Annotated in this window: 65 protein-coding genes (2 of these 65 cut by a window edge); 40 read left to right on the plus strand and 25 right to left on the minus strand. The window is 35.5% G+C overall.

The window, feature by feature from the left end; translation table 11 throughout:
* The 7 genes from LXH21_RS11515 to LXH21_RS11545 form a co-directional block, all read left to right on the plus strand.
* Positions 1-106 carry the 3' end of a sulfatase family protein gene (locus LXH21_RS11515; RefSeq protein ID WP_239865973.1) on the plus strand. It extends 1,430 nt beyond the left edge of the window, so only the last 106 of its 1,536 coding nucleotides appear in the window; its start codon lies beyond the left edge, outside the window; the stop codon is at positions 104-106.
* A 179-nt stretch (positions 107-285) separates the two neighbouring features.
* Positions 286-2,958: a hypothetical protein gene (locus LXH21_RS11520; RefSeq protein WP_239865975.1), complete on the plus strand. Its 2,673-nt coding sequence runs from the start codon at positions 286-288 to the stop codon at positions 2,956-2,958.
* Between the two features lie 10 nt (positions 2,959-2,968).
* Positions 2,969-5,758 carry a heparinase II/III domain-containing protein gene (locus tag LXH21_RS11525; RefSeq protein ID WP_239865976.1) on the plus strand — a complete coding sequence of 930 codons (2,790 nt, stop codon included), beginning with the start codon at positions 2,969-2,971 and terminating at the stop codon, positions 5,756-5,758.
* A gap of 35 nt (positions 5,759-5,793) precedes the next feature.
* Positions 5,794-8,160 carry a PDZ domain-containing protein gene (locus LXH21_RS11530; protein ID WP_239865977.1) on the plus strand — a complete coding sequence of 789 codons (2,367 nt, stop codon included), beginning with the start codon at positions 5,794-5,796 and terminating at the stop codon, positions 8,158-8,160.
* Between the two features lie 19 nt (positions 8,161-8,179).
* The gene (locus tag LXH21_RS11535) at positions 8,180-9,703 is read left to right on the plus strand and encodes a sulfatase family protein (protein ID WP_239865978.1); all 1,524 of its coding nucleotides are present in this window, start codon (positions 8,180-8,182) and stop codon (positions 9,701-9,703) included.
* Between the two features lie 129 nt (positions 9,704-9,832).
* Positions 9,833-11,203 carry an alpha-L-fucosidase gene (locus LXH21_RS11540; protein WP_239865979.1) on the plus strand — a complete coding sequence of 457 codons (1,371 nt, stop codon included), beginning with the start codon at positions 9,833-9,835 and terminating at the stop codon, positions 11,201-11,203.
* Positions 11,204-11,344: 141 nt separating this feature from the next.
* Positions 11,345-12,391 (plus strand): SGNH/GDSL hydrolase family protein, encoded by a 1,047-nt coding sequence (locus tag LXH21_RS11545; RefSeq protein WP_239865980.1) that lies wholly within the window; start codon positions 11,345-11,347, stop codon positions 12,389-12,391.
* A 265-nt stretch (positions 12,392-12,656) separates the two neighbouring features.
* On the opposite strand, the gene nagB (LXH21_RS11550) is transcribed toward LXH21_RS11545, so the two are convergent.
* The 5 genes from nagB (LXH21_RS11550) to LXH21_RS11570 all read right to left on the minus strand — a co-directional run bounded on the left by nagB (LXH21_RS11550) (position 12,657) and on the right by LXH21_RS11570 (position 19,801).
* Positions 12,657-14,585 (minus strand): glucosamine-6-phosphate deaminase, encoded by a 1,929-nt coding sequence (nagB, locus tag LXH21_RS11550; RefSeq protein WP_239865982.1) that lies wholly within the window; start codon positions 14,583-14,585, stop codon positions 12,657-12,659.
* 42 nt (positions 14,586-14,627) lie between these two features.
* Entirely contained in the window at positions 14,628-15,956 is a 1,329-nt protein-coding gene (locus LXH21_RS11555; protein WP_239865984.1) for a sugar MFS transporter, read from the minus strand.
* 39 nt (positions 15,957-15,995) lie between these two features.
* On the minus strand, positions 15,996-17,129 hold the full coding sequence (locus tag LXH21_RS11560) for an N-acetylglucosamine-6-phosphate deacetylase (RefSeq protein ID WP_239865986.1): 1,134 nt from the start codon (positions 17,127-17,129) through the stop codon (positions 15,996-15,998).
* A 26-nt stretch (positions 17,130-17,155) separates the two neighbouring features.
* Positions 17,156-18,637, minus strand: coding sequence for a sodium:solute symporter family protein (locus LXH21_RS11565; RefSeq protein WP_239865988.1), 1,482 nt, complete (start codon positions 18,635-18,637; stop codon positions 17,156-17,158).
* A gap of 111 nt (positions 18,638-18,748) precedes the next feature.
* Positions 18,749-19,801: a substrate-binding domain-containing protein gene (locus tag LXH21_RS11570; RefSeq protein WP_239865990.1), complete on the minus strand. Its 1,053-nt coding sequence runs from the start codon at positions 19,799-19,801 to the stop codon at positions 18,749-18,751.
* Positions 19,802-20,131: 330 nt separating this feature from the next.
* On the opposite strand from LXH21_RS11570, the gene LXH21_RS11575 reads away from it, so the two are divergent.
* Positions 20,132-20,776, plus strand: coding sequence for a carbohydrate-binding family 9-like protein (locus tag LXH21_RS11575; protein ID WP_239865992.1), 645 nt, complete (start codon positions 20,132-20,134; stop codon positions 20,774-20,776).
* A gap of 116 nt (positions 20,777-20,892) precedes the next feature.
* Here the strand turns inward: LXH21_RS11575 and LXH21_RS11580 are convergent, their stop codons facing one another.
* Positions 20,893-22,500 carry a beta-N-acetylhexosaminidase gene (locus LXH21_RS11580; protein ID WP_239865994.1) on the minus strand — a complete coding sequence of 536 codons (1,608 nt, stop codon included), beginning with the start codon at positions 22,498-22,500 and terminating at the stop codon, positions 20,893-20,895.
* A gap of 293 nt (positions 22,501-22,793) precedes the next feature.
* Between LXH21_RS11580 and LXH21_RS11585 the strand changes: the two genes are divergently transcribed.
* Entirely contained in the window at positions 22,794-23,819 is a 1,026-nt protein-coding gene (locus LXH21_RS11585; RefSeq protein WP_239865997.1) for a LacI family DNA-binding transcriptional regulator, read from the plus strand.
* Between the two features lie 14 nt (positions 23,820-23,833).
* Here LXH21_RS11585 and LXH21_RS11590 read toward each other — a convergent pair whose 3' ends face one another.
* The 19 genes from LXH21_RS11590 to LXH21_RS11680 form a co-directional block, all read right to left on the minus strand.
* Entirely contained in the window at positions 23,834-25,393 is a 1,560-nt protein-coding gene (locus tag LXH21_RS11590) for a family 20 glycosylhydrolase (RefSeq protein WP_239865999.1), read from the minus strand.
* An 80-nt stretch (positions 25,394-25,473) separates the two neighbouring features.
* The gene (locus LXH21_RS11595) at positions 25,474-26,235 is read right to left on the minus strand and encodes a 6-phosphogluconolactonase (RefSeq protein ID WP_239866000.1); all 762 of its coding nucleotides are present in this window, start codon (positions 26,233-26,235) and stop codon (positions 25,474-25,476) included.
* 123 nt (positions 26,236-26,358) lie between these two features.
* Entirely contained in the window at positions 26,359-27,147 is a 789-nt protein-coding gene (locus LXH21_RS11600) for a glycoside hydrolase family 16 protein (protein ID WP_239866002.1), read from the minus strand.
* Between the two features lie 4 nt (positions 27,148-27,151).
* On the minus strand, positions 27,152-28,600 hold the full coding sequence (locus LXH21_RS11605) for a CBM96 family carbohydrate-binding protein (RefSeq protein WP_239866004.1): 1,449 nt from the start codon (positions 28,598-28,600) through the stop codon (positions 27,152-27,154).
* Between the two features lie 45 nt (positions 28,601-28,645).
* Entirely contained in the window at positions 28,646-30,019 is a 1,374-nt protein-coding gene (locus tag LXH21_RS11610) for a RagB/SusD family nutrient uptake outer membrane protein (protein ID WP_239866006.1), read from the minus strand.
* 14 nt (positions 30,020-30,033) lie between these two features.
* Positions 30,034-33,066 (minus strand): SusC/RagA family TonB-linked outer membrane protein, encoded by a 3,033-nt coding sequence (locus LXH21_RS11615; protein ID WP_239866008.1) that lies wholly within the window; start codon positions 33,064-33,066, stop codon positions 30,034-30,036.
* 549 nt (positions 33,067-33,615) lie between these two features.
* A complete protein-coding gene (nagB, locus tag LXH21_RS11620; protein ID WP_239866010.1) occupies positions 33,616-35,544 on the minus strand; it encodes a glucosamine-6-phosphate deaminase in 1,929 nt (642 codons plus the stop codon).
* Between the two features lie 70 nt (positions 35,545-35,614).
* A complete protein-coding gene (locus LXH21_RS11625) occupies positions 35,615-37,018 on the minus strand; it encodes a glycoside hydrolase family 30 protein (RefSeq protein ID WP_239866012.1) in 1,404 nt (467 codons plus the stop codon).
* A gap of 44 nt (positions 37,019-37,062) precedes the next feature.
* Complete coding sequence (locus LXH21_RS11630) at positions 37,063-38,400, minus strand: sugar MFS transporter (RefSeq protein ID WP_239866014.1); 1,338 nt, start codon at positions 38,398-38,400, stop codon at positions 37,063-37,065.
* Positions 38,401-38,589: 189 nt separating this feature from the next.
* A complete protein-coding gene (locus tag LXH21_RS11635) occupies positions 38,590-40,272 on the minus strand; it encodes a RagB/SusD family nutrient uptake outer membrane protein (protein ID WP_239866016.1) in 1,683 nt (560 codons plus the stop codon).
* 5 nt (positions 40,273-40,277) lie between these two features.
* Positions 40,278-43,433 carry a SusC/RagA family TonB-linked outer membrane protein gene (locus LXH21_RS11640; RefSeq protein WP_239866028.1) on the minus strand — a complete coding sequence of 1,052 codons (3,156 nt, stop codon included), beginning with the start codon at positions 43,431-43,433 and terminating at the stop codon, positions 40,278-40,280.
* A gap of 533 nt (positions 43,434-43,966) precedes the next feature.
* Positions 43,967-45,667, minus strand: a complete 1,701-nt coding sequence (locus tag LXH21_RS11645; protein WP_239866030.1) for a RagB/SusD family nutrient uptake outer membrane protein — start codon at positions 45,665-45,667, stop codon at positions 43,967-43,969.
* Positions 45,668-45,686: 19 nt separating this feature from the next.
* The gene (locus LXH21_RS11650) at positions 45,687-48,986 is read right to left on the minus strand and encodes a SusC/RagA family TonB-linked outer membrane protein (protein WP_239866032.1); all 3,300 of its coding nucleotides are present in this window, start codon (positions 48,984-48,986) and stop codon (positions 45,687-45,689) included.
* A 711-nt stretch (positions 48,987-49,697) separates the two neighbouring features.
* On the minus strand, positions 49,698-51,374 hold the full coding sequence (locus tag LXH21_RS11655; RefSeq protein WP_239866034.1) for a RagB/SusD family nutrient uptake outer membrane protein: 1,677 nt from the start codon (positions 51,372-51,374) through the stop codon (positions 49,698-49,700).
* Positions 51,375-51,389: 15 nt separating this feature from the next.
* Positions 51,390-54,572, minus strand: coding sequence for a SusC/RagA family TonB-linked outer membrane protein (locus LXH21_RS11660; protein ID WP_239866036.1), 3,183 nt, complete (start codon positions 54,570-54,572; stop codon positions 51,390-51,392).
* Positions 54,573-55,381: 809 nt separating this feature from the next.
* A complete protein-coding gene (locus LXH21_RS11665) occupies positions 55,382-57,016 on the minus strand; it encodes a beta-N-acetylhexosaminidase (RefSeq protein ID WP_239866038.1) in 1,635 nt (544 codons plus the stop codon).
* Positions 57,017-57,036: 20 nt separating this feature from the next.
* Positions 57,037-59,346 carry a beta-N-acetylhexosaminidase gene (locus tag LXH21_RS11670; protein ID WP_239866040.1) on the minus strand — a complete coding sequence of 770 codons (2,310 nt, stop codon included), beginning with the start codon at positions 59,344-59,346 and terminating at the stop codon, positions 57,037-57,039.
* Positions 59,347-59,706: 360 nt separating this feature from the next.
* On the minus strand, positions 59,707-60,411 hold the full coding sequence (locus LXH21_RS11675; protein WP_239866050.1) for a LytR/AlgR family response regulator transcription factor: 705 nt from the start codon (positions 60,409-60,411) through the stop codon (positions 59,707-59,709).
* A 44-nt stretch (positions 60,412-60,455) separates the two neighbouring features.
* Positions 60,456-61,514 carry a sensor histidine kinase gene (locus tag LXH21_RS11680; RefSeq protein WP_239866052.1) on the minus strand — a complete coding sequence of 353 codons (1,059 nt, stop codon included), beginning with the start codon at positions 61,512-61,514 and terminating at the stop codon, positions 60,456-60,458.
* 122 nt (positions 61,515-61,636) lie between these two features.
* Between LXH21_RS11680 and LXH21_RS11685 the strand changes: the two genes are divergently transcribed.
* From LXH21_RS11685 to LXH21_RS11835, 31 genes are all read left to right on the plus strand, one after another.
* Complete coding sequence (locus tag LXH21_RS11685; protein WP_239866054.1) at positions 61,637-63,910, plus strand: GH92 family glycosyl hydrolase; 2,274 nt, start codon at positions 61,637-61,639, stop codon at positions 63,908-63,910.
* 145 nt (positions 63,911-64,055) lie between these two features.
* Positions 64,056-65,027, plus strand: a complete 972-nt coding sequence (locus LXH21_RS11690) for a glycoside hydrolase family 130 protein (protein WP_239866056.1) — start codon at positions 64,056-64,058, stop codon at positions 65,025-65,027.
* Positions 65,028-65,038: 11 nt separating this feature from the next.
* Positions 65,039-66,112 carry a carbohydrate-binding family 9-like protein gene (locus LXH21_RS11695; protein WP_239866058.1) on the plus strand — a complete coding sequence of 358 codons (1,074 nt, stop codon included), beginning with the start codon at positions 65,039-65,041 and terminating at the stop codon, positions 66,110-66,112.
* Between the two features lie 68 nt (positions 66,113-66,180).
* Positions 66,181-67,281, plus strand: a complete 1,101-nt coding sequence (locus LXH21_RS11700; RefSeq protein ID WP_239866060.1) for a family 10 glycosylhydrolase — start codon at positions 66,181-66,183, stop codon at positions 67,279-67,281.
* 460 nt (positions 67,282-67,741) lie between these two features.
* Positions 67,742-69,961, plus strand: coding sequence for a GH92 family glycosyl hydrolase (locus tag LXH21_RS11705; RefSeq protein WP_239866062.1), 2,220 nt, complete (start codon positions 67,742-67,744; stop codon positions 69,959-69,961).
* Positions 69,958-71,142, plus strand: a complete 1,185-nt coding sequence (locus LXH21_RS11710) for a PNGase F N-terminal domain-containing protein (protein ID WP_239866064.1) — start codon at positions 69,958-69,960, stop codon at positions 71,140-71,142. The genes LXH21_RS11705 and LXH21_RS11710 overlap by 4 nt, the downstream gene beginning before the upstream one ends.
* Before the next feature lie 389 nt (positions 71,143-71,531).
* On the plus strand, positions 71,532-73,151 hold the full coding sequence (locus LXH21_RS11715) for a sulfatase family protein (RefSeq protein WP_239866066.1): 1,620 nt from the start codon (positions 71,532-71,534) through the stop codon (positions 73,149-73,151).
* A gap of 28 nt (positions 73,152-73,179) precedes the next feature.
* Positions 73,180-74,238 carry an alpha-L-fucosidase gene (locus LXH21_RS11720; RefSeq protein ID WP_239866068.1) on the plus strand — a complete coding sequence of 353 codons (1,059 nt, stop codon included), beginning with the start codon at positions 73,180-73,182 and terminating at the stop codon, positions 74,236-74,238.
* A 41-nt stretch (positions 74,239-74,279) separates the two neighbouring features.
* Positions 74,280-76,412 carry a hypothetical protein gene (locus LXH21_RS11725; protein WP_239866070.1) on the plus strand — a complete coding sequence of 711 codons (2,133 nt, stop codon included), beginning with the start codon at positions 74,280-74,282 and terminating at the stop codon, positions 76,410-76,412.
* Between the two features lie 45 nt (positions 76,413-76,457).
* Positions 76,458-77,969: a sulfatase-like hydrolase/transferase gene (locus LXH21_RS11730; RefSeq protein WP_239866072.1), complete on the plus strand. Its 1,512-nt coding sequence runs from the start codon at positions 76,458-76,460 to the stop codon at positions 77,967-77,969.
* A 53-nt stretch (positions 77,970-78,022) separates the two neighbouring features.
* On the plus strand, positions 78,023-79,621 hold the full coding sequence (locus LXH21_RS11735) for a sulfatase family protein (RefSeq protein WP_239866074.1): 1,599 nt from the start codon (positions 78,023-78,025) through the stop codon (positions 79,619-79,621).
* Between the two features lie 37 nt (positions 79,622-79,658).
* Entirely contained in the window at positions 79,659-80,975 is a 1,317-nt protein-coding gene (locus LXH21_RS11740) for a sulfatase (RefSeq protein ID WP_239866076.1), read from the plus strand.
* 89 nt (positions 80,976-81,064) lie between these two features.
* The gene (locus tag LXH21_RS11745; protein ID WP_239866079.1) at positions 81,065-83,353 is read left to right on the plus strand and encodes a glycoside hydrolase family 95 protein; all 2,289 of its coding nucleotides are present in this window, start codon (positions 81,065-81,067) and stop codon (positions 83,351-83,353) included.
* Positions 83,354-83,360: 7 nt separating this feature from the next.
* Complete coding sequence (locus LXH21_RS11750) at positions 83,361-84,740, plus strand: sulfatase family protein (RefSeq protein ID WP_239866081.1); 1,380 nt, start codon at positions 83,361-83,363, stop codon at positions 84,738-84,740.
* A 25-nt stretch (positions 84,741-84,765) separates the two neighbouring features.
* Positions 84,766-87,438: a glycoside hydrolase family 3 protein gene (locus LXH21_RS11755; RefSeq protein ID WP_239866083.1), complete on the plus strand. Its 2,673-nt coding sequence runs from the start codon at positions 84,766-84,768 to the stop codon at positions 87,436-87,438.
* 7 nt (positions 87,439-87,445) lie between these two features.
* Positions 87,446-88,873: a glycoside hydrolase family 30 protein gene (locus LXH21_RS11760; protein WP_239866085.1), complete on the plus strand. Its 1,428-nt coding sequence runs from the start codon at positions 87,446-87,448 to the stop codon at positions 88,871-88,873.
* 13 nt (positions 88,874-88,886) lie between these two features.
* Positions 88,887-89,675, plus strand: a complete 789-nt coding sequence (locus tag LXH21_RS11765) for an SGNH/GDSL hydrolase family protein (protein ID WP_239866087.1) — start codon at positions 88,887-88,889, stop codon at positions 89,673-89,675.
* A gap of 2 nt (positions 89,676-89,677) precedes the next feature.
* Positions 89,678-91,540: a family 20 glycosylhydrolase gene (locus LXH21_RS11770; RefSeq protein WP_239866089.1), complete on the plus strand. Its 1,863-nt coding sequence runs from the start codon at positions 89,678-89,680 to the stop codon at positions 91,538-91,540.
* Between the two features lie 4 nt (positions 91,541-91,544).
* Positions 91,545-93,029, plus strand: coding sequence for a sulfatase family protein (locus tag LXH21_RS11775; protein WP_239866091.1), 1,485 nt, complete (start codon positions 91,545-91,547; stop codon positions 93,027-93,029).
* 25 nt (positions 93,030-93,054) lie between these two features.
* Complete coding sequence (locus LXH21_RS11780; RefSeq protein WP_239866093.1) at positions 93,055-95,379, plus strand: GH92 family glycosyl hydrolase; 2,325 nt, start codon at positions 93,055-93,057, stop codon at positions 95,377-95,379.
* Between the two features lie 37 nt (positions 95,380-95,416).
* Entirely contained in the window at positions 95,417-96,715 is a 1,299-nt protein-coding gene (locus tag LXH21_RS11785; RefSeq protein ID WP_239866095.1) for an alpha-L-fucosidase, read from the plus strand.
* A gap of 1 nt (position 96,716) precedes the next feature.
* The gene (locus LXH21_RS11790; RefSeq protein WP_239866097.1) at positions 96,717-99,182 is read left to right on the plus strand and encodes a carboxylesterase family protein; all 2,466 of its coding nucleotides are present in this window, start codon (positions 96,717-96,719) and stop codon (positions 99,180-99,182) included.
* A gap of 136 nt (positions 99,183-99,318) precedes the next feature.
* Entirely contained in the window at positions 99,319-101,424 is a 2,106-nt protein-coding gene (locus LXH21_RS11795) for a right-handed parallel beta-helix repeat-containing protein (protein ID WP_239866099.1), read from the plus strand.
* Positions 101,425-101,427: 3 nt separating this feature from the next.
* A complete protein-coding gene (locus LXH21_RS11800) occupies positions 101,428-103,728 on the plus strand; it encodes a family 20 glycosylhydrolase (protein ID WP_239866101.1) in 2,301 nt (766 codons plus the stop codon).
* An 18-nt stretch (positions 103,729-103,746) separates the two neighbouring features.
* Positions 103,747-105,414 (plus strand): hypothetical protein, encoded by a 1,668-nt coding sequence (locus LXH21_RS11805; protein ID WP_239866103.1) that lies wholly within the window; start codon positions 103,747-103,749, stop codon positions 105,412-105,414.
* Positions 105,415-107,646, plus strand: coding sequence for a GH92 family glycosyl hydrolase (locus LXH21_RS11810; protein WP_239866105.1), 2,232 nt, complete (start codon positions 105,415-105,417; stop codon positions 107,644-107,646).
* Positions 107,647-108,078: 432 nt separating this feature from the next.
* Positions 108,079-109,875, plus strand: coding sequence for an arylsulfatase (locus tag LXH21_RS11815; RefSeq protein ID WP_239866106.1), 1,797 nt, complete (start codon positions 108,079-108,081; stop codon positions 109,873-109,875).
* Between the two features lie 102 nt (positions 109,876-109,977).
* The gene (locus LXH21_RS11820) at positions 109,978-111,471 is read left to right on the plus strand and encodes a sulfatase-like hydrolase/transferase (RefSeq protein ID WP_239866109.1); all 1,494 of its coding nucleotides are present in this window, start codon (positions 109,978-109,980) and stop codon (positions 111,469-111,471) included.
* A 362-nt stretch (positions 111,472-111,833) separates the two neighbouring features.
* Entirely contained in the window at positions 111,834-113,171 is a 1,338-nt protein-coding gene (locus LXH21_RS11825; protein WP_394799577.1) for a 3-keto-disaccharide hydrolase, read from the plus strand.
* A 4-nt stretch (positions 113,172-113,175) separates the two neighbouring features.
* The gene (locus LXH21_RS11830) at positions 113,176-114,528 is read left to right on the plus strand and encodes a Gfo/Idh/MocA family oxidoreductase (RefSeq protein ID WP_239866113.1); all 1,353 of its coding nucleotides are present in this window, start codon (positions 113,176-113,178) and stop codon (positions 114,526-114,528) included.
* Between the two features lie 135 nt (positions 114,529-114,663).
* Positions 114,664-115,343 carry the 5' portion of a Gfo/Idh/MocA family protein gene (locus LXH21_RS11835; protein WP_239866115.1) on the plus strand. Its footprint extends 505 nt past the window's final position, so the window shows 680 of its 1,185 coding nt (coding positions 1-680); the start codon lies at positions 114,664-114,666; its stop codon lies beyond the right edge, outside the window.

Below are 115,343 nucleotides of genomic sequence, written 5' to 3' on the forward strand. Positions count from 1 at the left end.
AAATAGCTTATACGACTGGTTAGAAAACACAAACGGTATGCAAATCCCATTAAAGCGTAATGTATTTCATCGTATCGGTGATTACGAGCATCCAGATCAATATTAATGTTTAGATGGTAGAAATGTAATTTCGTTATTTTTTTTTCGAATGAGAAAAAATAAGGAATGTGCTTAAAAATACTTTTTGCATGCATTTTTAAGTACTACAATCAAACGATTAAATCACATAAAAATATTTACGAAAAGTTGTTTTGACAGTGAGTTAAAACAAAAAATAAGCGTTTAATGAAAATTTCAAAACACATCACTTTATTTTTCTCATTGTTTGTTGCAGTGATCAATGTGCATGCTCAAAATTCAGACAATCATCCTCGATTGTTGGTAGAGCATAAAGATAGAACAGACTTAATACAAAAGATAGAAAAAGAAGATTGGGCCAAATCCTCTTGGAATAAATTGCTGAGTGAAATCAATCCTTATGTGAATCGCCATGTTAAAGATTCGGCATGGATTGTATCTAGGTTAGCGATGTACTGGAAGTCAGATTCTCACTTCACACAATGTTACATAAAAGATGAAAATTGGGACTATGGGGAGGGTAATGCACCCGTTCCCACGGTACGTTTACCTGGTATGCGTACGTGGAACGAGTATGTTAACGTACCTCTTGAAGATAGAATTCCGTATAATGAATCTGGAGATTTGTTGGGTATCAGTCGTTCAAGTGCTGATAAAACACCAGTTTTGGTTCCTTATAAAAAGTCGGGCCATATGATTCGTGGCAATAATATAGAAATATTAGAACTGGCAGAAAAAGCCGCTTTTGCTTATTACATCACGCAAGATGAAAAATATGCCAAGTTTTCTTCTGATATTTTTTGGACATGGTTATTGGGGACTTATTATATGAATCCACCTTTGGATCCTGAAAAATCAAGCAAAGGATACGGCGGCTACAAACCGGGAGGTATTTTAGGTTATTACGATTACGAAGTAATTCATGATGATTTACAAATTCCAGCGTCGGCAACCTACGATTTTTTATATAGTTACTTAAACACACACCCTCACCAACATTTAAAAACCTTAAAAAAATCGACGACAGAAGTAGCAGGAACAGTGTTCAAACGTTTCATTGATCTAGGACTTATAAGAGGAGGTAAAAAAGGGAACTGGAACGTAAATAGATACAAAAATATTCTAGGTAGCATGTTAATATTAGAACCCAACGATTTTTACAAAGACGGAAAAGGGAGAGAATATTACATTCCGCTTTACACCCAGAAATCCTCTGATTATACAGCTGCTTTGCCAGAAATAATGGATTATTATGATAAAAAGACAGGATTATGGCCAGAGTCACCAGGCTATGCTTCGAGCATGATTCCGATTGTTTTAGACATGGGACTTGAATTGTTTAAATCAGGTATCAATACTTTGGAAGGAAATCCAATAATTTCAAAAGCTGCATTGGCAAATTTAGGTTGGCTGGATGCACGCGGTAATTTGGTGGTTTTTGGCGATATGCGTGGCGGTCCTGCAAACATATCTTCGTTTGAATCTTTGCTAACATACTATACGTGGACAGGAGATACAGTGAAAGCAAAGGAGATGGCAACCGTTATTCGAAAAGGAATGCAATCGGGTGAGTATGATCGTAACAGTGTATCGTGGAAAGGAATTGTATTGAACCAATCTTTACCCGATTCGGGTAGTGATTTACCTTTTCGAAGAACTGCTTATTCACCCTTCCACAGACATCTCATAATGAAGAATGGAAATAGTGAAAAAAATGGTTTAATGTTTACGCTTTATGGCGGAAAAAAAGGTAGCCATTTAGCAGAAAATGGTTTGGCAATGCAATTTTACGGACAAGGTTGGGCATTAGCACCAGATGCATCTGCCTACGAGTCCTATTGGTCATCAGATTCAGAATACCACCGAGGAATTACTGGTAGCAATACTATTTTACCAGGTTATAAAGAAGGGGAACTAATAATCAATGCGATGGATCCAGCTGTAGATGTTAATGAAGGATTGTACAACAGTACAGAAACGTCAGCCAATATTTCTTTTGCTGATTTTTCAGCAGCCGAAAAACGTCGCCTGGTTGCCATGGTACGTACCTCAGAAACTACAGGTTACTATGTTGATATTTTCAGATCCAATCAAGCAGATAATGATTACATACATCACAATTTGGGGAATGCTATTGTTTTAAAAGATGATGCAAACACTAATTTAAAATTAAACAGCGCGGCTGATTTGGGCACAAAATATGACAAAGCATATTCTTTTTTTAAGAACCAACAGAAGATAAATTATTCTAAAGATCTTAATGCTACTTGGTCTATCACTACAACAAATCCCGCAATACATACCAGTATGTGGATGATGGGGCAGGAGAATAGAGTAGTTTACACCGTAGATGCACCACCGACAACATTTTTGGCAGATATTACACCGGGACAAGTAAATAAAAGTCCGCAAATGACGCCAACTCTAATCGTGCGACAAAACAATAATAATGCTGAAAAGCATCCTTTTGTAGCTGTTTTTGAATCATTCGAAACTGATAAAAAAGATATTAATTCGATTTCAAAATTAAGCAGTTCAGACAGTTTTGTAAGTCTGCTAGTTAATTCCAAAAAAAGCAAGCAATATATTTGTAATGCTACCGATGACAAACTGTATGAGCCTGTTGAAGATTTAAAATTCAGAGGGGTATTTGGAATCGTTTCAGAAAAGAATAATGATTTTGAATATTTATATTTAGGTAAAGGTAAATTACTACAAAAGGGCGGGCATACAATAGAAGCGGTTGGTGATGCTGTTTCTGCTGAGTTAAGAATCGAAAATGGCAAATATTATTATTCCTCAGATAAGGAAGTTAGAATTCAGCTTTACAAAGGCGAATCTAAAAAATATCCAGCAGCTTATAATATTCAAATAAAATAAAACACAGGTAATGAAAATAAAAATCTCTTTGGTAGTAATAACATCTTATTTTTTATTGAATACCGTTGGAACACTAGCGCAAAACAGCGTACACCCAAGAGTGTACACAACAAATGCTGCAAAGAATGATTTCATTCAATCTATTGATAAGGTTTCTTGGAAGAAAGAGTTTGTTGATGCAAAAAAGCAAAAGTTAGAAAAGTACTTGAAGTTATGGCAACAAAATCCGAACTGGTTGGTTTCTAGGTTGCAAATGAACTGGAATACCAAGCATGATAAAGTGTTTCTTAACAGTGGCGAATTTGCCTACTCATCTGGTAGTGCACCAGTGCCTACAGTGAGGTATTCTGGGACACGTGATTGGGCATCTGATTATTCGAGACCAAAATTAGAGGACGTACAACCGTATTTGGATGATCCTAGAGGTTTGTATTTGAAAAATAATAAAACCAAGAAAATGGAATGGACACATCCATCTAAAGCAGGTTTTGCTATAGAAAAAACCAACGAAGAAATAATGGGACTGGTTGAAGATGCCGCATTTTTATATTGGTTGACGGGTGATGAGAAATATGCAAAATTTGCAGCTCCTGTATTTTTAAAATATATGGAAGGGATGTACTATAGAGAAGCACCTGTTGATTTGAAGAAATCAGATCAAGCACGTATTTCTGGTCTTGCAACTTTTGAGGTGATTCATGAAGGAATTGTTGTTCCCTTAGTAACTTCATATGACTTTCTGTATACTTATCTAAAAGCGAACAATAATAATTTGGACCATTCTGTTGCTGTTTTTCAAAAATGGGGAGATCAAATTATAGTAAACGGTATTCCAGATAACAACTGGAATTTATTTCAAGCTCGATTTTTAACCTATATCGGAATAGTTTTAGATAAAAATGATACTTATAAAAATGGTAAAGGAAGTGAATATTTCCTAAAATATACCTTTGATGAGTCAACAGAACGACAATTGGCGGTTAAAGAATCTCTTTTGGTTTATGATGAAGAGACGGGTATTTGGCCAGAATCTCCATCTTATTCAGTGCATGTAATTACGACACTTTTAAGGATTTTCACATTATTGGATCATACGACAAATAACAATGAGTTCTTAAATGTTCCTATTATCGAAAAGGCTGCTTTGGCTTCTTTTCAATATTTGTTCCCTAGTGGATATCTGCTTGGTTTTGGAGATTCACACCATTCGATACTACCTCCAGAAAATTTTGAATTATTAATTTCGAACTATAAAAAATACACTCAGAAAGAAAAAGAGGTTTTGATCTCGAGTATTTTAGACAAAATGATTGCGGATAAATTATATACCAGAAAAGCATCAGATTATTTTGATTTGTTTTTTTATGTTGATGAACTACAGAAAAATAGTTCGGGAGCAAGCAGCAGTATTCAACTTATTTCGCCAACCTTTTATGCACCCAATGTGAGCATGTTCAACCAGCGCATGGGAAAAGGGTCTGATGCCGTGATGGTTTCCACCGTGGGATCATATGGTAATCATGCACATGCAAATGGTATCGCTATAGAATTGTTTGCAAACAATTATGCAATAGGTCCCGATATGGGTAAAGGACCTAGTTACTGGAATGAAGCACATAGAGAATTTTACTCACGATTTCCAGCTCACAACACAGTTGCAGTTGACGGAAAATCAGATTATAGCGCTATGAGAAGTTACCATCCTTTTTCATTAGACAATAGTTTTCCAAAATCGGGAATGACATCTATTTTTGATAAAGTGACCTTATCAAAAGTTTCGTTTCTAGAGCCACAGACTAATGCAGATCAACAACGTTTGACGGCCGTTATAAAATCAAAAACTCAAAAGCCTTATATAATCGATATTTTTAGATCTAAAAAGCAACAAGACGGCAAACAGAAGCATGAATATTTTTACCACAATATTGGTCAGTCACTTGATATATTCGATTCAAACAACAAATTAATTTCGCTTAATAGTACAGATGAGTTGAGCACTAAATATGGTGATATAAAAGGATATGATTATTTTGAAGATAAAAAGAAAGTAAAAACAGCTCAAGATATTCAAGCCGTTTTTTCTATCAAAGACAAGCAAAATAGTTTCATGAAATTATGGATTAAAGGAAATGAAAATCAAACTATTTATAGCGTAAAGAGCCCAAAGTCAAATGCATTAAGCAAAGGAACAGCTCCTGCAGATTTAGTAGAAGCAAAAGTGCCAACTCTGGTAGTAAAAAGAGATGCAGCCGCTTGGGAACAACCTTTTGCTATTGTTTTTAACCCTTATCTTGAAGGAGAAAAAAATCCTATTACTACTGTTGAATACGCTTCTTTAAAAAGTAATCCCAATGTTCAAGTTATCGAACTAACCTTGGATGATAAGGAAACAAGAGATAAAATAATTGCAACTACATCTGATCGAGATGAGGTAGAAGAAGGAGATTTTTATCAATTAGGATTGCTGTCAATTACAAGAAAGACACCTGATGCCAAAATAATGGATTTTCTTTTTTTATCTGGTATGTCTAAATTTATACAAGATGGATGGGAAATTATCGCTGCCGGAACTCCTATAACAATGTCTGTAGAAAATGAGGAGAATCAATTTGTAATTCAAAATGATGGTCCAGTTGTAATGAAAGTTCCATTTTATAAAGGTAAAAAAACGGCAGAATTAAGGATTTATGAAAATGATACATTAATCGAAACAAGACAAGGAATTCCAAGTCGTTCCAACCCGGAGCAAATCGATTTTAGATTAAGTAAAGCGTATGATAAAGTAGTAATTGTATTTTAAATCAAACAAATCAATTCGATAATAACCAAAGGATAATGAAACAAACCAAATTCTACACAACAGTAATTGCCCTGCTCTTCTCGTGCTTTATGCAAGCACAAAGTATTGCACTTTTTGTATCAAAAAAAGCGACAACAAGTAGTGATGGTAGTAAACAGAAGCCGTTTGCAACCCTCGGTGAAGCTATCAAGAAATCAAAACAGTTAAAACAAGAAGATGCTAAAGCTAGTATTGTCGTTAATATACTTCCTGGTGAATATCATTTGACTGAAGCAATCACGATACCTGCCATTTTGAGTGGGATTACAATTAAGGGTACAAGTGCGTCTGAGGTATTTTTAAAAGGATCAAGCATTCTACCAACAAAATGGGAAAAATACAATGAAAATATTTTTGTTACAACTGTTCCCCCAAACTCAAATTTTGATCAATTAATTGTCAATGATCAATCACAAATTCTAGCAAGATATCCCAACTATGATGAGCAAGCTCAATATTGGCAGGGATATGCAGCAGATGCGCTCTCGAAAGACAGAGTATCATCATGGAAGAATCCAAAAGGAGCTTATTTTAATGCTCTTCACAGTGGTAAATGGGGAGGTTTTCATTGGGTGGTGACAGGAGTTGATGCCAAAGGAGAAGCAATTTTAGAAGGTGGTCAGCAAAATAATAGAGGATCTAAGCCGCATGAAGAATACCGTATGGTAGAAAATGTTTTTGAAGAATTAGACAGTCCAGGAGAATGGTTTTTGGACAAAGACAAAAACAAACTCTATTATTGGCCGGCAAAGGGAATTTCTATTAGTAGTTCAAAATTTGAAGTTTTGGTTTTAAAGGAGTTACTGCTAGTGGTGGGAACACTAGATAATCCAGTGAGGAATGTTAGCATATCAAATATCACTTTCGAAAATACAAACCGCACTTTCATGGAGAAATTTGAACCTCTGCTGCGAAGTGATTGGACAATTTACAGAGGAAGTGTATTGTTTTTTGAAGGTACCGAGAATTGTAAAATAGAGGATAGCGAATTTAAAAAATTGGGTGGTAATGTAATCATGGCAAGCAAATACAACAAAGGATTAAAGGTAAAAGGGAATCATATTCATGACTGTGGAGCAAGTGCTATATCTTTTATTGGTGATGCTTCTGCAGTACGTTCTCCTTCTTTTAATTATGCTCAATTTGTTCCGGTAGCAGATATGGATTCTGTAGCTGGACCTAAAAACGAATTGTATCCTCGTGAATGTTTGGTAGCTGATAATTTAATCTATAGAATAGGTAGAATCGAAAAACAAACAGCGGGTGTGCAGATTTCGATGGCAATGGATATTGTCGTGCGTCACAATAGTATTTATGATGTTCCAAGAGCAGGTATTAATATTGGTGACGGAACTTGGGGTGGTCACGTACTCGAATTCAACGATGTATTCAATACAGTTCTAGAAACTAGCGATCACGGTTCATTTAACTCTTGGGGTAGAGACCGATTCTGGCACCCAAAGCGCAATGTAATGGACAGTCTTACAACTGCAAGGCCAGATATGTATTTACTAGATGCTATCAAAACAACGATTATACGTAACAATCGCTTTCGCTGTGATCATGGTTGGGATATTGACTTAGACGACGGTTCTTCCAATTATCATATTTATAACAATTTATTACTCAACAGTGGTCTTAAATTGCGTGAAGGTTTTAATCGTGTTGCAGAAAATAACATTATAGTCAATAATTCGCTGCATCCACATGTTTGGTTTGCCAATAGTGAAGACGTTTTTAAAAATAATATTATAGCAGACACTTATCAAGATGTAGGTTTATTGGGCTGGGGAAAAGAATTGGATTATAATTTTTTTGCAACAGAAGTGGCAATGATGAAATCGCAAATTTATAATAGAGATCTTCACAGTGCTTACGGATCTCCTATGTTTGTAAATTCTGCAGCACTAGATTTTTCTGTCGCAGCAAATTCACCAGCTTTAAAAATCGGTTTTAAAAACTTTCCAATGGATCAATTTGGGGTTCAGAAACCAAGTTTAAAAGCGATCGCCAAAACGCCAGAAGTACCAGTAATAAAAAGTGCTTCAGAAACAAAAGCGGCTCAGAATGCTGAGGTTTCTTGGTTACGAAATAACATCAAAAGCGTAGAATCAGAACAAGAGCAATCAGCATACGGATTGAATTCTCCAGAAGGAGTCATCATAGTACGAATATGGAACAATAGTCCTGCAGTAAAAAATGATGGTCTCAAAAAAGGTGATGTCATTTTAAAAGCAGCAAATAAAAAAGTGGCTACCGTAAAAGATTTTTTTACAATCAATGTCGAAAATAAGGAAGATACATTGGACTTGGTCATTATGCGAAATCAATCTGAAATGAAATTAACAATTAACACAAAATAACAATTTAAAACACAAAATTATGGACTGTAAGAAGAATATTTTAAGATTTTGTGTTGTAATTCTATTAGGTCAAGTAAGCTTTGCACAAGAAAACAAAGAACTCCCTAACATTGTGCTGATCAATGCGGATGATCTTGGTTATGGTGATTTAGGTTGTTATGGAGCAACAAAATTACAAACTTCAAACATTGATAAATTAGCAAAGGAAGGACGAATGTTTACAGATGCGCATTCAGCCTCTTCTGTTTGTACGCCATCACGATATGCACTACTTACAGGAGAATATCCTGTTAGGCAAGGAAATTTATATAATCCTATTTTTCTTAAAGACAAACTAGTAATAGATACCGAAAAGGAAACATTGGCTTCATTACTAAAAAAAGTAGGTTACACAACAGCATGCATTGGAAAATGGCATCTTGGTTTTGGAACAGCAAAGCCAGTAGACTGGAATAAAAAACTAGCTCCTGGTCCTAATGAATTAGGCTTTGATTATTACTACGGTGTTCCTGTTGTGAATAGTCATCCTCCTTTTGTATATGTTGAAAATCATAATGTAGTTGGACTTACAGAGGACGACCCATTTGTGTACGGAAAAAAAGCCAAAACAAAAGAAATTTTCGAGAAAATGAATTTAGATGATATTGGAGGAGCAGATAAGGCGCATGCACTATATGTTGATGAAGAAGTTGGTATTCATTTAAAAGATAAAGCACTCGGTTGGATGAAAGAGCAAAAAGATAAACCATTCTTTCTATATTTTGCTACAACCAATATCCACCATCCTTTTACACCAGCACCACAATTTGTAGGTACGAGCGGATGTGGCTTGTATGGAGACTTTGTTCATGAGTTGGATTGGATTGTTGGTGAGGTCATGCAGACTTTAAAAGAAATGGGAGTAGCTGAAAATACTTTGGTAATATTCACCAGTGACAATGGAGGAATGTTTAATGCCACTGGACAAAATGCTTGGATACAAGGGCATAAAATGAACGGTAATTTGTTGGGGTTTAAGTTTGATGCTTGGGAAGGTGGCAATCGCATTCCATTAATCGCTCATTGGCCTAGTAAAATAAAAGGGGGAGAGGTATCTAATCAGTTAATTTGCAATGTAGATATGCTTGCCACTTTCGCAGCACTTACTGGGCAGAAATTAGCTAAAGGGCAAGGACAGGATAGTAGAAATATGTTAGGAGTAATTACAGGACAAACAAATAAGCAAATAAGAAATGAACTGCTTTTGGCTCCTAAAAACCGTTCTCATCTTGCCATTCGAAAAGGGAAATGGTTGTATGTAGGTGCTAAAGGAGGTGGAGGTTTTACTTCTAATAAGCAAGGCACACATGGTTTTGGAGGTCCTGCGGCTATATCTTTTGCAGAAGAATTTAATACCGATATCGAAAATGGAAAAATTAAAAATGAGGCACCTCCAGCACAACTTTATAATCTTAAAGATGATATTTCACAAACTACTAACCTGTATTTAAAATACCCTGATGTAGTGAAAGAAATGCAAAATATGTTAGACAAATACAAATAAGATGTAAACAATAAATAATCAAAGTGAAAAGTCTAATAGTATTCCTTACCGAATTTTTGTTATGAGAAATCAAGCCAAAAAAGAAATTACTATTAATACAAATTAAAAATAGATATAAAAAAGCATAAGATGAAGATAGTACAAAGGTTAAGTATTCTGATATTAGTTACAATATTAAATGTAAATACAGGTATTGCTCAAAACAAATCACAAAAAGACAAACTTTCAGATGATGAGCGTATGGCGTGGTGGCGCGATTCAAAATTTGGAATGTTTATCCACTGGGGTGCTTACTCTATAATTGGTGGAGAACGTGGTACAAAAATCGCAGGCGGTGGTGCAGAATGGGCAATGGATAAATTAGATTATACAATCGAAGATTACGAGAAGTTTCCTAAAATGTTCAATCCGCAATTATTTGATGCGGATGCTTGGGTGACTATGGCAAAAAATGCAGGGATGAAGTATATCGTACTTACTTCAAAGCATCATGAAGGATTTGCACTTTGGGATTCGAAGGTGTCTAAATATGACATCATGGATACAGCACCTTTTAAGCGTGATATTGTTAAGGAACTAGCAGAAGCTTGTAAAAAACAAGGCATAAAATTCTGTTTGTATTACTCTATAGTAGATTGGCATCATCCACAAGCGCAAGGAAATTTGTATCCAAACTATAACATTTCTCAGCATGATGACCCATCAGTTGTTAATCCTGATTTCCCAAAATATTATCAAAATTACATGAAGCCTCAAGTGGGTGAATTGTTGAAGAACTATGGTGATATAGGTGTTGTATGGTTTGATGGTGATTGGATTTCAGATTATACCACAGAGATGGGTAAGGACCTTTACAAATACATCCGTGACATTCAGCCCAACACTATTGTGAACAATAGAGTAGATAAAGGAAGAACCGGTATGGACGGAATGAATAATAAGCCAGGTCAATTTGCAGGTGATTTTGGTACTCCAGAACAAGAGATTCCAGATACGGGAATTGACACAGATTGGGAAGCTTGCATGACTATGAACGGAACTTGGGGCTATAAACCATCTGATAACAAATGGAAAAGTAGTGAAGATTTAATTCAGAAATTAGTAGATATTGTATCAAAAGGAGGTAACTTTTTATTAAACATAGGCCCTGATGGTTTCGGAAGATTTCCGGCAGAAAGCATCAGACGTTTAGAAGCGATGGGTGAGTGGACAAAGAAAAATGGAGAGGCTGTTTATGGCGCTTCTGCAAGTCCTTACGAAAAACCTTCGTGGGGTCGATATACCAAAAAAGATGGAGTAGTGTATGCACATGTATTTGAATGGCCAAAAGATGGATTACTAAAACTTAACAAAGAAATCAAAATTAAAAAAGCAACAGTATTAACAAATCCGAACACTGTTTTGAAATCGATTGCTACTTCTGCTGAGGTTTTATTAGACATTCCTATGTTGGCACCCGATGCTACTGTAACAGTTATTAAAATTGAGTTGGCTAAATAAGATACTTATTATAAAACTCTATTTAGTAATAAATAATAGGTGCATTTTACTCTAAACTCCGTAAATTGAAAGCTGAGGAATCATAGATTAGAAATTTAGTAATGATACTATTTTAAAAAAAATGGTAGAAAAGAAAAGAAAATGAAAATATTCGAAAAGTCAGTAGTAGTCGTTTTACTAGCTGTTGTTCAATTTAGTCCCGTGTTTGCGCAAACGAGCGGTGAAGTGAAAAAAATATCAGATTCAGAGCACTATCTAGAAATGGCTGTATGGACAAAAGATAATAAAGAAGCTTTTGAAGGAGTAACAATAGCTCCCTACGAAAAACCAAACTGGGGATATTACACTCAAAAGGGAGATTTTGTCTATGCACATGTTTTTAACTGGCCAGCAGATGGAAAGTTAATTATTGATAGAGAAATGAAAGTTAGAACAGCTTTCCTCAATTATGGAGAGAAAAAATTAAGTACCAAATTAATATACGGTAACTTAACTGTAGCATTACCAACAGAGGCACCAAATAAGGTTGCAACGGTAATAAAAATTGAATTGACACCAACAGAAGATTGGGCAAATTTTGACCGTTATAGAAAAGCGAATGCCAGTTTGAAAGCACCTTCTAAAAATGAAGATAGGGTAGTTTTTATTGGTAACTCAATTACCGACAATTGGACTAGGGATCACGGTGTTTTTTTCGAATCAAATCCTTCTTATGTAAATAGAGGAATTAGTGGGCAAACATCGTCTCAAATGTTATTGAGATTTAGACCAGATGTAATCGATCTGAAACCGAAAGTAGTAATCATCTCTGCAGGTACAAATGACATTGCAGGGAACAGAGGTGTTATGAAGGTCGAAGAGATTGCTAAAAATATCTTTTCGATGGCAGAGTTAGCCAAACAAAATAATATCAAAGTGATATTAGCTTCGGTGCTGCCAGCTAGTAGTTACTCTTGGAGTCCATCTGTTGAGCCTGCTGAGTTAATTGTAGCACTTAATAAATTAATTAAATCATATGCGTCATCGAATAATTTAATTTATTTAGATTATTATACGCCAATGGTAAACAAAAATAAAGGATTGAAAGAAGAAATAGGTAGAGATACCGTGCATCCCAATGCAAAGGGCTATGATATTATGGAACCATTGGTTCAAAATGCCATAAGTAAAGCTTTAAAGAAGAAATAGTTTGCTATATGTAATTAATAAAGCTCCAACTATCGAGAATTTTTCTCGACAGTTGGAGCTCTTTTTATTTGGATTCTAAGCAAAAAAGTCAGGGATCGAAACTAAACGCAAACCCTGACTTTTTTTAAATACTGTTATGAGAAAAGTCAATTTCGATGCAAGTCGTTAGCCCGCTATTTTAACAGCTAATGATATTTAAAAAACTTGTTTTTATACTTTGAAAACAAACTTTTATAAACCTTATAAATTATAAAGCATTACTTAATTAAAATTTCCATCTCACAAATGCTTCCATTGCGGCATAATGAGAGAGTCCTAATAATTTGTATAAGTCGGCAGTTTCTTTGTTTCTATCTTCTGCACGTTGCCAGAATTCTCTACTATCTGCACCTTGAAAAACGACACCATCTTTTTGCGATTGGTGTTTGAAGATTCCTTTACGTTTCTCTAATACTTGATCTGGTCCCATTGGGATTGCCATTTCGATTTCGTCAATTCCCCATTCTTGCCAAGCACCTCTGTACAACCATACCCAGCAGTCGTACATGAATTTTTTAGATTTCAATTTTAAGACCGCTTCAAATATAGCATCCAAACATACTTTGTGTGTACCATGTGGATCGGCTAGATCACCAGCAGCAAAAATTTGATGCGGCTGAATTTTCTCGATCAGATCCATTGTAATTTTTACATCTTCTGGCCCCAATGGTTTTTTCTCAATAGTACCCGTTTCATAAAAAGGTAAATTCATGAAGTGGATCTGAACATCAGGAATACCGATGTAATGACAAGTAGCTCTTGCTTCTCCTTTTCGAATAATACCCTTAATGTAACGTACCTCTGGAATATCAACTTCGCTATTTTTTTTGTTTTTCAAAAACTTCTCCGCTTTTTTATAGATAGTATCTGCAGCTGTATTGTCGATACCAAATTTCTCGTTGTAGTCGCATACAAAACTTGCAAAACGCAACGCCTCATCATCTGCTACGGCAATATTACCCGATGTTTGGTAACCAATATGTACCTCATGCCCTTGCTCGTGCAAACGCTTAAAAGTTCCTCCCATACTAATGATATCATCATCTGGATGCGGACTAAAAATAAGAACTTTCTTTTTGGCAGGTTCCGCACGCTCTGGACGATTGGTGTCGTCGGCATTGGGTTTACCCCCTGGCCATCCTGTAATGGTACTTTGTAATTTATTGAATATGGCAATATTAATGTCATAAGCAGGTCCTGAATCGGCCAATAAATCGCTCATACCGTTCTCGATATAATCGGCATCAGTCAACATTAAAATAGGCTTCTTTAAATAAAGTGCCAATCCCAATACTGCTTTTCTAGTCAATTTATCAGACCAAGTTATTTTCTCTACTAACCAAGGCGTGTTGATGCGCGTTAATTTTGACGCTGCCTCTTTGTCTAATACAAATGTTGCATTGTTGTGCTCTTGCAAGAAAGAAGCAGGAACCAAATTGGTAACCGATCCCTCTACAGAATCTTTGACGATATTTGATTTACCTTCACCCCAAGCCATAAGAATAACTCTTTTGGCTTCCATAATTTTTTTGATTCCCAAAGTAATGGCAGTTCTCGGTGTTGTTTTTAAACCACCAAAATCACCACTAGCCGCAACTCTAGTAATATGATCAAGAGCGACCAAACGCGTTTTGGAGTTTTGAAGCGAACCTGATTCATTAAAACCAATATGTCCGTTTCCACCAATTCCCAATACTTGTAAATCGATTCCACCCAAGGCCTCAATTTTTGCTTCATACATACTGCAGTACTCAGAGATGGCATCTTTTGATAAAGTACCATCTGGAATGTGATAATTTTCAGCAAGAATGTCTACGTGGTTAAACAAATGTTCTTTCATAAAACGAACATAGCTATTAATGGAATCAGGTTCCATTGGGTAATACTCGTCAAGATTAAAAGAGATTACGTTTTTAAAACTTAATCCTTCTTCTTTGTGTAAACGAACCAATTCTGCATAAAGTCCCTTTGGAGAAGAACCTGTTGCTAATCCTAAAATGCAAGGTTGTCTTTGATCTTGCTTAACGCGTATTAAATCTGCGATTTCTTTGGCAACTGCTTTTGAGGCGCTAACAGAGTTTTCAAAAACTATCGTCCCTGCGTTTTCAAACCTTTTTTCAAAACTGGTAGATTTGTCTATTGTGCTTTGTAACATGATTTTTTAGTTTTTAATTATATTTTTTTTATTTGTAGTAATTTAATTTCTAGACCAACTTTTATATTTGTGTCCCCAAATTGCAAAGAACAAAATGAAAGCATAACACGGAATCAAGATCCAGTAACAATGTGTGGCTGCCGTAGCTAGAGCATCTGTTTCATTTATTCCTTCGGCCATAAGTTCCAATTTATTGGCATCTACCAATCGTCCATACAAGGGTGGAATGATCGCTCCACCTGAGATTGCCATAATTAGTAAGGCAGAGGCTATTTTTGTAAATTTACCTAACCCAGCCAATGTAAGAGGCCACACTGCTGGCCAAACCAAAGCATTTGAAATACCCAATGCCGCTACAAATAAAACAGAAGTAAAGCCTGTAGTAAATAATATGCAAGTACTAAATACAATTCCTAGTGAAGCACTTATTTTAAGCGCTGTCCCTTGTTTTAAAAACTTAGGAATTAATGCTACTCCCACGATATAAGTACACACCATAGCAAGTAGTGTTAAGGTAGTAAAGAATTTTGCGTCTGCAGCAGGAAAGCCTAACGAAATTCCGTAAGCGATAATCGTATCACCCGCAATCACTTCAACACCTACATAAAAGAACAAAGCGATTACACCAAGCCATAAATGGGGGAACTGAAAAATGCTTGTTTTTGCTGTAACACCTTCTTTCACTTCTTCCTCTTCTGGGGCTTCTACATTTGGTAAGGGTGCTTTTCGAATTAAAATAGCAAGTACAATTAACACGAGAGCCATAATCAAGTAAGGCACAAAAACACTGTCGGCCATTGTATTCAACAGCATGTCTTTTTCTTCTACAGAAGCCGTTGCCAATTTCTCTTTGACTTCGTCAATACCAGATAATAACAAAGCACCAAAGATTATAGACCCCAACGCGCCTGCTACTTTGTTTGCAATTCCCATGATAGCGATACGCTTAGCACCACTCTCCATAGGCCCTAAGATTGTTATGTACGGATTGGAAGCGGTTTGTAACAATGTCATCCCAACTCCTTGAATAAAAATCCCAGTCAAAAACAACCAATACGTTCTAGCTTCGGCTGCAGGAATAAATACTAGAGCACCAAGGGCCATGATAAAAAGACCAAGTGACATTCCTTTTTTGTATCCTACTTTGGATAAAATATAAGAGGCAGGGATAGCCATCACGACAAACGAAATATACGAAGCCGAAGCCACGAGATACGACTGTGCATCGGTGAGTTCATTGATTGTTTTCATGAACGGAATCAAAGCTCCGTTGATCCAGGTAACAAACCCAAAAATAAAAAATAGTCCTGCTATGATAAGAATTGGAACCAAATTATTCTTTTGCGATGCTGTACTTTGAGTGTCTGTCATAGGAAATAAATTTTTTATGAGTTAGTGTAATTATTGCATTTAATTTTGAGTATAAATTTGCTTTCCAGATTTAATGACACTCACTATGATTATCATATTATTTACAATTTTAAATAATACAAAATCATCAGAGCAGTCGGCAACATTAACCATTCGTTTTGGGCATGTTGATGCCAAAGACCAAGCTGTAGCTAAATTTAGTAGGGCACTTGAATATAGTTTATTGATGCAATCTAATAAAGAGACTGCTGAGCCCGCTAAGATTTTGTTATTATCAAAAATAGAAAGTCGACCACCCTGTTCCAAGGTGACTTTTCCGCCTATATGCGAATGATATACGCCAGGATTCATACCAGCAAACATGGTCGAATCACTAACCAAGATGACTTGATTATTTTTGGCTGCGAGCACTATTTTTAAAAAATTATCAGGCAAGTGATAACCATCTGCAATGATACTTGGAGTTAAATTATTATTTGCTAGTTGATCAAATATCAAATTGGAATTCCTGTGCAAGGATAGGGGAGCACCATTACCCAAATGGGTAGACATGCTAGCGCCTGCATCAACAGCTGCTTTAATCTGTGCACCGCTTGCTACAGTATGTCCTATGGAAACAACAATATTATTGGCAACGCATTTTTCTATAAACTCAACTGCATTATCCCATTCTGGACTTATAGTAATAATTTTAATTCGATTACCAGATGCTTCTTGAAATACTTCAAATAATTCCCAGTCGGGAGCTTTTATGTATTCTTTAGAATGTGCACCAGATGCCTCTTTTACTGCAGAAATAAAGGGACCTTCTAGATGGATACCACTTACGTATGAACTAATTAAGGCGCTTTGCAAACACAGCTGATTGATGTTTTGCAAAAGGCTGATAATGTTAAAATCGGAATTGGTAATGACAGTAGGAAAGAAAGACAAAATACCTTCCTTAGCCAGATTATGAATTACAGTAATAAAATCTTCTTGGAGTATAGGAAAGGTATTAAAATCAACTCCAGAGAAACCGTTTATCTGAAGATCTAATAAGCTAGGTCCTATAAAAAGAGAAGCATCAGTTTCAAATGTGGTTTTCGTCTTCGAGATAACCAAATTGTCTTCAACTACAACTTGGATTGATTCGTTTGTAATACAGTCAGTGCAATTAAATGATTGTTTCATTCTACTTTATTTCAATGGTAAATAACTTATTCTTTTCGATCTATAGCTTCCAAAAGTTCTAGAACCTCTGGAGCTACTTCTTTTTTAGGATTGATAAAACCAAGTCCAACATATAAAGCAAATGACACGATAAGCGGTAAACTTATTTCTAATGCAAATGAAATATCAAACGAATATATTTTCTGTAAAGCAAAGCATAGTAAACCTCCAAATATTGATACCAGAGCAGCAGTAGAGCCACTTCTTTTAAATATAGGCAGCATACCCAAAAGCATTGGTATAGCGATAGGTCCTACAAGAGCAGCAAACCAGGTAACGATAAGTCCTAGGATACCTCCAAAAGATTCGTATTGGGTTGCAATTACTATTGTGAAAAATATAAATATAAAAGTCACTTTTCGAGCCACTTTTAAAGGATTTGAGATTGTAGTAATATTATATCTCTTTTGGTATACAGGTAAGATGTCACGAGTAATTACGGCAGAGATAGTATTAGCATCACTTGAAGTCATCGACATCGTCGTGGCAAACATTGAAGCAAGAACCAAACCAACCATCCCTTGCGGTAAAAGGTTGATTGTTAGTAAACCATACGATTCTGTTGGGTTGGCTAAGTTGGGTAATAAAATTGGTGCTGCCCACATAGGAAAAAATAAAATCAAAGGCCAGATCAAAAATAAAACTCCAGATAATATTGCAGCTTTCTTTGTATTGGTTTCATCAGGTGATGAGATGTATTTGGTGGCTAAGTTCCATGTACCTCCATTATAGCTAAGCATATTAATGAATAAGAATGCGATTGCAAACCCAACAGTATATGGTCCAGTAAAAAAGTCGCTATTCTTTGCAGGTAATCGGTCCCATACAGTCACTACAGAATCAATACCGCCTAACCTAGAGATTGCAGCAAGGAACATCGCAATACCTGCTCCGATTTGTACTATAAACTGAACAAAATCGCTCACCGTTACTGCCCAAAGACCACCGATTGTAATGTAAACGATCGAAATCCCTCCAGAAAATAGCACTCCGTAAAGAATTGGTATTCCTGTAAAAACTTTTAATAAAATTGCTATTGCAGCCCATTTTGCTGCTACGTCAAATAATTTTAAAATAACACCACTCCAAGCAATAACTTGCTGCGTTTTTATACCATAACGAACCGATAAATATTCTAATGGGGATTGAATGTTTAGCTTTTTACGCAAGCGCACCCAACGTACAGGAAATATTGTTACTGTAACCAACATAGAGATTCCGACAGTTAAAGCCCACCATACATAAATAGAAAATCCCTCGGTATAGGCCAATCCAGCGTAGGCAACAAAAACGGCCCCGCTATAACCGGATACATGATGAGAGATTCCAGATAACCACCAAGGCAAACTACCACCCGCGGTAAAATAATCATCTGAATTTTGATTTTTATAATGTCCCCATAAACCTATAGCAAGCATTAGGATAAAAAATATAATAATTACAATCCAATCTAATAAGTGTAATGTCATGATGGTTTCTTTTTTAATTCAATTTTGGTTTTGGTAAAAGCGGTAACGTACCTCAAAAATAGAAAAAAAAATAGATTAAACGATAATAAATAAAAAAAGAATTATAAATATTTAATAATATTTATAATTCTTTTTTGTGAGAATGTCTAAGGGCATGATGATTTCGTTCTCAACCGCCTTTTTTAGTATGAGGTTTTCAAACAGTTTGTAGACAGCTTGATAGCCTTGCTCCTCGGGTCGTTGACAAATTAGAAAATCGATTATTTCTTTTTCTAGGTATTCAATATCTTCCTTAAAAAAGTCATATCCTATGAGGTAGATTTTTTCACCGGCCCGTTTCTCAAGGTAGTTGGCAATGTGAGCAACTTTGGAGTTGGGAATAAATACACCTTTAATCTTAGGGTTTTCCTTTAATGTTTGCGTTAAAACGGTGTCAATCGTATCTTCATTAAAATCGGTAATAACTAAGGTTCTGGTAGTTATAAGGCTCTTTTTTTCTTGTAGGTATCCATTAATACCATTTTCTTTGAGGCCAATTATATCCTCGGTGTCCATGGTGTCTTTTAAATGTAAAATTAAAATCTCACCCTCGTCAAAACAATAGTTAAATAACTGTGCCGCCAATTCACCACTCTCATATAGAGGTTGTTGAATACTACAGAGAGCATCCATTTTTCGAATATTCGAATCAATAAATACGCAGGGACGTTCTTTTTCTTTGCAGTCTTGGAGTAAAATCTGAATTTCATCAGCAAATTTTGATGTCAATATTAAGCCCTGGATGTCACTATTGATCAGTTCTAAAATTTTCTTTCTAACCTCTTTACTATTGTCTTGTTTAAAAGTAAATGTTTTAATCTTAATGCGATACTGCGCTAATTCTTTTTGGGCTTTTATTATTCCTTGTAATGGAAACTCCCAGTAACCAGAACTTTCAGAAATATCAGGAATCAAAACTCCTATGATGGTCTTCTTGCTCTTGGATAAGTTACTAGCCATAATATTAGGCTTGTAGCCCATTTTTTCAATTACTTTTAATACCTTTTCTTTTGTTTTTATACTTACTCCTGCGCGATTGTGTATGACGCGGTCAACAGTTGCCAAAGCAACGTTGGCTGCTTTTGCAACATCTTTTATTCCTATGATTTGATCTTCATTATCCATATTCACTTTTTTAACATCAATCTAATAACGTCTATAATTTTGTAAACGCTACATGATTGTTTTTCCTCAATCTACTATTTTATAATTGAGCTATTAAATGCAATAAAATCTTTTTTGCCGTAATATAAATATAAAGTTTAAATTTTGCCGACTATTAGATCGGTAAATTTCGTTTATCTCAATAAATTGCAATTAAAACTACAAAAGTATAATTAATTTACGGTAACGCAACTCAACTTTAGAATAAAAGAAAGATTTTGTAAGCTCAGAAAAAAAGGGATGCTTATCTTTGAGCTTCAATATAGAAAAGATAATTAGAATAAATAGATCGTGAAAAAGTACCTAAAAGTTCCTAATCTGAATTCGTCGTTAGACAATGAAATTAATCTAGAGCATTTGTTAGAAAAAGCAAATTATCAGTACCTCGATCAAAAGCCATGGGGGAATGTTGATGATGCGATTAAAGTTCGTTTTAAAATTGCACATGGCAATAATGCTATTTATTTGTACTACGATATTACCGAGCCCGAAATGAAAGCAACCTATTTGAATCACAATGAAGCAATTTGCAGAGATAGTTGTGTAGAATTTTTTATTGGGTTAGAAGGGGAAACTAATTATTACAATTTTGAATTTAATTACCTGGGCTCTTGTCTTGCCGCTTATGGGGAGGATCGTTATGATCGAAAGCGTATTGATAAAGGTACAATAGATTTAATTGAAGTTGAAAGTAATAGTAAAAGGATTAAACAAGGAGAACGCACATTATTTAATTGGGGAATATTTATTAAAATTCCGATTGAAACTTTTGTCTTTAGTGAATTGAAAACATTTGCTAACACTGCAGCAAGGGCAAATTTTTATAAATGTGGCGATGATTTATTGCAACCTCATCACATCACGTGGAGTCAAGTACAGTCAGATAAACCAGATTTTCATTTACAATCTTATTTTGGTGATATAGTATTCGAATAAAATGCTGCCACTATTAAATTGAACTTTGAATTTTATTTTTAGAAAATAATTACAATGGCTATAAAACAAATAAAAAGACCTGATAGTTTTTAATTATCAGGTCTTCTCTTTTTAATTTAATTGAAATTAGTGTGGTATTCTATGCCTAAAAGTTCCCATCGCTTTTTGTAATTATTTAGGGATTCTGTAAATAATGTAAAATCTTTATTTTCTTTTGATGTCCATCCCACCTCAGCGTAGGCCGCAATCCTAGGGAAGACTTGTTTGTTCATTTGCTGCACTTCAGGAATCCATTCGCTCCACATTTGACAACCAGAACCCAGTATTTGCTTGTTGTATTTCTCATCCATTCCTTCAGGGATTGGGTCAAAGGAGTATGCTTTAGATAGTGGTAAGTTTTCATAATTATAATCTAAGTAGGTCATAGAGTGCAATGAATTAACGATATCATACCCTTTTGAAACGGCTTCATTAACGAGTTCAATATTCCCTTTCCAAAAATGAACAATTGTAGATTGAGCTAACTTTTCCTTTAATTCCACCTCTTCTTCATTTTCCCATTCCTCATGAACATTAGTTCCTAAAATTTCATTCCACCCCATCATGCGGTGCTTCTTTTTTTCCATGAATCCAGAAATCTGATTGGTAAAAAATAATTGCAGATCAGCAGGAGATGAAAGCCCTTCTTTTTTGATTTTATTCTGAATAACTTCTGAATTTTTCCAAACGTCAAACATTACTTCGTCACCACCAATATGGACTACATTACCTGGAAAAAGTTCAAATACTTCTTCGAGAACATCAGTTAAGAATTGATATACTTTAGGATCTGCTACATTAAAAGAATCGTCTAGTTTACCAAAAGTTTGAGGTACTTTATTCGAAGCTCCCAAAATTCCGAGCCATGGATAAGCAGCAATAGCAGCCATTGCATGACCAGGCATCTCGATTTCTGGAACAATTAGAATTTGTCTTTCTTGTGCATAAGCGATGATATCTTTGATTTGTTCTTGTGTGTAAAATCCTTGATGAGGATAGCCATATCGATCTTCACTCTTTCTACTTAACTGCGTATCTTCTCTATACCCTCCAATTTTGGTTAAATTCGGGTATTTTTTTATTTCGATCCTCCAACCTTGATCATCAGTAAGATGCCAATGAAAAACATTCATTTTAAGTAATGCCATTTGGTCTAGTAGCTCTTTTACGACCTCAGTACCTTTAAAATGTCTTGATTCATCTAGCATAAATGAACGCCAGCCAAAGCGAGGTTTGTCTGCAATTTCTAGTTGTGGAATTTGAATTTTTTTTGTCGCATCCTTGTTAAATTCAAAATCAGGAGGTAACAATTGCCTTAATGATTGAATACCATAAAATAATCCAGTGTTTGAAGGTGCCTCAATTACGATTTGTTTTTTAAGAGTTTTTAATCGGTATCCTTCTTTACCTAATTCGGATTCAAGATCAGAATTAATTTTTAAAACTATCCCATTACCTTTTTTGTTAATTGAAGGTTTTTTATCGAAAGCACTTTCTAAAATTACTGCTAGGTAATTAGCTTGATCTTCTGATATTTTATCCGAGACGATAGCTGTTTTACTATTTATTTCAAAGAAACCCTTCCCTACATTGACCTCCATGGGGCGGGGGATGATGTTAACCTGTGCATTGACAGCAGTTATTGAAGCGATAAAAAACAGCGTTAAGATTTTGAATGTATTCATATGTATTGGTGCTTGAGATTATTGTTTAACTTATTTCAGAAGTTGTTAGAGCTATAAGATGTTACTTTTTGAATAGTATTAGTATAGAAATATACTATTGACCTTATCAAAATTACTACAATATTTAATTTGCGCAAACGTTTGCATAACTATTTAGTTTTTTAAATCTCATTTTTGAGAAATATTTATTTAATTTGCTTTATTTTATAATAAAACATTAAATTTTAGTACGATTTCGTTTTACAAATACTAAAATGGTTTAACTTTAACAGCAAACGTTTGCTGTAACAAATATGAAGAACACTAGAATTACCCTAAAAGATCTAGCCAAAGAATTAAATCTATCTGCATCTACTATCTCTAGAGCTTTGGTTAATCACCCTGCAATTAGTGAGGCTACCAAAAAAATCGTTCAAAAGAAAGCAGATGAACTGGGTTTTATTCCTAATTCTATCGCTGCTAGTTTTAGAATGAAAAGAACGCAAACTATTGGTGTTATTGTTCCAAGGATAGACATTCATTTTCATTCTCTTGTAATAAGTGGTATCGAAGAATTTGCTTATAACAATGGTTATAACGTTACTATTTTTCAGTCTAAAGACTCTTTGAAAAGAGAAAAGGAAATTATTAAAATTCTTCAAAATAAAATGGTTGACGGTGTAATTGTCTGCTTGGGTATCGAAACTCAAAATTGTGATCATTTTAAAAAAATTAATAAATCGGGTATTCCACTTGTTTTTTATGACAGAGTCCCAACCGACTTTGATGCAAATAAAATAGTGATAAATGACTTTGAGTCGGCTTATCTAGCAACAGAACATTTGATTAAAAATGGCTGTACAACTATTGGTCACATCTCAGGAAGTCAAACTACAAATATTTTTAAGGCTCGTCTCGAAGGTTTTAAAGCAGCACTAAAAAAACACCATTTACCTATTGAAGAATCTCTGATATTATTCACAAAAAACCTTACTTACGAGGAAGGTGTGGCTTGTGCTGAAAAATATTTAGAAAGTCCGTTAAAACTCGATGGCGTATTCTGTGCTAATGACTATACTGCTGTAAGTGTTATTCAAGTATTTCGAAAAGCGGAAATAAAAATCCCTGAAGAGATTGCTATCGTTGGTTTTAGTAATTATCCTATTTCAAGAATTATAGAACCTCATTTGACGACTATTAATGACCGCGCATTCCAAATGGGAGAGGCGGCCACTAAACTTTTAATTCGTCAAATCGAAGAGAAAGATGATGATATAAAATCGGAAACGATCACTCTAAAAACAGAATTAATTGTTCGCGAATCTAGTTCCAGAAATTAAGCAACAATTTCTTTTTACTTCAGTTTTGATAGGCGATCGTGTAAAACGTGAACAGCTTGCACACGTAATTCATTTTGTTCCTTTAGTTCTGAATCATACAAAAACCCTTTATTTAACTTAATAAAACGCTTGTCTAATTTCTTTGCGTCAGACAATACAACTTCTAATTCTTTCATTAATTGCGGTGCCTGACTGCTAGTAAATGACGTCGAATTGTATTTGGATTCTACTTCTTTAAAATCAAGATAATGTATTCTTAAGTCGGCCATCAATTTAAATTGGTCCAATTCTGCTTTATGTTGTTTTGTATTCAAATCAAATAATCCGGTTCTTACCGCATTGTATTTTTCTTTAATTGCTGCGACACTCTCACTTTTTGCAGGTTTACCATTACTAATTAATTCTGGATCTGCCGATAAAAAGTCCCATAGTTTTAAACCTTCATTGCTAGATAATCCAAATCGACTTTGTGCATAATCAATCACAAATTCTTTTGGTTGAATAGGTTCTTTTGAACTAATTGCTTTTGCATAGCTCGCCATTAATACTCGAAAACCAGAAAGTGGATAAGTATTCCTTATTTGTACCATATCTATCACGTCATACCCTACATCCCAAGTAAATCCATAGACTCCTGTTGTTGACCAAGAAGTTAATACCATTCCCTCGTATCCCGCTTCGCGCGCATAAGGAATGAACTCTTGTTGGTTTTTAAAATGTGTTGTCCAGTCGGTTACAAACCAATTGTCTGGATGGCATCGAATAGCAGGAGCACCCCAAAAAGTAAAACCCATTTCTTGTAATTTTGGTATGTCGCCAAAGTGATTGATCTTCCAACCGTAATTCCAATCTATAAAAATGGTTTCCTTTGGTAATTCAGCAGCAGCTTCAGGATACTTCAAAATGATGTCTGCCCACATTACAGGTTTTTTGCCCAATTCGATTACAATTTCGGTGATCATTTTCATGTAATCAACAAATAGCTTAGATTTACCTTCTTGTTTTACTTTTAACTGGCACTTTTCACAATGCCCCAGTAAATAGGTCTCGTCTCCGCCTATATGTATGTAGTCAGAATTATGAGTGGCTACCAAATCTGTAAATAAATCTTTGAATAGCGTTTTGCTTTCTAATGCCTCCATAGGACACAACTGCGAAATATCTTTTTTATCTTCCTTTAAATTACTGTACCTCGGATTTCTTAAAATATATTCTACGTGTCCCAAACTTTGCTGCAGAGGAACAACTTTAATTCCTAAGTTGTCACAATAGGCAACGAAGTCCTTCACTTCCTCGCGGGTGTAGGAGTATTCATTTGAGATTACAGCATGTTTCTGGTAAGGATAAGTACCTTCCCATTCCATAATCAACGTATTAATTCCCATTCCAGATAATTCATCTGCTAGTTCTTTTAAAGCTTGAGGAGTCATCACTTGTATTCTCAAATCCAGATGAAAACCCTTAACTTTAAAATCGGCGTCAGAACTTACAGACTGTCCTTGTGTTTGAAAAGAGTTTGTAAGTGCAATGGCGATTACGAAGAAAAATTTTAAAATGTTTTTATAATGCATCATGACTTTAGTTACTGTTTTTCTTTTGTATAAAATTTTGCTTGTTCTAAAATAGGTCTATCTAAATTAGAATTTTTTATTGACTATACCTTATGTAATGATGCAACTTGCTTGTACGCTTCCTCATCAAAATAAAACTTACAGTCAGGATGCGTAGTCAAAATAGAGGCAGGGCAGGAGGTACTTATCGGTTCTGTGAGGGTGTTCTTTACCGCTTCACTCTTATTAGCTCCTAGAACTACGCAAAACAAATGCGATCCTTTAAACAAAGTTGGTATTGTAAGTGTAATAGCTCTTTCTGGCACTCTTTCCATCGACTGAAAACAACCATCATTCACTTGTTGTATGCGGCATGCATCATCAAGGTCGACCATTTTTACAATCTTCGGATCGTTAAAATCGGCTACGTGAGGATCATTAAAAGCCAAGTGTCCATTTTCTCCGATACCTAAACATACGATATCAATTGGACCTTGTTGTAACAGTTGAGTGTATCTCTCTATTTCCTGATCAACATCATTACTTACATCAATGGTATGCTTTTCTACGGCTACTTTAGAAAAAAGATTAGCATCTAAGTAAGACGAAAACAATTGCGGTGAACCTGGATTTAACCCAATATATTCATCCATATGAAAAGCAACTATTTTTTTCCAATCGATCAATGTAGACTTTGTTAGATAGTCTAACATGGAATCTTGAGAGGGTGCGGCTGCAAAAACAATTCTAATACTGTCTTTTGTTTTTAATAATTCAATTATACAGTCCTCAACCGCTTTTCCTGCAGCAATACCTGTTGTACTTTTGTTAGAAAGAATGTTTATATTCTGTTTAATATCTGGCATTTTTTTTATTTTCTTAATTATTGATTGAACCTCATTTTATCGAAGTTCCGTTTGGGCTTGTAAGAAATGCTGGCACTGCAATTTGACAGTGCCAGAAATTCTGAATTTGCATTTTATTTACTATTAGAGAATCTCTACGTGGTCGATGATCATCTCTGCTACTTGATTGTTTGAAGGTGCATTCCCTCTAAACAACCATAAGTTTATTTTTAAGTTTTCTTCATTCTCCGGTGGAATATCGTTACCCGTGTAGGTCCAAGTATTAATTACATCGTCTGCTATAGGTTGTAATGTATGTCCTTGATAACTACCAAACTCAATACTCTTGGGCTGCCAAGAAAAAAAATGTGTCGACAAATCGTTTTTTAACTTTAAGTCATATCGCGATTTATTACCGGCTTTATCGGCAGGTTGTATAGCAAATTGTGAATCTTGATTCTCTGGTTTAGACCATTTCGAAAATTCGATATCAATCTCTTCACTATCATTTTTATAAGTAAAAAGTCCACCAACAACATTCTGATCCAATTGATCTACTCTACTAGCAACGTAGAAAACGTACTTTTTATATCCTTGAGAGCGACGTAATGTTACTCCAGAGCAATACCATTTTCCGCCTTTATTCACAATCTTCAAATGCAAACGCCCTTGATTGTCTACCCAAACATTTTCTTCAGAATCTGAAAAATAATTTGGTCCTGGTCCTTGCACACCTTCATCTGAAGTCCGAACAATCCATTCGTATCCCGAGAAGTTTATAATTCTCGTACTTATTATTGGGTCTGTAGTATCTTCGTAAGCGCTTGAACAAGAGCTTAAAAAGAAAGATTGCATCATTAAAAGAAATAGAGGTATCAAAACGGGTCGTTTAATATTTGTTAGAAAATGAGTCTTTACAGGGTGATTGATCATCAGCTTATTTTAATGTGATAGAAACATCGAAGTTGCTTAATGTAGCACCACCAATATCCTCAGCAGATAAAACAATTTTATCCTGCGTTCCAGAACCATTGTTGATGTAAATAACATTCATGACATTTATATCTTCCTGAGTAATTTTATCTCCTACTTTTAAGATACTAGCTCCCTTAACCAACCAACCATATTGTGGTAAGCTCATTATTGTGAATTTAATATCAGCAGCAGTTGCTCCACCAACTTCTAAAGTCGATTTATTGAAAACAAATGTTTGTCCTTGGTCTAAAGTGATTCCGGTATTGGTATCCAAAGTCAAAACAGATGTACCAGATGATATTCTAGCGATCAACATCGGTGCAAGTTGTCCTGCCGTATTTTGTATCGAATGAAATTCATCTGTTTCATTACTTCCTGCTTGACCATCCAATACCAATGAAATCTTTTGTTTCTTAGGTAATGATTTATAGTAGTCAATCATACTAATTGAAAACTTGGTAAGTTTTGAAGTTTTGATACTTGAAACTTTAGGAGTCGATGGTAATTCGGCATTATTAAATGTCAAACCCGTTTCTGTCCATAATGTATCTTTAATAGCAAATACATTTAGATCTACGCCATATCCGTGGGTAAAACTAACTGCTACTTCCAATTTTAGGTCCACAATATTTCCCGCTTTCTTAAAATTTTTCAAGTCATAAAGTAGATAAGCTTTACGATCATAATCACCATTGTTGGTCACATTTTTGATCTTCAGTAATTTGTCGTTTCCAAAATTTTTCCCAGATGAGCTACCACCATTAATGTAAGTGTCTTGAGCTGCATATATGGTATCATATTGTATCGTAGGATCTGGTGTGCTAGATACAGTCGACAGTGCAGAGAAAAATACTGTAGAGTACAATACATGAATTACGCCATTTGTAGCTTTTAAGTTTGAAGTTACAATAGGCCATTGTTGGCTAGTTCCCTCATTTACATATCCTGTAAAATTGCTACTATGAGATAGAAACATGGTTTGACCATTTTCTGCAGTGTAGGCAATAGGGTTATTGTTTGCAAACAAATCAGGATCGTCAAAAGAGACTCTACTTTTTACCACATGATATTTAAGCATGTTTCTTAAAATCGCTACCGGTACTTCTGATAGGTTAGAGTAAGAGTTTGTTTGTAGGTATTTTTTAAAAGCTTGATTTGTTGGTGCTATAAATGTTCTATCCGTTTCTGTTTCATACAAACTTTGAAGACCAGTTAATGTTATCGCTTCTTTAAATGAAGTCAAAGAGTCATGCTTCTGAATGTATTCCCATGCATTTATCCCTAGATTCCCACCTGTTTCTGATCCTTGATAATCAAAATTCTCTTGTATTTCGCAACTAGAAAACATACTGATTGCGACTGTTAGTAAAACTCCAATCGCAGAGTACAAGGTTAATTTATTTTTTTTCATCTTTTCTAGATTTATATTTTAATAATTGTTTGAAGTATCTTGAACTTATCTGTAAAAAATATTTTGTACTAAATTTGGATTTCTGTCAAGCGCATTTTGCTCGATTGGCCAAACTAAATTATCTTCATTACTGATACCATTTATTGGGTTCATTACCGAAATGGCTTTTCCTGTTCGAACTAAGTCAAACCAACGATGTCCTTCAAATGACAATTCAATTGATCTTTCATGAAGTATAGCCGATTCTAAGTCACCGTAAGCAGTAATGGCCGCTGCTTCATTTGCAAATTCTGTAATTCCTGCTCTTTTTCGAATAATATTCAGCAAACGAATAGCTTCTGTTTTTTCATTCAATTTATTATGAGCTTCTGCTTTCAGTAGTATGATATCGGCAAGTCTTGCAAGAACGATATTGTTCCCAGATGCTTCAGCACTTTCGTCATTAAAACCTTTTCCAAAAAACTTCCATATTTTTCTAGGGTCAGAATTTGTAGTGTCGTAGATTAAATCTTTACGTAGGTCATTTTCTTCAAATGAATTTCTAAAGGCGATACTAGGGTAGTAGTCACTATCAGATCCTATTGCGTACAATACTCTAAGAGAATTGGTTTGTACTTCATTATATCCTAGTTCGAAAATGCTTTCATTCGAATAACCTGCACTAAAGATTTTATTCCAGTCGGTAATAGCTACAAGAGAGTACAAACTATTATTAAGCACTTTATCGGCAGAAAGAATAGCATTTGCATAATCTTTTCTCCACATATAAACTTGCGTCAATAACGCATTAGCTCCACCTTTTGTAAATAAAATGCGTGAACTAGTTCCTGTGAAATTATCTCTACAATTTTCTGATGCAAAAACCAAATCACTCACAATTTGATCTAAAACAACCTCTTTATTTGTTGTGGGAATAAAGAATTCTTGATTAACACTTTCATAAGGTTCTGTAACCAATGGTACATCACCCCAAACTCTCACCGCATAGAAGTAAGATAAAGCTCTTAATGCTCTTGCTTGCCCTATCAATTGCAAACTAAAGTCATTTTCACTTTCGAAAACTAAAGGAACGTACTTGATAGCATAATTGGCACGACTTATAGTAGTGTATAAATTATTCCAGCTCGAAGAGTTTATAGACGGACTTAGCGTGTTTTGTTTTAAAATAGAAGGGTCGCCAGAGTGAGTCGTTTGTACAGCATCTGCTCTTCCTTCGCCCCAATAGGCAAAGTTGGTACGAAAGGCACCTTGAGCAGCATCATATATTCCATATACTCCAGCTTGAGCGTCACTTGATGATTTATAAAATCCTTGTCCAGAAAAACTGCTTACAGGGTCTTTATCTAATATTGAGTCAGAACACGACATGGCCGTCAATGATACAATAGATGATAGTATGATTTTTTTAAAATTTCTCATTTTTTTCATTTTTATTAAAATCCAATATTTAATCCTAAAGTAATGGTACGGCTTTGTGGGTACGAACCATCATCAATTCCTACTCTTAATCCACTGTATGAACTAACATCTGGATCGAAACCAGTATATTTTGTCCATGTAATCAAATTTGTAGCATTAAGGTAAATGTCTAGTTTGCTGATTCCAGAGGTAGCAAATAAATCTCTAGGGAAGCTGTAGCTTAGGTTAACACTTTTTAATTTGATGTAAGAACCATCTTCTATCCATCTGTCTTGAATTCTACTATCGCTTTGCATAGGATCATCTCTAACTGGTTTAGGATAATTAGTTACATCACCTTGCTCTCTCCATCTGTCCAATGCATCTGTAGACAAGTTGTTGTATGCTACGATAGAATTTCTTTGGTGATTGATTTCACTGTAAATATCATTACCATAAGCATATTGAAAAAAGACATTTAAGCTAAGTCCTTTGTATGAGAAAGTATTATTGATACCTCCAAAAAAGGAAGGAGTTGCATTTCCGATAACTTGTCTGTCATCTTCGTTAATGATGTTATCACCATTAAGATCATCCCAAATTGGGTCTCCACCTTTAAAAACTTTACCCAAAGCACCATTTGTAATACCGTTTACATTGTCTTCATCGCGAGAGTAAACACCTTTAAATTTGTAACCGTAGAATGTACCGATTGGCAAACCTTCTTTTAAAATATGGTAGCTACCATTTTGAATGTATCCATTTGTCAATAGATCATCGGGTAAATCGGTGATGACATTTTTATTTGAACTTATATTGAAATTGGTATCCCATTTAAATTCTCCAACCATGTTGCGAGTGCTCAAGCCGATTTCGATACCTTTATTCTCAATGCTTCCTATGTTTTGTGTGATGTAATCAAAACCTGTTGTTCTTGGAATTGGCACATTGTATAACAAATCATTAGTACGTTTCAAATACAAGTCAGTTGTAAAAACAACTCTGTTTTTCCATAATGATAAATCCAGACCTGCATTATATTGCGTGGTAGTTTCCCAAGTAAGAGCTGCATTTGGCATTACAGTAGGAGCTGCCCCAGAAAAATCAAGGTAGTTGTTTCCAATTGCAAATTCTCCCTGAGATGTGTAATCTCCAATTGCTTCGTTTCCTGTTTGACCAACACTTAAACGTAATTTTCCATCGTTTACAACACCAACATTTTTGAAAAAACCTTCATCAGAAAATCTCCATCCAACAGATGCTGAAGGGAAGTAACCAAATCTATTGTCTGTTCCAAAACGAGAAGAACCATCAGCTCTAAGGTTAGCTTCAAATAAATATTTACCATCATAATCATAAGACACTCTACCAAAATAAGACAGCATAGAGTGTTCTGAAGCTACATTTACATCTTGATTAGAAATAGTTCCTGCACCATTCAATGTAGTGATATCGTCACTAGAGAAATACATACCATCTAATCCAGTTCTGTCGTATCTCCATTTTTGAAAACTAAATCCAGCTACTGCAGAAAGATTATTTGATTCTCCAATCGTTTTATTAAAAGTAGCATAGGTTTCATTTCCCCAAGTTAAATTGGTAATGGATCTTACTGAACCTGTATTGTAACCTTCTCTATAGTCTAAAGTAGAAGGAATAAACTCATCTTCTTTCATCGAAATTAAATCAAAGTTCAAGTTACTTCTGATTTTTAGATCTTTCGAAATTTTCAATTCGGCATACTCACTACCTATAATTCTGTTAGAGGTATTAAGGTGTGTCGCCAATTCTGCTAATCCGACAGGATTTCTTCGTCCAAATTGATAACCGTTCAAAGAACCATCAGGCAAATACATAGAAAAAATTGGTGGACGCACTAGAAGTTCACGTATCACACTTAAATTATTAGTACCTGCAGCATTGATTCTATTGTTTACACCATTTGTAAAAGAGATACTTTGTCCAAATGATAATTTATCTGAAGCTTCAAAGTCAAGATTCAAACGGGAAGTTACTCTCGTGTAATTTGAATTTAAGATAATACCGTCTTGATCTAAAAAGGAGTTACTCCAAGCGTATTTAACTTTCTCTGAACCACCTCTTACCGAAACTTCGATTTTATGTGATACAGCCATTCTCAATAATTCTTTTTGCCAGTTTACATCGCCATTGTTTTTAGGATTCAAAGAGTCAATAACAATTCCGTTTGGTTCTGTAGGGACATCCATATTTTTATAAGAATCTATAACAGCAGATCTATATTGACTAGCATTAAGAACGCTAAGAGTTCTTGTAATTTCGCTCACGCTCGTATTAACACTTACATCAATTTGAGCTTTCTTATTACTTCCTCTTTTTGTTGTGATCATTACAACTCCATTGGCTGCACGAGAACCGTAAATTGCGGTAGACGCAGCATCTTTTAAAATTTCGATAGATTCAATATCTCCAGGATTAATATCAGCTAGTGGATTTAAACCAAAGTTTTCAGTACCGTTTAATGTCGAAAGGGAATTTGATTCAATAGCAACACCATCAACAACATATAGAGGAGTGTTTCCTGAATTTAATGAGGAGTTACCCCTAACACTAATAGACATTCCTCCTCCAGGAGATCCTGAGTTTGAAGTTACTTGAACCCCAGCAGCTCTACCTTGCAAAGCAGATATTGGATCTTGAGCGTTGGATTGTGAAATATCATCACTATTGATAGATACTATAGATCCCGTTAGGTTTCTTTTCTTTTTAACACCGTAACCAACAATTACCATTTCATCTAGCTCATTGGCAGATGGTTGTAATGTTACGTTAATCGTTTTTTGATTTCCGATTTTTATTTCTTTATCTCCATGACCTAAGTAAGTAAATACTAAAACATCAGTAGGGGAGACATTTGTAATTGTATATGCTCCGTCCATATCAGATGTTACACCTTTAGATGTTCCTTTGACTTTCACATTTACACCAAATAGTGTTTGTCCATCGGATCCATCAGTAATTTTACCAGATACATTAGATTCTTGAGAATATCCCAGAGTTGTAATAAAAGATATAAGTAAAACAGACATAATCTTTTTTGCAGTCGATTTCCTCCTCTTTGCGTACAGAAGGCTTTTTTTAATGAGTTTTTCCATAGATTGAACTTTATTTGATTATTTAGCTTTTCAAAAATATAGATTATAATTTAATTATGCAAACGTTTGCATAAAGTTATTGAGTATATTGTTGAATTAATTTCTGTTAAATCTTTTATTTTCCTTAAAACACCTTATTATATACAGTGTTTTCGGCTAATAGATGGTTTTTATTCATTGTTAAAAATTGTACAAAGCGCAAACGATTGTTGTGAATTTAATGTGAAAGTTTTTTTGAACGTTACTGTTATTAGGGGATGGGACGATTTTGAGTAAACTATTCAATATAAACTAAATGGTGAGATCAGTATTACAACCTTGTTCGATCTGTTCGAAAAATTTAAATCGAAAAAAAATTAACTAAAAAGTGAAGTCGGTAAATATATGAATGTAAGGTATTTACGAGTTGCTACTTCAAAGCAAAAAAAAGAGCTTGAGTAAGTAATTACTCAAGCTCTTCTAAACCTTATCTAAATTTGTGTTTTAAAATTTCCATCTCACAAATGCCTCCATTGCGGCATAATGAGAAAGTCCTAATAATTTGTATAAGTCGGCAGTTTCTTTGTTTCTATCTTCTGCACGTTGCCAGAATTCTCTACTATCTGCACCTTGAAAAACGACACCGTCTTTTTGCGATTGGTGTTTAAAGATTCCTTTACGTTTCTCCAATACTTGATCTGGTCCCATTGGGATTGCCATTTCGATTTCGTCAATTCCCCATTCTTGCCAAGCACCTCTGTATAACCATACCCAGCAGTCGTCCATGAATTTTTTAGATTTCAATTTTAAGACCGCTTCAAATATAGCATCCAAACATACTTTGTGTGTACCGTGCGGATCGGCTAGATCACCAGCAGCAAAAATTTGATGTGGCTGAATTTTCTCGATCAGGTCCATTGTGATTTTTACATCTTCTGGTCCCAATGGTTTTTTCTCAATAGTACCCGTTTCATAAAAAGGTAAATTCATGAAGTGGATCTGAACATCGGGAATACCGATGTAGTGACAAGTAGCTCTTGCTTCTCCTTTTCGAATAATACCCTTAATGTAACGTACCTCTGGGATATCAACTTCGCTATTTTTTTTGTTTTTCAAGAACTTCTCCGCTTTTTTATAGATAGTATCTGCAGCTGTGTTGTCGATACCAAATTTCTCGTTGTAGTCGCATACAAAACTTGCAAAGCGCAATGCCTCATCATCTGCCACGGCAATATTACCCGATGTTTGGTAACCAATATGTACCTCATGCCCTTGCTCGTGCAAACGCTTAAAAGTTCCTCCCATACTAATGATATCATCATCTGGGTGTGGACTAAAAATAAGAACTTTCTTTTTGGCAGGTTCCGCACGCTCAGGTCGATTGCTATCGTCGGCATTGGGTTTACCACCTGGCCATCCTGTAATAGTACTTTGTAATTTATTGAATATGGCAATATTAATGTCATAAGCAGGTCCTGAATCGGCCAATAAATCGCTCATACCGTTCTCGATATAATCGGCATCAGTCAACATTAAAATAGGCTTCTTTAAATAAAGTGCCAATCCCAATACTGCTTTTCTAGTCAATTTATCAGACCAAGTTATTTTCTCTACTAACCAAGGCGTGTTGATACGCGTTAATTTTGAAGCTGCCTCTTTGTCTAATACAAATGTTGCATTGTTGTGCTCTTGCAAGAAAGAAGCAGGAACCAAATTGGTAACCGATCCCTCTACAGAATCTTTGACGATATTTGATTTACCTTCACCCCAAGCCATAAGAATAACTCTTTTGGCTTCCATAATTTTTTTGATTCCCAAAGTAATGGCAGTTCTCGGAGTTGTTTTTAATCCTCCAAAATCGCCACTGGCAGCAACTCTAGTAATATGATCCAAAGCGACCAAACGCGTTTTGGAGTTTTGAAGCGAACCCGATTCATTAAAACCAATATGTCCGTTTCCACCAATTCCCAATACTTGTAAATCGATTCCACCCAAGGCCTCAATCTTTGCCTCATACATAATGCAGTACTCAGAGATGGCATCTTTGGATAAAGTACCGTTCGGAATGTGATAATTTTCAGCAAGGATGTTTACGTGATTAAACAAATGTTCTTTCATAAAACGAACATAGCTGTTGATGGAATCGGGTTCCATTGGGTAGTATTCGTCAAGATTAAAAGAGATTACGTTTTTAAAACTTAATCCTTCCTCTTTGTGTAAACGAACCAGTTCTGCGTAAAGTCCTTTTGGAGAAGAACCCGTTGCTAACCCTAAAATACAAGGTTGTCTTTGATCTTGCTTAACGCGTATTAAATCTGCGATTTCTTTGGCAACCGCTTTTGAGGCGCTAACAGAGTTTTCAAAAACTATCGTCCCTGCGTTTTCAAACCTTTTTTCAAAACTGGTAGATTTGTCTATTGTGCTTTGTAACATAATTTTTTAGTTTTTAATTATATTTTTTTTATTTGTGATTTGTCAATTTTTATGAATTAGGTTTGTCTAATTATAATTTTTTTTGAAGTTCTACCACTGCTACAGAATGAGCAGGGATTTCAACAGTACTAATTGTTTTGTCTTTTATTATGCAATCGTAACTTTTTCCATTTTCAGTTTCATTCTGAATGAACAAGTAAATTTTGTCTCCTTGTTTAACCGAAATTATATTTGTTCTAGAGTGATGCGCTATTCGCACGGATCCTTTTTTGAGGTATTTACTCACCAACATCATCACGCTATAATCTGGATTATAAATTATTTCGTTTGTTTTACGGTTGATGTTGATTAGGGCATTTTGTTTCCAGTCCCAACCACTTTTTCCGGTTTCGTCCAAGATCATATTCCAGTAACAGAAATTTTGACTACCATAATTAATATAGTTCGAAATTTCTCCTAACCTGCTAAAAGCTTCACCAACACTATTTTTTCCACCAAAACAGTTTCCTTCTGTATGCATGATCTGCATCTCAGGGTCAAGTGATGACATTTGTTGTATGTAGGTAGGACTCGTATATTGTATTCCTATTCCTTTCACAGCCTTTTGGTTTTCCTTATTCGCAACAAATTCAATAGCATCAATTTGACTTTGCGTTCTAAAAGTTCCTGCCCAAATTTCGGTATCAATATTGTCTTTATCAAATGCTGCTATAAGGTAGTTTCTAATAAATTTACCCATTTCTTCTGGCGGCATATTGTTGGAAGGATAAATGGTGTTGGCATCATTTTCATTCTGAATTAACAAACGGTCGATAGGAATGCCTACTTTTTTATAAGCTTGAATGTATTTCGAAAAATAAAGTGCATAAGCACTGTACGTTTTCGAATCACTGATTAGTCTGTTTTTTTCAGGCGTGTCATTTCCTTTATCCATTAAACCAGAATACTTCATCCATCCTGGAGGACTCCATGGTGATGCAAATATTTTAAGCGCTGGATTGTGTTTTAAAGCTTGTTTGATATAAGGAATAACCGTTTTTTTTTCTCTATTAATAGAAAAATGCTTCATGTCGTAATCTCCTGGAACTTCAGAATAACTGTAAGCATCTATTCCGAAATCACTAGCGCCAATTGCAGTTCTGCAAAATGAAAATCCACCATCTTTTTCACTGAACAAATTTCTAGAAACCTCTTCTTGTAATTTAGAAGGTAATGACATTAGTGCTGCTCCTCCTAATTCATTAAATGCCCCTCCAATGCCTTCTATAGTTTGAAACTCAATTTCTGGATATAACACTATTTTGGCAAACTTATCTGGTTTTAATTCAGAAGATGCAACATGTTCTTTAATCGGTTTCCCCGAAATAGAAATACCTTCTTTTAATTCGACATAATGAACCCTTGCACTGAACTGAGCATAACTCATACCAGTACATATAAATAATAAACGGAATAAGGACAATTTTGCTCTCATATAAATACCTTTTATTTTATTTAAAATTAATAAAAAAATTTACTTTATGCACTCTTACTTTTAGTCCAACTTTTATATTTGTGTCCCCAAATTGCAAAGAACAAAATGAAGGCGTAGCACGGAATCAAGATCCAGTAACAATGTGTGGCTGCTGTAGCTAGAGCATCTGTCTCATTCATCCCACCAGCCATAAGTTCCAATTTATTGGCATCTACCAATCGTCCGTACAAGGGTGGAATGATCGCTCCACCTGAGATTGCCATAATTAGTAGGGCAGAGGCTATTTTTGTAAATTTACCTAACCCAGCCAATGTAAGAGGCCACACTGCTGGCCAAACCAAAGCATTTGAAATACCCAATGCCGCTACAAATAAAACAGAAGTAAAGCCTGTAGTAAATAATATGCAAGTACTAAATACAATTCCCAGAGAAGCACTTATTTTAAGCGCTGTTCCTTGTTTTAAAAATTTAGGTATTAATGCTACTCCCACGATATAAGTACACACCATAGCAAGTAGTGTTAAGGTAGTAAAGAATTTTGCATCTGCAGCGGGAAAGCCTAACGAAATTCCGTAAGCGATAATCGTATCACCCGCAATCACTTCAACACCTACATAAAAAAACAAGGCGATTACACCAAGCCATAAATGAGGGAACTGAAAAATACTGGTTTTTGCTGTAACACCTTCTTTTACTTCTTCCTCTTCTGGGGCTTCTACATTTGGTAAGGGTGCTTTTCGAATTAAAATAGCAAGTACAATTAACACGAGAGCCATAATCAAGTAAGGCACAAAAACACTATCGGCCATTGTATTCAACAGCATGTCTTTTTCTTCTACAGAAGCCGTTGCCAGTTTCTCCTTGACTTCGTCAATACCAGATAATAACAAAGCACCAAAGATGATAGACCCCAACGCGCCTGCTACTTTGTTTGCAATTCCCATGATAGCGATACGCTTAGCACCACTTTCCATAGGTCCTAAGATTGTTATGTATGGGTTGGAAGCGGTTTGTAACAATGTCATCCCAACTCCTTGAATAAAAATACCAGTCAAAAACAACCAATACGTTCTAGCTTCGGCTGCAGGAATAAATACTAGAGCGCCAATGGCCATGATAAAAAGACCAAGTGACATTCCTTTTTTGTATCCTACTTTGGATAAAATATAAGAAGCAGGAATAGCCATTACGACAAACGAAATATAGGAAGCCGAAGCAACAAGATAAGATTGTGCGTCGGTGAGTTCATTGATTGTTTTCATGAACGGAATCAAGGCTCCGTTAATCCAGGTAACAAACCCAAAAATAAAAAATAGTCCTGCTATGATAAGAATTGGAACCAAATTATTCTTCTGCGATGCTGTATTTTGAGTGTCTGTCATATTGTTCTGCTTTACTACTTTCTATGTTTATGTTTTATTTAAATGAGTCTATGGCAATCTATCTTAAACGACTTATACTATATTTTGAGGGGGTTATTTGTAAAAATTGTTTTACTAAAAATTTGAAATTTTCAAAAAAAGAACTACTAAATTTTACAATAGTAGTTCTGTTTTAATTGTTTATGATAATTAGTAACCAGGGTTTTGGGTTAAACTAGAATTGGCATCAAGTGCTGTTTGTGGTATTGGTAATAAGTAAAACTTGTCATCCCAAACACGATTAAAGAAAGTGCTATTGGCAGCAGTGTATTTTTCGCCAACTAAATCTCCTGGAATAGTAGTGCTTTTTGGAATACCATATACCTGCTTGATTACTTGACTTCCCAATTTGTATCTCCAGATATCAAACCATCTTTGTGGTCCCTCACCAGCAAATTCATATCTTCTTTCTAGTAAAATAGCATCAATCATTTGATTTCCTGTAGTACCTCTTGTCACAGTTGGTAATCCGATAGTTGCATATTTAGGCATTCCTACTCTTTCTCGTACTTGATCAAGGTAAACCAAAGCATCGCTATCATTTCCTCTTCCTGCCAAAGCTTCTGCATACATTAATAAAACTTCTGAGTAACGGAAAACTTTAATATCAGCATCGGCCAAGCCTAAACTAGATAAAGTAAAATCTAAATATTTTTTGAAACTGTATCCAGTAGGGGAAGATGTTGCAGTTAAGTTATCTGTACTTGGTGCGATATTTGGATGAGGCTGGTAAGTATAACTTGTTGTATAGCTTCCTTTGCTAGGCATTACATCTCCAGGTAGCATTACAGATACAGCTAATCTTGGGTCTCTGTTTGCCCATGGATTTAATGGATCATAAGTAGCATCATCTTTTGGAAACTTACCATTAATAGTTTGTACCTCTTCGATAAAATCAGATGAATATCCAGGTCTACTCTGGTTGTTTGAAAACGTAGCAGCGCTTCCTCTCCAAGCTCCTTTTGGTGCAATTTGGTATGGTAATGCATGTGTAAATGTCACAGGTATGTAACTTGTAGCTAATATCGTTTCTGTAGATACAATATCACTTGCAGTTGTAAATTGTGCTTCAAAACCAGAAATACCAGGTGCTAATGAATACATATTACTATCGATGATTGCTTTACAAGCATCTTCTGCACCTTTGTACAATGCAGCCTTATCACTATGCCATCCAAGTGCATTAAGATACGCTCTTGCTTTAAGGGTTAATGCTGCTCCTCTAGTGATTCTACCTGCGTTTGCACTATCATAAGTTAACGGTAACTGATCTGCAATTTCATCAAGTTCACTTATTACAAAGTTAAAAACCTCTAATCTAGGAGTTCTAGCTGGTAAATCACTAGCAGATATGATAGTCGTAACTAGTGGTACATCTCCGTATGCTAATACCATTGTTTCATATGTCATAGCACGTATGAATCGTGCTTCTGCACCAAATCTTTCGCGGTTGCTTTCTGTTGTAAAATCAGCTCCAGGTAATGCTTCCAAAAAGAAGTTCATATCTGCAATTGCTGCATATCGATAATAATTATCTAATACTGCTGATGTGGCTACCCAATTAAAATCAGATGCTTGAGAACCTCCTGAATTATTAATACTTCTATGTACTGCATCATCGGTCCAGAAATAAGGTAAAACGATACCCGCTTCTTCAACACTACCGATTGGTAAAAATGTATACAATTGGTTTAATGCGTATTCCATGTCGTTTTCTGTTTGGAAAACAGATTCAGATGTCAATTCATCCAAATCGACAACATCTAAATAGTCGCTACAAGAAGCAGTAGCAATTAATAAACTTATACAGAAAAATGTTTTTATGTTTTTCATCCTAATTAAAATTTAACATTAATACTTAATGATGTAGTCAAAGGCAATGGGTAACTTACACTACCTGTAGCCATTTCTGGATCCCAACCGTATTTGTATAATGGACTATTTGTCCAAATTACACCAAGGTTTTCTGCAGAAAGTGATAAGCTAAGTCCGTTGATAAATTTAATTTTATCAAGGGTTTTTCTATCAAAGGCATACGATAACGTAACGTTTTGCAATTTCACAAATTCGGCATTTTGAATCAAGTGCGATACACTTGCACTATACGTTTGCAATGCAGATGTCGTAGGCGTTGGGAAAAGTGCATTTTGATTAGTATCACTATAATAATCTAAGTGGTAAGAATAAGCATTTGAACCATTTAGAAATGGTTGGTATGCCTCTGTACCATTTAAGAATATGTTTCTATCTAGTGCTCCATAAAATCTAGCTGTTAATGATAGGTTTTTGTATTCTAATCCTAAATTAAATCCTAGTCTTAAATTAGTGTCGCTATTACTATCAAGTATAACTCTATCATCAGAATTGACAACACCATCACCATTTTGATCTACATATTTAAAACCTCCAATATAAGATCCACCAACAGCGCTTTGACTAATTGTAGTACTATTATCTGCTGTTACATAGTTATCTATGTCTTCTTGTGAGCTAAAGAAACCATCTGTTACATAACCGACTCTATTGTTTAAGCTTTGTCCAACTGCTTGCGATATTGATTCATTACCAGCAAGATCAGTAATTTCGTTATTATAGCTCGTTAGATTTCCAGCCAACCAGTATTTAACATTACCAATGTTGTTTTCATGACCTAAATTAAGTTCCCAACCCCAACTTTTTACAGCATAAGCATTACCAGGTACATTTCCAAAACCGTATTCAGTAGGTGTTACTACATTTGCCAAAATATCGTCTCTTTGATTGATAAAATAATCGGCATTCATTTTAAATTTTCCTCTCCACAAATTCACATCAACTCCCATGTTAAGTACAGTAGACGTTTCCCATTGTAAATCTCTACTTGCAGGTGTTCCCAAGTACAATCTAGGAGCAATTGTTCCTCCTATAGGATACCCTGTTACATCGTAAGTAATTAATTGAGTAACAGCTCTACCAACTCCAGTAGCATCTCCAGATTGTCCGTATGAAGCTCTTAATTTTAATAAGTCTACTACTTTAGATTCCTTCAAGAAATTTTCTTCTCCAATGTTCCAACCAAGACTTAGAGCAGGGAAGGTGTGGTATTGTCTGTCTTCAAGAAAATTTGAACTTCCGTCATTTCTAAAGGTGAAAGAGGCTAGGTATTTTCCTTTGTAGTCGTAATTAATTCTACCAAAATAAGATAGGTAGCGATCATTATCACCTCTAAAAGATCCGTTACCAAGTCCGCCATTGTCAGTTGAATTGGTTTGTCCTAAGTCAAGATCAATAATATTGTCAAAAGTAAAACCGGTTCTACTAGCATAAAAAGATTCTGCTTCTCCTTCTTCTGACTGAAATGCAACCATAGCATCAAAAGAGTGGTTTCCTTTTTTCAACTCATAATTCAAAGATGAAAATGTTTTAAGAGTATATTTCGAATAAGATGTAAGCGTTAACTGTCTTGAATCTTCAGACCCAACAGTATAAGATCTATTAGCAGAATCTGGATTTGTGTACGAATCTGGATCTGCAAAATCTAATGTTACGTAGTCATAAACATTTGTCCAATCTCTTGTATTGTATTTTTGTTTGGTGTATGAAATACGTTCTTCAAATGTTAATCCTTTGGCAAGCTTTGCTTTGGCATATAACTGTAGGTTTAAATAATCATTATCATTTTCTGCAAATGATCCAGAATCTCCATAAGCAACTGCATTTGCTTGTCCAGAGCTTCCTTTGTAAGCCCATAAACCATCAGCTGTTTTTACAGGATAAAAAGGCAATCCTTGTAAATCACTTCCTCCAATTGCTGGCGTAGAGTTGGTCAATTTGTTACTGATTAATGTATTTGTCCCAACGGTTAACCAACTGTTTATATCTGTATCTAATTTAAATCGAAGATTAAGTCTTTTAAATTGATCTGCACCAATAACTAGACCTTCTTGACTCAATGAACTAGCACTTAATAAGTAAGAGGAATTTTCTGAACCACCTGTTATACTAAGACTGTTAGAATATTGTGTTGCCGAATTTTTATAAAGTTCATCTGCCCAGTTTGTATCTGGATAGAAACCACTAGCAGCTAAGTCTAAATTTTCCTGCGTGTATGTACCAGGAGAGGCTACATTTGTAAAATTCATAAGTTGAGATGAATTTAATGTAGTCGGCAAGGTCGAAGGTGTTTGTAAAGAGAAACTTGAATTAAAATTAACAGCTAATTTTGAATTTCTCTTAGTGTCTTTTGTGGTGATCAAAAGAACACCATTGGCCCCACGTGCACCATAAATAGCAACAGCAGAAGCATCTTTTAAAACACTAACTGATTGAACAGTTGAAGGATCCAAATCAGATACTGATCCTTCAAATCCATCTACAATAACCAGAACACCACCGCTACTAAGGGTACTATTACCACGTATAGATAGAGTAGGAGATGACCCAGGCGAACCACTTGAATTAAATCCATTTAAACCTGGTAAAGCTCCTACTAGCGCAGACTGCAAGTTTGTTACAGGACGATCGCTCAGGCCAAGTTCCTTATTTGTAATTTGAGAAACAGAAGATGTTAATTTTTTTGTACTAGTCTTACCGTAACCTACAATAATTACTTCATCTAAATCCTGAGATTGATTTTCGGTTAAAGTAATATTTACAGTAGATTGATTTCCTACTGGAACTTCTTTGGATTTAAATCCAATATAGGATACAATTAAAACTGCATTTGGTTTAGAAACATTGATTGTAAATTTTCCATCAATATCTGTTTGTACGCCATTGGTTGTTCCTTTTTCAATAATATTCGCACCTGGTAAAGTCAACCCTTTTGAGTCTTTAATTACTCCGCTCACTCGTAATTGTTGTACACCAACATAGGCAACAGTGTTTTTGTTCTCAATAATGTCTGTTGGTAAACCAAAGGCATTTGTAAAACATAAGAAAACAAAAGTATTCAATAGCGCTATAGGGAGCCTCTTATCAAATGGTAGTGATGTGGTATTTTGCTTGATTTTCATAAAAATAGTTTTAATAGCTTGTTTGAGTGTATTTCATAATATCTTTAATAATGTAGTCTGCTAAACAGTTATCAGCTTGTTTTATAGTTTTCATTTATAATCTGTACTTTTTATAGTTAATAATTTTTCAATTGTAGTGCTTGTTATCTTTTTTTAGTTATTCGAAAAATAAATTAAGAAACGAAATTTCTATTGGCAATAATAGCAATAAACCTTATTGTTTCTTTGGCGAAAATTTCACTTCTATTTAACGCAATTTTAAATTTAAAATAAACTTAAAGATTTTATATGCAAAATTGTCAAGATTTTCGACTAATAACGGCTACTGTTCGATAAAGAATAATAAAATACTGAGTTTGTATGATTATTTTGAGTATAATTAAATTCTATCTTTATTTTTGGTATAAAGAATGTTGAACTATATTATAGCATCTACTGATGCTGGAAGCTACGCTATTTTGACAGTTTGGAATAAAAAAAAATGAGTCCGATACGAGATCGGACTCATTTTTGTAAATAGGTTTGTTAATTTTTTACCAACCAGGATTTTGTGTAAGATTGGTATTAAGTATTAATTCTGTTGATGGGATTGCTAATAAATAATCTCTGTCTGGATTAAAGTCAAAACCTCCTGGGTAACTTTTTTGATAGGGGTCAAGGTAATTATCGGTATCTTTATTTTGACCAGTCGTCCAACCCGTTTCGTAATAAGCTCCTTTTACATTTTGGCCTATAAGTAGACTATGTGCCGCCCAACGCATAAGATCATCAAGCCTAAAGCCTTCATTCATTAACTCTACAGTACGCTCTCTTCTTATTTCTTGAAGTATAGGAGTAAGAGTATAGCCGTATTGTGGCCAGTTAACATCGTTAGTGATACTTGCCAAGTTCATGCTTGGCATTCCTACTCTAGCTCTTAATTTATTGATCGAAATATCTAAATCTGATTGGGTGATAGTACCTAATTCGGCTTTTGCTTCAGCATAAATAAGTAAAGCTTCAGCATATCGCATGATTATTTTTGATACATCTCTAGACTGTGAGCCGGTTGTAACATCAACTTGCGGTCTTCTGTATTTTTGAGATTCATAACCACCTACACTGGCATATGTCCCTGTAATTGTTGGCTTTACAAAATAGGTTATGGTACCGTTTGCTGCAATGGTAACGATATCACCAGGAACCATCACAGTAGCTGCTAGTCGAGGATCACGATTAGTTTCTATCTTAGTAAGTGATAAGTCTCCTTGGTATAAAGGGCTTGTTGAAATAGGCTGACCATCTGTACATAGGTAACTGCGCATTGCAAACCGTGTATACGAACTTGCATTTGGCCAAGAAAGTTGAAGCGCATTACCAAAACTACTTCCTAAACCAAGAAAATCATATTGTCTCCAAAGGATAATCTCTGTGTTGGTGGCTAATGTTGTTTGATTAAATAAATCACCATAACTAGCACTTAAACTTCTCGTGTTTCCGGCAATTAAAGCGCTACTAGCATCAGCAGCCTGTTGTAAGTATGTAGTACCTGTTGATCCAGTAACTCCAAATGCCGTCCCTGCATGGTATTTTTCCCAAGTACCTTCATAAAGTGCAACTGTAGCTTTAAGCAATTGAGCTGCTTCCTTATTGATACGAGGTGTAGTAAGCGCTGATTTTGCCTTTAGTAAAGAGATGGCTAAATCAAGATCGGCAAGAATAAAATCTGCTACTTCATTTCTTGGATCCCTAGCCTTGTACAATTCATCTGTATCCAAGCTACCAAAGTATTCCTTGTAGATTGGTAAGTCACCGTATTTTTGCAGAAGATCAAAATAATAGTAAGCTCTAAAGAAATAGGCTTCACCCGTATACTGATTAATATCTGTTTGAGTACCTGTTACTTTTGAAACGTTTGAGATGAAATAATTGGCTTTTCGAACTTTTGTCCACCCCCAAAGAGCGGTCGTTGCTACAGTAGGAATACTCCCCGTACCATACAATCTTCCTCCTCCTGTTGTTCCCATAGACAGATCGGTACCATTATCAGGTGAAGGTGAGCTTCCAACACTTACTCCTTGCCAACCTGGTAAATCTTGGTAAAAAGCGGTCGCATACAATTCTAAGTCGCCGGTTGTTAGCCAGAATTCCGGTTCAGAGATTTCATCCAGAGGTGCTCTTTCAAGAAAATCATCGTTGCAAGATCCAAACAAGAAAGGGGAGAATATTGCTATTAAATAAATTACTTTTTTCATGATTCTTATTTTATTAAATTTAGAATGATAGATTTAATCCAGTTGAAATAACTCTTGACAGAGGATAAGAGGAAGCACTACTAAACTCACCTTTGATTGTTTCAGGATCGTAAAATAGAACGTGTGAGATTGTTAATAGATTTTCTCCAGTAAGATAGATTCTAATTCTGTCAATTTTCAATTTATCAGTGATATCTTTTGGGATGGTAAAACCTATTTGCACATTTTTCAGTCTGGTGTAAGCGCCATTTTGAATGAAATGATCTGTGTTAAAACGGTAGTTTCTATTGTTTCTTCCAGTAGCTGTTGCGTAAGGTTTTGCAAAATAAGCATCTGTATTTGGTCCTAGTGGACTTGTAGTGTCTTCTGGTCTAAAATAATCTAAATGTTCTGCCAAAACGTTGGCATGTAATGGTCCTTGTGCAGGTCCCAAGAACTGACTAGTAGTATTGATTGCCACATCTTTCTTACCAACACCTTGAATAAACATGCTAAAATCAATTCCTCTCCAATTTGCTCCAAGTGTAAGACCATATTGGTATCGAGGTGTAGTATTTGCAATCACTTTAAAATCTCCCGTATCTCCAAGTGTATTAGTTCCTTGGTTGATGACACCATCACCATTTAAATCGGCATATTTTGCATCTCCCACACCAAAATTATTGGCTGCAGTACCTTGAATCCATGTTTGATTGATAAGTGCATTTCGAGTAGTTGCTTCTTCAGCAGTTTGAAACCATCCTTCCCATGTTAAACCCCAAACTTCTCCTAAATCTTTTCCGGAATAATATCCAGAAACGGTTCCGGCAGCATTAGGAAAATCTAATACGGTTTGTTTGTAATCTGAAAGTACAGCTCTAATGTTGTAATTGAATTCACCTATTGAGTGTTTCCAAGTCAACTCCGCTTCCCATCCTTGTGTACGAGTAGAACCAGCATTTACAAGTGGTTCACTTGTTCCCAATACAGATGGTAAATCTTGTCCAGTTGAAGCCATATTATTGGTGTCACTACGATACCAGTCAAATGTAAACCCTAATCTATTGCGCAATGCCAAAATATCAATCCCGACATCTTTTGTGTTTACTGTTTCCCAAGTAAGATTGATACTTGTAAGATCTGGCGTATTAGCATAATATTGTCTAGAACCGTTAAATAGGTAAGTACCTTGAGTAATTGGAATTGTAGGTACATATAGGTAGTTTCCAACATTTTGGTTTCCAAGCGAACCTTTAGTAGCACGAAGTTTAAACATGCTGATGTCCTTAACTGGCCAGAAATCTTCTTTAGCAACATTGTAACCAACTTCAAATGAAGGGAAACCTGCCCATTCATTACCAGGTTCAAATTTTGATGAACCATCTCTACGGTAGGTTACTCGTGCAATATATTTTTCTTTGTAATTATAACCAAATCGTCCAAAAATACTTTCGGTTGCCCAATGCGAAATTTCGTCATCAAAAGTTTTGACACCATTGGTACCAACAGCAGTGGATACCGATTGAACGTTGTCTGTGAGTACATTATAAGCACTTCCACTTAGATTGTAGAGATTGTATTCTTCACTTTGATAACCTGCAGTAATATCAAAATTGTGTCCTTTGACAGATTTTGTGTACGTGGTATATAGATTGGGAGAAAAATATTCATTTGTATCTAAGCTTGGACTAATTAATGATTGTGCCCTTGATATTACGGTACCTGTAGTACCATTAGGCAATGTCCATAACTGTTCGGCGGAAGTGAATATCTGTTGATTGTTATTTCGAATATAATTATATTGTAAATTAATTAACCAATCTTTTACAGGCTCCAAAGTAATTCTTGGTAGTAAAGATAGTTGATTTTTTACATTTGATTCTCTGTTGTAGTCCCATGATGGGTAAGCAGCTTGAACTAGAGGTTCACCAAAGTAAGGATCCACTGTGGGTAATGTAGGTTTAAGTTTTGATAATAAATCAAAAACTCTTCCTCTTCCATAAGTAGCATCCCATGGATATTCATATGTACTTTTGCTTAATTTGGTTAAAAGTTCAAACGATAACCATTTGTTTGGTTTTGCTGCTAATTTTGCATCCAAATTATACCTGCTATATGTGTTTTCTGTGACAGACAATAAACCATCTTCAGTATATGTACCTGCTGAAATATAGTAATTTAATTTTTCATCACCACCTCTAAAATTCAAATCATGTTTAGACCTTTGTGCCCAACTACTAAAAAGAAATTTTTTCCAATCTGTTGATCCAGTAGCTCCTAAGCCGAAATTTGATTGATCCCATGAAAGATTGTCTGCTGTCGGGACTAATGTTGGCGCACTTCCTGGATTGGCCATGTTTTGTCTGATGTACTCTAATTCTTGTTCTGTGTAATAAAAATTATTACCAGATAAGTTATTCGCTGCCGCATCATTCATAGTGTATGCAAAGTCGATAGCGCTAGCTTGATCTGGCCATTTAGTTGGTTGTGCGAATGAGGTATTAGTTGTAAACGATACTTTCATACCGCCTTTCATATTTTTACCACTTTTGGTTGTAATGATTATGGCTCCACCAGCAGCTCTAGATCCATAGATAGCAGCAGATGCAGCATCTTTTAATACAGTTACTGTTTCTATATCCTCGGGATTGATTGCGCTAATGCTCATTACAGCGCCATCAATAAGTATCAATGGTTCCGACGACGATATTGTACCAGTACCTCCACTAGTAACAAGTCCACGTATGTTGATGTTTTGTTCTGCTCCTGGTTCCCCACCATTTGCTGAGTTGGAGATTTCAAGATTCCCTATAGCTCCCTGTAAACCTTGCGTTACATTGGCAATTGCACGGTTTTCAAAGGTTTCTGCTCCAATTTGAGAAACAGCAGAGGTAACAGTAGTTTTCTTTCTAGTACCATAACCAACAATTACCACTTCATTAAGTTCTTTTGAAGAATCTTCGACTAAAGCAACGTTAAAATTGGTTTGATTATTTACTGCAACTTCTTTGGTTTTAAAACCCATATAAGAAATTACCAATACTGCTTTCTGGCTGGACACATTAATTGTAAATTCTCCGTCAAAATTAGTTTGAACTACATTTGAAGTTCCTTTTTCAAGAATGTTTGCGCCTGGTAATGTCAATCCCTTAGAATCTTTGAGTACTCCTTTAATAGTGATTTTTTGTTGCGCTGGGGTTTCAATTGCAAAAGAATTGTTATTGATGTAAGTGGGGAAAGCAAAAATGTTTGTGACGCATAACAAAACAACAGAATTTAATAAGGTAATTTGAAACCTTTTGCTGGGGCAAAATAAAGAATTGTTTAGTTTAATTTTCATAATAGTTACTATTATTAACTTGGATATTAAAAGTTGTTTCTCTTTTTTGTAGTTGATACTTTTACTCAACTATATACGATTTTTTTTAGTTATTTTATATCATATAATATTTGTTTCGTTAATGTTCATTTTAAAACTGTTTTTGGAAATGTAAATCTTAAACTTAAAATGCTATCTAATATTTGAGGTATAATTTGTTAAAGTATTTTGAAAACTCGTAAATATATTTAAATACACTACTATCAATTTAACTTTAATTTATACGCTATTTAACATTTAATTTAAAAAATAAACTTATGAATTAAGCTTGAAGTAAATTAATAATTTCGACAAATAACTTCTGGTCATCGATAAACAATTAATAAAGCAATACTTTTGTGTATTTTTTGCAGTGTTTGTATCAAATAAGTATTCAGTACCTAATTTAAATCTTAAATACATAGATATAATTCTTTAGATTTTAAATTTAGTTGACGATTCATTATTAATGCCTGCATAGACTGAATCTGCAAGAACTATTTTTGAATTATGTTAAATTTGCTTTTAAAAAATTTCGCCTACTTATTATCATCAAGAATAAGAAAAATATTACATACGCGATAATATAAATTAGTGACCTTAAAACAAAAAAAAGCAGCTAGTAAATAATTTACTAGCTGCTTTAATAATGATTTTTTAACTGCTATTTCGATAGCAATAATAAATAGGGATTTATCTTCCTACCCATCCTGGATTTTGTTCCCAAACTACATCTTTGTTTCTGTCAATTACTGTTTGCGGAATTGGAAAAGCATTAAAGTCGAAGGTCAAACTGTTTTTTTGATAATCATATCGAGCATATTTCTTTATACGGTCTGAAGCAATTGTACCTCCCATTCGCAAAAGTGTATTCCATCTTGATTCTTCAACAAATAACTCTCTTGCTCTTTCGTCTAATATGTAATCTAGATCTACAGTTCCAGATGTTGCTAATATAGAACAGTTGGCTCTGTTTCGAATAATATTAATATCGTCTGCAGCCATTTGATTTTCACCTTTACGCAAATGCGCTTCCGCTCTTAAAAGAATCGTTTCGGGTAATCGGATCACATAACGATCTCTCCAGATGTCCTCTCTACGTTCTCCATCACTTAAACCTTGAAATTGATCGGTCGTTAGTTTTTCAAATATTGGAAAATAAGCACCATCTGCTAGTCCTACATTTCCAGCATCCAAAGTAGATTGGGGAACTACTTGACCAAATCTTGGATCTGTAGGGTCATTGTAATAAACAGTTCTACGAATGTTGCTTTCGTCATTTCTCATATCACCAGCAGAAATACTAGGATCCCAAATAATAGTTTCTGTCAATGCTGTTGGTCTTAGGTAAGCGACACCTCTACCACCTACATCTTCTAGCTCGCCAATAACTCCATCAACTGCTCTCAAAACAGGCATGAAAAAATAAGGATAACGTAATCTCGCTGTTCCATCTCCTGCTTTATAAGCTTCATAGTCAAATTGGTGTGTCCAAATACTTTCGGTGTTTCCATCAACATAATTTTGATTGTCTAATCGAAATAAATCCCACCAAACATTCTTACCTGCTTCTGTAGCTCGTGAGCCAAAACGGTTTGTCATTAATTTGTAGATACCTCCATCAATAACCTGAGAGGCATATTTTATAGCTTGATCATAAGCGGCATCATCGTTATTTTCGATACCTACACCCAAATAAAACTCACTTAAATAATGTTGCGCAGCACCTCTCACAATACGTCCTGATTGTGTAGTTGTTTCGGGTAAATCATCAAGTATCGATTCTAAATCATCTATTGCAAATTGGTAGATTTCGGCTCTTTCAGATTGTTTGTAATCAAAACGAACAGTGGTAGTTGGCTCATCTACAATGGCTACTCTTCCAAAAAGTTGTGCCGCTTGCCCGTGTGCTTTTGCTCTAAAAAATTTTGCTTGTGCTGCAATATACTTACGTGATGTTTCAGATTCAAATGAGATAGCTGAATTTTCTGTTAATGAGATCGCAAGATTTGCACGTGCAATCATTTGATACAATTCCGAATATATATTGTTTAATCTACCCGCTCGCGGTGTAATAGTAGAGTTGTAATCGCTAAAATTGGTATTCTGGCGAAATGTAGGTACAGTTAAAACATCTGTACCTTGCCCATGCATTACTCGACCTTGATTGTTATTTACATCAGAGCGTAAAGCACGATCTTGTTGGTACATTGTTATTAATAATTGATCAACTTGAGTACCTGTAGAAAAAACGTTGTCAACTGTTAAAAAAGTCTGTGGGGTAGCTTCTAAAAAGTCTGCATCGCTACAACTGGTAGTCAATGAAACTACGGATAGTAGTACTATTTTTTTTATATAATTTATTTTCATAATGTTTTTTTAAGATTAGAAACTAATATTGATTCCAAAAGTATAAGAACTCATTACCGGTAGAGTTCCGTTCAATGCAGCGATTCCTTTTTCTGGATCTCCACCACCAAACCAGTTAGTAAAAACAACTGGATTATCAGCACTAGCATAAATGCTTAATGAACGAATACCGATATTAAAGCGTTCTAAAACATCTTTGCCAAACTTATACGTTAGGTTTACATTTTGTAACCTTACAAAACTTCTAGATTGGTAACCACTATAACGACTGTCATTAAAATCAGGACGTAAGTTTGTCGTGCTTTGGTTTTCTGGTGTCCACCAGTCACCATTTTCTATGTCATTAAAGTCATATCTATTTTGGTAAGAATTACTTCTTGCATTGGCTCCAATAAAATAGTTTTCACTTCCACCACCAAAAGTTCCATTTAGCAACATGTATAGACTAAGGTTTTTATAAGTAAATGTATTAGAGAATCCCATTCTGAATCTAGGAACATTATATCCTAAAATTTTTCGATCATTACCAGTAATACCAGCTTCACCATCTAAATCTCTAAACATTGGGTCACCAGCTTGAGCTCCATTAGTCGCGATATATTCTGTATCACTTTCTTGAACAACACCGATATATTCATATCCGTACTGCGCTCCCAAGGATTTACCAATAAACAAGCTATTGGAGATATCATCATCCTCAACACCATCACCATCAATATCATCTCCGTATAAGGAAACAATTTTATTCCTGTTATTCCAGTAGGTCAGGGTAGATGACCAATTAAAGTTCTTAGTTTCTACATTTGTAGTACGTAATGATAATTCTACTCCACGGTTATCAACCTGACCTAAACTTGCTAGAATACTAGAAAAACCACTAGTTGACGGAATCAAACGATTAAAAATTTGATCTCTTGTTTGAGAGTAATAAACATCAGCGTCCAAGAAAATACGATCCTTTAAAAAAGCAGCATGGAGTCCGAAGTTCAGTGAGGTAGTTTCTTCCCAACCCAATTCTGTATTACCAATTTCATCTTGAGATATTCCATATTGACTTACAGAAGGATTATCACCAAATGCATAGCGTATGTTACCAGGTTGTCCTGCACTTACGCCAGACAAAGTTTTGTAAGGTTCTAATCCTTGGTTACCATTCAAACCATAAGATGCATTGATTTTTAAATAACTCAAAATATCGTTGTCCTTAAGGAATGACTCTTCAGAAACAGTCCAAGCACCACCAAGGGACCAGAATGTTCCAAATCGATTGTCTGCTCCAAATACAGAAGCACCATCTCTTCTAACCGATCCTGTAAAATTATATCGATCGTCGTAACCGTAAGACAATCGAGCGAGGTAACCCACATTTGATCTTTCGACTAAATCATAATCGTTACGTACCGTCGTTGCAAATGGTACACCTTTTACACCTAAGCTTGTATTACCTAAAGCGGCAAAATTTGTTCCTGTAACCGATGATAAGTCGTTTATTCTGTAATCTCGTGTCGCCACCAACGTTGCATCAATAGAGTGATTACCAAAACTATTGTTGTAGTTTATAATATTGTCAATGACATAATTTCTATCTGTGTATCTTAAGTTCGTTCCATTTGCTTGTGACAAGTTTGCCTGAACTGATTCCTGAGAGTATCTATCGAAATAAGGCTGTGTTTCAGACGGCAATGCTATAAAATAGTTTTCATATTCAAACTGATCTACATTTCGGTTTTGTTGACTCAAAGTATAATTTAGAGTGTACTTCAACCCTTTGATCCAAGGTATCTTTACAACAGCATTTGCTGCTAAACGATAGTAGTTTCTTTTGTCAAAATTTTCTTTTGTCCCATCTGTTCCCCAAAGTGGGTTGGTAACATTGTTTGCTGTAGGAAAACGTTCTAGATCTGTAGACGTATTTGAAGCAGTGTTAGTAGGTTGACCATCATATCGATAAGGATAACCTATAGGTGCAATTTGCTGCGCTAGTCCAACATTGGCAGTTACACCAGAAAAATCACTGTTGGTAAAGGAACCATCAACTCCTAATTCTAACCAATCTGTAATATCTGCTTGTAAACGGGTTCTAAGTGCAATCCTTTGAAATTGATCACCAACGATAACCCCCTCTTGCTCTTCATAACCACCAGACATATAGTAGTTGAATTTTTCAGATCTACCTGAAACCGATAGATTGTGCTTTTGGATCTCACCGCTTCTAGAAATTAAATCAATCCAGTCTGTATCTACGCCTTCATCTTGCAAAATACCTCTGTATTCTTCTTCCCATACAATATCATCGGCACTGTTAAGATTTTGCTGGGCAACGTATTTTTCCAAATAACGCTCCCTGTTCATCATATTTGGCTTATTCTGCCAAGTATTTACTCCGGTAGAGGTAGAGTAATTGATAACAGGTTTTTCTGTTTTTCCTTTTTTAGTGTTTATAATTAAGACACCATTTGCGGCTCTAGAACCATAAACAACAGCAGCAGAAGCATCTTTTAAGATGTCAATTGACGCAATATCGCTAGGGTTGATGTCGTTAATGCTACCCAAAAATATAATTCCGTCCAATACAATTAAGGGATCATTATTTCCATTAATAGAATTTTGACCTCTTACCAGTATAGAAGGTGTTGATCCTGCCGAATTCTGTGCACCAATATTGATACCTGGAGTTGCGCCTCTTATGGCTTGTAAAACACTAGTATTAGATGATAGTGCAATAGGAGAGTCTTCTAGTTGTACTCTTTCTACAGCGCCTGTGATGTCTTTCTTTTTGGCTGTACCGTAACCTACAACTATAACTTCGTTTAGCCCATTTATGTTTTCAGCTAGTACGACATTAATTTTAGTTTTGTTATTGACTTTTACGTCTTTAGAGATAAATCCTATATATGAAATTTCAAGGGTTGCTTGATTGCTTGATAATTGAATAGTAAAATTCCCGTCAAAATCAGCTTGAACCGCATTTGTTGTTCCTTTTTCTAAAATATTAGCACCAGGCAAAGGTTGTCCATTAACATCGTTTATAGTTCCTGAAATTTGACGTTGTTGTAGTTTATTATTTATTTTATCTGACGTTACAGTAGGCGTAATGGCAGAAGCATTTGCGGAGGATAGTAACAGCGTACCTTGTAGTAGTACTGTTAGGATTATCTTATTAGGGAGAAATAAAATATTGTGTAATTTATTCTTCATAAAAAATAGATTTATGTGGTTATTTTTTTGAGTTTTAAAAACTCTTTCGAATGTTGGTTTTATTAAGTTATTCTTTGCTAGTTTTTTTATGCCATATGTTAGTTTTTGAATTAAAATAAATAGTTATAATTAACGGTTAGTCTCTTTTTGAAATAAAGGAAAAATGCAATGGTTGTTCCTGAATTATGGGGTGAAGAAACTGCTTCTGAATACGTTAAGAAGAAGCTCTAATTTTGAAATAGTTCTGGCGGTAATTACCTAACTATTAGTTGTTGGCTTAAAATTCACAATTATTTAAGCTTTTTTTAATATAAAATAAAACTAATTGATTAGAATCGTTTCTGGCTTTAGTTTCGACAAACAACTGAAGAACTTCGATGAAAAGACGAAAAAATTGAAAATACTTACTTATAAAGTTGCTTAATATGTAAAAATATTGAGCATTTTTTTTACTATATGTTTTTATAAGTACTAAAAATTATAGAATATCTAAAATTATAATAGATAAAGCTAATCCAAATTGTATACTAGAATACTGGACGATTTTCATTTGTTTCTACCAAAGACATGGAGAAAATAAAAGCTAAAGAGTAGAGGGGCATAATCAGCTCATTTTCGAATAAAATAATGGTAAGTTGAGTAGTTTGTATTTTGACCATTCTTTTTAAATGATCCTGAAGAGAAGTGGAAATACTGTCTTATAAGCTATTTAAAATAATGTATGATGCTCGCATATAGTCATAAAAAATCCTGTTTTAAGTAGTATTGGATTGCTACTCAAAACAGGAAATTTATTATAAGATATTCTTTTATTTTTCTTTAGACTTTAGGCTATGCTTGGCATAATTGTAATTTTTGGCATCATATATTTTAGTGATATGTTGCAGTCTTTCCTGAAAATTAGTCCAATTCTTATCTTCTTTTTTTGACCAAATTACTTCTGATAATGCGGTTAATCGCGGTAAGATCATGTATTCAACATGTTCTGGTGTGCTCATATATTCTGTCCATACATTTCCTTGTGCGCCCAAGACATATTTACCCTCTTCTGCAGTTAGTTCTTTTGGAGTAGGCTCGTAACTATAAACATCTTCAACCGTAGTTAAACCTCCAATTGCAAGTGGTTCATCTTCTTTTTTACTTGTTTGATAAAAATCAAAGTAACAATATTTAGTAGGCGTCATTACCACGTCATGCTTCATTTTTGCAGCTTCGATTCCTCCTTTTTCTCCTCTCCATGACATAACTGTAGCATTAGGTGCTAGTCCACCTTCTAAAATTTCGTCCCAGCCAATAATATTTCGACCTTTAGAATTTAAAAATTTCTCTATTCTTCTGATGAAGTAACTCTGTAATTCGTGTTCGTCCTTTAATCCTTCTTTTTTTATAACTTCTTGAGCAAGTTTACTGTTCTCCCATTGTGATTTAGGAGCTTCATCACCACCAATATGAATTAATTTACTTGGGAACAATGCCATCACCTCTGTCAAAACATCTTCAAGAAAAGTAAAAGTTTGTTCGCTTGGTGAATAGATTTCTGGGAACACCCCCCATCTCGTACCAACCTCATATTGCTCGCCCGTATTTCCTAGTTCAGGATACGCAGTAACAGCAGCCAATGAGTGTCCTGGTAGTTCGATTTCTGGAATAATAGTTATATGTCTTTCCGTTGCATAAGCTACAATATCTTTTACTTCTTCTTGTGTGTAAAATCCACCATACGGAATTCCGTCGTATTGCACATTCTCTTTATTCCAGGTATTTCCGTGGCCTACAATTGTTTCTTTCCTATTAGCACCGATAGAAGTAAGTTTCGGATACTTTTTAATTTCAATTCGCCATCCTTGATCTTCTGTTAGGTGCCAATGAAATGTATTCATTTTATGCATCGCTAAAATATCAATGTATTTTTTTACAAAGTCGGTCGAGAAAAAATGTCGAGCAACATCCAGGTGCATTCCGCGGTATACGTAGCGGGGACTATCTTCAATAATTGTAGCAGGAATAGCTAGTTTTGAGAGCGTTTTATCTACAGGTATTAATTGACTTAATGTTTGAATACCATAGAAAACGCCAGTTGCCGTTTTACCAGAAATAGTAATACCATCATACTTAACTACTAGCGTATAACCTTCTTCATTTGCAATAGTAGGATCGATTTGCAGTGTAATTGATCCTTTTTTTGAACCAGCATTTGTATAGGCGATTTCTTTATTAGAAACTTCAGTTAATAAATTAGATAGGTAGTTCGCTTCGTTTTCCAAAGAAGCTGCAGCGATTATTTTTGTGTTTTCAGTAAGTAAAAATTGACCGTTTTGAATTGTCAAACTAGTCGGTTTTGGAATTACTTGATAATCTGCGGCGCTATTTTTTATTGTTTCGTATTTGCTAGAACTACAACTGCATAAAATGGAGAGTGTTACTAATAAAAATAATTGTTTCATATGGGTTCAATTTTGTTTAATTAAAATATTACAATTTCGTCGATCATTATTTTGGAAGCATTTCCGGCTTGATGATGTCTTATTGGAATAGGATTTACGCTTTTGGCTTTTACCTTTATGGCCTTTACAATAGTCTTTTCAAAATTAAGAATAGTTTCGACTTTATTTCTGCCTTGAGTATGACTTTGCTCTTTTAAATCAACTTCAGTTATTTTTACAAAAGTTTGACCGTCTTTTGAGCCATAGAGTTCATAATTTTCAGGCACGTAATTTCCTGATATTGTAAATCTCAAACTGGTAATTTTTAGCTGTTCTATTTCTGTAAGATCAGGAAATACTATAGCAACATCTAGGTCACCAGTAAATACATTCCAGTTTTTATCTCCTTGGTTGAGTTTTCCATAGTTTAGGTCTACTAAGCCATCAAGCGATTTGCCATTGTAGTTTTTGGAATTGATAATTACCTGAGCCCCAAATCCTTTGTGCACGGGGAAATATCGTTCAGATATATTTCCTATTTGCCTGTTATTTATGAATGATGTTGCCTTCAGAGTCAACGTTTTGTCTATCTCAAATAGAGTAAGATATTTTTTTGAGTTCAATGTAGGCAAGCTGCCATCTGTTGTGTAATAAATAGCTAAATCAGCGACCTCTGTCCCTAATGTGATAGCAATAGTTCCTTTGGTTGTAGCTTTGTGATCAATACGTACATTGTAGGCGCTGGTTGCATAGCGCTCTCCTTTTTCGTCCAGTCTTTCAAATTGGGTCAATAATCGATCTGTAAAACTAGTCCAATCTTTTGATTTTTGTTTCGTCCAGCCATTTTCTGCAACGGCATACAATCTAGGGAAAGTCATGTAAGTGAGTTGTCCCCAATTGGTGATAGATTCGGTCCATAAATTTCCTTGAATTCCCAAAACATGTTCTCCTTGCTGGGCTGTTAAGCTATCAGACACAATTTTATAATTATAGGTGTCTTTCAAAAAAGTGTAAGCATAACCTAAATTTGGTTCTAAATCATCGTCTCCTTGCTTTAGATCAAAATAACAGTACCGAGCTGGCGTCATTATCACATCATGATTTTCTCTTGCAGCTGCTATTCCGCCTTTTTCGCCTCTCCATGACATTACAGTAGCATTGGGAGCGAGTCCACCTTCTAGTATTTCGTCCCAGCCAATCATTTTCTTATGACGAGCATTAACCATTTTTTCTACTCTTTTTACAAAATAACTTTGCAATTCGTGTTCGTCGGCTAAGTTTTCATCCTTCATTCTTTGTTGACAATCAGGATCTACTTTCCATGCGTCTTTGTTGCATTCGTCACCACCTATGTGTATGTACTCAAAGGGGAATAAATCCATTACTTCGGTAAGGACACCTTCTACAAATTCAAATGTCACTTCTTTTCCAGGACACAATGTATTGTTTTTATTGACACCGCCTGTACCAACGTAGAACGGACCTTTGGCGCAAGATATTTCGGGATAGGATGCAACAGCTGCCAAGGAATGACCAGGAATGTCTATCTCTGCAATAACCTCTATGTAGCGTTCTTTTGCATAGGCAACAATTTCTTTGATATCTTCCTGTGTGTAGTAACCGCCATAAGTCGCCATGTCACCTTCCTTTTGGGTTGGTCGTCCCCACCAGTTTGAGGTGTATTCATCTTTTGCATTTTCATTCAATCTCCATGCGCCAATTTCGGTTAGCTTAGGGTATTTCTTTATTTCAATTCGCCATCCGTTGTCATCGGATAAATGCCAGTGAAAGCGATTTAACTTTACTTCCGCCATAAAATCAATAACATCTTTTACCTGCTGCTTGTCAAAAAAGTGGCGGGAAACATCTAGCATATAACCTCGCCATTTAAATGCAGGTTTGTCTTTTAATGTCGCTACAGGAATTGACCATGTTTTATTGGATTGTATTGTTTTTGAATAGTAAAGAGGGGGAAGTAATTGCCCTAAACTTTGCAAAGCATAGAAAAACCCTGCACCTGAATTTGATTTAATTTGAATTGATTTTTTAGCAACGGCCAATACATACTCTTCATTAGCCAGTGATTGATCTGTAGTAAAAATGATCGAAGCATCTTTCTTTGCTGTTTCTATTTTAGGAATCCAACCAGATGTAGTTTTGAATTTTCCGAAAAAAATTGAGGCTATTCGATGCTGCTCAGCATTCTCAACGCTAATAGTGGTATTTTTATCAAGTATAAAATAACCTTTGCTTGCAATTACTTCTACCGGTAAAGGAATGATAGAAAGATTGCCTCTTTTTACGTCTCTCTTTGCGCAAGAAACCATTATGGCAGCAAGAGAAAGTGACAATGTTATTAATTTTATTTTTCGAAAATAATAAATCATTTCAGTTAGGTTAAAATTAGGATAAGTCTACATTTATGCGTGAATTTCATCCTTTGAAAATAGGAATTAACAACACACAATTAGTGCTTTATTTGTAACAATAAAAATAGACGAATCAATTTTTTTCGAACTAAAATTTCGACGAACAACTTGTAGTTGTAGATATAAAAAAATTTAGGGTAATATCCTGAACCAGAATGGTAGCCAATTAGTAGTAGGTACTATTTTATAATCTATTAATAGCAATTGTGTTTTGCTGAAAAGTTTCGTTTTCTTGTCGAATTATAGGTTTTGTGTGCAAGCTATGATTAGAATAAAAGCAATCTAAACGTTGAGAATTCTTTGTTTCACTTCATCGATATACGATCTTCCAATTACATATCGAAGGCCTTCAATCTCGATGCTATTTCCTTCTACTGCGTCAATTTTATCTATTGCAACGGTATACGATCGATGAATTCTTATAAAATCTCTTGTAGGTAATAAATTGGTAAAATCGTGAAGTGTACTATGGATAATAAATTTGCCGGTAGTAGTACTTATTTTTAGATAATCTTTTAAAGATTCAATAATTAAGATTTCATCCAAAAATATTTTTTTCATCTTCTTCTTATCAATTTTGACAAAAAGATAAAGTCTCTCCGCGGTATTTACGTAGGCGACCTTATTATTTTCTAGTCTTCTATTGATTTTGTTCAAAGCCTTCATGAACCTAGGAAACTCAATTGGTTTTACCAAATAATCTAGTACATCCAATTCGTAAGTTTCTAATGCAAATTCTTTGTAAGCACTGGTGATAATAATAAGTGGTGGAGTTTCTAAACTTTTTATAAAATTGATACCATCTAAAACAGGCATATTAATGTCTACAAAAATTACATCGACAGTGTTTGTTTTTAAGAAATTCAATCCCTCGATAGCGTTACCAAAGGTACTCACTAACTCAAAATCTTCAATTTGCTCCAAATAATTTTTGATGACATTTATAGCTAATGGTTCATCGTCGATAATCAAACATTGTATTTTCATTTTCTTTTAACTGTTTATCAATTTTTATGAATTGCAAATAATATTTAAGTCACTTTAATTTTGAGTTTTACCACAAATGTATTCTCGTCATTGTTGATTAGAAGCTTGTAATCACTGTTTTTATATCCCAGAGCCAATCGTTTTTTAACGTTCTCCAAACCAATTCCGCTTGAATGATTAAAGCGTTCGGCATGTTGCGTTTTTAAAGGCATAGGGTTAGAGACTCTAAAGTAAAGAAATTCTTTTCTAATTATTAAGCTAATATCAATTTTAACTTTTCCGATATTCTTATGAGCCCCGTGTTTAAAGGCATTTTCGATAAAAGATAGTAGTAAAATTGGTGCAATTTCTTTGTCTTGAATATCGCCGGAAATTGCCATATCAACTTCTAATTCGTCATTGTGCCGAATGCGTTCCAAATCAATATAGTTTTGAATACAAAGTATTTCGTTTTCAAGCGTCTGCTTTTTATTTGCTGTATCATATAGTAAATAGCGCATTAATTCGGATAGCTTTAAAATGATTTTGGGCGTTTTTTTCGAATTTTCAACTGCTAGAGAATAGATGTTATTAAGTGTGTTAAAGAAGAAATGCGGAGAAATTTGAGTCTTTAAAAATAACAATTCTGTTTCTAGTTGCACTTTTTCCAAATCGGCAACTCTCTTGGTTTCTTTCAAGAAATCTAAAGTGATTTTTATAGCAGTAACAAAAGTGATTACATAAAGTTCACCAATCATCATGTCGATCGTGTAGTTGAGTGTTAGCCTATTGGTAGGGACAGGTCCTTCTGGCCATACATTACTGTTTACTAAGTAAAAAGTTAGGTTAAATTTGATCACGACCATCAAGAAAATAGATGATAAAATCAATATTATGTACGATAAATACTTCTTCTTAAATACAAATTTGGGCATTAAAAAGTACAGATTAAAATAGCATAAAATCATGTGTATTGGGAACCCAAATAAATTTGTCTTAAAAGAGTAAGCGTAGTCATCAAAGTAGCTTCCCCACTTGAAAACATTAAATAAAAAGTAGATGGACCAAAATATAATATGATGAATTATGGATATAGAATATACCTGTTTGGAGTTAAAATTCATTTTGTTATAGGTTGTTATTTGTTTTTTGTATGTTTAGCTGTGTTCATATGTTATCCGTCTAAATAATTTTTAATAATCGTTTAATTTATGAAATTTTATAAACTGAAACGCAATTTCAAAAAATGAGGAATTTTAAACTACTATTTTTGTTAGTCTTTTTCGCAATAGGGTGCAGTAAAAGTATCAGATTCGGTAAAAGTATCGGAAAAAATGAAATAAACGAACATAATTCGATAAATTATGTAAATTCTTTTATTGGTACAGGTGGACATGGTCACACCTATCCCGGTGCAACTGTGCCGTTTGGAATGTTGCAGGTAAGTCCCGTAAATGGTATTAGTAAATGGGACTGGTGCTCTGGTTATCATTACTCAGATTCTATTGTAGTTGGTTTTAGCCACCTTAGTTTGAGCGGTACTGGTATTGGAGATTTGGCAGATGTTTTATTTATGCCAACCAATAAAGAGGTAGACTTGACACCGATGCCAAGTTCACGTGATTCTATTCCGTACAAATCAGTTTACCACCATTCAAACGAAAAAGCTTCGCCAGGTTACTATCAAGTTTTTCTAGAAAATCCAAAGATAAATGTAGCGTTAACAACTTCATTACGTACTGCTTTACATAAATATACTTTTACAAAAGGAGACCAACAATCAGTAGTTGTAAATTTAGGTTTCGGTATTAACTGGGACAAGGCAACCAGTACAGCTATAAAAATTGAAGATGATTATACTATTAGCGGTCACCGTTTTAGTAAAGGCTGGGCAAAAAATCAGAAAGTATTTTTTGTAGCAAAATTTTCAAAACCAATTGTAAGGTATAATTTAGTTGCAGACAAAAAAGTTGTTAAAGTCATTGATAGCAATGCTGTAAAAACGGCTGCACAACTGTTTTTTGATCAAAGCAGTTCAAATGAAGTTTTAGTAAAAGTTGCTCTTTCATCGGTAAGCGTTAAAAACGCTAAGGAAAACTTGGAAGAAAAAGGTTTTGAATTTGAAGCAACAAAAGCGCAATCTGAAGTGATTTGGAACGAAGCATTATCAAAAATCAAAGTTGAGACTACAGTTGATTCTCTTAAAACAATTTTCTACACTGCTATGTATCACGCACAACTAGCTCCTGTAACCTTCAGTGATAAAAATGGAGAATTCAGGAAGGAAAATGATGAGATTGTTAAGGCAGCAAATTATACAGCTTATTCTACTTTGTCTCTTTGGGATACTTTTAGAGCAGAGCATCCTCTGTTGACATTAATAGCACCCGACAAAGTTTCAGATATTACTAATACCATGTTGGCCTATTACGAAACAAAAAAGAGTTTACCTGTTTGGACACTTTATGGTAACGAAACCAATACAATGACTGGTTATCATTCGATTCCTGTAATTGTAGAAGCATATCTTAAAGGTATTAAAGGCTTTGATGCAGAAAAAGCATATCAAGCCATGAAGACCACTATGATGCAAAAAGAGCGTGGACTCGATTATTACGATAAATACGGTTACGTGCCTTACAATTTATACGATGAGTCGGTAACCATCACACTAGAATATGCTTATGATGATTGGTGTGTGGCACAAATGGCCAAAGCTTTGGGTAAGGACGATGATTATGAGTTTTTCCTGAAGCGTTCCAAAGCATATCAATTTTTATTTGATTCGAAAACCGGCTTTATGCGAGGTAAATCTGCAGATGGGGTTTCTTGGCATGAACCATTTGATCCTAAATATTCAAACCACAGAGAACATACCGATTATACCGAGGGTAACGCTTGGCAACATAGCTGGTTTGTACCGCATAATGTTACAGAATTTATCAATCTTCATGGAGGCAATGATAAATTTACTAATAAACTAGAGCAACTTTTCACAGAAAGTTCGATAATCAATGGAGATAATATTTCTCCAGATATTTCAGGATTAATAGGTCAATATGCGCATGGTAATGAGCCAAGTCACCACATTGCTTATCTCTTTAATCATGCTGGTCAACCTTGGAGAACGCAATATTGGGTTAGGAAGATATTAGATACACAATACAATACAACTCCAAATGGTTTGAGTGGTAATGAAGATTGTGGTCAAATGAGTGCTTGGTATGTGCTAAGTTCAATCGGTTTGTATGCCTTAAACCCAGCATCTACGGTTTATGAAATTGGCAGTCCACTATTTGATAAGTCCACTATTAACCTACCAAATGGTAAAACATTTTCTATAGTTGCTGATGAGGTTTCGAATGAAAATATCTATATACAATCGGCTACGCTGAATGGGGTTGTCTTTGATCAAACGACAATTTCTCACCAAACAATATTAAAAGGTGGAGAACTCCATTTTAAAATGGGAGCAAAGCCTAATAAAAATTGGGGTATTTCAAAAGGTACTGAAAATTAAGAATTTCGAAAATAGAGCTTTAGCTATTTGCTAAACGTAATGCATTGATTAAAAATAAAATTACCGAATATCTTGATTGAAATTTTCAATCAGGATAATTTAAAAAAGGACTGATTATTTAAAGTTTAAAATACAAAGTTTTATAATGAAAACAACAACTATTCCATGGCAAGAGAAGCCAGAAAATTGCAATGACGTTATGTGGCGTTATTCAGAGAATCCTATTATTGACAGATATGCAATACCAAGTTCAAACAGTATCTTCAATAGTGCTGTAGTACCTTTTGGTGATGGTTTCGCAGGTGTATTTAGATGCGATAACAAATCAGTTCAGATGAATATTTTTGCTGGTTTCAGTAAAAACGGAATCGATTGGGATATTGAGCACGAACCTATTGTTATGCAAGCAGGTAATACAGAGATGATTGAGTCAGACTATAAATACGATCCTAGAGTAGTATTTATCGAAGATCGCTATTGGATAACGTGGTGTAATGGTTACAATGGTCCAACAATCGGAATCGGTTATACATTTGACTTTAAAGAATTTTTTCAGTGCGAAAATGCTTTCTTACCTTTTAATAGAAATGGAGTTTTATTTCCACAAAAAATCAATGGTAAATTTGCGATGTTAAGCAGACCAAGTGATAATGGGCATACGCCATTTGGAGATATATACATAAGTTACAGCCCCGATATGAAGTACTGGGGAGAACACCGTTGCGTAATGAAAGCTACAGATTTTGTAGACAGTGCTTGGCAATGTACCAAAATAGGAGCAGGACCAATCCCAATTCTTACCAAAGAAGGTTGGCTTATGTTGTACCACGGTGTTATTAATACGTGCAATGGTTTTAGATATGCTATGGGAGCTGCAATCTTAGATGAAAATCAACCTGATAAAGTAAAATACAGAACACAACCTTATTTATTAGGTCCTGCCGAACTTTACGAGCAAGTGGGTGATGTGCCCAATGTAGTATTTCCATGTGCCGCATTACACGATATCGAAGAAGATAAATTGGCTGTCTATTATGGTGCTGCAGATACAGTTGTAGCTTTAGCATTTGGAAAGTTAAGTGAGGTATTAGAGTTTACCAAAAATAATAGTTTGTAAAACCAAAATAAATGATTTTTTCGAAAATAAAAATAGCGATACTACTGGTAGCAACTACTTATTTTGCAAATGCGCAGACTGCGAAAGAGGTGGTGCCGAAGTCATATACTGCTTATAAAACAGCTCAAAAAATTATTGTTGATGGTGAAGATTCAGATCAAGCATGGAACGAGGTGGCTTGGACAGAACCATTTATAGATATTGAGGGGGTTAAGAAACCCAAATACAAAACTCAAATCAAAATGTTATGGGACGATAAATACTATTATATCCTCGCAAAGATGGAAGAGCCTCACGTTTGGGCCAATTTAACCAAAAGAGATACCATTATTTTTTACAATAATGACTTTGAAGTTTTTGTAGAACCAGATAATGATACACACAATTATTATGAACTGGAGCTCAACGCCCTTAATACAGCTTGGGATCTATTTATTTCAAAACCATATAGAGCAGGAAATGTCGTTTTAAATGATTGGAATATCGATGGTCTGCAATCTGCGGTAAAAATAAATGGTACTATAAATAATCCTACAGATACTGACGAAGGCTGGATGCTAGAAATTGCAATTCCTTGGGATGTTTATAAAACTGGATATTTTCAGAAAAATGTTCCTGCAGACAAATTCTGGAGAGTGAATTTTTCAAGAGTGAATTGGGATCATCAAATAACTGACGGAAAATACGATCGAAAAAGAGACGCTAACGGCAAATTAGCTCACGAGTACAATTGGGTATGGTCACCTATGGGCGTGATCAATATGCACGAACCAGAAAAATGGGGTTATGTATTCTTTTCGTCCGAAGCTCCTTCGACAGAAAATAAGTTTAAAATTCCGCAAGACGAAAAGTTAAAATGGGAGATGTACAAACTGTATAGAACTCAAAATGCATTTTATCAAAAATCTGGAAACTATTACAATTCAATCAATAGTTTGACAAAATCAGCACTGATGGTTGATGGAAAAGTAATAGTTCCAAAATTAGAGATTCACGCTACAGGTTTTAATATCTCTGCGAGAAGTCCCTTTACCAATCAATTACTGATTATAAAAGAAGACGGAAAATTGATATCAAAAAAATAAACAGTTAGTTTCCATTAACTGACTAATTGAAGAGAATAAATACCACTAAAAAAATAAAATATACCACTATGAAATTAAGAGTAGCTTTTTTTAGCCTATTATTGAGTTTAGCAGCATGTAATACTACATCAAAACGTAGTAGCGTTGTGGAATCAACAACCACTCAAACCACTGAGAATTTTAAATACTGGAACTGGATCTCGGTAGGGAATAAAAAGACAGATGCAGAATTTGAGGCCCATTTTACCAAACTCAAAAAGTATGGTATTGATGCTATCCTAGTCAATACAGGTGCAGATCCACTTTTATTACAAAGAGTAGCGCCTATTGCCAAAAAAGTAGGACTTGAAGTGCATGCTTGGATGTTTACCACCAACAGACCTGGAGATAGTATTGCTTTGAAACACAGAGATTGGTACATGGTAAGTAGAAGCGGAAAATCATGTTTTGACGAGCGTCCTTATGTAGGTTACTACCAATGGTTGTCACCAAGTCATCCAGAGGCTAGAAAACATATTTTAAGCCTGGTAGAAGGATTGGCAAAAGTGGATGGTGTAACGAGTGTACATTTAGATTACATACGTTATCCAGATGTATATTTGCCAATAGGATTGTTACCAAAATACAATTTGAAACAAGAAGAGGAATTACCAGATTATGATTTTGACTATTCTGATGCGAGTGTGGAAAAATTTATGAAATTGCATCACAAAGACCCACGTAAAATGGAAAATCCTGCGATTGATATCGAATGGAAGAATTTCCGTCTTAACGAAATCAAATCTTTGGTAGGAGAAGCGTATGATATTGTACACAAACACAATAAGAAATTAAGTGCTGCTGTATTCCCTTATCCAGAAATGGCAGACCATATGGTGCGCCAACGTTGGGATAAATGGAAAATAGACATGGTTTTACCAATGATCTATTATAACTTTTATAATGAAGAATTAGACTGGATTGGCTACGCAACAAAACAAGGCGTTACCGATCTAGAAGGTAGAGCTACAGAATTGCACACAGGTTTGTATACACCAAAATTAAGTAATGCCGATTTAAAAGACGCAATTCAAATGGCAAAAGATAATGGTGCAAAAGGTGTTGCCTTTTTTGATGATTATAGCATGACAGAAGAGCAATTTGAAATTATAAAAGCTTCTAAAAAATAATAAACTTGCTTGACAGATTTCAATAGGATAAAGATTTATTTTAATCGAAAGTTAAAATGTTCACCGTTGAAAAACAATGCCTTGTTATGGGGCGAATGGCAAATAAACACAAATGCTTGCATCATAGTTCCTATTAGTGATTGTGGTGCAGCATTTTTTTTAGCATCAAACCCGTTTGCTGCAAACGTTCTAAGAAACTAAAATTAGTAAGACTTAAATAGTTCCATGATTTGAGACTGTACAAATTAATTCAGAACCCTTTTGATTAACTGAACTACTAGTTTGTTTTCGAAAAAGAAAATAAAAGTAAATAGGATAAAAGGTTTACAAGCCGTGCAAGAATATCATTATTATATGAAATTCGACCCGGTGAGTGTCAAAATTAAAATTTGTAAAGTTTAAATTTGAGGAAATAAATAAAATAGGTCTTATCTATAAACCTACACTTATACATTCTCTTATGATAAAAAAGTTGATTATTTCTGCTGTGCTTATGTATGTGAGTACTTCACGAGCACAAGAATTCGCCAATTATGTGAATCCATTTATAGGAACTTCAAATTTTGGAGCTACAAATCCGGGTGCTATTGCCCCAAGAGGAATGGTAAGTGTATCTCCTTTTAATGTTGCAGGAAAACAAAATATACTAGAGAAAGACAGCCGCTGGTTGTCAAACCCCTACGTTAGTGAAAACAATTTTTTAACCGGTTTCTCTCATGTTAATTTGAGCGGAGTAGGTTGTCCAGATTTGGGAGTGATTTTATTAATGCCGACCACGGGTGAGTTAGAAACAAACCATTTAAAATATGGTAGTACTTATACCAATGAAGTAGCAAAAGCGGGTTACTACAGTACTACTTTAAAAAAGTACAATGTCAAAGTAGAAACAACAGCCACCACTAGAACGGGTGTTTCTCGCTATTCTTTCCCCAAAGGAAGGGCCAATGTTTTATTGAATTTAGGTTTGGGCTTAACCAATGAAGAAGGAGCTGCAGTAAAAATCGTTTCTTCGACAGAAATTGAAGGAATGCGTAATGTTGGTTCTTTCTGCTATTACAAACCAGAAGAGGCATACCCGATTTATTTTGTCGCAAAATTTAGCAAGCCAGCCCAGTCGTTTGGTGTTTGGAAAACTCCAAAAGCCTACAAAGGGGAAGAAGCACAGTGGATGCCCTACAATGGTAAGACAAGAATCATGGAGGAATATCGCAAAGAAGTTATAGGTGACAGTATTGGTACTTACTTTAAGTATGACTTTGATCAACCTACACAAGTTGAGGTCAAAGTAGGAGTTTCGTATGTGAGTATTGAAAATGCTAGAGAGAATCTAGAAAAGGAAACACACGACTTATCTTTCGAAAAAATTCATCAACAAACCGCTTTAAATTGGGATACCAATTTGTCTAAGATTAAGGTTGAAGGTGGTTCTCAAGATGATAAAACAATATTTTACACTGCTTTATATCATACGTTACTACACCCAAATACGCTTAATGATTACAATGGAGATTACCCAAAAATGATGACTAGAGAAACACTAAACACTAAAGACACGCGTTTTACGGTTTTTTCTTTATGGGATACCTATCGCAATTTGCATTCGCTTATGTCTTTAGTTTACCCAAAACAGCAGTCAGATATGGTCAAGAGTATGCTTTCGATTTATGACGAAAGCGGTTGGTTGCCCAAATGGGAATTAAATGCAACTGAGACCACTACTATGGTTGGCGATCCTGCAGGAATAATAATAACGGATACTTATTTAAAAGGGATACGAGATTTTGATATTGAAAAAGCATATACTGCAATGGTCAAGAGTGCCGATACGCGAAAAAATAACCCTCTGCGTCCTGGTATTGATAATTATATCGACAAAGGATATTTAACAGCACATCAAGAAGGTTCGGTTTCAACCACTCAGGAATACAATGCTACTGACTTTTCTATTGCATTACTTGCAAAAGAATTAAATAAAAAAACAGATTATAAGCGTTTTTTAAAACGTTCTACTTCATACAGAGCACTATTCGATAAAAAATTAAATCTTTTACACCCTCGTAATGATGATGGAAGTTTTTATGAACCATTTGACCCACTAGCGGGTACAAATTTCACTAAGAGTGTAGGCTTTATCGAAGGGAATGCTTGGCAGTATGCTTTTATGGTTTCTCATGATATAAAAGGTTTAATGAAATTAATGGGCGGACAAAAAGCTTTTAGCGCACAGCTACAAAAAATATTTGATACCAATCAATTTGATATGGCAAATGAGCCAGATATCGCCTATCCTTATTTGTTTAATTATGTAAGGGGAGAAGAATGGCGCGCACAAAAAACTGTGCAGAAATTGGTGAAAGAATATTTTCAAAACAAACCAGCGGGCCTTCCTGGGAATGATGATACGGGGACAATGTCGGCTTGGTTGATTTACAGCATGATGGGAATTTATCCTATTTCACCAGGAGAGCCTGTATACAGCATAACGACTCCAGTTTTTGATAAAGTAACAATAGCGCTAGATTCACAATACTACAAAGGAAAAGAGTTGATTATCGAGAAAACTGGGGAAGAAGAAGGAATTATAGATAATATTCAGCTAGACAGTAAAGTACACAACAGTTACTTCATCAACCACGCTGATTTAGTAAAAGGATCCAATTTAAAAATTAATTTGAAATGAAAATAAAAATATTACTAATACTTGCAATACTAGTTGTCAATCAGAAAGGTAATGCACAAAATGCTTTAGAAAAAGTTGTCTTTAAGAATCAGCTAATCAATTTTGGTAAAGAAGATGCAGGTCAAGATGCAGACGTAATTAGGCTTCAGGGAGGAAGACTGGTTTTGAAAAAAATTACTGTTCCAAGTTACAATAAAGGAACCGATGTTTTAATTAAATTATCATTACAGTCAAATGGAGATCGATGGGACAAATCGGGATCTTGTTTTATAGTTACAGATCCTAGTAAAATTTCGATGATAGCTATTTCAAAAGGCGAAAAAGAATTTCCTCCCAAATCGAATGTTGACAAGAAACATAAAGGTATTTTGGCAACAGAAGATTATAAACCGGCTGTAGAGTTATTGCGATTTATGACACCTTTTGGAGTTGGATTTTACAGCAATGATGATGGTAAACATCGCAAACCAGTTTATATTCCTAAATGGGAAAATGAAGTAGTTTGGGAACAAGACATTTCACAATTAGCTAGTGTGGTGACCAGTACTTTTTATATAGGAGTATGGATTGACACTTGGACGAAAGAAGGTTATAAAATTGATCTTAGTTTGAAATATTCTGATCGCCCTACAAAAATCACAAAAGTCATTCCGCTTATAAATACAGTAAACTATGTGAAAGGTCAGGGCTTACCCGACTTTTTTGCCAACGGTTCGTTAGATTATGTATTTGAAATAGCTAAAAATCTCAAAAATGCTAAATTACATTATACGACCACAGGTCATGGTGGGCACAGTGGAGGAGATGAATTTATCAAGATAAAAAATAGTATTCATCTGGATAATAAGTTGGTACTAGATACAATTCCTTGGCGTGACGACTGTGCTTCTTTCAGACGCTTTAGTCCTACCTCTGGTGTGTGGTTGAAAAAAGATTCAACTTCGTACAGAGATTATGAGACCAACACTTATAAAGTAAAAGAAATTGAGGAACGTTTGGCTTCATCAGATCTTTCGAGATCCAACTGGTGTCCAGGATCGATGGTCAAACCATATTCTATAAGCTTGGGAGATTTGAAGACGGGTAAGCATAATATGAAAATCACCATCCCTGCAACACAATCAGAAAAAGACAAAGCCAATCACTGGTTGGTTTCAGCCTATATAACCTACGAAGATTAATTTTTTCGATCTCTTTTAATAGAAATTTAATTCAAATTCTTAGCAATAGGATAACATTATGGAAATAGTAAGAGTTAAAAAAGAAAGTATTTTTTAACCAACACCTTGTTAGATTCGTCATTGGTCGAACTAATTTGAGGTACTGTTTTTTTGTTCTTTACTTTATAAAGAATAGAATGAATTTGTATGTTCAATAGTTTTACTAAGACGTACAGCAAGTTATGCAATCGATACTACGCTTAATGCTAGTGATTAAAATTCGATACTATCAAAATTGATTGTTTTTTCAGTAACTATTTCGTTATAAAATATTTTCGATAAAAAACAAAACATTAGAGTCTCATAGGCTCTTTTGTCACACATATACTAACAATATTAAATTACAAAAAATGGTTAAAACACGATTTGAAAATAAAGTGATGATGAAGAGCAACATGACTGCCATTTTTATTCTGGCGACTATTGTGCTTTTCAGCAGCTGTAAAGCCAAAAAAACAGTAGAAAAGACAAGCAGACCAAACATTGTATTTATAATGAGTGATGATCATGCATACCAAGCAATAAGTGCTTATGGTCACGGCTTGAATATTACACCAAATATTGACAGAATTGCTAATGAAGGAGCTTTGTTCAAGAAAGGTTTTGTTACCAATTCTATTTGTGCGCCCAGTAGAGCAGCGATGCTTACAGGGAAACATAGTTTTGTTAATGGTAAAGTAGATAACGTGAGTCCGTTTGACTGGAACCAAGATAATTTTGCAAAGTCATTACAAAAAGCAGGTTACCAAACGGCATTGGTAGGGAAAATTCACTTGGATGGACTACCACAAGGATTTGATTATTCGAATGTTCTAATCGGGCAAGGAGAGTATTACAGTCCAGAATTTATAGAAAATGGTGTGAAAAAGACGTATCCAGGATATGTAACTACTGTAACTACTGATATTGCTTTGGATTGGTTGAACAATAAGAGAGCCAAAGACAAACCCTTTTTATTGCTATACCACCAAAAAGCACCTCACAGAACGTGGATGCCAGAAGAAAAATATTTTAAATTATTCGAAGAAAAAACATTTACCCCACCAGCTAATTTCTTTGATGACTATGAAGGAAGACCAGCTGCTGCAGGTCAAGAAATGAGTATTTTTAAAGATATGGATGTAGTCTATGATTTAAAAATGCTAGACAAAGAAGGTACTATTAAGACACCTCACAGAAACGGTTTCCAGAACCAGTACAATAGAATGGATAAAAAACAAAAAGCAGCCTGGGATGCTTATTATGATCCGATTATTGCAGATTTTAAAGCAAAAAATCTACAAGGAAAAGAATTAGCCTTATGGAAGTTCAACAGGTATATGCACGATTACCTGCGTACAGTTCAGTCTGTAGATGATGGTGTGGGAGAACTTTTGGATTATTTAAAAGCAAACGGATTAGAAGAAAATACTATCGTCGTTTATACGTCAGACCAAGGATTCTATTTGGGAGAGCACGGATGGTTTGATAAAAGGTTCATGTATGAAGAATCTTTTAGAACACCAATTTTGATGAAGTATCCAAAAGAAATTAAAGCAGGAACAGTTGTTGATGGTATGGTACAGAACATTGATTTTGCTCCATCATTTTTAGATTACGCTGGAGTTGAAATACCAAAAGAGGTTCAGGGAGAATCTTTTCGAAAATTAGTTAGTGGAGAAAGCAGCGAATGGAGAGATGCAATCTATTATACCTACTACGAATTTCCGGGGGAACATCATGTAAAACGCCACTACGGTGTGAGAACAGATCGTTACAAATTGATTCATTTTTATTATGATATCGAAAAATGGGAATTATACGATCTAGAAAAAGATCCGTCAGAGATGTCAAATGTTTATGATGATCCATCGTATGCAAAGGTAAAAGCTGATATGCACAAACAACTAGAAGCAATGAGAACAAAATATGGCGATAGTGATGCGCTTAACTCTCAGAATTTATCCAACTATTTGAAGGCAAAAAATTAATAATCATTTACAATAAATAATACCACAGATGAAAAACAGTTATTTAATAATTCTGATTCTTTTAATAATTACAAACGCAACTAATGCGCAAGAAAAGGTTAATTATCTTGAAGAATCTCCAGCTGATTTTAAAGCAAGAATGCAATGGTTTGACGATGCTAAGTATGGAATGTTTGTCCATTTTGGTTTGTACAGCCAGCTTGGTGGTATTTATAAAGGAAATGATAAAGGACGATATGCCGAATGGATTCAAGGGAATCAAGACATTCCATCTGAAGAGTATGCAAAATTAATAGACACCTGGAATCCAAAAGATTTTAACGCTACCAAGATTGTAAAGCTTGCCAAAAAAGCAGGAATGAAATATCTGGTAATTACGACAAAACACCACGAAGGTTTCGCTTTGTGGGATTCAAAATATACTGATTTTGATATTGCTAATTCGCCTATGAAAGGACGTGATTTGGTGAAAGAATTGGCAGATGCTTGTAGAAAAGAAGGACTTCACTTTGGTACTTACTACAGTATTACAGATTGGCATCATCCAGCACAAGAGCCAGGTTTTAACGAAAAAGAAAACAAACTGGCTTGGGGGTTAACACACATGAAAGACGGTCGTAAAGAAGAATATGTCACTTTCATGAAAAACCAGATTAAAGAATTGATTGAGAATTATGATATTGAAATCATTTGGTTTGATGCAGATTGGGCAGAATGGTGGACACTAGAAGATGGAAATGATTTGTACCAGTACATTCGAGAATTAAAACCGAACATCATCATTAATAACCGTGTATCGAAAAGAGACAAATTTAAAAAGGATTTTGGTACGCCAGAGCAATTTCATTTGGATAACAAAGTAGATTATTATTGGGAAGCCTGTTATACACTTAACGATTCTTGGGGATTTAAAATCAAAGACAAAGAGTGGAAAACTCCAGAGGTTGTTTATGAAAAACTGAAAGACATTAATGGTAAAGGTGGGAATTTCTTATTGAATGTTGGCCCAGACGGTGACGGAAATGTACCAAAAGAATCCGCTAAAATATTGATTGAAGTAGGTAAAATGTTAAAAAGGGACAAGTAACAGTAAGAATTACAGAAGATTAAATTTTTAAAATCGCTAAGATGAAAAAAGCAGCCGTTATTTTATTATTACTTCCATTTTTACTGGCGCTAACAACCTTAAAGAAGGGAGCCAGATTATCATTTGCAAATACCGAAAATCAAACGCAATATGAGTATGCTAAAACAGAACTAACTTTTTTCTTAAATGAGGAAGCTTTAAGGTCTGCTAACAAAAGTAAAATCAATCATATAGCATTCAAATTTACACTGAAGCCAAATTTTGAAGAAGCTGCTTTTGCTGTAGAATCTAAATTAAGTAAAGGTACTTTGAATGTAGAGTTGATTGGAAAAACACCATCAGACGTGCTTTATGCAGCATACACCTTTCTAGAAAAAGGAGGGTATCTATTTGATATGACAGGTCCTGTTTTACCAAAACAATTCGATTGGGAACTATTGAAAAATTATAGTGACAAAATTATTCCAGCTATAAAAAAAAGAGGAATCAGACAACACATCAATTTCCCAATGGACATTTCAGCTTGGCCTTTGGAAGCGGCGCAGGAATACATTCGCAACCTTTCAAGAATGCGTTTTAATGCCATCACTTTTCATAGTTATCCTGGTCAATGGTATGAAGTAGTTCGAAAAGATACTACTGAGTATGCTGGTCATTACTTTTATGGTGATGAATATGCAATTCCAGATCAAAGAGACATAAAGGCAATTGTAGACAATAAAAAATATTTCTGTATTCCCGAAATCGAACCTTTTTTCGAAAATAAAGAAGTTAGAAGTCAGAAGTCGATTGAATGGTTGCAAAATGTAATTAAAGAAGCGAAGAAAACCGGAATGTTTGTTCAATATTCTTTCGAACCAAGAGAAACTACTTCTGATGTTGCCAAAACAATAGAGACGGCAAAAGCTATTATGAAAGAGTATCCAATGATTGATGCATTAGAATTAATCACTGAAGAATCGGGCGGATGGGGACCTCGCACAACAAAAGAGAAAACCAAAGAAATAATTACAGAACATTTTGGTAAAGAATCGCTAAATGACAGCATCGTGATGAAACCCGTAGCTGACAAGCAATCCGATCTTGCCTATGTGTACGGACAAGTAGGTCACTCTATAAAAGCGATCAATTATTTAAAAGAAAACAACATTGTCCCAAAAGGCTTTCCTTTAAAATTGGGGATTTATGTTGTAATTTCAGAATACGCCACTCCTGCTTATTATTTGGCTCGAAAGTTTGCTCCCGATACAGAGGTTGCCATTCTATCTGAACATCATAGTTTAAATGTGAATGATAATATTCCAGATATTATTAAAAACACTGAGGATTGGGACAATACAATGGTGTATTCTTGGATCGAGCTAGACGGAATGATGTTTATTCAACAAAATGGTATTTCTGGAATTAAAGGAATCGTAGATCAATCGGTAAAAAACACTACCGATCACCGTGGAAACGCTATTTTGTACAACCACTGGAGAACTGCTGAGAACAAAATCACGTCAAGATACTCCGCTATTTCAAGTTTATACGGTGCTGTGAATCCGGTAGATTTTTACAAGGAGTATGCAAAGGCGAATGGAATTGTAAGTCAAAATGATTTCGCATTAGCGATGGAAAAATTAAGTGAAGCAGATTCAATTTCGATAAAAAATGTTAGCGGATTTGGTTTTTGCTGGAAAGGACGATGGAAAAATGGAGGCTCACTATCTGCTTATCCGGTAGAAAAACTGCAAAGAGTAAGAACGGCGTACGAAGATGTTTTGGTGCAATTAAAAGCATGTAATTTAGAAACAAAAAATAAATACGGACGCGAAGTTTTATCTTTATTGGATAATCGTATTCGCACAACCATTGTGTACATCAAGGCTTTTGAAAAAGGTCGTGAATTGACACAGTTTGATACCAAAAAACCATTGTCTGAAGAACAAAGAATTAAGTATGTAGCCATCTGTAACGAAATGTTAGCCCTCTTTGAGCAGTACACCCATATTTATGCTCAGATAAATCCAGACAGAGGTGTAGTAGGGAACTTAGTAAGTTTATGGAATGGACCTGTTCACGGTGTTAAAGTGCTGAGACAAAAATTTGGTGGAGTTGAGTTCAAAGAAGAAATTCCTTTTGGAACTGTAGTTGATGCGCCACCATTGCCTACGATAAATGAAGAAAAATAAACCGAATCGTAAGATATTTTAATAAAATTTATAAAAATCTAGAAAATGCGTATTAATTTAAAAACAGTACTGATTGTAGTTTGTGTTGTATTTCTTAACAGTAAGACCAATGCACAGCAAAAAACAAAAAAGCCAAACATTCTTTTTCTCTTCACAGATGATCAACGTGGTGGTACTATAGGAGCAATGAATAAGTATGATGTAAAGACTCCCAATATGGACAAACTGGTTCATAACGGAACCTCGTTTACCAACTCTTATATTTTGGGTGCAACCACAGCTGCTGTTTGTTCGCCTAGTCGTGCCATGGTAATGACGGGTCGTCCTTATTTTCAAATCGACTCAAATGTCTATGCGCAATTTGCCTATCCAAAGGGAGAACAAGGAAAAAGTAATCTCTTGACCTTCCCAGAATATTTCAAGCACAACGGATACACCACATTCGCAACGGGGAAACAACACAATGGAACCGATTGGTTAGAGCGTGGTTTTACTCATGTAAAATCTGCTTTTCTTGGCGGTATGACAGTTCATTTTGGTACAAAAGTACAAGATTATGAGCCTGAGCAAGGTTGGTCTGAAAAATATTCAGACAACGAAAAATTTAGTAGTGAAGTTTTTGGAGACGCAGCGGTAAGTTTCTTAAGCGAGTATAAAGAAGAGGCACCCTTTTTAATGTATGTTGCTTTTACTGCACCACATGATCCGCGTACTCCTCCCAAAGAATATCAAGCAATGTATGCTGCAAAAGATATTGAATTGCCTAAAAATTATATGCCACAGCATCCTTTTGATATCGCTGATGACCACATTAGAGACGAAATGTTATTGCCTTTCCCAAGGACTAAGGACGCTATCAAAAATGAAATTGCAGAATATTATGCAATGATCACTGCAACAGATAATCAAATTGGTCGAATCATCAAAGCTCTAGAAGCCTCAGGACAAGCAGACAATACGATCATCGTTTTTGGTGGAGACAATGGTTTGGCGTTAGGACAACATGGATTACTAGGAAAACAAAGTGTTTATGAGCACAGTGTAAGTGTACCCTTAATTTTTTGTGGACCAAATATTCCTAAAGATCAAAAAAATGACGCCCTAGTTTACTTACATGATATTTTTCCAACATTATGCGGTTTAACAGGACTTGATATACCGAAATCAGTTAAGTCACTAGATTTAACTCCAGTCCTTAACGGAACTAAGAAAGAAGTTAGAACGAGTATGTTGTATTCTTATAATTCTTGGCCAGGCGAAGCGTATAATCCAAGTATAAATAACTTAGGTGGCCACAGAGCTGTACGTAAAGGGGATTATAAATTAATAGTAAGTGCTAAGCACGATGTCTTTACTTATCAGTTGTTTAATGTGGTAAAAGACAGATGGGAGCTTAAAAATTTAGCCGATGACAAAAAATACCAAGTAATTCGTAAAGATTTAATGGTAGAATTAGAAAAATTGATAAAAGAAGCTGGAGATACTGCTGATTTAACTAAAAAGGAATTTGGCCTTTTTGATCATCCAGAGGATTATGATTTTAAAAATAAAAAATAAAAATTACAGATTATTTTATTTAAAATAGTAAGAAAGCACTAATACAATATACAATGCAAAAAGGGAAAACAATTTATTCTATAGTACTTATGATGGGTGTCATCATTCTTGGTGCCGGTTGCAAGGCCAAAGTAGAAGAAAAGAAAGTGGTAGCAAAGGACAAAAGACCTAATATTTTGTTCATCATGGCCGATGATCATACTTCTCAAGCTTGGGGTGTTTATGGCGGCATATTAAAAGATTATGTTCGAAATCAAAATATCCAACGACTTACCAATGAAGGTACATTATTAGAAAACTGTTTGGTTTCCAATTCTATTTGTACTCCTAGTAGAGCGACCATACTTACAGGACAATACAGTCATATCAATGGTGTTACTACGCTAGGTAACGGATTAGCGCCAGCATACAACAACATTGCAAAAGAATTGCAAAAGGGAGGATACCAAACTTCGATTATTGGGAAATGGCATTTAAAACAAGAGCCGGCAGGTTTTGATTATTACTGCGTTTTACCAGGTCAAGGTGAATATTGGGATCCAATAATGAAAACCAAAGACAATTGGGAAGATTATTATGGAGGTGGTAAGCCTTACAAAGGATACAGCACCGACATCATCACCGACATGACGACTGACTGGATTGACAATAGAGACACAACCAAACCTTTCGTAGCGATGTGCCACTTCAAAGCTACACATGAACCTTATGATTACCCAGAACGCTACAAAGATTTGTACAGAGATATTGATATCCCTGTCCCAGCATCTTTTTATGATAATGGGCCAGAGGTGACAGGTAGATCTTTTAACGGACAATCTATAGATGAGTTGCAAAAACGATATCTAGATGCTACAGCTAATCCAGAATTGAGAAAAGATTTTATGAACTATCCAGAACTTCCATTTTCTGTAGAGGGTTTAAATGCAAATGAAGCACGTATGAAGACATACCAAAAATTCGTTAAAGACTTCATGCGATGTGGTGCTGCAATTGATGACAATATTGGTAGGTTATTAGATTACTTAGACAAATCTGGTCTTGCAGAAAATACAATTGTCGTATACACTGCCGATCAAGGCTATTTCTTAGGAGAACACGGTTGGTTTGATAAACGACTTATTTTTGAAGAATCAATTCACATGCCTTTTGTTATTCGCTACCCAAAAGAAATTAAAGCTGGTGCCCGAAACAAAGATATTGTTGAGAATGTAGATTTCTCTGCTCTTTTTGCAGATTATGCTGGTATCCCTTATCCAAAAGACATGCAGGGTCACAGTTTTCGTGAAAACTTAAAAGGGAATACACCAAGTGATTGGAGAAAATACGGTTACTACCGCTACTGGGAACATTCTAAAGACAGACCAGGGCATTTCGGAATTCGTGGTGAACGATACAAAATTGCATTTTTCTATGGTAATGGTTTAAAAGAAAATAAATATTCGAAAGCAGAACAGCCAACTAAATTTTGGGATTTTTATGATTTGAATGAGGATCCAAATGAATTACACAATGCATACAACGATCCAAAATACAAGGATATTATTAAATCTATGAAAGTGGAGTTATTAAAGCAACGTAAAGACCTTGGCGATTTAGATAAAGACGATCCTGAAATCAACGAAATTATTGCTGCTCACTGGAATGATTAATTTTAAGTGTCCGCTATAATTCTAACAATCTATAAGAATGAGAATAAGATCCATTATTTTAATGAGCTTTTTTGTTGGTTTCATTACCGTAAACAGTAATGCACAACAACAAGAAAAACCAAATATCATAATCATCATGGCTGATGATATGGGATATGGAGATTTATCATCTTATGGTAGCAAATTAATCAACACGCCTAATCTTGATAAATTAGCAAGCGAAGGAATAAAATTTACCGACTTTCATTCAAACGGGTCGGTATGTAGTCCTACTCGAGCGGCATTGTTGACGGGTAAGTACCAGCAACGTGTAGGCATTGATGGTGTAATTACTGCAAAAAATGATCGAGATGCTGGCCTAGAACCATCAGAAAAAACGTTTGCCGAGAGTATGAAAGAAGCTGGTTACGTTACGGGCATGTTTGGAAAATGGCATGTGGGGTATCAAACCAAATTCAATCCAATTAATCAAGGTTTTGATGAATACATTGGCTACGTTTCTGGAAATGTAGATTATCATTCGCACATCGATCAAGAAGGATATGAAGACTGGTGGACAGGCGTCAAATTGCAAAAAGAAACAGGATATTCGACAGATTTAATTACAGAACATGCGGTAAATTTCATCAGCCGCCATAAAGAAGAACCTTTTGTATTGTACATTCCGCATGAAGCACCTCATGGTCCATTTCAAGGCCGTACTTCAGCACCTGAACGCGATAGTACCGATAAAGGAACGCAGTCAAAAAAACAACTTTCTCAGGAAGAGTTAGACTTGGTTTACAAAGAAATGGTAGAAGTCATGGATGAAGGTGTTGGAAAAGTAATGGCAACCTTAAAAAAATTAAATTTAGATAAAAATACCTTCGTTTTCTTTTGTTCTGATAATGGCGGAATAGAAAAAGTGGGTTCGAATGGAGGACTTAGAGGTTACAAATCTACTTTGTTTGAAGGCGGTCATCGTGTACCGGCGATAGCGTGGTACCCAAGTAAAATTAAAAAAAATCAGGTGAATGCTGATGTGTACCTAACGATGGATTTGTATCCAACCATTATGGACATAGCAGGAGCAGCTAAGCCAATAAATATTGACGGAATCAGCTTTAAAAACCAGCTTTTTAATAACAAACCCGTAATTGCTCGCGAGCTGTTTTGGGGGTATATTGGTAGAAAGGCCATGCGCAAAGACAATTGGAAAATGATTTTAAACGGAAAAGATGCAGAACCTTTACTGTTTGATTTAAAACAGGATATTGGCGAGACTACTAATCTTGCAAAGCAGTATCCTGAAAAAACATCCTACATGTCAGAAAAAATGAATTTTTGGGAGAAGGATGTGAATTCGGGAAAATAATTCAATTAATTGATCCTGTTTATAGTTTGACGACATTTTAAATTTTGTAAAAAGTAAGAGCATAGCTAAATACAACAATAAAAAATAATATGATTAAAAAAATAATTTTACTGTGGCTCCTTTGCGTAGGTACGATGCAGGCTCAAGAAAGTTTTAAGCTAGCGTATGACAAACCAGCAATGTTATGGACAGAAGCTTTGCCAATAGGTAATGGTAGTCTTGGTGCTATGATTTTTGGAGGTGTTGCACAAGAACACATACAATTTAATGAGGAGACACTTTGGGCGGGTGCACCTCATGACTATTCTCACAAAGGAGCAAGCAAGTATTTACCACAAATAAGGGCTTTATTAACTGCGGGTAAACAACTGGAAGCGCAAACATTAGCTCAAAAAGAATTTATGAGTGATCCAATTAAGCAAGTATCTTATCAACCTTTTGGAGATATTTACCTTGATTTTAAAGGACATGAAAATTTTACCGACTACAGTAGAACATTAGACCTTGGAAATGCAATTCATACCGTTTCCTATAAAGTAAAAGGCATTACATTTAAACGAGAGGTCCTCTCTAGCTTTCCAGATAAAGCGATAGCTGTGCATCTTACCGCTAGTAAATCCAAAGCATTAAATTTTAATTTATGGGTTGATGCCGTTCATGATGATAAACGAGTGACCACCTCTGGTAATACCCAAACCTTAGAAGTAAAAGTAAAAGATGGCGTTTTAAAAGGGATCGCTACTTTAAAAATTACCACCAATGGTAAACTCAAAGTCGTTAATGGAAAATTACACATTACCAAAGCATCTACTGCAACTATTTATTTATCAGCTGCTACCAATTTTATCAATTACAAAGATGTTTCGGGTACTCCAGAAAAAATTACTAAAACTGTCTTAGAAAATATCGGAAATGCTACCTATGCTGACGTTAAAAAGAAGCACATAACCGATTATCAATCTTTGTACAAACGCTTTACTTTAGATTTAGGTGACAACGGAAAATCAGCAAACACAACAGAAAAAAGAATTTATGATTTTTGGAAGAATCCAAATGACCCACAACTAGTAGCCTTGTATGTGCAGTACGCTCGGTACTTGACGATTTCGAGTAGTAGACCAGGAAGTAAGCCAGCAACATTACAAGGAATTTGGAATGATAAATTGACACCCCCATGGTTCAGCAGCTACACAACAAACATTAATTTAGAAATGAATTACTGGCCGGTTGAAGTTTATAATTTAAGTGAATGTAACGAGCCGCTGTTTGATTTTATAAAAGAGGTGTCTCAAACAGGTAAAATTGTAGCAAAAGAACATTATGATGCTGATGGTTGGGTGGTACATCATAACGTAGATATATGGAGGGGAGCCGCACCAGTAAACGCCTCTCATCACGGAATTTGGTTAGGTGGTGCCGGATGGTTGAGCTCTCATATTTGGGAACATTATTTATTTACTCAAGACAAAAAGTTTCTAGAAAACCATTATCATTTGATGAAAGAAGCGGCACTATTTTATAGTGAATTTTTATACAAAGATCCAAATACTGGTTATTTAATAAGCTCTCCATCAAATTCTCCAGAAATAGGAGGACTTGTTGCAGGTCCAACTATGGACCATCAAATTATTAGAGCATTATTTAAAGATATTATTCATGCCTCTAAAATTTTAAATACAGACGAACTTTTTGCTGAAAAACTAAGAGGAATGATTCCACAAATTGCTCCTAACAAAATAGGAAAGCATGGTCAATTGCAAGAGTGGTTGGAAGATGTAGATGATCCAACATCACATCACAGACATGTATCGCATTTATGGGCTGTATATCCTGGTTACGAAATCAATTATGAAGAGACTCCAGAATTAATGAAGGCAGCAAAACAGTCTTTAGAATATCGAGGGGATAACGGAACGGGTTGGAGTTTGGCCTGGAAAATTAATTTTTGGTCACGTTTCAGAGATGGAGATAGAGCTTACAAATTATTAAATGCTTTATTGAGTCCTGCCGAACATGAGGAGCGTAAAGGTGCTGGAGGATCTTATCCAAATCTTTTTGATGCACACCCACCGTTTCAAATTGACGGTAATTTTGGTGGTGCTTCTGGAATATTAGAAATGTTTATTCAAAGTCAGTTAAATAAAATTGAATTGTTACCTGCATTACCAACAGCTTTACCGAAAGGTAGTGTTTCGGGAATCGTAGCAAGAGGTGGTTTTGAACTAGCATTCAAATGGGAAAATGGCAAATTAATTGAAGTAGAAGTACTTTCGAAAAAAGGAATGCCATGCATATTGCAGTATGAGGATAGCAGCATCACATTTAATACGCAGGCTGGAAAGACGTACAAATTTGATGCATTATTAAACAAAAAATAAATAAAAAATGCAAAGTGTAAGAGTAATAGGGATCGCATTGACCACTTTATTGTGTTGCAGTTTTGCTGTAAAAGGACAAACTAAAGCACCACAACCGAATGTGATTATCATTTTTACAGATGATCAGGGGTATCAGGATGTGGGAGTATTTGGCTCCCCTTTGATTAAGACACCAAACTTAGACAAAATGGCGCAGGACGGAATCATGTTTACCGATTTCTATGCTGCATCCTCAGTATGTTCGCCATCAAGAGCGGCATTATTGACGGGGTCATATCCTCCGAGAGTGGGAGTTCCCAAAGTATTTTGGCCGAATTTACCCGGAGGTTTGTCAAATCAAGAATGGACGATTGCCGATATGCTAAAAGATAAAAACTATGCAACATCATGTATAGGTAAGTGGCATCTAGGAGATGAACCTCAGTATTTGCCAACGATGCAGGGATTTGATTCTTATTATGGAATTCCGTTTAGTAATGACATGTCTGTAAATCCAAAATCCAAAGTGTCAGATGCTATCCTGCTTAGAGAAGGGATGACGATGGATAGTTTGCGTGAAGTTAAATGGAGAGGAAGAAGAGTACCCTTACTGCAACAAGACGAAGTAATTGAATACCCTGTAGACCAATCTACCATCACACAGCGCTATACACAAGAGGCTTTGAAATTTATAGAACAAAATAAAGAAAAACCATTTTTCTTGTATCTCGCTCATACGATGCCTCATGTTCCTTTGGCGGCTTCTCCAAATTTTAAAGGGAAAAGTGCCCGCGGTGCTTATGGTGATGCAGTAGAGGAAATAGATTGGAGTGTAGGCGAAATTTTAAAAACATTAGAAACGCTTCATCTTGACAATAACACGCTTGTGATATTCACTTCTGATAATGGTCCTTGGAAGTTAGATGACGGACAAGGAGGAAGTGCTTTACCACTAAGAGGACACAAGTCAGAAACCTGGGAAGGCGGCATGAGAGTACCTATGATTGCAAAATGGACAGGCAAAATAAAATCAAGTAGTGTAAGTACTGAAGTAGCTTCTACAATAGATTTATTGCCAACAATAGCCTATTTGACAGACGGAAAGTTACCTGAAAAACAGATTGATGGTAAAAATATATGGTCACTTTTACAAGGAAGTAAAAAAGTAAAATCACCGCACAACAAGGATGGGTTTTACTATTATTTAGAGTCCACATTAGAAGCCGTTAGATTAAAAGAGTGGAAATTAAGAATACATGATGGCGAAGTATCGCTTTATAATCTTAAAAATGATATATCAGAAAGTACAAATGTCGCAGAAGCAAACCCTAAGAAAGTAAAGGAATTAACAAAAATGATACTTGAATTTGATACCGATTTAAAAAAGAATCAACATCAGTTCAATTAAATTGTATAAAACGAAGCAAAAAAGCATGAAAAACATTTTACAACGTGGTCTTATCGGAATTTTGATTGTAAGCTCACTAGGTTTTACAGACAAAAAAGAGCCGCCATACAAAAACCCAAAATTACCTGTACAAGAACGGGTAAAGGATTTAATGAGCCGCATGAGCCTAGAAGATAAATTCTGGCAAATGTTTATGATTCCGGGTGATTTAAGTATTGGTAAAGACAAATTGAAACACGGTATTTTTGGTTTTCAGATATCTTCAAAAGGAAAAAATGATAACGCCGCCGAACAAATAATGGACTATGGTTCTACCGGTACGGCAGAAAAAATGGCAGAAGAAATCAATGAATTGCAACGCTACTTTCTAGAAGAAACACCGTTGGGTATTCCAATAATTCCGTTCAACGAAGCTTTACACGGTCTAGCGCGTGATGGTGCAACTACCTATCCGCAAGCGATTGCATTAGCGGCAACTTGGGATACCAATTTGGTAAGCAATGTAGCCAAAGCGATTACAAAAGAAACTAAAACGAGAGGGATCCGTCAAATTTTATCACCAGTTTTAAATATTGCTCGTGATGTACGCTGGGGAAGAACCGAAGAAACCTATGGTGAAGATCCTTATTTGACATCTCAAATGGCGGTTTCTTATATAAGTGAATTTGAAAAAGAGGGAGTAGTAACCTCTCCAAAACACTTTATTGCCAATGTTGGTGATGGAGGTCGCGATAGCTACCCAATTCATTATAACGAACGTCTATTAGAAGAAGTTTATTTTCCTGCCTTCAAAGCAGTGTTTCAAAAAGCAGGAGCAAGGTCTGTAATGACGTCGTATAATTCATTAGACGGTACACCTTGTACTTCAAACGAATGGTTGCTTACTAAAAAACTGAAAGAGGAATGGGGTTTTAAAGGTTTTGTAATTTCAGATGCGGGTGCTGTTGGTGGCGCAAATGTTTTGCATTTTACAGCAGCAAATTATGCTGAAGCTACCGAAGACGCTATTGAAGCTGGGCTAGATGTAATGTTTCAAACCAATTACAACCACTATCCTTTATTTTTTGAAGCATTCGAAAAAGGAATGGTAGATATCAATGCAATTGACGAAGCGGTAAGACGTATTTTGACCATTAAGTTTGAATTAGGGTTGTTCGAAAATCCGTATGTAGACGCCAAAGAAGCAGCACTTTGGAACGGACACAAATCACACCGTGAACTAGCGAGAATAGCTGCAGCTAAATCAATGGTTTTATTAAAAAATCAAAATCAAATTCTTCCTTTGAAGAAGTCTGTTAAGAAAATAGCGCTGATTGGTTATGACGCCAAAGCTGCTCGTTTAGGCGGATACAGCGGGCCTGGAAATAATGTGGTTTCGATGCTGGACGGGGTTTCGAATAAGATAGGAAAAGAAAATATAATCTATGCTCCTGGAGTTTCTTTTAAAGAAGAAAACTATAAAGTGATTGCGTCTTCTTTTTTGTCGACAATACAAAACGGGAAAAAAGTAGAAGGATTAAAAGGAGACTATTTTGACAATATTAAATTAAGCGGAAAACCAACGGTAGAACGTATTGACAAGCAATTGCAATTTGGTTGGACACTTTTTTCGCCAGACGAAAAATTACCTTACGACTGGTTTTCGGCGAGATGGACAGGGAAATTGAAAGCTCCAAAATCAGGTACCTTTAATGTTGGTATCGAAGGAAATGACGGTTACCGCATGTATCTTGATGGTAAATTATTAATCGACAACTGGCAAAAGCAATCGTACAATACGATTATGAAAGCCTTTACATTCGAAGAAGGAAAAGAATACGATATTAAAATTGAGTTTTTTGAGTCAGCTGGAAATGCTAAGTTCAAATTGGTTTGGGATGCAACACATCACAACGACTGGGAACAGCAAATTGCCGATGCAGTTGCAGCAGCTCAAAATAGTGAAGTAGCAGTAATTGTGGCGGGTATTCATGAAGGTGAGTTTCAAGATCGTGCTTTATTATCGCTTCCTGGTCATCAAGAAGAATTGATCAAAGCAGTTGCCAAAACAGGAAAACCAACTGTTGTGGTACTAGTAGGAGGAAGTGCTATTACGATGGCCAATTGGATCAACGATGTAGACGGAATCATTATGGCTTGGTATTCAGGTGAAAATGGGGGGAATGGTTTTGCTGATATTCTTTTTGGTGACGAAAGTCCAGCAGGTAGATTACCTATAACTTTCCCAGTAGATGCTGCTCAATGTCCGTTATACTATAACAACAAACCAACAGGTAGAGGTGATAATTACCATAATTTAACTGGACAACCTTTATTTCCTTTTGGATACGGATTAAGTTATACATCCTTTGAATATTCAGATATGAAATTCAGTAAGAATAAAATCGATGCTACCGAATCAATAAAGGTGACTTTCAACGTAAAAAACGTTGGAAAAGTAAATGGTGACGAGGTAATCCAACTTTATATTCGTGATGTATTGGCTTCTGTAGCCAGACCAATCAAGGAATTAAAAGGATTTCAACGCATCACTTTAAAGGCAGGTCAATCACAAAAAGTAACTTTCGAGTTAACTCCTGAGGATTTGTCGATGCTTGACAAGGACATGAAAAAGGTGGTCGAATCAGGTGATTTTAGAATCATGATTGGCGCTTCATCAAAAGACATTAGATTAAGAGGAATTTTAAATGTAAAATAATCAGATAATGACAATTTTTAAAAGTTTTACCATCGCATTTTTATTTGTTTTTACAGCTTGTACCACACAACCAAAAGTGACGTGGATAAGTACAACTGAAAAAGAGGTTTGGGTAGCCAAACAAGTAAATAAAACATCAAACAATAAAGCACCAAGCCTTTCTATTACGGTTGATTCCAACAAACAGGAACAACAAATTACAGGTTTTGGAGGATGTTTTAATGAGTTAGGTTGGGATGCACTCAACATGGTAACGCCAGAAGAGAAAAATCAAATTCTAAATGATTTGTTTAACCTAGAAACGGGGTCAAAATTTAATATCTGTAGAATGCCAATTGGCGCCAATGATTACGCCGTAGACTGGTACAGCCATAATGAGACAGCTGATGATTTTAAAATGGCTAATTTTTCTATCGAAAGAGATAAAAAACGTCTAGTTCCTTATATTAAAGCAGCACAAAAAATCAATCCAAAACTTGAAATTTGGGCATCACCATGGTGTCCACCCTCTTGGATGAAGTACAGCAAGCATTACGCTTGTAAGTCGAATCCAGAGTTTAATGATCTGCCAGAAAAGTGGAGTTCTACTGAAGAATTGGTATCTCGCTTCATTATGGAACCAAAGTATTTAGAATCGTACGCTTTGTATTTTTCAAAATTTGTTAATGCGTATGAAAAAGAAGGAATTCCGATAAGTGCAGTGCACGTTCAAAATGAGTTTAACTCTGCACAAAACTTTCCTTCTTGCGTGTGGAAACCTGAGGATTTAGGAATTTTTATTGCTGATTATTTAGGTCCGAAAATGAAGAAAGACAATCCAAATACCGAAATCTGGTTGGGTACAGTAGAGCGTCCGCAAGTAGAGAGAGTGGATGCTGTTTTGGGATACAAAGATGCAAAAAGTTATGTCACAGGTGTTGGGTTTCAGTGGGCTGGTAAAGGAGCTATTAAAGATGTCCATGCCAAATATCCAGAAATGGACTTAATGCAGACTGAAACAGAATGTGGTGATGGTTCGAATGATTGGAAAGCCGCAGAACATACTTTTGAATTAATGAAGCATTATTTTGAAAATGGAGCAAATTCTTATATGTATTGGAATATGGTACTTGATGAAACAGGAAAAAGTCAATGGGGATGGAAACAAAACTCCATGATTTCCATAGACAGCAAAACTAAAGCGATTCGTTACAACCCAGAATTTTATTTAATGAAACATTTGAGTGCTTTTGTAGCGCCGGGTTCTGTGAAATTAGCGGCTGAAGGGGATACAGATAACACTTTGGTTTTTTACAACAAAGCCAAAAATGAGGTAACAATTTTGACTTACAATAACGCTAGTGGATCTCAAGAATTAGCCATGAATATCAATGGTAAAATCATTAGTGTTCTTGTAGAAGCAAAATCGTTCAACACTTTTGCAGTCAGTTTATAATAATAAATGAAGTATGAAAAGGAGAGAGTTTGTAAAATATTTAGGTGCTGGTTCTGTATATATTGGAGTAGTTTCTTGCGGTGCAAGTCGTGTTTTTAGCAATTCGTACAACGAGGCTGCTTGCAGAGAAGCGTGGAAAAAGCTTGCTAATAAGGAACCTGCTTTTGCTTATGTCACTCCAGATCCGAAGCTGAAAAAAGTGTTTTTATATGGTGATTCTATTTCGATAGGATATACCAATACGGTTAGGAAAGAATTAGCCGACAAGGCAAATGTTTTCAGAATTTTCAATAACGGAGGTTCCAGTGATATGTTCATCCCAAAAATGGAGCAGTTAAAACAAACGATGTTTGAACCTAATTTAAAAGGAGGTTGGGATTTCACCTGGGATGTGATTCATTTTAATGTTGGTCTGCACGATTTAAAATACCTAAAAGACGAAAAATTAGATGTTAAAAATGGCAAACAAGTAAGCAGTATTGAAGTATACAAAAAAAATCTAGTGGAGATTTGTAACTACTTAAAAAAGGAATTTCCTAAAGCCAAATTAATTTTTGCCACCACAACTGCAGTTCCAGATGAAGGGGCCGAAGGAAGAATCGCAGGAGATAGCGAAATATACAACCAAGCTGCTTTAGAAGTTATAGCCAGTTATCCTTCGATACTAATTAATGATTTGTACAGTTTTACTAAACCTCATGCAGCCGAATGGCATATCGCTCCTGCTAATGTACATTATAATAATCAGGGAAAAACGGCACAAGGAAAAGAAGTAGCTGGAATCATAGCCGAAAATTTATAAATATGAAGAAAACAGTATTCATTATAGTTACAGTATTAATATCTTTTTGTGGTCAAGCACAGGAATATAAAAACACGTTTATACCACAACCTGAATCTGTAGTAATGCAATCAGGTGGTTTTAAACTTGGTAATACTACTCAAGTATTTATTTCAAAAAGTATGTATGCCGATTTAAAGCCCATCGTTGCATCAAAAATGAGCAGTGATAATGGGTTGCAACTTGATGTAAAATCGGGTCGCGTGAGTAGTAAATCAAATTATATCAGTTTTGAAATAGTAAAAGATAAAAAAATCCAATCTGAAGGTTATATTTTAGAAGTAAAACCATCACAGATTACAATAAAAGCGACAGATTATGCGGGCTTGTTCAATGGATTTCAGACTTTGCGTCAAGCCATTCCAATGGGTAGCAAAGGGGAGACCGCAATACCGAGCATGATTATTACTGATAATCCTAGATTTCATTGGCGTGGTGTTTTGGCCGATGTTTCTCGTCATTTTCAAACCAAAGAATTTTTACTAAAACAGATTGATGTTATATCTTCTTATAAAATAAATACGTTCCATTTGCATTTAACAGATGACCAAGGTTGGAGAATCGAAATTAAAAAATATCCGAATCTAACCAAAAAGGGAGCATGGAGAGCCGGCAGAACGGGAATTGCATGGTGGTCAAGAGAAGCGGCAACTGCTGAAGAACCGAAGACTGTTGGAGGTTTTTATACACAAGAAGATTTAAAAGAAATAATTGCTTATGCGAAAGTTCGAAATGTCGAAATCATTCCAGAAATCGATGTTCCTGCTCATAGCAAAGCTCTCATTGCAGCCTATCCCTATTTATTTTGCTACGACAAAGTGCCTGAAGGAGTCAATTTTGAAGTAGCTGTTGGAGGTAAAGCACCTGATAATGCATTGTGTGCTGGTAAAGAAACTACCTACGCTTTTTTAGAAGATGTAATTAAAGAAGTGGCTGCTTTATTTCCATCTAAATATTTCCATATTGGTGGGGACGAATGCAATAAGAGTAACTGGAAAAAATGCCCTCATTGCCAAAAAGTGATGAAAGACAATAACTTGAAAGACGAAGAGGAATTACAAAGCTATTTCATTCAAAGAATGCACAAAATAGTTACCGCTCAAAAGAAGGTAATGATTGGCTGGGATGAAGTTTTAAGCGGTAATGGAGTCAAAGGCGCTACTATCATGGCATGGAGAAGAGGAATTCATACTCCAGAAATAAAAGCACCTCGCGAAGGCTACCCAACAATTATGACTTCGTATTTGCATTCGTACATCAGTCGCGTGCAAGGGCCAATGTTTATGGAGCCAGAAGGACCATTATCGGTATTGCCTTTATCTGTAGTGTACAATCACGAACCAGTGCCATCAGAGTTAACGGCAGCTGAAGCAAAAAGAGTAATTGGGAATCAAGTGAGTCTTTGGGGAGAATTTACCCCAACCGAATCTCACTTTGAATACATGTTGTACCCAAGAACGTTGGCAAGCGCTGAGGTTTCATGGAGCAATCCAAAAGTAAAAAATTGGGAACGCTTTCAAGATGCCTTAGAATTTGATCATTTTGCTCGATTAGAAAGAGATAAGGTGAATTTTTCCAAAAGTATGTTTACCGTTTATCCCGCGTTTGCAATTGATCAATTAAATAACGAAGCCATTGTTTTTCTTAAAACAGAAACAGTTGGTTACACTATTTACTATACATTAAATGGCGAAGACCCAACAATGGCCGAGGGAACTAAATATATGGGAGATTTTAAAACAACACCTAAAACATTATTAAAAGCAGGTTTGTTTAATGAAAAAGGAGAATTATTAAGTACGATAACAGAAATACGACTAAAATAAAAGTATGAAAATTTCAAAAATAATAGCAGTATGCCTGCTGATTGCAAGTAACGTAGTAGCTCAAAAGAAACCGAATATAATTTATATCATCTGTGACGATTTAGGATATGGAGATGTACAAGCATTAAATCCTGAAAGGGGAAAAATCTTGACTCCTAAAATTGATGCTTTCGCAAAAGAAGGAATGACATTTACAGACGCACATTCGGCCTCTTCTGTATGTACGCCCTCTCGTTATGCAGTGCTTACAGGACGTTACGCCTGGAGATCACGTTTGCAGGAAGGTGTTTTAAATGGTGACGAAGCGATTCCACTAATAGCAGAAAATTTAGAAACAGTACCATCTATGCTAAAAAAAGTAGGGTATAAAACCGCAGCGATCGGAAAGTGGCATTTGGGTTTTAGTTTCCTAGATGAAAGCGGTAAAGAATATGACCTATATGCGGGAAAAAAAGTATTGGATATTCCTGTTGGTGCTCATGTGCCAAATGGTCCTATCACACGTGGATTTGATTCTTATATCGGCTTTCATCATGCAGCTTCGATCAATACAATTATAAAAAATGACAGGGTAGTAGACCACATGGAACCCGTTAAAATGCTAAAATTATTAACGGATAACGCTACAGAATTTATTAATAAAGAAGCAAAAAGTGAGGCACCATTTTTTATGTATTTAGCATTAAATTCTCCTCATAGTCCCGTAGTTCCTTCTGAAAATTGGAAAGGTAAAAGTGGAATGGGAGATTATGCCGATTTTGTTATGGAAACAGATGATGCCGTAGGTCAAGTTTTAAAGGCTTTAAAAGACAATGGATTAGATGAAAATACTTTGGTGTTTTTTACCAGTGATAACGGCTGTTCATTTCCTGTTGCCAAAGGAGGTAAATTAGAAAAAGAATTTGGACATTATCCTAGTGCCAACTTCCGTGGATCAAAATCGGATATTTGGGAAGGAGGTCATAGAATTCCGTTTATAGTAAGATGGACAGGAAATATCGAAGCCAACTCGGTAAACGATAAATTAATATGTCAGACTAGTTTATTATCGACAGTGGCTGAGGTTACAGGTGCTGCAATTTCAGAAAAAACAGGAGTTGACTCTTATAGCATTCTACCGATGCTAAAAAACAAAAAAGCAAAAACAGACTATAATCTTGTCGTTCATCATTCGATTCAAGGGAAATTTTCTATTCGAAATAAAAAATGGAAATTAGAATTAACACCTGGTTCAGGAGGTTGGAGTAGTCCTAATGACAACAAAGCAAGAAAAGAAAATCTACCGGAAATTCAGCTTTATAATATGAAGAAGGATGAAGAAGAAACGACCAATGTGTACAAAAAACATGCGAGAGTAGTAAAACGATTGACAGCTAAATTAAAACATATCGTCGAAAACGGAAGAACAACATCTGGTGCATCACAATCCAATGACGTAGCTGTTGATATTTTTAAAACAGCAGATACAGGAGAAGCTGCAGTTGATTAATATTAAAATTAAAGAATACCTAAGCATGCATATCGAAAAGAATATATATAAGTTTTGTTTTCCGCTTCTTGCTTTTGCAGTAGTTTCTTGTTCTTCGACCAAGACAGTAAAAGAGGCACTAGTAGAAAAACAGCCAGTAGATTATATTGACCCAATCATTGGTGCTATTTCGTATGGTAAGCAGTCGAAAGATGCACATGGTTTTGGTAAAACATTTCCAGGAACCGCTACACCTTTTGGATTGGTACAGTTAAGTCCCGATACTTTTACAGGTGGTGATAATGGCTCTGGATATTCTTATGAGCACCCAACATTAGAAGGTTTTAGTTTCACGCACATGAGTGGTGTGGGATGGTTCGGTGATCTGGGTAACTTTCTAGTAACACCTACAATAGGTAAATTACAGACCAATCGCGGGGTTCCCGAAAATCCAGAAGGTGGCTACCGTTCTCGCTTTTCTCATGATACAGAGGTAACGCAAGCAGGTTATTATGCAGTGACTTTGGATGATTACAAAGTGAAGGCAGAATTGACATCGGCAACGCGTGCTGGAATTATCAGATTTACTTTTCCGGAGAATAAGGAATCTAGAATTCAGATTGATTTGTCTCGAAGAGTAGGAGGAACGTCGACCGAACAATATATAAAAGTAGTTGATGAGTACACGATAGAAGGTTGGATGAAATGCCCTCCTGAAGGTGGTGGTTGGGGAGCCGGACAAGGAAATGCTGACTATGTGGTTTATTTTTATTGCCAGTTTAGCAAACCCTTAAAAGATTACGGAATTTGGAGTGCGACCTTACCAGACGTGCCAAGAAAAATGAAGTACATCAGGCAAGATGATTACCAATTAGCGGTTGAAAATGCAGAAATTTTCAAAGGTAAGAATGAAATGCAAGGCAAGCATCTGGGTTTTTATACCAATTTTGAAACCAAAGAAAATGAAATTGTTTTGGTAAAAAGCGGAATCTCCTTTGTGAATTTAGAAGGTGCCAAAGAAAATTTGGAACACGATATCAACCATTGGGATTTTGACAAAACAAGAAAAGAAGCTCGTAATAGCTGGAGTGATGCCATCAAAAACGTAAAAGTTTCGGGAGCTACAGACAAGGAGAAAACTATTTTTTATACCTCGATGTACCATACAATGATTGATCCTAGAACATTCTCCGATCAAAATGGGAACTACATGGGTGCTGATAAAAAAGTACATCAAACTAAAGATTTTACGTATCGAACAATTTTTAGCGGTTGGGATGTTTTTCGTTCGCAATTTCCTTTGCAAACCATCATCAATCCAACGCTTGTAAATGATGAGATCAATTCGTTATTACAAATTGCCGAGTTAAGCAAAAGAGAATATTTACCACGCTGGGAAATGCTCAATTCGTATTCTGGAGTAATGCTGGGTAATCCTGCGGTTGCGGTAATTGTAGATGCATACGAGAAAGGAATCCGTAATTACGATGTAGACAAAGCCTTCAAATATTCGAAAAATACCGTTGACAATACAGGAAATGGAGAATTAGGATATTTTAATAATCATATTTCAAAAACATTAGAATATGCGTATTCCGACTGGGCTTTGGGAACATTTGCAAAATCTTTGGGTAAAGAGGCAATTGCAGCGACCTACTTAAAAAAAGGGGAGAACTACAAAAACATCTGGAACGATGAGGTACATTGGTTTAGAGCCAAGGACAGTGCAGGAGTTTGGATGGAATGGAAAGGTAAAACAGTGCACGGTCAAGGCTGTATCGAAAGTAATCCGTACCAACAAGGATGGTTTGTACCGCATGATATTGAAGGATTGAAAACTTTAATGGGCGGACAGGAAGCTTTTAAAAATGAATTGATTTCTTTTTTCGAAAATACTCCTGACGACTTCCTTTGGAACAACTATTACAACCATGCCAACGAACCGGTTCATCACGTTCCGTTTTTATTTAATGAAGCGGGTGTGCCACATTTAACGCAAAAATACACTCGAAAGATTTGCAGCAATGCTTATGGTACAGATGCGTACGGATTATGTGGTAACGAAGACGTAGGGCAACTTTCTGCTTGGTATGTTTTGGCTTCAATTGGGATACACCCTATTGCACCAGGCGATAATAAATATCAAATCACTAGTCCTGTATTTAAGGAAACCGAAATACAATTAGATAAAAAGTATTACTCGGGGAAAACATTTAAAATAATAGCCAAGAATAATTCGGACACCAACATTTACATTCAGTCTATGAAATTAAATGGTAAACCATTGGAGCGATATTATATCACACATCAAGAAATCACAAAAGGTGGCGTGCTTGAAATGGAAATGGGACCTGAACCAATTATTAAATAATAAAAAATCAAAATCAAAAGAATCAAAATTAAATAAAATGAAGAAAATCATAATCACTGCTCTTTTAGGATTAGTAGCATTTACGAGCAATGCACAGAAAGAATACGGCTATCCTATGCCAAAATACACACCTACAGAAGGTAATTTACAAGCTCGTCAAGAGTTTCAAGACATGAAGTTTGGAATGTTTATTCACTGGGGAGTGTATAGCGTCTTAGCTGATGGTGAATGGGTGATGTTGTTGAAAAAAATAAAAGGAGACAACTATGCACGTTTGGCAGACTTCTTTAACCCTCAGGAATTTAATGCTGAAGAGTGGGTTAAAATAGCAAAATCGGCAGGGATGAAGTACATAACGATTACCACACGTCACCATGACAGTTTTAGTATGTTTGATACCGATGCAAGTCCATTTAATATTGTTGATGCAACACCTTATGGTAAAGACCCTTTAAAAGAATTAGCGGCAGCTTGTAAAAAAGAAGGTATTAAATTAAATTTTTATTACTCTTTATTGGACTGGAAAAGAGATGATTATAAAGACGGTAAAAAAGGAGATGCGGCGGCATGGAATAAGTATGTAGGATTTATGAAAGCGCAACTTACAGAGCTTTTGACTAACTATGGAGAAATAGGAATGATTTGGTTTGATGGGCATTGGGATCAAAAAGAAGCGAATTGGCATTATGATGAAATTTATTCTTTGATCCACACATTAAGCCCAAATACCTTAATTGCCAATAATCACCACATTCAACCGATAGCAGGTGATGATATTCAAACCTTTGAACGTGATTTACCAGGAGAAAACCATGGAGGTTTTAGCGACGGAGTTCAAGTAAGTCAATTGCCATTAGAATCTTGTTCTACTTTAGGAAGTAAATGGGGTTACAGTATTTATGATGAGAAATTTAAAACTACAGAACAACTGGTTCATTTTTTAGTAAATGCTGCCGGTAAAAACGGTAATTTATTATTGAATGTTGGACCAATGCCTAATGGTAAAATTCAGCCAGAGTTTGTCACTACGTTAGCAGAAATTGGAGAATGGACATCTAAGTATGGAGAAAGTATTTATGGTACTAGAGGAGCTATAGTTCCAGCACAAGAGTGGGGAACAGTAACAAAAAAAGACAAAACGTTATATGTGCATATTTTAAAATCTTCTCAAGAGCCGTATATTTTTATTCCTGAATTTAAAGAGAAAATAGCGTCGGCTACCACATTTGATGGAAAGACTAAAATTAAGTTCAAACAATTAAAAGAAGGAACATTTATCTATGCAGATACTAAAAATGTAGATATCGATATGATTTTAAAACTTAAAATGAAATAATATGCGCAAGTTCAGTATAGGTGTTTCACTTGTTATTTCATTTTTAACGGTATCGGTCAAAGCTCAGGACACTATTCCTTTGACCAAAGGGCTTACGGTTGCCCTCAAAGGAAACGGAGCTAGATCCATCATCTATACTGATCCTGTTTTTTACAATTTTATATCAAAAAGTGGATACGAACCGATTGAAAACGATTCAGTCGAGACCGACAGAGATGGGGAAACAGCCCGCTGGGAAGTCCTCAACGTGGATGATAAGGGCGTATTCAAAAGTAAAACCTTGCGAGGCGGATACTTATATGTGACCTATGACGCTCCCGAGTCGGGAATTAAACTGCTCGAAATTTCGGGTCATAGTGAAGTATTTGTAAATGGTATTCCGAGAGGTGGAGATGTTTATAATAAACATTTAATTTCTCACCCCATATCATTATTAAAAGGGAAGAATACATTTTTGGTAAAAGGCGGTCGTGGAGAAGTGGCTATGCAATTAGTGTCGGTAACAACACCGGTGGCTATTATGGAGCGAGACATGACCAATCCTGATTTTATCACAACCGAAACAGATACTAAAATTGGGTCAGTCCGAATACAAAATACAACTAAAACAACATTAAAAAACCTAAGAATAGTAGCAGAATCGAATGGTAAAAGAGTAGAAACTACCTTACCATCCATTGTACCTATGACGATGCGTAAAGTGCCGTATAATGTTCTTGATAATTATATATCAAAAGATACGGTAAGAGTGAAAATTCAGTTATATGATGGTTCGAAACTACTAGATGGACAGTCGGTATTGTATCAAGTACGAACTCCAGAGGAACGTTACACCAGAACTTTTATTTCGAAAATAGACGGAAGCGTTCAATATTATTCGGTAAAAGAAGGGGACATTAAAGAAGGACTGCAACCAGCAATGTTTTTATCACTTCATGGAGCCAGTGTCGAAGCCAAAAACCAGGCAGTACAATACAAAGCCAAGGATTGGGGACATGTAGTAGCGCCTACCAATCGAAGAGATTTTGGATTCAATTGGGAAGACTGGGGGCGTTGGGATGCTATAGAAGTTCAAGAACTAGCAGAGAAAAGATACGGGACAGATCCCAAACGTACTTACTTGACGGGACATTCAATGGGTGGTCACGGTACATGGCATGTAGGTGCCACTTTTCCGAGTAAATTTGCTGCTATTGCACCAATTTCTGGCTGGTACTCTTTATTTTCATATGCCAACAAGAAAGAAATCGAGAATCCTAGTCCTATAGAAAATATGTTTGTACGAGCCAATCATGCAAGTTATACCTTAGACCTATCCAAAAATTATCTTCAAGAAGGCGTGTACATACAACACGGTGATGCCGATGACGTAGTACCGGTGGATCAAGCGCGATTCATGCGCAAACATTTAGCCGATTTTCATCCTGATTTTGCGTACTTAGAATACGAGGATAAAAAGCACTGGTTTGGAATTGATTTTAATACTATTTTCGATTATTTCAAATGGCATACCATTCCAGAGAATGATGTAGTAAAAACTTTTGAGTTCCGCACTGCGAGCCCAGGAGTTTCTGCAGAAAGTAGGTATGTTACTTTATACCAACAAGAAAAGCCATTTGATTTTTCAGGAATAAAAATCACTCAGAATGTACGAGATGAAAAACAAATCAAGAATAACGAGATTCTAAAAACAAGAACATTCGCTATCACTACCGAAAATTTAAAGAAATTTAAGTTAGATGTGCGTCATGCTTCGGCCTCAGATACAATTCAAGTGGTGATTGATAGCTTGGAAATGAAAAGTATAGTTGCCAATAAAAATGCCGAATTGTGGTACGAGAAATTAAATAATTCTTGGAAGTTGGTTGGGAAACCGACTAGTACATTCGAGAAAAATCCACTGCGTTACGGGAATTTTAAAGACGCTTTCAGGAACAACATGCTTTTTGTTTACGGTACAAAAGGGACAGCAGAAGAAAATGAGTGGTCCTTTAACAAAGCTCGATTTGATGCCGAAAGCTTTTATTACATTGGTAATGGAGCGATAGATATTATTTCAGATAAAGAATTCTCATTGTCAAAATACAAAGACCGTTCGGTAATACTTTTTGGAAATGCCACTACCAATTCGGCTTGGAAAACGTTATTATCGAAAGCCCCAGTACAAGTCACACGAAATGAGGTAAAAGTGGGCGATAAGATTCTAAAAGGAGATGAGTATGGGGTGTATTTAATTTATCCTCGAACAGATAGTGAAACAGCCTCGGTTGCAGTAATTTCAGGAACTGGAATGGCTGGTTTTAAAGCGGTTACCTTAAACAAGTATTTTGGTTCAGGTACTGATATCCCGGATCTAATGATTATGACTCCAAAAGTGTATAAAAACGGAATCGAGAGCGTTAAAGCTGCTGGTTTTTTTGGAACTGACTGGAGCGTGCAAAACGGAGATATCCAGTGGGCCAACTAATGGGTAAACCATAAATAAGTACAGTATTGTCTAATTGTTTTTTGTCAGATCGAGCGCAGTCGAGATACTACACTGGTTCTCGACTGCGCTCGATCTGACAATAGGGCTATTTTATAATGATAAATGAAATTAAAATATGAAGCAAATTTATATGATAACGGTAGCATTGCTATTGTTTACAGCTACAATAAAAGCCCAGCAAATGTTCTACGTTTCTCCAGCAGGAAATGATTTAAATTCAGGAACTAATAGTCAACCTTTGGCCTCATTAATGGGAGCAAGAGATGCCATCCGAAAAAATAAACAAAATAATACTGCTCCTCAATCTTATACCGTAATAGTTCAAAATGGAGAGTATCTTATGAAGGAAACTCTCGAACTTACAAATGAAGACAGTGGAACCGAAAAACATCCAATTACCTACAAAGCAGCAAATGGTGCCCACCCTATTTTTAGTGGTGGCAAGAAAATAGAAGGATTTTCGATATATAAAAAAGGAATTTGGGAAGTTAAAATTCCAGAGAGCGAATACTACAAATGGCAGTTTGATCAGCTCTATGTCAACGGCAACAGAGCAATTCTTGCCCGAACACCAAATGAAGGATTTTTAGAATTAGATACTATTCACCAAACAATTTGGAAACAAGGCAATTCCAAAGTAGCTGAAAAGGCAGAGCAGCAACTATTTTTCGATAAAGAAAACTTTGATGCACTTGCTGGTGTTCAAGAAGATGAAATTCCGGAAATAAGATTCAAAGCCTATCACAAATGGGATTATACCTTGCGTCATATTGATGCTATTACTAATGATAGTTTGTCGGTTACAACATCTGGAAAAGGGATGAAACCGTGGAACGCATTAAAAAAAGGAGGTCGTATCGTCTTCGAAAATTATAAGGCGGCACTAGACGCTCCTGGTGAATGGTTTTTGAGTAAAAAAGGAATTTTATACTACGTTCCAAGGCCCGGAGAAACCCCTGAGAATACCACCGTCATAGCACCTGTTCTGGAGCAATTGGTATTAATTAAAGGAAATGCTGCCGAAAATAAATATGTGGAATTTATAAATTTTGAAGGTTTAAAATTTGAATATTGTCATTACGAAATTCCCAAATCAGGATCAGAGCCCAATCAAGCGGCTGCTCTTTTAAATGCAGCTGTTTTTATCGAAGAGGCCAAAAATATAAATTTTTCTGATTGCGAAATTTCCAAAACAGGACAGCATGCATTATGGTTTGGTAAGGGGTGCAGTGACTCCTCGGTAGCGCATACCTATATGCACAATCTTGGCGGTGGCGGAATTTATCTTGGAGATTTTAAAGAAATTCACGGTAAAGATCACACGCATAACATTACTTTAAGTAATAATATCATCCAATCTGGCGGTCAAGAGTTTCCTGCGGCTGTAGGAATTTGGGTGGGTCACAGTTCAAACAATACGGTGACGCACAATGATATTGGGAATTTTTATTACACCGGAATTTCTGTAGGATGGGTTTGGGGTTACGCGCCAAGCTTAGCTAAAAAAAATACAATTGCCTACAACCATATTCACCATATTGGCTGGGATTTGCTTAGCGATTTGGCCGGAATTTATACTTTGGGCGAGTCAGAAGGGACGCTGGTCGAAAATAATTTGATACATGATGTACATGCCTTTTCTTACGGTGGCTGGGGAATGTATGCCGATGAAGGTTCCACCGGAATTACGTTCAGAAACAACCTAGTTTACAACACCAAAACAGGTGGTTTTCAGCAAAATTACGGAAAGAACAATATTGTAGTTAATAATATTTTGGCCTATGCCAAAAAATACCAATTGCAATGTACGGTTCCAGAGAAACATCAGTCCTTTACTTTTACAAATAATATTATTTTATTCAAAGAAGGGATGGTTGCAAAAGGTGCTTGGGATAAGGTAAAAGCAACAATGGATCATAATATTTATTGGAACACCGATGGAAAAGCATACGATTTTAATGGTCATTCTTTCAAAGAGTGGCAAAAAATGGATTTTGATCGACATAGTTTTTTAAGCGATCCTAATTTCAAAGATCCTTCAAATGCTGATTTTAGATTTAAAAATAAAAAAAGGTATACAAAAATAAATTTCGTTCCTTTTGATTACTCACTAGCTGGGGTTTATGGAAAAGAGGAATGGACAGAAAAAGCCAAATTACCAATTGCAGTTACTCAAAATTTTGAAAAAGCTGTACAACAAAATATGAAATTACAACATTAGAATATGAAAAAATACGCCATTTTACTCTTCGTTGCTCTTCTGCTTGGAGCTTGCTCCACGACTAAAAAAACTTTTAAACAAGAGGAAATTTCATTATTGCCAAAACCAGTGAGTTTTCAATTAAAAGAAAATTCATTTGAATTTACGTCAAGTACAAAAGTAGTTTTGCAAGATGAAAGTCAGCAAAAAGCGGTGAATTATCTTTTAGGTTTATTCCGTACCGCTGCGGGTTATGATTTGAAGGTAATAAGTTCAAAAAAATCAAACACTGTGATTTTTGAAAAAGTAACGGGTTTAAAAAAGGGTGCTTATACAGTAGATATAAATGCAAAATCGATATTAATCACAGCTTCTGAGGAGACTGGGTACTTCAATGCTGTTCAAACCATTAGACAATTATTACCCAATCAAATAGAAAGTAAAAAAATTACAAAAATGCAGTGGCTAGTGCCTGCTGCAACGATAGCAGACGAACCTAAATTTGAATGGCGCGGAATGCACATGGACTTTAGTCGTCATTTTTTTAATATCGATGAGGTAAAGAGTTTCTTAGACAATATGGCATTGTACAAATTAAATACCTACCATATGCACCTTACAGATGATCAAGGGTGGCGTATCGAAATTAAAAAATATCCCTTGTTGACAGAAGAAGGGGCGTGGAGAATTCCCAACAATCAAGATACAATTTGCAATACTAGAGCAGTCGAAAATAAATTGTACACTATTGATGAGTCTAATTTTAAAGAAGTAAATGGGCAACGCAAATACGGTGGTTTTTTTACGCAAGATCAAATTAAGGAAATAGTTGCCTATGCAGATGATAGATGCATCACGGTAATTCCAGAAATTGATATGCCAGGTCACTTTAAGTCGGCAATTGATAATTATCCTTTTCTTTCGTGCAACGGAGAATCGGGATGGGATACTGTTTTTACCTATCCTACTTGTTTAGGAAAAGATACAACCTATGAGTTCATGAAAAATGTTCTGAGTGAAGTTGTAGAATTGTTTCCTGCAAATTACATACATATTGGTGGTGATGAGGTTAATATTAAGTCATGGGAAAAATGCCCTCATTGTCAAAAAGCCATCAAGGATCATGGGTTAAAAGATGAACATGAATTACAATCTTATTTCAACAGAGACATTGAACAATTTTTATTGTCGAAAGGGAAACGCTTTATGGGTTGGGACGAAATCGTAAAAGGCGGATTGACGAAAGATGCGAGTATCATGTGGTGGAGAAACTGGGCACCAGAAGCTCCAAAAACAGCTGCTAAAAATGGTAATGATATTGTAATTACAACCACTGCGGCTTATTATTTTGATTACTTGAACGAAGGAAACAAATTAGAAAACGTTTACAAATACGAACCAGTACCAGCAGATTTTACAGAAGAAGAAGCTGGCCATGTGTTAGGAATTCAAGCTAACTTGTGGTCTGAGACGATTCCGAATTTTAAGCGTCTGCAATACCAAGCGTATCCAAGAATGTTTGCAGTAGCAGAGAATGCTTGGGTATCGCAAGAAAAAGACTTTGCATCATTTAATAAAAGAGTCGAAAAACAATACGACAGACTGGATGCGCTCGATGTATACTATTATATTCCAGCTGTAGAAGGATTAGATAAAGAAATTGCTTTTGTAGATAAAACAGAGGTGAATTTAAATCTGGCCTACCCACTAGAAGGAACTGAGATTTACTATACCTTAGATGGAACTGTACCAACAAAAAGTTCATTACATTATGAAACACCATTTACAGTAAATGACACTGTCGAAATCAAAGCGAAATCATACCGCGGATCGATTTACAATGACTTAAAAACGACCAAAGTAATTCGTAAAGAATACAAAGCAGCGGCTGTTGATCCGAGTACAAAGGCAAATGGATTAAAGCAATGGTTCATCAAAGGACAATTTAAAACAGTAGAAGATATCACATCTCCTACGGCTACCAACTACAAATCAGTAGATTCGATTGCTTTAGGTAATTTTAAAGATCAAAAAGATTTCGCTATCGTTTATCAAGGATTTTTCAATGCAGAAAAAGACGGGATTTACGAATTTGAAACTCGATCTGATGGCGGTAATTTATTATTTATTGATGACGATTTAATTGTAGATAATGGTGGTTATCATGGTCCTCGCAAAAAGTATGGAAAAGTTGCTTTGAAAAAGGGATTACATCCGATAAAAGTAAATTACAAAGCGAGCGAAAACCCAAAAATGATTGACGTTTGGTATGCTTTACAAGGAGAGGTTTTAAAACCTTTGAATAGTTCGGTTACAAAATTTTAATTCATTAAAAGAAAAAAAATGATACAGTTAAATGTAAATAAGCATGTAATAATACCGGTTTTAGTATTCTTTAGTTCTTTAGGATTACAAATGGTTGGGCAAAACAAATATAATACTGCTCACCCGCTGATTTTGGATATGGTACACCATAATCCTGGAGAAACGCCATACGACACCAAATATAACAATCCCGCAGTAATTAAAGAGATGGGTTATAATGGTAAAGTCTATTTTCTTTTTGAATCTCCAGCTTTAGCGATAAATTGGGAGTCAGTCGATGCGTCTATTTTACCAAAGGGATCTGAGGATCGTAATTGGGTTGATGCAAAGGCAGCACAAATAAAGAAAATGCATGCAGAATCCAAAGAGCAAGGGATGGCTATTTATGCAATGTCTGATTTGGTTTTGTTTCCGAAAAGATTAATCGAAAAATTTAAAATTGAAAAAACTTTCGGAAATCCTAATGATGCTTTAACCGAAAAATTAATTAGAGCTCAGATTAACGAAATGTTTGATCAATTCCCTGATCTTGACGGACTCGTTGTGCGTATAGGAGAAACCTATTTGCATGATGCACCTTATCACCTTGGAGCAATTGAAGACAAAACAAATGCCGAAAAAACAATCATTCCTTTGATCAAAATTCTGAGAGAAGAGATATGTGTAAAAAGAGATAAAGAACTTATCTTCCGTACATGGAATGCTTTTGATAGAGACATGACAACTTATTTAAATGTAAGTGCAGCGATTGAGCCGCATGACAATCTGGTTATTAGTGTTAAGCATGTCGAGGGAGATTTTCACAGAGCAAATGAGTTTAGCAAAGTGATTGGTCAAGGGCGTCACCGTCAAATTATCGAGGTTCAATCTGCTCGTGAATACGAAGGAAAAGGGGCTTACCCAAATTATATAGCAAATGGTGTAATCGAAGGTTTTGAGGAGCACGCCAGAATGCCAGAAGATAGTATCAACAGCATTAAGGAATTTGTAGATAAACGACCTGAACTATATGCAGGTATCTGGACATGGTCTCGTGGTGGCGGTTGGGATGGTCCTTATGTCAAAGACGAATTATGGTGTGATGTAAATTCATGGGTGATGGCACAATGGGGTCAAAATACTGATAAATCTGAGGCATTTATATTTAATAGATATGCAACAGAACGTTTGAATTTAGAAGGTTCAAGTATTGCTAAATTTAGAGAATTGTGTTTGCTTTCTGCTGAAGCTGTTGTACGTGGTAGAAATAGTACTTATAGTGATATGAACCCTTGGTGGACAAGAGATCAAGGTATAGCGTGGCCAATGGTAGCAAAAGGAGATATGGAACGCGAAAGAAACCTAGCTCAAAAAGATGAATCGGTTGCGAAATGGAAAAAAATCGTGAAATTGGCTAAGTCAATTAAGTGGGCGAATGATGAAACTAAAAATCATGCAATAGGATCTTCTGAATATGGTTTGAAACTGTATGAGATTTATAGAACGCTTGTTTACATAGACAGTGCGGTTACAAAAGGAAATGAAAAAGAGGTTCAGAAATGGATCAAAGCATATGACAAAACTTGGGTAAACTACAATAAATTGGCCGAAAAATACAGTACAATTGCGACTCTGTATACACAAGATTACAAAAGACATATTGGGAATAATGCTGCTATCAAAGTAGATAAATTGAGAAAAAAATAAATGAAGTATTACAGCTATTTTTTAGTTTTAGTTTCGTTAAGTATTAGTTCCTGCAAGGAAGGAAAAATACAAAGAAGCGAAAGTTCTGCAAAGGAGAAGTTAACCAGCTATGTGAACACTTTTACAGGTACAGACGGACCTGGTAATACTTACCCAGGCGCGGTAGTGCCTTTTGGTATGGTGCAACTAAGTCCCGATAACGGATTACCAGGTTGGGATCGTATTGCGGGATATTTTTACCCTGATAGTACTATTGCAGGTTTTAGTCACACACATCTTTCGGGCACAGGAGCAGGTGATATGTATGATTTATTGGTAATGCCAATGAACAGTAGGTTTACAGAAAGTCTCACTCCAGAGGGGCCTTACAGACCTTACTCGAAATTTTCTCACGACAAAGAAAAGGCGAGTCCTGGATATTATTCGGTTGATTTGCTTAGTTCTGGTATCAAAGCAGAATTGACAACTACAGCAAGAGTAGGATACCACCAGTACACTTTTCCTAAAGACGATAAAAGTCAGATTATCTTAGATTTAGGATATAGTCTAAATTGGGATGCACCTGTTGATACCCAAATTACAATTGAGGATAATCAAACTATTTCGGGTTATCGTAAATCAAAAGGCTGGGCTGCAGATCAACGTATTTATTTTGTAATGAAATTTTCAAAGCCATTTGATAAGGCACAACTTTTCGAAAATGCTAAAGAAAAAAATGCACAATCGGTGAATGGGAAATTCACACGTATTATTGCCAATTACAATACAAAAGAGCAAGAAAAAATCCAGGTAAAAGTCGCACTGTCATCAGCTAGTATTGCTGGTGCTCGAAAGAATCTAGAGACTGAGTTGCCAAATTGGGATTTTGAAAAAACGGTTCAGGAAGCTGATGCTAGTTGGGAAACGTATTTATCAAAAATCACAATAAAGGGGACAAAAGAACAAAAAGAATTATTCTACACAAATTTGTACCATGTTTTCTTAACACCTTCATTACTTAGTGATGTGGAGGGAGATTATAAAGGAGCTGATGGAAAAGTACACAAAGCAGTAGGATATAACAAGTACGACACGTTTTCGCTTTGGGATACCTTTAGAGCGGCGCATCCTTTATATACCTTAATAGCTTCAAAAGAAACAGAGGATATGGTGAAATCCTTTTTATCGCATTATGATGAAACCGGATTATTACCCGTTTGGTCTTTGGCAGGTAATGAAACAAATATGATGATTGGCTACCATGCTGTTCCAGTTATAGTTGATGCTTATTTCAAAGGTATTCCAATTGATGCCAAAAAGGCATTAGAAGCTTGTGTGGCTTCTGCCACCGTAAATGGAAGACAAATAGATACTTATATGAAGTTAGGTTATGTTCCCACTTCAGAGGAGGGCGAGAGTTGGTCTGTTTCTAAAACTTTAGAATATGCCTACGATGATTGGTGTATTGCACAACTTGCAGAAGCATTAAATGAAACGGCTATAAAAGAACAGTTTTCTAAGAGAGCGATGAATTGGAAAAATTTATACGATTCTAAATCAACTTTCTTTCGACCTAAAAACGATAAGGGAGTTTTTGAAAGTCCTTTTTCTCCAAAAGAATATACACGTGAATTTTGCGAAAGCAATGCGTGGCAGTATTTCTTTTTTGTTCCTCATGATATCGATGGTTTGGTCAAAACAATGGGTAAAGAACGTTTTACTCAAAAATTAGATTCAATGTTTACATATTATCCAAAGGCTACTGATAAGCTACCTATCTTTAGTACAGGAATGATAGGACAATATGCACATGGAAATGAACCGAGCCACCATGTTTCTTATTTGTACAATAATATAGGGCAACCTTGGAAAACACAAGAAATGGTGCGCAAAATAATTGACACGCAATACAGTACCGCACCCGATGGATATTGTGGTAATGAAGATTGTGGACAAATGTCAGCTTGGTTGGTATGTTCTTCAATTGGAATGTATCCCATAAACCCCGCAAACGGAATTTACAGTATCACCTCTCCATTTGTAAAGGAAGCCAGCATCGCATTAGAAAACGGAAAAAAGTTTAACATTACGACAGAAAATCAATCAAAGGAAAATTGCTACATTCAATCGATGACTTTAAATGGGAAACCATTTTCAGACTTAACAATTAGTCATAAGCAAATTGCAGCAGGTGGTAATCTTCATTTTGTTTTAGGAGATAAACCCAACAAATCTTTGAGTAGAAAACAGTAAGTTTAGATTGGAGTACTAGAAAGCAGACTCGTTTTTAATTTCGTAAAAATAGACTAGCTCTAGAAATTTTATTATAGAAAAGTTATTATTTTAAATTTAATTTAGAATAATAACTTTTTTGCTTTTGGTACTATCCTAAGTAAAGTACGCGTAATAAGACATAATTTATAGTTACTGAATATAAATTTATACGGACTTAAAAAAAAATGCAATAATATTGAATATTGATTATCGAATGCTATTTATTTCGTTTAAAATATTTGTCAGCTTCCCATTTCTATAGGTACGGATTTGGTTAAAGATGATTTAGCTATTTGAAATAAAATGGTATTCAAGGTCGAAAATTTTACGTTGGTCGAAAAAAAGATATAATAGGATTTTTAAATCTTTATTTTTGAGAATACTAATTATAGTCTTAAATATTGAATCATAATGACAAATATTAAATCATTTTTCGCTTTTATTATAATTTTAGTTAATGGCTGCACCTTATTGGCACAGACCAAACAATTGCCTAAAAAGAAACCCAATGTTATTATTGTTATCACAGATGATCAGGGGAAAGGAGATCTAGCCTGCGAAGGAAATCCTTACATTAAGACACCAAATATTGATTCATTTTATAAAGACGCAGTACGTTTTACAAATTATCATGTATCAACTACATGCGCGCCCACTCGAGGATCGTTGATGACGGGGCGACACAGCAATCGCATCAATGTATTTCATACAATAAATGGTAGGTCAATCCTTTTTGAAGATGAGGTTACATTACCGCAAATTTTTGCTCAAAACGGATATACAAATGCAATGTTTGGTAAATGGCATTTAGGAGATAATTATCCTTATCGTGCTGAAGATAGAGGATTTCATGAAGTTATTCGCCACGGTGGTGGCGGTATCGGTCAAGGACCTGATTACTGGGGAAATGATTATTTTGACGATACTTATTGGCATAATGGAAAAGTGGAAAAATATACAGGATATTGTACTGATGTATTTTTTGATGGTGCTTTAAACTTTATTGAAGCCAACAAAGACAAACCTTTCTTTTGTTACATTTCGTCCAATGCTCCACATTCTCCATATAATTTGCCTAAAAAATATCTGGATATGTACAAAGGCGCCAAATACAAAGATGTGAATGAGCGAGCATTGCGTTTTTATGGTATGATTACTAATATCGATGATAATTTTAAAAAGCTAGAAGACAAGCTAAAAAAACTAGGTATTGCAGACAATACTATTGTAATTTTTACAACTGATAATGGTACATCTGCAGGAGCTAATATTTTTAATGCAGGAATGAAAGGTGGTAAAGGAAGTGAATACGAAGGCGGACACCGCGTTCCCTTGTACATAAGATGGCCAGACGGAAAACTAACAGAAGGTAAGGATATTGATGCATTAGTTGCACATTATGATTTAGTGCCAACATTTGTTGATTTATTGGGGCTAGATTTTAATCCAGTAAAAAAGCTTGATGGAAAAAGTTTAAAACCATTATTGGTAGAAAATAATGCAGCTTGGGAAAACAGAATTTTATATATGGATACCCAAAGGGAGCAAAACCTTATAAAATATAAAAAATATACGGTGATGGATGACAACTGGCGATTGGTAAATGGCGATGAGTTGTATGATATGAGTACCGATTTGGGGCAAAATAAAAATGTAATTGATGCTCATAAGGAAGTCGCAGCTCGTCTATCTGTAGGTTACGAAACGTGGTGGGATTCATTTGTTGATGAAAAAGTAAATGAAAGATACGCATATATAAAAGTAGGTTCGCCAAAAGATAATCCAAGTCGAATATCGGCTCACGATATGGTTATTGGTAAATATAGCGACTCTTGGCATCAAAATGGTGCAATAGAAGCGGCGCAATCGCCATCAAAATGGAAAATTGAGTTTGTTGAAGATGGAGAATATACCATTAGTCTTCGCAGGTTTCCACGTGAAAGCGGATTAGCTATTAATGCTACTTTTCCTGCTCAGGAAGAAGCTATAGAATTTGACAAAACAGCCCCTGCGAGTGTCAAGGCAGATTTTAAAGAAGCTTTTTTATATGTTGCGAATATTTCTAAAACTATAAAAATAGAAGCAGGACAAGAAGAGGTAACTTTCAGCGGAAAAATTCCGGCGGGCAAATATGATATGGAAGCTCAGTTAATTGATGCCCTAGGGAGATTACATCCCGCCTATTATGTCTATATCGAAAAGAAATAAATGCAGCAACTCCCAATTATTGTTAACTGATCAATGCGACATTTTAAATTTGAATAAAAGATAGAATACTATAATACAACTAATTAAACCAAAAGAATAAAAATGAAAAAGCGTAACTCGTTACTGTTGGCAGTTTTTGGACTGTCGATATTATGTACAAGTTTTATAAATAGCACAGAAAAGACATCAGATGTTCCAAAAGAAAAAAAACGACCAAATTTTTTATTTGTTTTAGTCGATGATCAATCGCCTTTTGACTTACAAGTTTATGATGCCAAATCAATATTAGAGACACCAAACATCACTAAACTAGCCAATGAAGGTGTTATTGTAGATGATGCAAGACATATGGGGGCTGCGGTTGGTGCTGTTTGTACTGCATCAAGACACATGATTATGTCTGGACGCACGCTATGGCATTTACCTGAAAGTGGGGGACATAAAAATGAAGACAAAAATGTTCCAGATCATTTAGAAACAGAAACAATAGGTGCTATTTTTAATAGAGCAGGATATAAAACAATGCGAACTTGTAAAAAAGGAAATTCATATCCAGATGCTAATAAGCAATTTACAGTGGTGCGCGATGCTACAAAAAGAGGAGGGACTGAAGAGAGCGGTAGCGCTTGGCATTCCAAACAAGTTCTAGATTATTTAAATGATAGAGAATCTACCAAAGAAAACGATCCGTTCTTTATCTATTTTGGTTTCTCACATCCGCATGATACACGTGACGGAACACCAGAATTACTAGCAAAATATGGTGCTGTAAATCATAAAGATTCGGTTAATCGTCCTCCTGCAAATGCAAAACAACCACCATTGCAAGACAATTACCTTGCGGCTCAACCTTTTTTTCATGGTCATCCAAATCTTAGAGATGAAGATAATGTGAGTGGTGTGTGGAAGAATAGAGACGAACGCACCATTAGAAATGAATTAGGACGTGAATATGCGTGTGATGAAAACATCGACATTCAATTAGGGAAAGTACTTAAAAAGTTAGAGGCTATGGGTGAGTTAGACAATACTTATATTGTCTATACAGCAGATCATGGTATATCAATTGGTCGTCATGGTTTTATGGGAAAACAAAATTTGTATGAGCATACATGGAGAGTTCCCTTTATAATCAAAGGCCCTGGTATCGAAGCAGGAAAGCGCGTAAAAGGAAGTATGTACCTCCTAGATATATTACCAACATTATGTGATTTGGCTGGTATAAAAACTCCAGCTACTGTTGAAGGTAAAAGTTTGGTTCCAGTTTTAAAAGGAGAAAAAGAAGCACTTCGTGATGTAATGTATGGAGTTTATGCCGGAGGTTCAAAACCAGGAATGAGAACGGTAAAAAAAGGAGATTGGAAACTCATTAAATATGATGTAATGGACGGAAAAGTAAGAGAAACGCAATTGTTCAACTTGGCCAAAAATCCTAATGAGTACATTCAACAGCATCATAAAAAAGGAGAAATGGAAACTAATTTAGCCGGGAATCCAAAATACGCTTCTAAACTAGCAGAAATGGAGAAAGTATTATTAGAACAAATGAAATTACATGATGACCCGTATCGATTATGGAACCAGCCCAAAATCTAATATAATTTTTATACTAAAGTAAAGCTCTGTTCACAAAACAGGGCTTTACTGCTATAATGTAAATTCATATTTAGTTCTGTTTATTTTAGAAATAGTTCTACCGTAATGATACTTAAAATAGCCTCTATTAATTAACCACCTCAAAAGTTTAAATTTTTAAAAATTCAACCTTTATTCAGTGCTAGCGTAGGATTAAGTTGAACATACAGCCCAAAACTGGTAGTTCTCTCCATGATTTTGAGTAATTAATCCATGACAACTGGCTTGAAAAAGGATAATTTTAAGAATTATAACTAAACCAATATTTTATGATTAAAAAGACCGGATTATTAAAAGCAATTACACTTTTAATAACAATTAGTATGACTAGTTGCGCAACAGCCCAAAAAGATAAAACCCCATGGACTAATTTATTTGATGGGAAAACATTGAATGGATGGCATCAAATAGGAGGAGAAGCGAAGTACTCAGTAAGGAATGGGACGATTGTGGGGAGCACCGTGCACAACACTCCAAATTCATTTTTGACGACCGATAAAATGTATGGTGATTTTATTTTAGAACTAGATTTTAAAGTAGATCCAAGTATGAATTCTGGAATTCAAATACGTAGTAATAGCATTCCTGAATATAAAAACGGTCGTGTTCACGGCTACCAAGTAGAAATTGACCCTTCTGATCGTGCATGGAGTGGTGGGATTTATGATGAATCCAGACGTGGTTGGTTGAACATCTTAGATAAAAATCCAAATGCTCAAAAAGCATTCAAACAAAATGAGTGGAACCATTATCGTATTGAAGCTATTGGTAACACCATTAAAACTTGGGTTAACGGTGTTGCTGCAGCACATTTAATAGACGAAAAAACAGCGGCAGGATTTATTTGCCTGCAAGTACATGAGATACATGCAGATAAAAAAGAAGGAACAGAAATTGTTTGGAAAAATGTAAAGATCCTTACTGACAATGTTGCAAAATATGCTCAAAAATCACCTATCGAACCTATTATTACACAAAACCAATTAACAATTGATGAAGTTAAAAATGGGTGGAAATTGTTGTGGGATGGCAAAACTACAGAAGGGTGGAGAGGTGCTAAACTAGATAGTTTTCCTGAAAATGGATGGCAAATTAAAGATGGCGTTTTAAATGTTTTGTCTTCTGGTGGTGCAGAATCTACTGCTGGTGGTGACATTGTTACTACAGAATTGTATGGAGATTTTGAACTAACGGTTGATTTTAAAATCACTTCTGGAGGCAATAGTGGAATTAAATATTATGTAGATACAAATATTAATAAGGGAGAGGGATCATCTATTGGTCTAGAATACCAAATTTTGGATGACGCATTACATCCAGATGCAAAATTAGGTAATCAAGAAGGTAGTAGAACGGTATGTTCTCTATATGATTTGATTAAAGCTGATGCCAGCAAACCAATACATCCTGTTGGAGAATGGAATACGGCCTATATCATATCAAAAAACAATCATGTTGAACATTGGATAAACGAAGTGAAGGTTTTAGAGTACGAAAGAAAAGGTGATGCTTTCAGAGAATTGGTAGCAAAAAGTAAGTATGCTAAATGGCCTAATTTTGGCGAACTTGAAAAAGGTCAAATATTATTGCAAGACCATGGTGACTTAGCCTCTTTTAGAAACATCAAAATTCATTCTTTAAACACAACCAAAACCAACTAGTATCATGAGTTCAAACAGAAGAGATTTTCTAAAGAAAGCGGCCATTGGTGCTGTAGGTGTCACTATAGGATCAACTGCTGCTGCCAATGCCATGTCGGCAAAAAGTTATTCAAAAATAATAGGATCAAATGATCGCTTGCATATTGCAATACAAGGATTAGGAAGACGCTATGGCTCTTATATTCCTGCCATTGCAGATAAAAAAAATAATGTAGAGTTACATTATTTATGTGATGTTATGAAAAGTCAGCGTGATAAAGCTGCTATTAAACTTGCAGATAAATTAAGCAACAAACCAAAATTAGAAAACGATATTAGGAATGTCCTAAACGATAAGAAGATAGACGCTATTTTTATGGCCACTCCAGATCATTGGCATGCTCCTGGAGCTTGTATGGCGATGCAGGCAGGAAAACATGTTTTTCTAGAAAAACCATGTAGTCATAATCCGCAGGAGGGAGAACTTCTAGTAGCATATCAAAAAAAGTATGATAAAGTGGTGCAAATGGGGAACCAACAACGTTCCTCAATGCAGTCACAAGAGATTATAAAAGCAATTCATGAGGGTATAATAGGAGATGTGTACAATGCTATTGCCTATTATACAAGCAAGCGTGGTCCAGTACCACACCAAACCAAAGCAGCACCTCCAGAAGGATTGGACTGGGACCTTTTTCAAGGGCCAGCACCGAGAAGAGATTATACAGATGATACTTGGGACTATAACTGGCATTGGTACGGCTGGGATTATGGTACTGCCGAGATGGGGAATAATGCAACACATGAGTTGGATATTGCACGTTGGGCATTGGGTGTAAAATACCCAGAACATGTAAATGTAAATGCTGGTAAGTTTCAATACAAAGATGATGGCTGGGAAATGTACGATACCATGGAAGCTACTTTTCGCTTTGCAGGTAATAAAACCATTCAGTGGGACGGACGTAGTAGAAATGGCTATGACAAATATGGTGGAGGCAGAGGAACATTAATTTATGGTTCGAAAGGATCGACGATGATCAATCGTGACGGATACAAATTATACGATATTAAGGGAGACGTAATAAAAGAAAATGTAATTCCCGGAATTGAAGATGGAAATGCTCTTGGAGGAGGAGGTCAACTTTCTACGGCACATACCGTTAACTTTTTTGATGCTATTCGAGGAAAAGCAACATTGACATCGCCTATCGATGAAGGTGCAATAAGTCAAATGCTAACGCACTACGCTAATATAGCATCTAGAATTGATAATTCATTTGAAGTTGATGAGAACACGGGACGCATTTTTAATAAAGAAGCTATGAAATTATGGTCGAGATCTTACGAGCCAGGTTGGGAGATTAAACCGGTTTAAATCTGTAATTTCTTAGTACCTTAGTGATTCTTAAATCATACTATTTTGATTTTGAATATACTACTGCCAATAGCATCGCTTAAAAAAAGGTGAAAGTAATTATGTACTTAGCTTAATGAACACAAAATAGAATACATGAAAAGAAGAGAATTTATACTTAAAAGTTCCTTAGCAACTGCGGCTTTATCCACTTCTGCGGGAGCTTTGGGTAATGTTTTTGATTTTAAAAATGCCAATGATACCCTAAACATGGGAGTGATTGGTACGGGAGATAGAGGTACAGGAATGATTTCGAACATCAATAAAATCAAAAATTTTAACGTCGCAGCTTGTTGTGATGTTTTACCTTTTCGATTAGACAACGGATTAAAGATTGCATCCGGAAGAGTTAAGGGGTATAGCGATTACCGAAGACTGCTCGATGATAAAAATATAGATGCTATATTGGTATCGACTCCTTTCAACACTCATTCACAAATTGCGATTGATGCATTAGATGCTGGAAAACATGTTTACTGTGAGAAAACAATGGCCAAAGGTTTTGACGGCATCGAAAACTTAGTAAATAAAGTAAGTCAATCAAAAAATATTTTTCAGACAGGACATCAGTACCATAGTTCTGTTTTATATACTCATGTAGTTGAGCTTATAAAAAATGGTAAAATAGGTAAAATTGCCGCTTTTGAGTGCCAATGGAACCGACATGGAAATTGGAGACGCGAAGTACCAAGTCCAGAGTTAGAAAGACAGTTAAACTGGAGAATGTACCGAGAATATTCTGGAGGTTTAACAGCAGAACTTTCTTCGCATCAAAT

The sequence above is a fragment of the Flavobacterium algicola genome (assembly GCF_022399565.1).
GTDB lineage: Bacteria > Bacteroidota > Bacteroidia > Flavobacteriales > Flavobacteriaceae > Flavobacterium > Flavobacterium algicola.

Excerpts from the sequence above, each read along its gene's own strand:
- LXH21_RS11520 (WP_239865975.1), top strand. The coding sequence starts at position 286 with ATGAAAATTTCAAAACACATCACTTTATTTTTCTCATTGTTTGTTGCA.
- LXH21_RS11525 (WP_239865976.1), top strand. The coding sequence starts at position 2,969 with ATGAAAATAAAAATCTCTTTGGTAGTAATAACATCTTATTTTTTATTG.
- LXH21_RS11530 (WP_239865977.1), top strand. The coding sequence starts at position 5,794 with ATGAAACAAACCAAATTCTACACAACAGTAATTGCCCTGCTCTTCTCG.
- LXH21_RS11535 (WP_239865978.1), top strand. The coding sequence starts at position 8,180 with ATGGACTGTAAGAAGAATATTTTAAGATTTTGTGTTGTAATTCTATTA.
- LXH21_RS11540 (WP_239865979.1), top strand. The coding sequence starts at position 9,833 with ATGAAGATAGTACAAAGGTTAAGTATTCTGATATTAGTTACAATATTA.
- LXH21_RS11545 (WP_239865980.1), top strand. The coding sequence starts at position 11,345 with ATGAAAATATTCGAAAAGTCAGTAGTAGTCGTTTTACTAGCTGTTGTT.
- nagB (WP_239865982.1), bottom strand. The coding sequence starts at position 14,585 with ATGTTACAAAGCACAATAGACAAATCTACCAGTTTTGAAAAAAGGTTT.
- LXH21_RS11555 (WP_239865984.1), bottom strand. The coding sequence starts at position 15,956 with ATGACAGACACTCAAAGTACAGCATCGCAAAAGAATAATTTGGTTCCA.
- LXH21_RS11560 (WP_239865986.1), bottom strand. The coding sequence starts at position 17,129 with ATGAAACAATCATTTAATTGCACTGACTGTATTACAAACGAATCAATC.
- LXH21_RS11565 (WP_239865988.1), bottom strand. The coding sequence starts at position 18,637 with ATGACATTACACTTATTAGATTGGATTGTAATTATTATATTTTTTATC.
- LXH21_RS11570 (WP_239865990.1), bottom strand. The coding sequence starts at position 19,801 with ATGGATAATGAAGATCAAATCATAGGAATAAAAGATGTTGCAAAAGCA.
- LXH21_RS11580 (WP_239865994.1), bottom strand. The coding sequence starts at position 22,500 with ATGAATACATTCAAAATCTTAACGCTGTTTTTTATCGCTTCAATAACT.
- LXH21_RS11585 (WP_239865997.1), top strand. The coding sequence starts at position 22,794 with ATGAAGAACACTAGAATTACCCTAAAAGATCTAGCCAAAGAATTAAAT.
- LXH21_RS11590 (WP_239865999.1), bottom strand. The coding sequence starts at position 25,393 with ATGATGCATTATAAAAACATTTTAAAATTTTTCTTCGTAATCGCCATT.
- LXH21_RS11595 (WP_239866000.1), bottom strand. The coding sequence starts at position 26,235 with ATGCCAGATATTAAACAGAATATAAACATTCTTTCTAACAAAAGTACA.
- LXH21_RS11600 (WP_239866002.1), bottom strand. The coding sequence starts at position 27,147 with ATGATCAATCACCCTGTAAAGACTCATTTTCTAACAAATATTAAACGA.
- LXH21_RS11605 (WP_239866004.1), bottom strand. The coding sequence starts at position 28,600 with ATGAAAAAAAATAAATTAACCTTGTACTCTGCGATTGGAGTTTTACTA.
- LXH21_RS11610 (WP_239866006.1), bottom strand. The coding sequence starts at position 30,019 with ATGAGAAATTTTAAAAAAATCATACTATCATCTATTGTATCATTGACG.
- LXH21_RS11615 (WP_239866008.1), bottom strand. The coding sequence starts at position 33,066 with ATGTCTGTTTTACTTATATCTTTTATTACAACTCTGGGATATTCTCAA.
- nagB (WP_239866010.1), bottom strand. The coding sequence starts at position 35,544 with ATGTTACAAAGCACAATAGACAAATCTACCAGTTTTGAAAAAAGGTTT.
- LXH21_RS11625 (WP_239866012.1), bottom strand. The coding sequence starts at position 37,018 with ATGAGAGCAAAATTGTCCTTATTCCGTTTATTATTTATATGTACTGGT.
- LXH21_RS11630 (WP_239866014.1), bottom strand. The coding sequence starts at position 38,400 with ATGACAGACACTCAAAATACAGCATCGCAGAAGAATAATTTGGTTCCA.
- LXH21_RS11635 (WP_239866016.1), bottom strand. The coding sequence starts at position 40,272 with ATGAAAAACATAAAAACATTTTTCTGTATAAGTTTATTAATTGCTACT.
- LXH21_RS11640 (WP_239866028.1), bottom strand. The coding sequence starts at position 43,433 with ATGAAAATCAAGCAAAATACCACATCACTACCATTTGATAAGAGGCTC.
- LXH21_RS11645 (WP_239866030.1), bottom strand. The coding sequence starts at position 45,667 with ATGAAAAAAGTAATTTATTTAATAGCAATATTCTCCCCTTTCTTGTTT.
- LXH21_RS11650 (WP_239866032.1), bottom strand. The coding sequence starts at position 48,986 with ATGAAAATTAAACTAAACAATTCTTTATTTTGCCCCAGCAAAAGGTTT.
- LXH21_RS11655 (WP_239866034.1), bottom strand. The coding sequence starts at position 51,374 with ATGAAAATAAATTATATAAAAAAAATAGTACTACTATCCGTAGTTTCA.
- LXH21_RS11660 (WP_239866036.1), bottom strand. The coding sequence starts at position 54,572 with ATGAAGAATAAATTACACAATATTTTATTTCTCCCTAATAAGATAATC.
- LXH21_RS11665 (WP_239866038.1), bottom strand. The coding sequence starts at position 57,016 with ATGAAACAATTATTTTTATTAGTAACACTCTCCATTTTATGCAGTTGT.
- LXH21_RS11675 (WP_239866050.1), bottom strand. The coding sequence starts at position 60,411 with ATGAAAATACAATGTTTGATTATCGACGATGAACCATTAGCTATAAAT.
- LXH21_RS11680 (WP_239866052.1), bottom strand. The coding sequence starts at position 61,514 with ATGAATTTTAACTCCAAACAGGTATATTCTATATCCATAATTCATCAT.
- LXH21_RS11685 (WP_239866054.1), top strand. The coding sequence starts at position 61,637 with ATGAGGAATTTTAAACTACTATTTTTGTTAGTCTTTTTCGCAATAGGG.
- LXH21_RS11690 (WP_239866056.1), top strand. The coding sequence starts at position 64,056 with ATGAAAACAACAACTATTCCATGGCAAGAGAAGCCAGAAAATTGCAAT.
- LXH21_RS11695 (WP_239866058.1), top strand. The coding sequence starts at position 65,039 with ATGATTTTTTCGAAAATAAAAATAGCGATACTACTGGTAGCAACTACT.
- LXH21_RS11700 (WP_239866060.1), top strand. The coding sequence starts at position 66,181 with ATGAAATTAAGAGTAGCTTTTTTTAGCCTATTATTGAGTTTAGCAGCA.
- LXH21_RS11705 (WP_239866062.1), top strand. The coding sequence starts at position 67,742 with ATGATAAAAAAGTTGATTATTTCTGCTGTGCTTATGTATGTGAGTACT.
- LXH21_RS11710 (WP_239866064.1), top strand. The coding sequence starts at position 69,958 with ATGAAAATAAAAATATTACTAATACTTGCAATACTAGTTGTCAATCAG.
- LXH21_RS11715 (WP_239866066.1), top strand. The coding sequence starts at position 71,532 with ATGGTTAAAACACGATTTGAAAATAAAGTGATGATGAAGAGCAACATG.
- LXH21_RS11720 (WP_239866068.1), top strand. The coding sequence starts at position 73,180 with ATGAAAAACAGTTATTTAATAATTCTGATTCTTTTAATAATTACAAAC.
- LXH21_RS11725 (WP_239866070.1), top strand. The coding sequence starts at position 74,280 with ATGAAAAAAGCAGCCGTTATTTTATTATTACTTCCATTTTTACTGGCG.
- LXH21_RS11730 (WP_239866072.1), top strand. The coding sequence starts at position 76,458 with ATGCGTATTAATTTAAAAACAGTACTGATTGTAGTTTGTGTTGTATTT.
- LXH21_RS11735 (WP_239866074.1), top strand. The coding sequence starts at position 78,023 with ATGCAAAAAGGGAAAACAATTTATTCTATAGTACTTATGATGGGTGTC.
- LXH21_RS11740 (WP_239866076.1), top strand. The coding sequence starts at position 79,659 with ATGAGAATAAGATCCATTATTTTAATGAGCTTTTTTGTTGGTTTCATT.
- LXH21_RS11745 (WP_239866079.1), top strand. The coding sequence starts at position 81,065 with ATGATTAAAAAAATAATTTTACTGTGGCTCCTTTGCGTAGGTACGATG.
- LXH21_RS11750 (WP_239866081.1), top strand. The coding sequence starts at position 83,361 with ATGCAAAGTGTAAGAGTAATAGGGATCGCATTGACCACTTTATTGTGT.
- LXH21_RS11755 (WP_239866083.1), top strand. The coding sequence starts at position 84,766 with ATGAAAAACATTTTACAACGTGGTCTTATCGGAATTTTGATTGTAAGC.
- LXH21_RS11760 (WP_239866085.1), top strand. The coding sequence starts at position 87,446 with ATGACAATTTTTAAAAGTTTTACCATCGCATTTTTATTTGTTTTTACA.
- LXH21_RS11765 (WP_239866087.1), top strand. The coding sequence starts at position 88,887 with ATGAAAAGGAGAGAGTTTGTAAAATATTTAGGTGCTGGTTCTGTATAT.
- LXH21_RS11770 (WP_239866089.1), top strand. The coding sequence starts at position 89,678 with ATGAAGAAAACAGTATTCATTATAGTTACAGTATTAATATCTTTTTGT.
- LXH21_RS11775 (WP_239866091.1), top strand. The coding sequence starts at position 91,545 with ATGAAAATTTCAAAAATAATAGCAGTATGCCTGCTGATTGCAAGTAAC.
- LXH21_RS11780 (WP_239866093.1), top strand. The coding sequence starts at position 93,055 with ATGCATATCGAAAAGAATATATATAAGTTTTGTTTTCCGCTTCTTGCT.
- LXH21_RS11785 (WP_239866095.1), top strand. The coding sequence starts at position 95,417 with ATGAAGAAAATCATAATCACTGCTCTTTTAGGATTAGTAGCATTTACG.
- LXH21_RS11790 (WP_239866097.1), top strand. The coding sequence starts at position 96,717 with ATGCGCAAGTTCAGTATAGGTGTTTCACTTGTTATTTCATTTTTAACG.
- LXH21_RS11795 (WP_239866099.1), top strand. The coding sequence starts at position 99,319 with ATGAAGCAAATTTATATGATAACGGTAGCATTGCTATTGTTTACAGCT.
- LXH21_RS11800 (WP_239866101.1), top strand. The coding sequence starts at position 101,428 with ATGAAAAAATACGCCATTTTACTCTTCGTTGCTCTTCTGCTTGGAGCT.
- LXH21_RS11805 (WP_239866103.1), top strand. The coding sequence starts at position 103,747 with ATGATACAGTTAAATGTAAATAAGCATGTAATAATACCGGTTTTAGTA.
- LXH21_RS11810 (WP_239866105.1), top strand. The coding sequence starts at position 105,415 with ATGAAGTATTACAGCTATTTTTTAGTTTTAGTTTCGTTAAGTATTAGT.
- LXH21_RS11815 (WP_239866106.1), top strand. The coding sequence starts at position 108,079 with ATGACAAATATTAAATCATTTTTCGCTTTTATTATAATTTTAGTTAAT.
- LXH21_RS11820 (WP_239866109.1), top strand. The coding sequence starts at position 109,978 with ATGAAAAAGCGTAACTCGTTACTGTTGGCAGTTTTTGGACTGTCGATA.
- LXH21_RS11825 (WP_394799577.1), top strand. The coding sequence starts at position 111,834 with ATGACTAGTTGCGCAACAGCCCAAAAAGATAAAACCCCATGGACTAAT.
- LXH21_RS11830 (WP_239866113.1), top strand. The coding sequence starts at position 113,176 with ATGAGTTCAAACAGAAGAGATTTTCTAAAGAAAGCGGCCATTGGTGCT.